General features: G+C 33.9%; 109 protein-coding genes and 1 tRNA gene (1 of these 110 cut by a window edge). 14 read left to right on the top strand and 96 right to left on the bottom strand.

Annotated features, from left to right (window positions below; genetic code table 11):
- Nucleotides 1–757 precede the first annotated feature (757 nt).
- From Q5O86_RS09155 to Q5O86_RS09095, 13 genes are all read right to left on the bottom strand, one after another.
- Entirely contained in the window at nt 758–895 is a 138-nt protein-coding gene (locus Q5O86_RS09155; RefSeq protein ID WP_302626839.1) for a hypothetical protein, read from the bottom strand.
- A gap of 87 nt (nt 896–982) precedes the next feature.
- A complete protein-coding gene (locus Q5O86_RS09150; RefSeq protein WP_302626838.1) occupies nt 983–1,258 on the bottom strand; it encodes an acyl carrier protein in 276 nt (91 codons plus the stop codon).
- 24 nt (nt 1,259–1,282) lie between these two features.
- A complete protein-coding gene (locus Q5O86_RS09145) occupies nt 1,283–2,626 on the bottom strand; it encodes a radical SAM protein (protein WP_302626837.1) in 1,344 nt (447 codons plus the stop codon).
- Nucleotides 2,627–2,891: 265 nt separating this feature from the next.
- The gene (locus tag Q5O86_RS09140) at nt 2,892–3,128 is read right to left on the bottom strand and encodes a hypothetical protein (protein WP_302626836.1); all 237 of its coding nucleotides are present in this window, start codon (nt 3,126–3,128) and stop codon (nt 2,892–2,894) included.
- Between the two features lie 41 nt (nt 3,129–3,169).
- A complete protein-coding gene (locus Q5O86_RS09135; RefSeq protein ID WP_302626835.1) occupies nt 3,170–3,358 on the bottom strand; it encodes a hypothetical protein in 189 nt (62 codons plus the stop codon).
- 1,265 nt (nt 3,359–4,623) lie between these two features.
- Nucleotides 4,624–6,162, bottom strand: a complete 1,539-nt coding sequence (lysS, locus tag Q5O86_RS09130) for a lysine--tRNA ligase (RefSeq protein WP_302626834.1) — start codon at nt 6,160–6,162, stop codon at nt 4,624–4,626.
- 33 nt (nt 6,163–6,195) lie between these two features.
- Nucleotides 6,196–6,681, bottom strand: coding sequence for a transcription elongation factor GreA (gene greA, locus Q5O86_RS09125; RefSeq protein WP_302626833.1), 486 nt, complete (start codon nt 6,679–6,681; stop codon nt 6,196–6,198).
- Between the two features lie 135 nt (nt 6,682–6,816).
- Nucleotides 6,817–7,770 (bottom strand): tRNA dihydrouridine synthase DusB, encoded by a 954-nt coding sequence (gene dusB / locus Q5O86_RS09120; RefSeq protein ID WP_368074765.1) that lies wholly within the window; start codon nt 7,768–7,770, stop codon nt 6,817–6,819.
- 1 nt (nt 7,771) lies between these two features.
- Nucleotides 7,772–8,542 carry a type III pantothenate kinase gene (locus tag Q5O86_RS09115; protein WP_302626831.1) on the bottom strand — a complete coding sequence of 257 codons (771 nt, stop codon included), beginning with the start codon at nt 8,540–8,542 and terminating at the stop codon, nt 7,772–7,774.
- Nucleotides 8,542–8,871: a DUF6145 family protein gene (locus Q5O86_RS09110; protein WP_302626830.1), complete on the bottom strand. Its 330-nt coding sequence runs from the start codon at nt 8,869–8,871 to the stop codon at nt 8,542–8,544. The genes Q5O86_RS09115 and Q5O86_RS09110 overlap by 1 nt, the downstream gene beginning before the upstream one ends.
- A gap of 29 nt (nt 8,872–8,900) precedes the next feature.
- Nucleotides 8,901–9,815 carry an SPFH domain-containing protein gene (locus tag Q5O86_RS09105; RefSeq protein ID WP_302626829.1) on the bottom strand — a complete coding sequence of 305 codons (915 nt, stop codon included), beginning with the start codon at nt 9,813–9,815 and terminating at the stop codon, nt 8,901–8,903.
- 75 nt (nt 9,816–9,890) lie between these two features.
- A complete protein-coding gene (locus Q5O86_RS09100; RefSeq protein WP_302626828.1) occupies nt 9,891–10,316 on the bottom strand; it encodes an NfeD family protein in 426 nt (141 codons plus the stop codon).
- Between the two features lie 108 nt (nt 10,317–10,424).
- Complete coding sequence (locus Q5O86_RS09095; protein WP_302626827.1) at nt 10,425–10,943, bottom strand: SH3 domain-containing protein; 519 nt, start codon at nt 10,941–10,943, stop codon at nt 10,425–10,427.
- Between the two features lie 392 nt (nt 10,944–11,335).
- On the opposite strand from Q5O86_RS09095, the gene Q5O86_RS09090 reads away from it, so the two are divergent.
- The gene (locus Q5O86_RS09090; RefSeq protein ID WP_302626826.1) at nt 11,336–11,773 is read left to right on the top strand and encodes a DUF6465 family protein; all 438 of its coding nucleotides are present in this window, start codon (nt 11,336–11,338) and stop codon (nt 11,771–11,773) included.
- Between the two features lie 57 nt (nt 11,774–11,830).
- Here Q5O86_RS09090 and Q5O86_RS09085 read toward each other — a convergent pair whose 3' ends face one another.
- The 48 genes from Q5O86_RS09085 to Q5O86_RS08850 all read right to left on the bottom strand — a co-directional run bounded on the left by Q5O86_RS09085 (nt 11,831) and on the right by Q5O86_RS08850 (nt 40,392).
- A complete protein-coding gene (locus Q5O86_RS09085; protein WP_302626825.1) occupies nt 11,831–12,043 on the bottom strand; it encodes a DUF1858 domain-containing protein in 213 nt (70 codons plus the stop codon).
- Between the two features lie 89 nt (nt 12,044–12,132).
- Nucleotides 12,133–12,657, bottom strand: coding sequence for a peptidylprolyl isomerase (locus tag Q5O86_RS09080; RefSeq protein WP_302626824.1), 525 nt, complete (start codon nt 12,655–12,657; stop codon nt 12,133–12,135).
- Between the two features lie 256 nt (nt 12,658–12,913).
- Complete coding sequence (locus Q5O86_RS09075; RefSeq protein WP_302626823.1) at nt 12,914–13,384, bottom strand: AP2/ERF family transcription factor; 471 nt, start codon at nt 13,382–13,384, stop codon at nt 12,914–12,916.
- A gap of 82 nt (nt 13,385–13,466) precedes the next feature.
- Nucleotides 13,467–13,727: a hypothetical protein gene (locus Q5O86_RS09070; RefSeq protein ID WP_302626822.1), complete on the bottom strand. Its 261-nt coding sequence runs from the start codon at nt 13,725–13,727 to the stop codon at nt 13,467–13,469.
- Nucleotides 13,728–13,832: 105 nt separating this feature from the next.
- On the bottom strand, nt 13,833–14,006 hold the full coding sequence (locus tag Q5O86_RS09065) for a DUF1778 domain-containing protein (protein ID WP_302626821.1): 174 nt from the start codon (nt 14,004–14,006) through the stop codon (nt 13,833–13,835).
- Between the two features lie 290 nt (nt 14,007–14,296).
- On the bottom strand, nt 14,297–14,494 hold the full coding sequence (locus Q5O86_RS09060; protein ID WP_302626820.1) for a hypothetical protein: 198 nt from the start codon (nt 14,492–14,494) through the stop codon (nt 14,297–14,299).
- Between the two features lie 148 nt (nt 14,495–14,642).
- Complete coding sequence (locus tag Q5O86_RS09055; RefSeq protein WP_302626819.1) at nt 14,643–15,164, bottom strand: N-acetylmuramoyl-L-alanine amidase family protein; 522 nt, start codon at nt 15,162–15,164, stop codon at nt 14,643–14,645.
- 3 nt (nt 15,165–15,167) lie between these two features.
- Nucleotides 15,168–15,644, bottom strand: coding sequence for a holin family protein (locus Q5O86_RS09050; protein WP_302626818.1), 477 nt, complete (start codon nt 15,642–15,644; stop codon nt 15,168–15,170).
- A 95-nt stretch (nt 15,645–15,739) separates the two neighbouring features.
- Nucleotides 15,740–17,191 carry a hypothetical protein gene (locus Q5O86_RS09045; protein WP_302626817.1) on the bottom strand — a complete coding sequence of 484 codons (1,452 nt, stop codon included), beginning with the start codon at nt 17,189–17,191 and terminating at the stop codon, nt 15,740–15,742.
- 8 nt (nt 17,192–17,199) lie between these two features.
- Nucleotides 17,200–17,661 (bottom strand): hypothetical protein, encoded by a 462-nt coding sequence (locus tag Q5O86_RS09040; RefSeq protein ID WP_302626816.1) that lies wholly within the window; start codon nt 17,659–17,661, stop codon nt 17,200–17,202.
- Nucleotides 17,662–17,674: 13 nt separating this feature from the next.
- A complete protein-coding gene (locus Q5O86_RS09035; protein ID WP_302626815.1) occupies nt 17,675–18,790 on the bottom strand; it encodes a phage tail protein in 1,116 nt (371 codons plus the stop codon).
- Nucleotides 18,790–19,506, bottom strand: a complete 717-nt coding sequence (locus tag Q5O86_RS09030) for a hypothetical protein (protein WP_302626814.1) — start codon at nt 19,504–19,506, stop codon at nt 18,790–18,792. Before Q5O86_RS09030 ends, Q5O86_RS09035 begins: the two co-directional genes overlap by 1 nt.
- Nucleotides 19,499–23,050, bottom strand: a complete 3,552-nt coding sequence (locus Q5O86_RS09025) for a phage tail tape measure protein (RefSeq protein ID WP_302626813.1) — start codon at nt 23,048–23,050, stop codon at nt 19,499–19,501. The genes Q5O86_RS09030 and Q5O86_RS09025 overlap by 8 nt, the downstream gene beginning before the upstream one ends.
- Nucleotides 23,051–23,283: 233 nt before the next feature.
- The gene (locus tag Q5O86_RS09020) at nt 23,284–23,574 is read right to left on the bottom strand and encodes a hypothetical protein (RefSeq protein WP_302626812.1); all 291 of its coding nucleotides are present in this window, start codon (nt 23,572–23,574) and stop codon (nt 23,284–23,286) included.
- Nucleotides 23,575–23,646: 72 nt separating this feature from the next.
- Entirely contained in the window at nt 23,647–23,835 is a 189-nt protein-coding gene (locus tag Q5O86_RS09015) for a hypothetical protein (RefSeq protein WP_302626811.1), read from the bottom strand.
- A 15-nt stretch (nt 23,836–23,850) separates the two neighbouring features.
- On the bottom strand, nt 23,851–24,423 hold the full coding sequence (locus tag Q5O86_RS09010; RefSeq protein WP_302626810.1) for a hypothetical protein: 573 nt from the start codon (nt 24,421–24,423) through the stop codon (nt 23,851–23,853).
- A gap of 21 nt (nt 24,424–24,444) precedes the next feature.
- A complete protein-coding gene (locus Q5O86_RS09005; RefSeq protein WP_302626809.1) occupies nt 24,445–24,864 on the bottom strand; it encodes an HK97-gp10 family putative phage morphogenesis protein in 420 nt (139 codons plus the stop codon).
- A gap of 1 nt (nt 24,865) precedes the next feature.
- Nucleotides 24,866–25,216, bottom strand: coding sequence for a hypothetical protein (locus Q5O86_RS09000; protein ID WP_302626808.1), 351 nt, complete (start codon nt 25,214–25,216; stop codon nt 24,866–24,868).
- Nucleotides 25,209–25,553 (bottom strand): hypothetical protein, encoded by a 345-nt coding sequence (locus tag Q5O86_RS08995; protein ID WP_302626807.1) that lies wholly within the window; start codon nt 25,551–25,553, stop codon nt 25,209–25,211. Before Q5O86_RS08995 ends, Q5O86_RS09000 begins: the two co-directional genes overlap by 8 nt.
- Nucleotides 25,523–25,837, bottom strand: coding sequence for a hypothetical protein (locus Q5O86_RS08990; protein WP_302626806.1), 315 nt, complete (start codon nt 25,835–25,837; stop codon nt 25,523–25,525). The genes Q5O86_RS08995 and Q5O86_RS08990 overlap by 31 nt, the downstream gene beginning before the upstream one ends.
- Before the next feature lie 10 nt (nt 25,838–25,847).
- Nucleotides 25,848–27,080 (bottom strand): phage major capsid protein, encoded by a 1,233-nt coding sequence (locus tag Q5O86_RS08985; protein ID WP_302626805.1) that lies wholly within the window; start codon nt 27,078–27,080, stop codon nt 25,848–25,850.
- 11 nt (nt 27,081–27,091) lie between these two features.
- A complete protein-coding gene (locus Q5O86_RS08980) occupies nt 27,092–27,790 on the bottom strand; it encodes a head maturation protease, ClpP-related (RefSeq protein WP_302626804.1) in 699 nt (232 codons plus the stop codon).
- 2 nt (nt 27,791–27,792) lie between these two features.
- Nucleotides 27,793–28,962 carry a phage portal protein gene (locus tag Q5O86_RS08975; RefSeq protein WP_302626803.1) on the bottom strand — a complete coding sequence of 390 codons (1,170 nt, stop codon included), beginning with the start codon at nt 28,960–28,962 and terminating at the stop codon, nt 27,793–27,795.
- A gap of 10 nt (nt 28,963–28,972) precedes the next feature.
- A complete protein-coding gene (locus Q5O86_RS08970) occupies nt 28,973–30,646 on the bottom strand; it encodes a terminase TerL endonuclease subunit (protein WP_302626802.1) in 1,674 nt (557 codons plus the stop codon).
- Nucleotides 30,624–30,914 carry a hypothetical protein gene (locus tag Q5O86_RS08965; protein WP_302626801.1) on the bottom strand — a complete coding sequence of 97 codons (291 nt, stop codon included), beginning with the start codon at nt 30,912–30,914 and terminating at the stop codon, nt 30,624–30,626. The genes Q5O86_RS08970 and Q5O86_RS08965 overlap by 23 nt, the downstream gene beginning before the upstream one ends.
- A gap of 107 nt (nt 30,915–31,021) precedes the next feature.
- Entirely contained in the window at nt 31,022–31,372 is a 351-nt protein-coding gene (locus tag Q5O86_RS08960) for an HNH endonuclease (protein ID WP_302626800.1), read from the bottom strand.
- A 127-nt stretch (nt 31,373–31,499) separates the two neighbouring features.
- Nucleotides 31,500–31,787 (bottom strand): hypothetical protein, encoded by a 288-nt coding sequence (locus Q5O86_RS08955; RefSeq protein WP_302626799.1) that lies wholly within the window; start codon nt 31,785–31,787, stop codon nt 31,500–31,502.
- Nucleotides 31,788–31,792: 5 nt separating this feature from the next.
- The gene (locus tag Q5O86_RS08950; protein ID WP_302626798.1) at nt 31,793–32,776 is read right to left on the bottom strand and encodes a hypothetical protein; all 984 of its coding nucleotides are present in this window, start codon (nt 32,774–32,776) and stop codon (nt 31,793–31,795) included.
- Nucleotides 32,777–32,905: 129 nt separating this feature from the next.
- Complete coding sequence (locus Q5O86_RS08945; RefSeq protein WP_302626797.1) at nt 32,906–33,070, bottom strand: hypothetical protein; 165 nt, start codon at nt 33,068–33,070, stop codon at nt 32,906–32,908.
- A gap of 11 nt (nt 33,071–33,081) precedes the next feature.
- Entirely contained in the window at nt 33,082–33,378 is a 297-nt protein-coding gene (locus Q5O86_RS08940) for a DUF3850 domain-containing protein (protein WP_302626796.1), read from the bottom strand.
- Nucleotides 33,379–33,381: 3 nt separating this feature from the next.
- Nucleotides 33,382–33,588: a hypothetical protein gene (locus Q5O86_RS08935; protein ID WP_302626795.1), complete on the bottom strand. Its 207-nt coding sequence runs from the start codon at nt 33,586–33,588 to the stop codon at nt 33,382–33,384.
- The gene (locus Q5O86_RS08930) at nt 33,585–34,253 is read right to left on the bottom strand and encodes a hypothetical protein (RefSeq protein ID WP_302626794.1); all 669 of its coding nucleotides are present in this window, start codon (nt 34,251–34,253) and stop codon (nt 33,585–33,587) included. The genes Q5O86_RS08935 and Q5O86_RS08930 overlap by 4 nt, the downstream gene beginning before the upstream one ends.
- A gap of 19 nt (nt 34,254–34,272) precedes the next feature.
- Entirely contained in the window at nt 34,273–34,449 is a 177-nt protein-coding gene (locus Q5O86_RS08925) for a hypothetical protein (protein ID WP_302626793.1), read from the bottom strand.
- Nucleotides 34,450–34,659: 210 nt separating this feature from the next.
- Entirely contained in the window at nt 34,660–34,884 is a 225-nt protein-coding gene (locus tag Q5O86_RS08920; RefSeq protein WP_302626792.1) for a hypothetical protein, read from the bottom strand.
- Entirely contained in the window at nt 34,862–35,101 is a 240-nt protein-coding gene (locus Q5O86_RS08915; protein WP_302626791.1) for a hypothetical protein, read from the bottom strand. The genes Q5O86_RS08920 and Q5O86_RS08915 overlap by 23 nt, the downstream gene beginning before the upstream one ends.
- A 17-nt stretch (nt 35,102–35,118) precedes the next feature.
- A complete protein-coding gene (locus Q5O86_RS08910; RefSeq protein ID WP_302626790.1) occupies nt 35,119–35,499 on the bottom strand; it encodes a DUF551 domain-containing protein in 381 nt (126 codons plus the stop codon).
- Nucleotides 35,483–35,764: a hypothetical protein gene (locus Q5O86_RS08905; protein ID WP_302626789.1), complete on the bottom strand. Its 282-nt coding sequence runs from the start codon at nt 35,762–35,764 to the stop codon at nt 35,483–35,485. The genes Q5O86_RS08910 and Q5O86_RS08905 overlap by 17 nt, the downstream gene beginning before the upstream one ends.
- Nucleotides 35,765–35,766: 2 nt before the next feature.
- Nucleotides 35,767–35,928 carry a hypothetical protein gene (locus tag Q5O86_RS08900; RefSeq protein WP_302626788.1) on the bottom strand — a complete coding sequence of 54 codons (162 nt, stop codon included), beginning with the start codon at nt 35,926–35,928 and terminating at the stop codon, nt 35,767–35,769.
- Nucleotides 35,929–35,976: 48 nt separating this feature from the next.
- Complete coding sequence (locus tag Q5O86_RS08895; RefSeq protein ID WP_302626787.1) at nt 35,977–36,741, bottom strand: DNA adenine methylase; 765 nt, start codon at nt 36,739–36,741, stop codon at nt 35,977–35,979.
- Nucleotides 36,738–37,229 (bottom strand): hypothetical protein, encoded by a 492-nt coding sequence (locus Q5O86_RS08890; protein WP_302626786.1) that lies wholly within the window; start codon nt 37,227–37,229, stop codon nt 36,738–36,740. Before Q5O86_RS08890 ends, Q5O86_RS08895 begins: the two co-directional genes overlap by 4 nt.
- Nucleotides 37,195–37,560, bottom strand: a complete 366-nt coding sequence (locus tag Q5O86_RS08885) for a hypothetical protein (RefSeq protein WP_302626785.1) — start codon at nt 37,558–37,560, stop codon at nt 37,195–37,197. Before Q5O86_RS08885 ends, Q5O86_RS08890 begins: the two co-directional genes overlap by 35 nt.
- Nucleotides 37,561–37,757: 197 nt before the next feature.
- A complete protein-coding gene (locus Q5O86_RS08880) occupies nt 37,758–38,507 on the bottom strand; it encodes a site-specific DNA-methyltransferase (protein WP_302626784.1) in 750 nt (249 codons plus the stop codon).
- Between the two features lie 104 nt (nt 38,508–38,611).
- A complete protein-coding gene (locus Q5O86_RS08875) occupies nt 38,612–39,037 on the bottom strand; it encodes a hypothetical protein (protein WP_302626783.1) in 426 nt (141 codons plus the stop codon).
- Nucleotides 39,024–39,278, bottom strand: a complete 255-nt coding sequence (locus Q5O86_RS08870; RefSeq protein ID WP_302626782.1) for a hypothetical protein — start codon at nt 39,276–39,278, stop codon at nt 39,024–39,026. Before Q5O86_RS08870 ends, Q5O86_RS08875 begins: the two co-directional genes overlap by 14 nt.
- On the bottom strand, nt 39,275–39,589 hold the full coding sequence (locus Q5O86_RS08865) for a hypothetical protein (RefSeq protein WP_302626781.1): 315 nt from the start codon (nt 39,587–39,589) through the stop codon (nt 39,275–39,277). The genes Q5O86_RS08870 and Q5O86_RS08865 overlap by 4 nt, the downstream gene beginning before the upstream one ends.
- Before the next feature lie 36 nt (nt 39,590–39,625).
- Nucleotides 39,626–39,751, bottom strand: a complete 126-nt coding sequence (locus Q5O86_RS08860) for a hypothetical protein (RefSeq protein ID WP_302626780.1) — start codon at nt 39,749–39,751, stop codon at nt 39,626–39,628.
- A 21-nt stretch (nt 39,752–39,772) separates the two neighbouring features.
- Nucleotides 39,773–39,958 carry a hypothetical protein gene (locus Q5O86_RS08855; protein ID WP_302626779.1) on the bottom strand — a complete coding sequence of 62 codons (186 nt, stop codon included), beginning with the start codon at nt 39,956–39,958 and terminating at the stop codon, nt 39,773–39,775.
- Nucleotides 39,959–40,104: 146 nt separating this feature from the next.
- Complete coding sequence (locus Q5O86_RS08850) at nt 40,105–40,392, bottom strand: hypothetical protein (protein WP_302626778.1); 288 nt, start codon at nt 40,390–40,392, stop codon at nt 40,105–40,107.
- 100 nt (nt 40,393–40,492) lie between these two features.
- Between Q5O86_RS08850 and Q5O86_RS08845 the strand changes: the two genes are divergently transcribed.
- Entirely contained in the window at nt 40,493–41,182 is a 690-nt protein-coding gene (locus Q5O86_RS08845; RefSeq protein ID WP_302626777.1) for a hypothetical protein, read from the top strand.
- Here Q5O86_RS08845 and Q5O86_RS08840 read toward each other — a convergent pair.
- The 3 genes from Q5O86_RS08840 to Q5O86_RS08830 form a co-directional block, all read right to left on the bottom strand.
- Complete coding sequence (locus tag Q5O86_RS08840; RefSeq protein ID WP_302626776.1) at nt 41,175–41,375, bottom strand: hypothetical protein; 201 nt, start codon at nt 41,373–41,375, stop codon at nt 41,175–41,177. The two genes, Q5O86_RS08845 and Q5O86_RS08840, sit on opposite strands and share 8 nt — an antisense overlap.
- A 154-nt stretch (nt 41,376–41,529) precedes the next feature.
- Complete coding sequence (locus tag Q5O86_RS08835) at nt 41,530–41,706, bottom strand: hypothetical protein (protein WP_302626775.1); 177 nt, start codon at nt 41,704–41,706, stop codon at nt 41,530–41,532.
- A 13-nt stretch (nt 41,707–41,719) separates the two neighbouring features.
- Nucleotides 41,720–41,986 (bottom strand): helix-turn-helix domain-containing protein, encoded by a 267-nt coding sequence (locus Q5O86_RS08830; RefSeq protein WP_368074762.1) that lies wholly within the window; start codon nt 41,984–41,986, stop codon nt 41,720–41,722.
- A 32-nt stretch (nt 41,987–42,018) separates the two neighbouring features.
- Between Q5O86_RS08830 and Q5O86_RS08825 the strand changes: the two genes are divergently transcribed.
- A complete protein-coding gene (locus Q5O86_RS08825; RefSeq protein WP_302626774.1) occupies nt 42,019–42,231 on the top strand; it encodes a hypothetical protein in 213 nt (70 codons plus the stop codon).
- On the opposite strand, the gene Q5O86_RS08820 is transcribed toward Q5O86_RS08825, so the two are convergent.
- The gene (locus Q5O86_RS08820; RefSeq protein ID WP_302626773.1) at nt 42,228–42,380 is read right to left on the bottom strand and encodes a hypothetical protein; all 153 of its coding nucleotides are present in this window, start codon (nt 42,378–42,380) and stop codon (nt 42,228–42,230) included. The two genes, Q5O86_RS08825 and Q5O86_RS08820, sit on opposite strands and share 4 nt — an antisense overlap.
- Before the next feature lie 50 nt (nt 42,381–42,430).
- A complete protein-coding gene (locus Q5O86_RS08815; RefSeq protein ID WP_302626772.1) occupies nt 42,431–42,628 on the bottom strand; it encodes a helix-turn-helix domain-containing protein in 198 nt (65 codons plus the stop codon).
- Nucleotides 42,629–42,824: 196 nt separating this feature from the next.
- Between Q5O86_RS08815 and Q5O86_RS08810 the strand changes: the two genes are divergently transcribed.
- Nucleotides 42,825–43,154 (top strand): helix-turn-helix transcriptional regulator, encoded by a 330-nt coding sequence (locus Q5O86_RS08810; protein WP_302626771.1) that lies wholly within the window; start codon nt 42,825–42,827, stop codon nt 43,152–43,154.
- Nucleotides 43,155–43,220: 66 nt separating this feature from the next.
- On the opposite strand, the gene Q5O86_RS08805 is transcribed toward Q5O86_RS08810, so the two are convergent.
- The gene (locus tag Q5O86_RS08805) at nt 43,221–43,970 is read right to left on the bottom strand and encodes a potassium channel family protein (protein ID WP_302626770.1); all 750 of its coding nucleotides are present in this window, start codon (nt 43,968–43,970) and stop codon (nt 43,221–43,223) included.
- A gap of 105 nt (nt 43,971–44,075) precedes the next feature.
- On the opposite strand from Q5O86_RS08805, the gene Q5O86_RS08800 reads away from it, so the two are divergent.
- On the top strand, nt 44,076–44,294 hold the full coding sequence (locus tag Q5O86_RS08800) for a helix-turn-helix domain-containing protein (RefSeq protein WP_302626769.1): 219 nt from the start codon (nt 44,076–44,078) through the stop codon (nt 44,292–44,294).
- Between the two features lie 510 nt (nt 44,295–44,804).
- Nucleotides 44,805–45,893 carry a site-specific integrase gene (locus Q5O86_RS08795; protein WP_302626768.1) on the top strand — a complete coding sequence of 363 codons (1,089 nt, stop codon included), beginning with the start codon at nt 44,805–44,807 and terminating at the stop codon, nt 45,891–45,893.
- Nucleotides 45,894–46,211: 318 nt separating this feature from the next.
- On the opposite strand, the gene Q5O86_RS08790 is transcribed toward Q5O86_RS08795, so the two are convergent.
- From Q5O86_RS08790 to Q5O86_RS08770, 5 genes are all read right to left on the bottom strand, one after another.
- Entirely contained in the window at nt 46,212–47,234 is a 1,023-nt protein-coding gene (locus tag Q5O86_RS08790; RefSeq protein WP_302626767.1) for a calcium/sodium antiporter, read from the bottom strand.
- Between the two features lie 206 nt (nt 47,235–47,440).
- Nucleotides 47,441–49,534 (bottom strand): glutamine synthetase III, encoded by a 2,094-nt coding sequence (locus Q5O86_RS08785; protein ID WP_302626766.1) that lies wholly within the window; start codon nt 49,532–49,534, stop codon nt 47,441–47,443.
- 323 nt (nt 49,535–49,857) lie between these two features.
- Complete coding sequence (locus Q5O86_RS08780; RefSeq protein WP_302626765.1) at nt 49,858–50,706, bottom strand: class B sortase; 849 nt, start codon at nt 50,704–50,706, stop codon at nt 49,858–49,860.
- Nucleotides 50,707–50,879: 173 nt separating this feature from the next.
- On the bottom strand, nt 50,880–51,746 hold the full coding sequence (gene fba / locus Q5O86_RS08775; protein WP_302626764.1) for a class II fructose-1,6-bisphosphate aldolase: 867 nt from the start codon (nt 51,744–51,746) through the stop codon (nt 50,880–50,882).
- Between the two features lie 82 nt (nt 51,747–51,828).
- Nucleotides 51,829–53,175, bottom strand: coding sequence for a family 16 glycosylhydrolase (locus Q5O86_RS08770; protein ID WP_302626763.1), 1,347 nt, complete (start codon nt 53,173–53,175; stop codon nt 51,829–51,831).
- A gap of 170 nt (nt 53,176–53,345) precedes the next feature.
- On the opposite strand from Q5O86_RS08770, the gene Q5O86_RS08765 reads away from it, so the two are divergent.
- From Q5O86_RS08765 to Q5O86_RS08755, 3 genes are read left to right on the top strand one after another with little or no spacing between them, the layout of a single operon-like run.
- Nucleotides 53,346–53,729, top strand: coding sequence for a spore coat associated protein CotJA (locus Q5O86_RS08765; RefSeq protein WP_302626842.1), 384 nt, complete (start codon nt 53,346–53,348; stop codon nt 53,727–53,729).
- Nucleotides 53,729–53,989 (top strand): spore coat protein CotJB, encoded by a 261-nt coding sequence (locus tag Q5O86_RS08760; RefSeq protein WP_302626762.1) that lies wholly within the window; start codon nt 53,729–53,731, stop codon nt 53,987–53,989. The genes Q5O86_RS08765 and Q5O86_RS08760 overlap by 1 nt, the downstream gene beginning before the upstream one ends.
- Nucleotides 53,989–54,531 carry a manganese catalase family protein gene (locus Q5O86_RS08755; RefSeq protein ID WP_302626761.1) on the top strand — a complete coding sequence of 181 codons (543 nt, stop codon included), beginning with the start codon at nt 53,989–53,991 and terminating at the stop codon, nt 54,529–54,531. The genes Q5O86_RS08760 and Q5O86_RS08755 overlap by 1 nt, the downstream gene beginning before the upstream one ends.
- A 150-nt stretch (nt 54,532–54,681) precedes the next feature.
- Here Q5O86_RS08755 and Q5O86_RS08750 read toward each other — a convergent pair whose 3' ends face one another.
- The 3 genes from Q5O86_RS08750 to Q5O86_RS08740 form a co-directional block, all read right to left on the bottom strand.
- Nucleotides 54,682–55,545: a M48 family metalloprotease gene (locus Q5O86_RS08750; protein ID WP_302626760.1), complete on the bottom strand. Its 864-nt coding sequence runs from the start codon at nt 55,543–55,545 to the stop codon at nt 54,682–54,684.
- 234 nt (nt 55,546–55,779) lie between these two features.
- Nucleotides 55,780–57,051 (bottom strand): hypothetical protein, encoded by a 1,272-nt coding sequence (locus Q5O86_RS08745; protein ID WP_302626759.1) that lies wholly within the window; start codon nt 57,049–57,051, stop codon nt 55,780–55,782.
- A 33-nt stretch (nt 57,052–57,084) separates the two neighbouring features.
- A complete protein-coding gene (locus Q5O86_RS08740) occupies nt 57,085–57,429 on the bottom strand; it encodes a hypothetical protein (RefSeq protein ID WP_302626758.1) in 345 nt (114 codons plus the stop codon).
- Between the two features lie 159 nt (nt 57,430–57,588).
- Between Q5O86_RS08740 and Q5O86_RS08735 the strand changes: the two genes are divergently transcribed.
- Complete coding sequence (locus tag Q5O86_RS08735; RefSeq protein ID WP_302626757.1) at nt 57,589–57,948, top strand: helix-turn-helix domain-containing protein; 360 nt, start codon at nt 57,589–57,591, stop codon at nt 57,946–57,948.
- Between the two features lie 153 nt (nt 57,949–58,101).
- On the opposite strand, the gene Q5O86_RS08730 is transcribed toward Q5O86_RS08735, so the two are convergent.
- The 6 genes from Q5O86_RS08730 to Q5O86_RS08705 all read right to left on the bottom strand — a co-directional run bounded on the left by Q5O86_RS08730 (nt 58,102) and on the right by Q5O86_RS08705 (nt 63,985).
- Nucleotides 58,102–59,523 (bottom strand): metallophosphoesterase, encoded by a 1,422-nt coding sequence (locus Q5O86_RS08730; RefSeq protein ID WP_302626756.1) that lies wholly within the window; start codon nt 59,521–59,523, stop codon nt 58,102–58,104.
- Nucleotides 59,524–59,535: 12 nt separating this feature from the next.
- Nucleotides 59,536–60,660: a bis-aminopropyl spermidine synthase family protein gene (locus Q5O86_RS08725; RefSeq protein WP_302626755.1), complete on the bottom strand. Its 1,125-nt coding sequence runs from the start codon at nt 60,658–60,660 to the stop codon at nt 59,536–59,538.
- Nucleotides 60,661–60,672: 12 nt separating this feature from the next.
- Nucleotides 60,673–61,284, bottom strand: a complete 612-nt coding sequence (locus Q5O86_RS08720) for an NUDIX hydrolase (RefSeq protein WP_302626754.1) — start codon at nt 61,282–61,284, stop codon at nt 60,673–60,675.
- Between the two features lie 170 nt (nt 61,285–61,454).
- A complete protein-coding gene (locus Q5O86_RS08715; protein ID WP_302626753.1) occupies nt 61,455–62,855 on the bottom strand; it encodes a type IV secretory system conjugative DNA transfer family protein in 1,401 nt (466 codons plus the stop codon).
- Between the two features lie 5 nt (nt 62,856–62,860).
- Nucleotides 62,861–63,502 carry a hypothetical protein gene (locus Q5O86_RS08710; RefSeq protein WP_302626752.1) on the bottom strand — a complete coding sequence of 214 codons (642 nt, stop codon included), beginning with the start codon at nt 63,500–63,502 and terminating at the stop codon, nt 62,861–62,863.
- A gap of 225 nt (nt 63,503–63,727) precedes the next feature.
- Nucleotides 63,728–63,985, bottom strand: a complete 258-nt coding sequence (locus Q5O86_RS08705) for a helix-turn-helix domain-containing protein (RefSeq protein ID WP_368074761.1) — start codon at nt 63,983–63,985, stop codon at nt 63,728–63,730.
- A 310-nt stretch (nt 63,986–64,295) separates the two neighbouring features.
- Here Q5O86_RS08705 and Q5O86_RS08700 point away from each other — a divergent pair, with 310 nt between their 5' ends.
- From Q5O86_RS08700 to Q5O86_RS08690, 3 genes are all read left to right on the top strand, one after another.
- Entirely contained in the window at nt 64,296–64,490 is a 195-nt protein-coding gene (locus tag Q5O86_RS08700; protein WP_302626750.1) for a hypothetical protein, read from the top strand.
- 78 nt (nt 64,491–64,568) lie between these two features.
- Nucleotides 64,569–66,086, top strand: coding sequence for a recombinase family protein (locus tag Q5O86_RS08695; RefSeq protein WP_302626749.1), 1,518 nt, complete (start codon nt 64,569–64,571; stop codon nt 66,084–66,086).
- Nucleotides 66,087–66,567: 481 nt separating this feature from the next.
- The gene (locus Q5O86_RS08690) at nt 66,568–67,812 is read left to right on the top strand and encodes a 6-phosphofructokinase (protein WP_302626748.1); all 1,245 of its coding nucleotides are present in this window, start codon (nt 66,568–66,570) and stop codon (nt 67,810–67,812) included.
- A 104-nt stretch (nt 67,813–67,916) separates the two neighbouring features.
- Here the strand turns inward: Q5O86_RS08690 and Q5O86_RS08685 are convergent.
- From Q5O86_RS08685 to Q5O86_RS08645, 9 genes are all read right to left on the bottom strand, one after another.
- Nucleotides 67,917–67,988: transfer RNA gene (locus Q5O86_RS08685), tRNA-Gln, on the bottom strand.
- A gap of 72 nt (nt 67,989–68,060) precedes the next feature.
- Entirely contained in the window at nt 68,061–68,486 is a 426-nt protein-coding gene (locus Q5O86_RS08680; protein WP_302626747.1) for a S24/S26 family peptidase, read from the bottom strand.
- Between the two features lie 40 nt (nt 68,487–68,526).
- Entirely contained in the window at nt 68,527–68,790 is a 264-nt protein-coding gene (locus tag Q5O86_RS08675; RefSeq protein ID WP_302626746.1) for a PqqD family protein, read from the bottom strand.
- A 34-nt stretch (nt 68,791–68,824) separates the two neighbouring features.
- Nucleotides 68,825–69,535, bottom strand: a complete 711-nt coding sequence (locus Q5O86_RS08670; protein ID WP_302626745.1) for a hypothetical protein — start codon at nt 69,533–69,535, stop codon at nt 68,825–68,827.
- 33 nt (nt 69,536–69,568) lie between these two features.
- The gene (locus Q5O86_RS08665; protein ID WP_302626744.1) at nt 69,569–70,873 is read right to left on the bottom strand and encodes an ATP-binding protein; all 1,305 of its coding nucleotides are present in this window, start codon (nt 70,871–70,873) and stop codon (nt 69,569–69,571) included.
- 121 nt (nt 70,874–70,994) lie between these two features.
- A complete protein-coding gene (grcA3, locus tag Q5O86_RS08660; RefSeq protein WP_302626743.1) occupies nt 70,995–71,243 on the bottom strand; it encodes an autonomous glycyl radical cofactor GrcA3 in 249 nt (82 codons plus the stop codon).
- 32 nt (nt 71,244–71,275) lie between these two features.
- Nucleotides 71,276–72,031, bottom strand: coding sequence for a pyruvate formate-lyase-activating protein (gene pflA / locus Q5O86_RS08655; protein ID WP_302626742.1), 756 nt, complete (start codon nt 72,029–72,031; stop codon nt 71,276–71,278).
- A gap of 62 nt (nt 72,032–72,093) precedes the next feature.
- The gene (pflB, locus tag Q5O86_RS08650; protein WP_302626741.1) at nt 72,094–74,142 is read right to left on the bottom strand and encodes a formate C-acetyltransferase; all 2,049 of its coding nucleotides are present in this window, start codon (nt 74,140–74,142) and stop codon (nt 72,094–72,096) included.
- A gap of 56 nt (nt 74,143–74,198) precedes the next feature.
- On the bottom strand, nt 74,199–74,738 hold the full coding sequence (locus Q5O86_RS08645) for a nitroreductase family protein (protein WP_368074760.1): 540 nt from the start codon (nt 74,736–74,738) through the stop codon (nt 74,199–74,201).
- Nucleotides 74,739–75,060: 322 nt separating this feature from the next.
- Between Q5O86_RS08645 and Q5O86_RS08640 the strand changes: the two genes are divergently transcribed.
- Complete coding sequence (locus tag Q5O86_RS08640) at nt 75,061–75,717, top strand: Crp/Fnr family transcriptional regulator (protein ID WP_302626740.1); 657 nt, start codon at nt 75,061–75,063, stop codon at nt 75,715–75,717.
- Between the two features lie 47 nt (nt 75,718–75,764).
- Here the strand turns inward: Q5O86_RS08640 and Q5O86_RS08635 are convergent, their stop codons facing one another.
- The 6 genes in view from Q5O86_RS08635 to Q5O86_RS08610 are tightly spaced (at most 39 nt apart) and all read right to left on the bottom strand, a layout consistent with a single transcriptional unit that may run on beyond the window.
- Complete coding sequence (locus Q5O86_RS08635) at nt 75,765–77,171, bottom strand: uracil-xanthine permease family protein (RefSeq protein WP_302626739.1); 1,407 nt, start codon at nt 77,169–77,171, stop codon at nt 75,765–75,767.
- 39 nt (nt 77,172–77,210) lie between these two features.
- Nucleotides 77,211–77,702, bottom strand: a complete 492-nt coding sequence (gene trmL / locus Q5O86_RS08630) for a tRNA (uridine(34)/cytosine(34)/5-carboxymethylaminomethyluridine(34)-2'-O)-methyltransferase TrmL (RefSeq protein ID WP_302626738.1) — start codon at nt 77,700–77,702, stop codon at nt 77,211–77,213.
- Nucleotides 77,703–77,707: 5 nt separating this feature from the next.
- Complete coding sequence (locus tag Q5O86_RS08625) at nt 77,708–78,880, bottom strand: aminotransferase class I/II-fold pyridoxal phosphate-dependent enzyme (RefSeq protein WP_302626737.1); 1,173 nt, start codon at nt 78,878–78,880, stop codon at nt 77,708–77,710.
- Nucleotides 78,880–79,362 (bottom strand): Lrp/AsnC family transcriptional regulator, encoded by a 483-nt coding sequence (locus Q5O86_RS08620; protein ID WP_302626736.1) that lies wholly within the window; start codon nt 79,360–79,362, stop codon nt 78,880–78,882. Before Q5O86_RS08620 ends, Q5O86_RS08625 begins: the two co-directional genes overlap by 1 nt.
- Before the next feature lie 23 nt (nt 79,363–79,385).
- On the bottom strand, nt 79,386–80,360 hold the full coding sequence (locus tag Q5O86_RS08615; protein WP_302626735.1) for an AIR synthase-related protein: 975 nt from the start codon (nt 80,358–80,360) through the stop codon (nt 79,386–79,388).
- Nucleotides 80,361–80,380: 20 nt separating this feature from the next.
- Nucleotides 80,381–81,053: the end of a VanW family protein gene (locus tag Q5O86_RS08610; protein ID WP_302626734.1), read on the bottom strand. It continues 791 nt past the right edge of the window; 673 of the gene's 1,464 nt are visible here — the last part of the coding sequence; the start codon falls outside the window, past its right edge; its stop codon occupies nt 80,381–80,383.

Genomic DNA, 81,053 nt, shown 5'->3' with positions numbered 1-81,053 from the left:
TGACGTTGATATAATAGTATATATAGCAGTTCCATGTCCAAATGTATCTTTAGCCCCTGTATATACACCATCATTTGTTATTGTAATCCCTTTTATCTCTTTACCAAGTAGAAATGGGTGAGAATCATCAACACCACTGTCTATTATTGCAATTTTAATTTTCTTCATCGAATATATATTTCCTTTCTTTAGCATTAGTCTTATCGCCTAAACAATATAGAATTTATTATAATTACATTCCATTTTATTCAATGTTATAACTAGCATTGATGAACTACATATTAGAAGATTCACTTCTCTATAAAATTTTTTTTATTATCCATATATTTCTATAAATACTTTAAAAAGTTCATCTGATATACTCCATTTCTTGGCTAGCCATTATCGCTTTGATACTTCCAACTTTAAATATCAACAATAACATTTTCTTTTATTCATAAATGTCAAATTTACTTTTGACTACTAATTTACTTATCAAATACTATATAGAATATAATAAATCACAAGCATTAAGTTAGCAGGTAATATGCTCTAGCCATATAACGATTCTCTATTTGCATTAGAGCTAAAGGCCTATAGGATCCGTTTGCTATACACAAACCATTTATATTCTAATTTTTTTAGACTAACTTTTTTTATTTTATTAGTTCTTCTATAACTAATTATATATTACTCCTTTAATTTCTTTAAGCCATATTTCAGTTCCTAATACTAATAAAAAAAGGATATCCCTCTAAATATGGGATACCCTTTTTAATTATTTGCATCCAACACCTGATACGTTAACAGATGGACAACCAACGCCTGATACATTAATCGTTGAACATGGACATCCTTCACCCACATATAGGCTTACAATTCCTGCTTTAGAAACCTTTTTTTTCTTCTTAAGCATCCTCTTCTCCTCCTTTTTTTATTAAATAATATTAAAAGACATAACTTTAACTTTTAGAATAGTCTGTCTTTATGAACATCAGCCTAATTAATTCAATTTCATTAAGCAATCATAATTACCATTGCGTGATTCATCTATAAGAGACTCTACTAAATTAACAACACCAGATAAAGTACCCAAATTATCTATCATCAACATATTTGATGGTATTTCTATACCAAATTTCTGTTCCAACTCTACTATAAAATTAATAAACTGAATTGACTCCACAATATATTCTGTTAAATCAATATCCTCATCCGATGCAATTAATATAATACACATTGAATCTAAAATACTAATTATTTCATTCTTTACACTCACTCGTAACTCTCCTTTGACCAAATTCTATATAGCCACTTTCGATTCGTATGGAGCAATCAATCCAATCGAATTCATTAATTTGATTGTCTCACTAAAATATTCCTTCTCATAAGGACATACATGTTCATCATCTGTGGCTTTTCCTCTCAATGGGCAATTCATTGCAACACAAAATCCATAAAAACTACACTCAGAACATTTTTCATAATTGGAAATATCTATCCATTTTGCAAGTTTGAATTCATCTATATCCATATCACCAGAAACAAGCATTTTTCCTATCTTATTGTCTTCCGAATCTAGTTCACATGTGCACTTACCAATATCACCATTTGATTTAATAACATATGCATTTCTTTTTCCTGCATAACATACACATCCACCTTGGACAAGAAATCTTTCAAAAAAATTCATGTTCAGCTTAGTATCTGATTTAATAATTTTATTATACACACTTCTAAATGAGTTCGAATCCATCATCTTTGACTTCATCTGTTCTACAGCCTCTCCACCCCAATCTCCTACAGGACGTATAAAAAAAGAAAATCTACTATCGTCACCAAATGTCTTAGAATAAAAATCAATATACTCATCCATTTTGTCAAATATATCTTTTGACACATTCGTTCTGAGTATTATTTTTTGCACTCCACTTTTTGCTTTATTTTTAATCTCAATTAGATTATTAATTATAACATCATATGTTGGTTCACCATTGGCAAACACTCTCTGTTTATCATGCGTTTCTTTAATTCCATCCAACGTAACCTGAACAGCAACTAAATTGTATTTTTGTAACATCCTAAACGTTTCAAAATCGAGGCAGTAAGCATTAGTTGTAATTGTAGTCGTATACATTTTTTTTGCTTTTTTACAAATAGCATCAATTTTTTCGGACATATACTCAATTACATCCTTTGCGAGTAACGGCTCCCCACCAAACCACGATATATCAAGACCACTATATCTAGATATATTTCTTGATATATATTTAATAATGGCATCTTGAGTTTCTTTAGCCATCTTGCCTCTCCCAAATGATTCATAGCAATATTTACATCTAAAATTACATTGTTCAGTTGGCAAAATTATAAGTTGCAATCTAGAGTTAGAGACTACATCTGTCTTAACTAAACGTGCATAAACATTTTCGTCAATCTCTTCATTAACAATCATTTTATTTTCTTTCAAAAACTGAAACACTTCGTTTTCACACTGTTTCTTATGTATTTTACCACTAAGTATTGCATTAGCAATATTAATATTGTCGATATCAGTAAACTTAATTCTACTTCCATACAACGAATTTACAATTACTAACTCTTCATTATCGATAACTTTGTTATTATATTTTGATGGTTTATACACAACTCTTCCCCTTCCGTACTTCAACCATTATTGGTAAACTTATTTTACAAGTCTATCATTTATATTTATTATAGTCAAGAACTGTTTGCCAACTAGTATTTTTTATCTTGTTAAGGTGTCAATGATTAGTTACACATCACCTTCAATATAATGTCAAGGATAAGGTGGAGATTTCTGTCAAGAAATACTACCTGGCCTTAACATTTCTATATATGTTATATTTGCGTAAGACAGACAGCAGACTCCGGTGTCTGCCTTGAACATCTTAAAACATTATCGCCTGACACATCTTTACGAGCTGTTTTTGTATTTTAATTCCTAAACATGTCTTTATATAATCATTTGATTTTCTTTGATATGTCGCCTGCTGTCTTCTTCCATCTTCAATATTATACATATTCATATTTTTGTAAAACCGTTCTTCATCCTGACGGTGCTGTCTTTCCACTTTTCCGTTATGTCTTGGCGTTGCTGTCTGGATTCTATGGTATATAATTCTCATTTCCAATAACGATTCTTCAAATAAAGTTAAATGTTTACTTTTTACACTATTAATCTGTTTTTAAAGTCTGTTCCGTTATCTATCTGCGCTTCTCTGATCGGAAATGGTGCATGACGAATCAGCTTTTCTAAAAAGTCTTTTGAACTGTATATACTATGTTCATCATACATTTCCCGATATGTCCATCGTGTACACTCATCAACAGCTGTATATTGGTAATACTTTTTCATTATTTATCCGACAATACTACAGAACATATTTTACATCTATCTGTATCTTTTGTCTCAGATAGTCTGCTCTCTTATATGGCTTATTTTTACATTTCTTTTTTTTGTGACTTCACAGACTTCAGTTTTGCTGCAATTCTTTTAAATTCTCCATAACTTCTCGTATAACTGTATTTTTCTACCAGTTCCTGATATGCCAGTATTAGGTCTTTCCATTTATTCTTTTTTAATCTATGGCGTATCTGTTTTAATACTTTTTCAGTATGCTTTTTAGGACTGCTTTTCGGTGTATGACTACAATTTTCCAGACTCTAAACGTCCCATCATATCTTTTATCCATTTATAAACTATTTTTTGGCTTGTCCAGTATCTGATTGCTGTTTCTGTAACAAAATGTTTCTTTCAATATTTAATCATTCATTGACGTTGATATGCTTCTTGTGATACAGTTTTCATATAGGAATCTCCTATAGTTTTCTTGATATAAATGTTTTGCCGTTATTATAAATATATCATACAGAGGTGATTTCCTCTTTTTTATTTTTTGTGTTACCTATCTATTGTATCCCAACAATCTTAGTGATTAATTCTTTGGTGTCAATATTTTCTGTTATTTTTTTCAATTCTTCTTCGATATTCATAAGTTATCATCCCCTCTTAATAATGTTTTTTACATATAAATTATACTTTTTAAACTGCTAAAAATTAAGTTTTTAACGAAGTATAATATACACATAAACAAAATAAGAAAGGGTAATACTATGATAGATGTACTAAAGAAAATTACAATGCTGCGGCTAGAACGAAACTAAGCAGAATACGATTTGGCTAAATATTCTGGTCTAACACAATCTACAATATCCACTTCATATCGCAAAAATCAAACACCTACCATTAAATCATTAAAAAAATTTGTAAGGAATTTGGCATTACATTATCACAATTTTTTGCAGAGGATAATAATTCCTTTTCTCTTACCGCCGAACAAAGAGAAATATTAGTTACCGGTCTTCTTTATCTCCAAGACAACAAGAACTTTTTTAGAATTATTTAAATCAATATCCTAGCCTTACATTAACTGAATGATTGCAAGGCTATTTTTCTTTAAATTTACATAAAAAAAGAAGACTGCTATATCTGCAATCTCCTTTAATCGGTTTCTGTCATAATCTTTAAAAATTGGGCGTAAGTTGGGCGTAAAATCCTAAATTTTCTTTTCTAGTCTCCTTAAAAAATTCCTTTATTCACGCCCTTTTCAGCCTATTTTCTTAATCCAACTTCTTCATCGTCGGGAATAATAACACGTCTCTAATTGCCGCCGAATCCGTCAACAGCATACACATTCTGTCAATACCAAATCCAATTCCTCCTGTAGGCGGCATACCAATTTCCAACGCATTCATGAAATCCTCATCGGTTGTATTTGCTTCCTCATCACCAAGTGCAAGAAGTTCTTCCTGCGCTTTAAATCTTTCTCTCTGGTCAATCGGATCATTCAACTCTGAATAAGCATTTGCCATCTCCCAACCATTCATAAAGAACTCAAATCTCTCGACATATTCCGGATTTTCCGGTTTCTTCTTTGTCAACGGAGAAATCTCAATCGGATGGTCCATTATAAATGTTGGCTGAATTAAATGGTCCTCAACAAATTCTTCAAAGAATAAATTTAAAATATCGCCCTTCTTATGATGTTCTTCAAATTCTACATGGTGTTCTTTTGCCAATTCCTTAGCCTGCTCTACAGTCTCCACCTCATTCCAGTCTACACCTGCATATTTCTTGACAGCCTCCACCATTGTTAATCTCTCAAATGGCTGACTTAAATCCATTTCAATACCATTATAAACAATTTTTGAACTGCCACAAACTACTTCTGCAAGATGTCTGTAAAGGTTTTCTGTCAAATCCATCATACCATTATAATCTGTATATGCCTGATAAAGTTCCATCAGTGTAAACTCAGGATTATGTCTCGTATCAACACCTTCATTACGGAAAACCCTTCCTATTTCATATACCTTTTCAAGACCTCCTACAATCAGTCTCTTTAAATAAAGCTCCAATGAAATACGAAGTTTCACATCCTCATCTAAAGCATTAAAATGCGTATCAAACGGACGGGCTGCCGCTCCACCTGCATTGTGTACCAACATAGGCGTCTCTACTTCCATAAATCCCTGTCCGTCAAGATATTTTCTAATCTCACTTATAATCTTTGAACGCTTAACAAATGTCTCCTTAGCTTCCTGATTCATAATAAGGTCCAAATATCTCTGACGATACCTTAAATCAGTATTCGTAAGACCATGATGCTTTTCAGGAAGAATCTGCAGACTCTTTGTGAGAAGTGTAACCTCTGTGGCATGAATACTCATCTCACCGGTCTTTGTTCTAAATGGATAACCTTTAATACCAACAATATCACCAATATCCATTTTTTTAAAATCTTTATATTCCTCAAAAGGTTCTTCGCCCAATTCATTTCTGGATACATACACCTGGATATTTCCTTCTAAATCCTGTATATTGCAAAAAGATGCTTTACCCATAACACGTTTTAACATAATACGTCCGGCTATAGATACTAACTTTGATGAATCTTTGATTAATTTCCCATCTTCATCATGCTGCGCCTCTAACGCATCAAAATTATTCTTAATTTCCATACTATGATGTGTTACATCATACTTTGTAATCTGGAATGGGTCTTTTCCCCTCTCCTGTAAATCAGCCAGCTTTTCACGGCGAACCTTTAAAAGCTGCTTTGTATCAACCTGCTGATTATTATTTTTGTTTTCTGCCATTTTTGTAACTCCTAAATCTTTTTATCTTAAAAATTATCTCTCCGTCTTTATTTCAAGCACCTTATACTTTGATACTACCTCGCCCATCTCGACTTCAACCTCATCGCCTACTTCTTTTCCAATCAATGCTTTTCCAAGTGGTGACTCATTTGAAATTAATCCTTTCAAACTGTTTGTCTGCGTGGAACCAACGATACTAAATTCAAGGTCCTCGTCAAACTCATAATCATGTATTTTAATATGACATCCTACATTAATCTTTGTGTCATCAATGTCATCTGCACCTACGACTTCAACATTTTTTAAAATTTTCTCTATTTCTTCAATTCTTGCTTCAATATCTCTCTGTTCATCCTTTGCCGCATCATATTCAGCGTTTTCTGACAAGTCTCCCTGTTCCCTAGCCTCTTTAATTTTTTCTGCAACTTCTCTACGTTTATTTACCTTTAAATCTTCTAATTCCGCTTCTAATTTTTGTAGTCCTTCATAAGTAAGAATATTCTTCTTTACATCTGCCATTTTTTTGCTCCTCCAATCAAATGCTCGTTCAAAACTTTTACACTTTATAATAGCAAGGTGACACTCCATTGTCAACCACAAGCGCCTATTTATACTAGGGTTTCGCCGTATTTTGAAACGCTATCCCTCAACGCATTACAGCCTGGAATCTAAAATTTCCTGTAAGGAATCCCAGCTCGCAATCTCATTGCATCTCCGTCTGAGTTCTGCCGAGTGTGGCAGCCCTTGTGTATACCATGCGATATGTTTTCTCATTTCACGCACTCCGGTATACTCTCCCTTATATTCAATTAACATAGATGCATGTTTCAAAATCATCTCCTTGACTTCTTTTGAGCCAGGCTTATCAATAATTTTACCGTTTTCAAGATATTCACTAATCTGTCTGAATATCCAAGGATTCCCCCTTGCTGCTCTTCCTACCATAAGTCCATCACACCCTGTATATTCTTTCATCGCCTTTGCATCCTGGGCGGAAAATATATCTCCATTTCCAATCACCGGTATATTTACAGCCTTCTTCACATCCTTAATAATATCCCAGTCTGCTTTCCCGCTGTAATATTGTTCTCTTGTTCTGCCATGCACAGAGATTGCTGCCACACCGCAACTCTCCGCAATTCTCGCAATTTCCACTGCCTGACTTTCTCCATCCCGAAAACCTTTCCTAATTTTAATTGTGACAGGCTTATCTATTGCCTTTACCATCTTAGTTAGAATCTTCTCTACCAGCTTCGGCTGTGTCAGCAGATATGAACCCTCATGATTGTTCACAATTTTAGGAACCGGACACCCCATATTAATATCAATAAAATCACAGTTTCCCTCAGCTACTCTGACTCCTATCTCTGCCATAATATCAGCGTCTGAACCAAAAAGCTGTATGGCAATTGGATGCTCTTTTTTGTCAATATTAAGAAGTATATCCGTATTTTTATTTTTATATAAAATTGCCTTGGCACTGACCATCTCGGAATAAAGAATCCCACAGCCCTGCTCTTTACATAGCAGACGAAATGGCAGGTCTGTTACACCTGCCATTGGTCCTAATGCCAAACTATTTCTAATTTCAACATTACCTATCTTCATATTATTTTCTGTTCTTTTCATAAATTATTCTCATGCCCTGCAATGTAAGTTCATTATCATATATATCAATTCTGTCCGTATTTTCATAAATAATACGTCCCATTCCACCAGTAGCTATTACTCTGAGATTTTCGAGACCACTCGCCTCCTTCATCTTATCAATAATATACTCTGTTTGACCTATATATCCATAAACAATACCTGCCTGCATGCTCGTGATTGTATCTTTTCCAAGAATAGACTCCGGCTTTTTAATCTCTACTTCCGGAAGTTTTGCCGTACAATCCCAAAGAGCCTTCGCACATATCTTAATTCCCGGAGAAGTAACACCTGCCTCAAAGGTTCCATCGGCTCCAATCAAATCATATGTAGTAGCAGTTCCAAAATCTGCCACAATACAAGGACCACCATAAATCTCATATGCCGACACAGCGTCTACAATTCTATCCGAACCCACTTCTCTCGGGTCCGTCCTGTTAATCCTAATCCCTGTTTTTGTGCCTATACCGACAATCATTGGCTGGATACCAAAATATTTTATAATTCCACTATTCAATGAGTACATAACCTTTGGAACAACAGATGAAACAATAACATCTTTAATACTCTTAACATCAATTCCTTTTCTGACAATCATTTCAGCAATAAGGGAACCATATTCATCAGATGTCCTTGCCATCTGTGTTGTAATTCTAAAAGTGGCATATATATCTTTTCCTTTAAATAATCCCAATGTAATATTTGTATTTCCAACATCAACCGTCAAAAGCATTACGCATCTTCTCCTAACACAAATACCTTATAGTACATTTCAAGAGCCTCTAAGAGTTCCCTTTTTTCTAACTGTATCTGATGAATTTTCAGACCGCTTCCGATTTCATCATACAGTATATCATCTTCTTCTGCATCTGTTATCAACTGAAGAAATCCATCCTCGTCATATTCCAAAATCAAGGTTCCACCAACCTCTTCTGTAAACATAACACACATTATCTGTAACTCTTGTCTAATCTGTTCAGGCAAATTCTTAAATCTGTCATTGATATAAAACTTCTTTTCATAGGAATTTGCTCCGCACAGAACTCTATCCTCGTTATACATATCTTTATACTCTCAACTCTTCACTTAAATTAGTCTTTAATCGTCTCAGCCAATGCTTTCACTGAACCTGCTAATCCCTGAATCTCAGATGGGATAATAATCTTTGTAGCCTGACCATCTGCTGCTGCCACAAATGCTTCTAGGCTCTTCATTGTAAGAACAGCCTCATCTGCACCCGCTTCCTTAATAGCTCTAATACCGTCTGCTGTAGCCTGCTGAACCTTGAGAATTGCCTGTGCCTCACCTTCTGCCTCAAGAATTTTCTTCTGTTTTTCAGCATCAGCTTTCAATACAGCTGCTGCTTTGTCGGCTTCTGCATTCAAAATAGCCGCTTCTTTCTTACCTTCTGCAATCAGAACAGCTGACTTCTTCTCACCTTCTGCTCTAAGAATCTGCTCACGTTTTTCACGCTCAGCTCTCATCTGCTTTTCCATTGCCTCCTGAATGTCTCTCGGTGGAATAATATTTTTTAACTCTACTCTGTTCACCTTAATTCCCCAAGGGTCAGTTGCAACATCTAATTCTGTACGCATTTTTGCGTTAATCGTCTCTCTGGAAGTGAGTGTCTCATCAAGTTCCAAATCACCGACAATATTTCTCAATGTTGTTGCTGTAAGTGATTTAATAGCTACAATTGGATTTTCAACACCATAAGCAAAAAGCTTAGGGTCTGTAATCTGATAAAAAATAATTGTATCAATCTGCATTGTTACGTTATCCCTGGTAATTACAGGCTGAGGCTCGAAATCAGCCACCTGTTCCTTTAAATTCACTCTTCTGGAAACTCTGTCAAGAAACGGAACCTTAAAATGGATTCCCACAGACCATGTCTGCTTATAAACACCGAGTCTCTCAATAACGTAAGCATGTGCCTGCGGTACAATTTTTACACATGTAGATACAACCGCAATTGCTAAAATCAAAACAATAATTAAAAATGGCATAATTTTTTCCTCCTAATCTTATATTTCCTATGCTCTTTATGATAATGCGATGGATATACTTTCGCAAATCATTTCTTATATTTCTTTTACGATAGCCTTTACCCCTTCCACGGACACAACCTCAACTAAAGTATCTTTTGTTATTATGCTTCCGTCAACACTTCTTGCAGTCCATTCCATTCCGTCAATGACAACCATCCCTGTCGCATTTATATTGTCAATATCAGCAATTACCTTTGCCTTTCTGCCAATTATGGAATCTACATTTGTTTTCTCTGCTTTACCATTTATATGCTTTATGGCAATCGGTCTTAAGAAAACCAAAACGACTACTGTTATTATTATGAACACAAAGGCCTGAATCATCCAATTGTCCGTAAACAGCGAACTAACACATGCTGCCAGAGCACCAATGGCAAACCAGATACAGGTCATGCCAAGAGATACTAATTCTAATGCCGCAAAAACGACAAAAATAATAAGCCATCCAATATAATTCATATCCCAGTCCTCCTTCTTTTATAATTATTCTATGTATATAAATTCAAAGGTAGGTTAATTATATCATTAAATATAAAAAAAGAAACCCCAAGGATTTCTTTTTATTTATTATTCCTGTATTTCAACAAATTCAGATTTTACAAATCCATTATTTCCATTATAATCAATCTCTATCCATTCACCCTGTTCAGAAATAATAGTATAAACGTCATCTTCATCTGCCATTCCGAGAACCTCTGCCTCTTCACTTGCCTGTGCCCTCACATTCAGTGTATCTGCCGTGACTTTAATCTTATTGCCTGTTATTCGGCTTGTATCCGGCTCACCTGCTGTTGTGTCCGGCTCTGTTGGAACATCTGTAATATTCTCCGTAACATCATTGGAGACATTTTCTTCTGTCTCTGACTCACCGACAGCAACTTTATGTGCGGCCTTATCTGTAAAAGCTACCGACTCCCTGACAGTAGATACAACCTGTTCTTCATCCATATATACAATCTCATCTGTCCGATTCACCGCTGCTGCAATCGTTATAATTGAAGCTACTGCAAAAATACATGTATACATCAAAGCATTGACATGCTTATAAATACCACTCTTTAACTTTCTTTTTTCAAATCTATTCATTATTTAATATTCCAACTTTTTTATATAATTTTTATTTCCGAGTATACTAATGCTTGTGGATTTTAGCAAACTTTCGACATAATGTCAAATAATTCGCACCATGCTATATTATAATATTGCTATATTTTTGAACATTTTTCAAGTATAAATTGTAATTTTTAACTATTATTTTAACTACATGGTAATAAATACAAGTATAAAATTAGTAATTTATAATTCCATACTTTTATAATTTGTGTGTTTTTCATAAACTTTTTAGAGATTCTTGCATATTTTAAATTGTAGTTGTATTATACAACATGTGAAAAGCACAGCTAATATTATTGGGTTGATAATACGCACACATTCTATAGACTTGAATCGACCTACTTATTTTAAGGAGGATTTTTATTATGGCAACTACTAAGAAAACAACTGCAAAAGCTGCTGAAAAAAAAGTTGAGACAGCCGTTAAAGCAGATGTAAAAAAAGAAGAGACAAAGGCAGCTACAAAAGCTACGCCTAAAAAAGCTGAGACAAAACCTGTCGCTAAAGCCACAGAAAAAAAGACTGAGACGAAACCTGCTGCTAAGGTCGTTGAAAAGAAAGTAGAAACAAAACCTGCTGCTAAAAAAGCGCCTGCTAAAAAGACAGTTAAAAAAGAAAACAATGTTTACGTTCAGTTCCATGGAATGGAATTTGATACCGTAGAAATTGAAAAAGCCGTTAAAGCTGATTACACAGCAAAGAATGGTAAAAAAACTATGACATCTGTTTCAATCTACATTAAACCTGAAGATATGAAAGCTTATTATGTAATCGATGGAATTATCGGAGATATCGCTTTATAATTCAAACATATACATCAAAAAAGAGGCATTCACTCAGTGAACTGCCTCTTTTTTGGATTATTCTGCATCAACACTCTCAACAAAATCATTTAACTTCTTTGCTAAAACATCTGCATCTAATCCGTGCACCATACACGCCTCTTCTAATGTTTCTCCCTGCGATGCAGGACAGCCAATACAATGCATACCTTCATTTAATAAGATAGGAACACATCCCATATTTATCTGAATAATATCACTAATAATCATATCTTTGGTTATTTTTGCCATAACTATTCCTCCTTTATTTCCTATTATCTTAGAGTGAATTTCTCACTATCATATTTTATACAACGAAATACGTTGTTTGTAAATAGCAATTAGCACTTTTCCGGTTCCGGATATTCTACACCAAAAGTTTCTACCGTTACATTCTTCATCATCTGCTGTTCTAACGGTTTATCCATATAGTCTGTAGCACATTCCGCAATTTTATTCACAACTTCCATACCTTCAATAATTTTTCCAAAGGCCGCATATTGTCCATCGAGATGCGGCGATGTCTCATGCATAATAAAAAACTGGGAACCTGCTGTATCCGGAAACATTGTTCTTGCCATGGAAAGCACCCCGGGAGTATGTTTCAAGTTATTTTCAAATCCATTTTGTGAAAACTCTCCTTTAATCGAATATCCAGGACCACCTACACCTGTTCCTTCCGGGTCTCCGCCCTGAATCATAAACCCTTTTATCACTCTGTGGAAAATAACTCCATTATAATATCCCTTTTGGATAAGACTGATGAAGTTATTTACTGTGTTCGGTGCAATTTCAGGGTATAACTCTGCCTTCATAACTTGTCCATCATTCATTTCAATTGTTACAATTGGATTTTTCTCTGCCATTTTTACTCTCCTTTTCTTTTACATCTTGTTCATAATCTTTGAATCTAAACCGCTTTATAATAGGTAGTTTCTCGCATTTTGTGTATACTACGCGTATACTACGAGCTTAAATTAACTCAAATTATAATAACTTTTTTAAACAGTTGATACAATACTATTATCTTTTTTCAGGGACTCTTTTTTAAGATGTCCCTGAACTTTTTTGTACTGTTGCAATAAATGTTTCACATTACATTTTAATACATTTGTAATCTCATTATTTGATATCATGATTACCGATGTAATTTTCTTCTTGCTCTAGCAATTCCCTCTTTTTTTCTTCGTATGCTCGTTTCGCTTCTTCTACTGTGTCATATCTTCCAAGGTAATAATGTTTTTTCTTATACGCTATCTGTGCTACATATTTATTCTTTGTTTTATCATAAGAAACCCCTTTTACACCGAGCTTATTCGTTTTATAAGCATTTTCTCTTTTTATAAGAGATAAATTGCCACCGTTTTCTGTAACTTTGCCAATGTTTTCTGCACTTTTCTTTGACTTATTTTTTGTAGTATGCTTACCGCAGCTACACATATATCCCATCTTAGTATTTCTTTTTACATGTGCTAAACTTCTATATATAGTGTTTCCGCAGTCACATTGAAACTCCCAAACCACTTCATTATTGTATCGTTCCCCTGTTGGTTTTACCGGGGTCAGCATTCCGTATTTCTCCTTGTTTTCCATGCTCCTACTCCATAATTTAGTTTTTTATTATTTGCATTTATTCTATTTTGTAAACAGTCTACATTTTCCTTGTAATTTTATATTAATCAACCATTTGAGCAGCATCGTTTCTGATAAGTTCACAAAGTTTTCTCATCGTTTCCATTCTACCACTTGTAGCGCCTTGAAAAACAAATTTATCGTCTACGCAATCATAATACATCGATTGTCTGCGATAACCCTTAGGGTTACTGGTTACACGATTTATTCCAACAACTATTAAATCGTTAATATAAATCCTTTCATAATTACCTTTTGCCCAAACTTTCAAACCTTTAGTCATTAGAAATACTTTCAAATCCATCTTCTTTTAACCTCCCCCTTCTGTGGAGTTCCTTTCTTTATCTTATATTTATATTATATTCTATATGCTAGCATATGTCAAGTGTTTTTTTTATTTTCTCTATTTTTATAAGCACTTATCTAACACATATTGATTAACACTTTTTCCTTCTGCCGCCGCTTTTTGTGTTAACATTTCCCTTTGCTCTTCCGTCATTCTAACCGTAACCATCACTTTTTTATTCATATATTTTTCATATGCCTTTTTGTGTGCCTCGCTATATCCAGTGTATTTGCTCATTTTTTTGTTGCCTCCGATTTAATTAATATTATCATAAATTATTTCTAAAACTCTAATGCTATTTATTTTATTCATATTCTGTTTTAAACTGGTTTCGTGTTTACCAATTTAAAATATCTTCAATTAGAATTTTTTATATTCTTTTTTAGTCATTTTGTCTGCTCATTTTCTTATTTGTTTTTATGCACTCTACACACTAGCACCAATATGTATTAAACTTATCTAAGAGGGAGAGGATAACCCCTCCCACATTTCTAAAGAACTTTATTGTTTTTAACTTATCTTCTGAATTAAAACTCTTTAATAAATCTTTCTACTTCTTCAACTGCTGCACCGTTGCTTTCATCTCCAGCTTCGTTCATTTCATCATGAAAACTAATTACTTCGTTATTTGTTTCTACTTCGTAATCACCCAATGTTTCATTATAGAAAACTTTTAATTCTTTTTCTTCTGCGCCTTTAAATTCTCTTGTTATTTCTGTTCTCATCCTCTTTTACCTCACTCCTTTGCGGAGTTCCTTTCTTTATCTTATGTTTATATTATACTCTATATGCTAGCATATGTCAAGTGTTATTTTAATATTTTTTAAAAAATAAAGCCCTCAGGTTTCCCCTTGGGCTTCACTCTTGTTTAACTTAGTTTATTGTGTCTTTAAATATATTCCAGCAGTAATTGTTTTTGCTCGCCATTGCCGCCGGACATTTCTTTCCGTTTACATCCCAATGCCGGATTATTTCTTTTGCATTTGGGCAATATTTTCTAATATACTTTACTAGCTTTTTACAGGCGGTTACCTGTTTTTTGCTTGGATATCCTTTCATGTAATTACACAATTCAATTGATACAGAATTGTAATTTGTACATTTATTATAATATGTACCTCCACCAGTTTTTAAACAGTCTGTATATTTAGCACCGCCAACGGACCATGCAGCTCTATTCATGTTAACAGATTTATAAACTTTTCCTTTTTCATCTACAAAGAAATGTGCTCCTGCCTGTCGCTTGTTTGAATTTTTAAAATATAAAGCGTTGTCTTTTGCTGTATCATTTTTATTTCCTGTGTAATGAATAACAATATATTTTACATCTTTATATTTACGTTTTTTACTTGAATCATAACTAATTTTCTTTGCTAACAATTTATGTATTTTCATATCTTATTCCTCGCTTTCTTTGTCTTTCACATCAACAATTGTTTCTGTCTGTGATTTAATATTTTTCACCAGCGGTAACAAGAACACTGGTATGTTTACACCGATGTCTTTTATATTTTCTAGTATAGATATAAGTTCGTTGCATATGAGCCACACCGCAACCACGCAAGCAATCAAGAATGTAAAAGGGAACTTTATTCCTATCGCAACCGTAGTATATTTAATCAGCTGGTCAATTATTACTCCTGCGACTAACAACATCCACATAGATATTTTCTTCGCAATTCCACGAAAACTCTTATATGAACTAATCGTCCCATCGAAACGATATCTTGCCGCCATAAGCCCTGTTGCATAATCAATTAGATTACTAGCCACCAGCAGCAATACTGGAATATATAAAATACCTAGCATTGAAGATAAAACACTCCCTGCTGCTACCATGATTTTTTTTGCAACCTTTATTTTCTGTTCTGTCATTTTATGTACCTCTCTTTTATTTATTTTTGTCAATCTCTTTTTACTGTACTTTTAGTACACTTAACTGCTGTCTTTATAAGTCACACATCCACCTTTTATTTTCTGCCATACACTCTTATATATCTGTCTGTACTATTCTGCCATCCGGCTGTCATTGCTAATTTTAATGATGTTATGCTTTGTATATTTTGTACGCTTTCATCTGTACTGCTGTTTACAAATGAGTTTTCAGTACAATTCGAAGCATTTGCTCCTGTTTGGCTTCTTTTTAGATTCATTACTAAGTAACGTCCCGGAAATACCATATTATTACTCAATGTGAAATCATATGAATATGTCGCACCAGAGCCGAGGACGCTCTTTAAAGTCACAATCGGTTCTTCCATTTCATTTACATAAAGCTGTACATGTTCTAATGCTGTATTCCACATCACCGTAACGAATCTTAACTCTTTATATTCTCCTTTTAGCTCTAAATCATCAAAATCAATCAGAGTTCCGTCAGAACTCGTGGCTGGTAATGTCTTGTCTAAAATTAGCTCCCATTTATCTTTATTTTGCAGTTCCGATATACCCTCTGTGTTTTTATCTTGTTGTGCTTTCGAGCCACAACAATTTATCAACCAAGGAATCAATGCGCTATACCATGACCCACCTCTAACAAATTCCTGTGCTATTGTTCCGGCCAGTGCATTTGCGTCAATATCTGTTTTAAGTGTGTAGCCCGCTATCTTTCTTGTGTTTAAAACATAATTAGTTAATTCAACCGTTGTTGTCCCGATATGTTCCCATCTGTCTATCCAAACGTATTCATCGTAATTATCATTTTCTTCACCCTCTTTTTGTACAAGGTACAAAACCAATGCTTCACCCTCAGAGGGCAGTTCATCTACTTTCACTACGTTAAATTGTTTAATAGAGTTTATTAATGTATCTGTTTGCTCTTTTGTGTATGTATCGTTTGTTAATGCATATTTTGACAAGTCTACCTTGTTCGCAGCTTGCTCAACGATTTCTTGTATTTCATCATTAGTGAAATAGTCAGTACCTTTTTCCGGTGTATACCCATTAATGCCAGGAGGTCCTTGCTCACCCGCTGGTCCCTGCAATCCTGTTTCGCCTTTAAACTCTCCGTTGTCTGCTGCTGTTTTTAGACTATTCGCTATCTGTTCCGCTCTGTTTGCTTCTGATTTTGTATCATTCATTATTTGCAATAATTTTTCTTCATATGTCTGTTGATTCTCCGCTGCGATTCCCTCCGGTACTTCTCCTCTTTTTACTACTTTCAGACTGTATGTGTATACTGTTCTTGAGCTATCCTCATTAATCGAATACACATGTATTTTGCTCACTCCACTTTGCATTAGTACCTCGTCCGGTATATCGCACCTGTTATCTTTTAAAATTGTTTTTTTCTTTGTTTTTTCATTTATAAAGTGAATTTCTGTTCCGTCTGAAAATATTTTGTCAAATTCTAAAACTTGTCCTTTGTCATACTGTGTTGCTACAATTAATTCCTTTTCTACTTTTATTATTCTTGTTTCCATGAGCGCTCCTATTTTGTTAAAATCCAAATTTTGCTACTAGATGGAATACTACTTCCCTCGTCTCTAAGTTCTATTTTAATCTGTCCTATGCTTTCCGCCTGTACTACGCAAGCCTTGTTGTTTGCAATTATTTCAATATAGCTGCCATTTATTTTTTTTATATATATCCAGCCGTTTGCGATGGCGACCAAAACGCCTAGCGTTAGCGTTGGTTGATTATTCTGATATAACACGACATTACTCGTTGAAGTCGAAGAAGTTGCTAATATAATCTTAACTTCTTCAGTTTCATCTGGAAAATATGTATCTAAAATGGTTTGTTGATTTGATGAGGGCTGCGTTTCTGATACATTCCATTTTTTCTCTGTTAATTTTGCGTCAGTCTGTTCAAATCCTGCCGCAATTGCTTCTCTGACATTCTTTGCCCACTTTTCTTTTCTGATGTTATTTGCAATTTCTGAAAAATCCATTTTTTCTCTCCTTCTATCTCATTGTTTTATATTTCCTTGCTGAGTACAATCTTTCTCCGAACGTCAATTGTACATCCCAGATATTGTTGATATCTCTTGTAATCTGTGTTAGTTCTAGTCTTTCTGAGAAACCAATTTCTTGACAATCAATCAAATATGTATGATAAATTTCAAATGCATCTACTGTTAAGCCTAGACCGTGCAAGTCAAGTACATTGACCGATACAGTTCTTTTAATTACACTGTTTTTTGAAAGCCACTTTGTTGCATTCTTTTTTAATTTACTTGTCTTTGAGATATTCTCAAATTTATGTGACTTTGTAATAATTCCATATTTACTAATTGCTGCTTCATCATCAACCCATACCGCCTCTTGTCCAACAGTGCCCATCGGAACACCGTTCCGGTTCAGCGGAATAACTCGTGTGCATAAGTCATCAAAATTATTTGTTATCGATAAACTTTTCATATTTAATCCAAGTTTTATTGTCGTATCTGAATCATAATTACTATTAACGTTCTGATTGACAATCATTTTTCTTTGTCTTATATTATCTCCTGCAATAATTTCTTTTACATCGTAAGTTAAATCGTTCGTCATTAATTCATCAGTTAATGCACCCCAGGTTGTCCGCTCGTACGATGGTGTGTACTCATCTAATGTCAAATTAGTAGTCCATGTTGGAATATATATAAATGCATCTGTATTAGTGTTTTCGTTGTGCCATTTAAGTAATTGTTGAACTACTTTATTAAGTAGTATATCTTCTGTTTTTCCTTCGATTGCCGCATATAGATAGTTAATCGAATCATTTAAATATCCTGCCCAACCTTCACAAGTCACCGTTTTATATACAATTCCTGAATCACTTACCTTTGGTTCTATCAATATTACTCTTCCGCCGAATTTCTGTCTTTTATCATCGTCCGTTTCTTTCGGGTCTTCAACTCTGACTAATGTGGAATATTCAATTATTTGTTTATATCCATCGTTGTCCGGGTATATATCAAACGTGAAACTTGGTATTTGATTTTTTCCTTTCGTATAGTTGCCGGAAATTCTGTTTTTGCTGTTGTAACTGTTTATTGTCGTATATACATTTCCGTTCTGTAAAGTAACATCATACATTATAATTCCTCTCTTACATAATCAATTGATAATGTTACTGAGCTTTTCTCTGCAATTCCTGTTATCGTAATTCGATTTATCCCCGGCATCAATAAAAATGGGGCTTTTTTACCTCTTGTAAGCTTATATCCCACGTTGTTAACAGACACTGTGCATGTGTTAAAATCACCATTACATGTAAATTCAACCGGTGTTGTAGATATATTTTCAATTTCTATTTCATCACCGTTTTTGATTGTAAAATCTGTGTTAATAAATACATCTGTATTAAAACAAATACTGTCCCATTCTGTGTTAGATACTGTGCTGTTATATATTTTAAAAGGATAGCACTTAAATGTTATTGTTAACTCTGTGTAACCTCTTTCATTTGACGCTGGAATGACCGATATGCATTCTCCAATGTAATGATAATCAGGGGTTGCGGTGTCTTGCAATACCGCTTCAGTGGGTGTTAAAAGCCATTTGTTTATGGCTGTAAGTACAGTATCTAATTCCCTTGAAGAATTTTCTATCAACTGACATGTATATGTTATTTCTCTATCCTCGAAAATGGGATATCCTATAATTTTCGAAAAATTATAGCTGCCACTTTTCAGCGGCACACTTTGTCGGTTTTCTATTTTCATCGGTGGTGCTTTAGTTACTGTATCAATAAATAAGTCAAAAATTTCTAATCCGTTTATTTCATTAAATATAAATGTTCTTTTATTCAATTGCGATACCTCTCCTTGCTAACGCTGTCATTACTCCATCCACCCTATCTCGACTAGCTACCGTTTTTCTTGACATTCTATCTCCGTCTATGTACAGATTGTTGTCTTTAGATGCAATTGTTCTAAGCAGTCTATTTGTTTCTGATAAGTTTATTTCTTGTTGTATTTTTATGTTTCCTATTTCTTTATTTTTATCTAATCCCATCAAATGTCCTGTTTGCCTGTATAATTTTATACTCCGCGGCTTGTTATTGATAGGGATTGCTGCTTCTGCGCTATCTTCCGCAAAACTGGTTACAAATGCACCTTTTGCATAGATTCCGCCTTTTGCATTTTTTACAAGCGGACCTTGTGGTAACTTTTTATTCATTACAGTTTTGACTGATGCTGATATAGGGATATTGATTGGATTATTCTTAAAGAAATTCGTGGTACCTGTTAAAAGTTTTTTCAAATCACCATTAATATTGGCTGATGCAATTCCTTCTCCGTATTTCTTAGCACTTTCCTTTCCTATTTCTTTACTTTTGCCATATCCCGCCTTTAATCCGTTAGTTGCTATGTAACTTATTGTTGAAATAGCTTCTTTCACCGAAACTTTACCGTTAAGGATTCCTTCTTTTAATTTCTTTGGAATTTCAGTTCCTTGCAATCCGGCATTATTGAGCGCCAGATTAAATTTAATCCAATTATTCAGCTGAGAAACTGACTCAGTAATAGAAACTTTTCCATTTCTTATCCCTTTGGATATTGACTTTGGTATCGATACACCTGCCCCCTTCGCTTTTACTTCAACCTTATTAAACTCAATTAGATTTTTCACTTCCTCGACTGATTTCGGAATAATGTACTTACCTTCTTTTATTCCTTCCGATACGGATTTCGGTATTTCTATGCCCTCTTTTTTGCATATTTTTGTTAGTTCCTTTATAGTGATTTCATTCTCATTAATAAGACCTTTTGCATATTTTTTTCCGCTTTTCTTTCCTGTTTCTTCATACTCTGGTTTTGCGCTTTCTAATTCTGCAACTGCTGCTTTATGTATTCTCTTAGCTAACGTAACTGCTGCTTTATCTACTTCGCCATTTTTATACGCTTCTTTCGTAGCCTTTAAATTTTCTTTTGTGTCTATTACTTGTTGTTTTAGTTCTTTTTTAGTTGCCGTTGTTGCCGTTTTCAAGTTAGCGTTATATCCGGCTATTGCCCGATTCATCTCTTTTCTACTGCCGCTTACCTGTGCAGCTTCAAGTTTTTCATAATTGATTATTGTGTCTGTGCTTGTTCTGTATGCATTTGTGTATTTTTTTAAAGTTGTCTGAGCAGCTTCAAGTTTTTCGTTTGCTGCTGCAACTTTTTGTTGCGGGTCTTTTCCTGTCATAGCATCTAAAACCTTCTGCGCTGGACTTGTGTTTTTATCATAGCCGTTAGCTTCTCTTTCAGCTTTTTCGCGTTCTTCTGCTAACCTTGAAACTTCCTTTTGTTGTTCAGAGATTTTCTTTGCATAGTCTGATTGCATTTTTAATGCTTCTGTATATGTATCTTTATTAGCTTCAATTAACGCTTCCGTTTTTTTTGTTTCAATTACTTTTTCTATTTCTTCTCTTAGTTTCTCGTAATTCTTAAACTGACCGTCGACCAGCTCGGCTTCAACTCCTAATTGTTCAGACAAATTGCTTGCTATTACTTCTGCTAAATCTTCTTTTCCCTCTTTCACCTTTCCGTTTTCATCTGTAATGTCTTCTAAAAGTTCTAAATCTCTCTCATATGTAAGATACTGCGAATCCACCTTTTCGTTGTTTTTTTGAATACTTTCAGTAAGATTATCAATCTCTTCTTGCGCTTTTTTTGCATCTTCTAAAAGCAAATTTTCATTTTGAGACAATATCATCATTCCTGCTGCCAATGCCCCTACTCCAACAATCGCCATTCCGATGGGACTTGCGAGCATTGCGCTGTTTAGTCCTGTCTGTGCCACTGTCTCAGCTTCTGTTGCTGCTGTATCTGCTATTCTTTTTGTTATCATAGCTTTCATGACACTACCAAACGTTGTTACACCTTTATATAACTCTCCGACACTTTGTGTGAATTTTGCTGCTTTGTTAACTACAAAAATTCCGCCAGTCGCAACCGCAATCCCTTTTATTGTTGAAACTATTTGGGGGCCATTCGATTTAGCCCATCTGGAAAACTCTTTTGACTTTTCAACTAAACTATTAATTTCTGGGGTTAGTTCTTCGAGTAACGCTTCTCCCACCTCTGCTCCTGCGAGTTTTAAGTTTTGCATCGAGATTTGTGTTTTATCTGTTCCATCTTGTATCTCTGAGTATGTATTTTCTAGTGTTCCTTCGCTTTTTTCTACAATATTTAAAAACTCGGAATACTCAAATCTTCCGTTTTGTATTGCATCTGCTAAATCAGGACCTGCTTTTGTGCCAAAAACTTCTATTGCTTTTGTAGTGGCTTTCGCTATAGAAGGGGCTTTTTTAATCTCTTCTAATGTTTTCTTAAATTCTTCTTTTGGGTCTTTCCCTTCTTTACTCCAATTGCTTATAGATTTTTTCAAACCGCTAAAAGCAATAGATGTGTTTACCCCTGCTTTTTCCCATTGACCAAACAACGCAATACTTTCTTTTGTATCAAATCCTAGCGCCCTCATTGGTGCACCGTATTTTGCAATATTTTCTGTTAAGGTTTCAACTCCCACTCCGCTTGCTTGAGCTGCTACAGTTATTTGGTCTAATACACTCTTGTAGTTTTTTGCTGGTATATTTGCATCACCCATTGCCCTGCTTATAAGTCTTACCGAAGATGTGGCATCAGTATTATTAATTTCAGCAAATCTTATAAAATCCTTTGTGCAGTTCTCCGCTTCTTTTCCTGTAAATTCGAATCTTGTTTCAACTTCCCCCAATGCACTTCCAATTTCGGAAAAATCTCCTTTAATTGTCGATGCAACATTTTTGTACTCATTTCTTACTCTCTTTGCTTCTTCTCCTATTGCCCCAGTGGCTTTTATTGCGTTATCCGCCCCTTGGTCTACATCGTTAAAAGATTTTATTGCCAAGCCTGAACCTGCCACTATTGCCCCTGTTGCTATTCCGGCTACATTCCCCGCTTTGTCTAATCCCTCTTTCATTGCTTTTGTTGCTTCTGTATTAGTCTTTGCAGTCTCAGCTTGTTTTTTCAATGCTGTGTTTGTATCATTTATCTCTCTTTTTATGTTTTCCTCTGCTGTCTTTGAGCGGTTTAACTGTTGTGTTAGCTTTGCAACTTCGTCTGAATCTTTTCCATATATTTCCCCAGCTTTTTTTAATTTTTCGTTAAGATTTTGTGTTTTACTTCGCTGTGCTTGTAATTCTTTTTGTAAAATACTATGTTTTTGTGAAAGAAGTTGAATTTGCTCTCCGTTGTTTTTTATTTCAACAGCATTTAACTTTAATTCGCTTTTTGATGTTGCTATATCTCTATTCGCTTTCTTTATTCCATCCGAGAACTCTTTTGTTTCCGCTATGAAAGTGATTTTAGCTTCATTTTTCTTTCCCATTTATTTCCTTTCTTTCTGATATGCGAGCCACCGTTCGTATGCGCATATATTTGTTGCAACTCCCTCTACAAACGAATAATCTGCATGAAAAAATAAATTTTCGCTGATTCCTAACTGATATATATACCAGTAGTAATAATCTTTGATATCATGCAATTTGAATCCCTTTGGAAGTTCTAGGCTATTTTTACCTATGATTTTAAACGTCCCCTTTCTGAACGGCTCGGGGAAATCTAGTTTTTTGGAAATACCAGCTCTGTATATTTTTCTATTAAATAACTCCTGTTAGGCGGTATCATGTCGGCAAATTCTTCAAATGAAGTTTTCACATCATTTGCGCATCTAAACGCAACATAAATAACAAATGCCATTTCTAGCTCGTTTACTTTGTCCTGCTCTTCTATCTGTAAAAAACGTTCTACTAAATCTTTTTCTTTTTGTTGTAACTTATATAGTTTTCCATACGTTAGTGTAAGTTTTTCTTGTTTTTCATTTGTGAGTTGAATTGATGTATAAGTGTTCATTGTTTTTTCTCCTTTTCCTCATAAAAGCTAACGTTCCACATTAGAACGTTAGCTTTTTCACTTTATTGATTGTTATTCTGTTTTTGAATCTTTCGTCTTATCTCCGTCTTCATTCTCTTTTTTATTCACAACCTCGATAAGCTCTTTATCTACTTGCTGAATTTCTTTAATGCGCTTCTTATTTGCTTCAAAAAATGTATCTTTTTTATGCAGTTCATTCGTGTGTATATCTATAAACTCTTTTAAAACTTTTACTTTCATTTGATTTCCTCCTTTTTAAGCGGTCGGTGTAAATAAGCTATCAACGTCAAACTTCTCAATCCATTCATTGAGAATTGTTTTATCTTCTCCTATTTTTTCCTCTAATGCTTCATATGTTCCATTTCCTCTTTCGTCCGGCATTACCTTAACTTTCAAGTCAATTTGCGCCACTTCTTCACTGCCATTTTCAATCTTCACAGCTTTTCCTTCACTAATTATTGCCCTTGGATATGCCTTATATTTCTTTCTTCCATACTCGTCAACAACTGCATTTGTAAGACAAAATTCTTTATGTCTTGAGTTCTGTCCATACGCATATACTCCCGGTTTTAATTCTTCAAAATCCATTCCCATTGCTTTTACATACAAATCCCATCTCATATGTAATGATAACGTAAGTTCGCCTGTTCCTGTTGCTGTCACGCTCACAGTTTCCTCGATTCCTTCGCATTTTTTTGTTATTGCTCTTACGTCCATTGCTTCTTCCATTGTTCCAACACATCCAAGTCTTTCCGCTTTTTCGTCTCCTTCAAATCTAATTGAGCTGTCTTTTACTTCAAAATCTGAATATACTTTTTTATCTGCCATTTTTTATTTTCCTTTCTTATCTTAATTATTAATTTTTTCTATTAGTTTCTTTATGCAAATGTCTACTATTTTTCCTTGTTTGCTCTCGGCTCCTTTTTCCATAAAATTTTGTTTTCCTGCGTGAACCTTTGTATTTGTCCCATCATTGGGAAAATACAAATAGTGATAGTTATTTGTAGTTCCTACTGTCACCTTTAGATTTCCAATTTCTGGCGGCTTTCTCATTTTTATAGATACCTTGCTCATCTTTGCCGCAGGTTTCTTTTTTTTCCACTTTCTTCTCGACTGTGGGAGTAAAACTCGTATACCTTCTATTATTTCGTTTGCGCCTTCGTTATGAAGTGTATTTGTTACGATTTTTTCTCCTTCTTCTTTCAATGTAGATATGTAAGATTCTAACGCTTCTAAATTATCACTTTGTTTCAATTCAATTTTAGCCATATCAGTGCCTTCTTCTCGCCCTTATGAATTTGATTCTTAACAATTCCATTACGATATCTTTCTTTTCAAAATATGAAAATTCCATATTTTCATTTGAAAGTCTCAATCCGCATTGCTCTACTTTTTCTATTACATCATCTATCAGCTCTTGTGAAATATAGTTTTCACAAACAATAACTACTTCGTATTTATCCGTAAATCCTAGTTTGTTTTCGTTTATGACTATGGTATCTCGCCCATACACAATGTACTTTGCAAGATTATTGTCTCCGTCTGCAATTCCGTAAAAAACTTCAAGTTCTGTTTCTTTGAGTTTTTTACTTAATGATTCTAATATTGTTTCACTATTCAAGTTCTTTTGCTCCTTCTAAGTATAGATAAAGATTCTTCTTATCACTGTCTACGTGCTTTATGGAATACATATAATTTTCAATTACTGCAACATGTTTTGAAGTTATTCCTTTAACTTTTCTGACTTTTATTTTTATAGTTAATTCAAATCCGTTTTGTTCAGCAAATGTAACATCTTGTACTCTTTTTGCTTTTTCCTGAAAACTCATTTTTTGAATCACTTCTAAATCATCTTGCGTTTTACTGTTGATTTTTGCATTAAAATCTGTTCTGTTATTTTTTTGTCTACATATTTTAACAACCCCATCTATGTAATTATCGAATTGGCTTTTTTCCATTCCTTTTCTCCGTATTTTATTTGCATTCCGATGATTTCTGAACGATAGTTCTCTTTAAATTTGTCTCCAACATTATTTAACTCGTACAAACACCAGTTTTTTAAAAGCATTCTTTCAAATCCCGGCATCGTCCAATCGATTTCGACATCCTTTCCTGCGCCAAAAATTGAGCGAAGAACCTCAATGCCATCCTCAATTATCCCGACGATTTTTCTCTCAAAATCATCATCTTCGAATGTAATATCTAATGCATCTTTAATTTTTAACAATAGTTCTTCGCTCATTTTTTATCTCCTACGCTACTGGTGTATTTTCCTGCTTTGTTTCTTCTGTTTGCTTTGGTGTTTCAGTTGTCTTGTTTAATACAGTGATGTATCTTTCTTCAAGTTCTGAAATATCAATCAATATAAAGCAAGTATTGTCGTACGCTCTTCCTTCTGCATACTGTTTAATCTTATAAACTCTCTGGTCTTCAAGGAATTTATAAGAATCGTCATATTCAATAGTTCCTTCTTTCGCCCCGCCCGCAAGTAAGCTATATTCTTTTGAAAGTCCTAAAATTGCTTTTCCTTCCGGAACAGATGTTGAAACGGTAACATCTGTCGGAAATGGGAATATATTATTTTTGTAAGTCCCATCGCTCTGTACTGCTGTTGTTGCTGGCATGATTTTTGATAAATAGTCCGTCATGTTACAAACCATCAAAACACTATCAAATTTTCTATTGTTTCCCTTTTCCGTCTTGGCAAGTTTTGCCACTAGCGCACCATATTCCTTTGGTGCAAATGTTTTAACTTTAATTGCTTCTTTGTCTGGATATCCGGTTGTTGTATTAAAATCTACACCTTTCCCGATATTCTTAATCATTCCAATCGGACAGTTAACACCCGAACCCGAAATGATTCCTCCTTCTAATCCGAGGGCTAAACTTTCTTTCAATGCGGATTTAATGTAAGCATCAATAAACGTCAGTTTCATATCTAACAAGCCTTTTGGAATAATTGCAAAAGCTGATAATTTATTCTGTCTCACTTCAATTTCTTTTAGTGATGATGTAATTTCTTTCTTGATTTCATCTGTTACAGTACCCCACTGCGCCTTATCTGAAACACCATCGGATAAAATCCACTTTGTAACAAATCCAACGAACTGAAAATTGATTTTGTCAAGCAGCGGATGTTCTGCTTGCAATTCTTTGTAAACATCCTCGATGATGGTCGTTGGCATAGCTCCGTCCGGTATCTCACCAATAAATGCCTGCTTTGCATCTGATGCTTCAGCGGCTTTAACAAGTGCCTGATAAAACCGCTTTTCCTCTGATGTAAGCTGTTTGTATCCTCTGTCTGATAGCACTTTTTCGTCATTCTGTTCCACGTACTCGTTGAAGTCGTCTTCTATTTTTTCAAAAATGCTATTGTAAAGTTGTGTGATACCTTCCTGTATATCCTCATCTTTTCCGCTTTTAATAGCTTGCATTGTCTTTTCTACCGCTTCTTTCTTTGACTGCTCGTAATTTTTAATTCTCATTTCTCTCTCCTTTATAAATTTTTTATAAAATTAATCATTCCACTGCTCTGTTTAGTCGGTATGGGTTCATTTTGCTTATGTTCTTGTTTTCTTGTTTCTTTTGTCTTTAATTTGTTATAAACAATCTTCTTTGCCGACTGTGAAACTCCTTGATTGTTTTTTTCGCCTTCTATGCTAGTGCAAAATCCCATTTCAAGTGCTTCCGCTGGGTCTATCCATTTTTCGCTATTCATCATCTCTTTTAATTCCTCTTCCGAGATGTTGACATGCTCCATGCAAGCATTGATGGACTGCTGCGTTATCTTTTCTAAGTCATCAGCCTGCTTTCTGAAATCTTCGGAATTTCCTCGTGCGCTGGTCCATGCATTATGTATAAAAAGAAGTGAAGCATTCGACATAATTCTTTCATCCCCTGCCATAAATATAGTAACCGCTGCGCTTGCTGCAATTCCATCACAATAAGTTTTTACTTTTGCTTTATGTCGTTTTAACTGACTTCTAATTGCAAGTGCTTCTGATACTTCTCCGCCGCAGGAATTGATATATACATTTATGTTTTTTACATCGTTTGAGAGTGATTCAAGTTCTTTACTAAGTGAATAACTTGATACATCACTTTCTAACCATCTCCATGATGTTATATCTCCAAATATGTACAAATCAGCCTCTCCATTTTCTTTGTCAACGCACAAATTGTAGTATTTTTTCATCTTTACTCCTTTCCACTCTCAGTAACAATGCCTTTCATTACATCGTCAGCTTTTGAGTTATTTTTTGTTACAAAGAATGTATTTAAGAACTCTTCATCTTCCATGTCGAATCCAAGTACCTTTCTTACCTCATTTGGCTTTAATATAGTATTTCCTATCAATGTACCCGCACCTGTTGCCATATCCATGATTGACTGATAAGGAATTGCCGTAATATCTACCCTTGCATAATTTCCATTAGTCCACTTCTCGTACGGATAAAGTGCTTTTGTAATAACATCTCCTATCAGCGTTGCCACCGGGGCGCAGGCAAAAGTGATAAACGAATTTACAACATCTTTTATATTATTCATATTTCCGTCCATCATTGCCTTTGGTATGTTGTATGCACTTCCTGCTACTTCAAATATGTCTTTTCTAAAACTGACTATTTCATCACCGCTTCCCGGCTGTCCTTCTGTTTTCATTTCCTCCAAAGAATAACCTCTGTATTCTGGAAATGCCCCAATATCCGTTTTTAAAAATTCTTTTAGCTGCTTTGTAAGATATTTTTTATAATATTCGCTTGCTGACATTCCATTAATGTTATCAGCATCAATTTTCATCTTGTAATGTTTTGAATGACTTTTTAGAAACGAATCCACTGCATAGCTAATTACTGTTCCATAATCCTGATACATTAAATCTATCAAATGCTTTACATTCTCATTTTCCAACTTGAAGTACATTACTTCACTTGCTTTATAACTTCTGTTCAAAGTCAAATTTTCAATCGTAACACTTTTAAATATATCTTCTTTCATTGGATATGGCTCTCTTTGAAAACTGTCTGCTATGAACAGTTTTTCATCACTTGTAATGACAAGTGCACCGTCCGGCTCTGTAAGAATTTTGTAAACTAAATCGTTAATAAACTGACTGCTGCACTGATTATTGTTCGGCGCAACATTAAGCAGATAGTATTCATAAAGTTTATTATTTTCCTTCCCTGTTTCATAAAATTTTATTTCGCATTTGCAAAGTGCTTTTGATATATATGAGGCTGCTATATGTACTGCTAAAGCCTCATAAGCTGCTTTTGTAGCAATCTCTCCAACATCCACTGTTTGTGCAGCGTCTACTTTGTCACCCAAAAATCTATTCAATTTCCCTTTTCTCAAAGTTTCAAACATAATCAGTCTCCTAAAGCGAAATTACATCCAACTCCTCTATCTGTATTGATGTTTCCTCGTCCAATTTTTCCTGTTTTGTTGCTGCTGCCGCAAATGCCATCCATGTATCATTTTTTCTGTATGTTGGCTCTATCTTGTCATAAATTTTGTTATTTTTTGTGTTTGTTATTTTTGTGTTATTCATTGCCCAGCGGAATACCGGAGTGTCACCAACCGCTAATCTGTGTTTTATAATCCATGAATTTACAACAGGGATAATCTCCATGATGTTTGACGGTCTGACTGTAAAAAGGTTTCCTCTGTTAAATTCAAACCCAATTTCTCTCAATGCTTTTGCCATTAATGTATATCTAAACTTGTCTATAGCTATAATTTTGATATCATAATATTCTTGCTGCATTTTAAACCATTTTGTTACCACTTCCGGAGATATTTCCACATCGTTTATAAATTCAACATCACCCTTTTTCTCCCACTCTTCAAGCGGCGCTTTTATCCCAGGTAAGTCTCTGCTTTTTTTGCATATAAATGTATGTTGTATTACATAAATCTTTCCATTCTGTTTGAACAACAACGCACAACCCACAAAGTCATTTGTATTCGCATAATCAATTCCGCCGATACAGCTACATTTCGTCAAATCCGGTACTTCTTGATTTGTTGCCTTTACATCTTCCGGTGTCGCTATCTGTTCGTCCTTATTTCCCACTGGGTAATTCATTCTTTTTGCCATAAATTCAGCAAAATACGTCATGTTGTTTGACATATCCTTCACTTCATAAGCAACTCTTTCTTTCAGTTCCCGAAACTGCTTGTGTCTGAGTGATGGTATTGCTTTCACCCATTTATCGGGGTTCTTCCACTCTTCTTCTTTTTCAATCCTGCACCAAAATATGAATACTCTGTTATCCGGGTCATATTTTGACAATATCTCCTGTCCTGCTTCCTGCTCTGCATCAAGAACACCTTCTCTCACATGACCGCAGGTTGATATTGTTATATTTCTCCAGTTTTTAACTTTTCCAAGTCCTGATGATAATGTGTCAATGTTCTTTTTGTCTTTCATGGTGTATTCGTGCTTTTCATCGAAAAGATTGCACCCTGTTCTCTTACTGTCCTTTCCTCTGTTAGATGAAGTATTGTATTTTATCGTTGAGCCTGTAGTTTTGCATGTTATAACTTCCAGTGTTGCGTGATAGTGAGCCTTGATTGCTTTCTGATGTTCCGGCTTGGCTTCTTTTATTGCGTTAAACACATCCGTAAATGACATTTTCGCCTGCTGTTCGGAATTTGCCATAAGTTCAACGTTGTACCCCTTTACTCCGTGGTATGGTGATATAAAATAAAATATCCAGAAACTTACAAGTCCGTTCTTTCCAGAACCTCTTCCAACATAAATTCGGATGTCACGAAAATACGGACTCTCATCTTCTTTCCAAACAACTCCAATTACTATTGCTGTTAGAAAAATCTCCCACTCAACAAGTTCAAAGTCAAAATATTTTACAAGGTTTAAAGCTTCCTCGACCTTTTGTTCATTAACTGTTACATCATCTCTGTCTAAAACCGGAATCAATGTGTTAGTTATCATTAATTCCTGTTCTTTGCAATGCTCGACCTTGTTTGACATGATATCATCAATGTATGGGTCTAAGTATTTGCTATAATTCCGGTGTGCCTTCATCTACTTCCCTTTTCCCTCCTGGGTCAAGTCTTAGAAATCTTAAAATATTTCTCATTTCTTTTGTGATTTGCCTCTTTTCTTTGCTAAGTTCTGAGCTAAATTTGTTAGATAATTCAGTGTTAATTCTTTGCAAATCATCATAATATCGCATATATTCGTCAACCTGGTCAAAATAATACTTTTCAGTAAGGTTTAATTTCTCAATACTTTTAAGTATTGTTTTTTTTGTTTTTCGTTTTTCGCGTTCTGCTTTTGTGATGTTTGCCATATAAAAATCACCCACTTTTTTTCTGTTTTTAAAAAAATCTCTAAACTCATAGCTCCCTTTCCCGTTGTGCGACCCCCTCATTTTTTAGGGGTTTGGGGAGTGGGGGGCTACCAAAATTCTTCTGTCAGAGGTTTTTTCTTTTCTCTTTTTCTTTTCTTAAATTTAAACCTGTCATGTTCTTCATTGTGGCATTTGTTACACAGTGGTATAAGATTTCTTTGTTGCTGTCCATCTTTGTCAATATAATATTTACTAAACGCAAGACCCGGATATTTATCTACATGTCGGACGTGATGAACAGTCTGCGCCATTCTGATTATCCCTTTGCTTTTGCAATGCTGACATTCATAGTGACATTCCATTAACACCTCTTCTCGCAACCTTATCCATTCTTTTGTTTTATAAATCCTATATGCTTTCCCTGTATTGATAGCATCAACAATCTGTTCTAACTCCATGCCGTTTCTCCCTGCAAAGGGGAAAGGTACCAAACTCCTCTCCCCTTCATGCAATAATTTGTTTATAAGGAGGTAATCTATGCCTATATTTTGTATAACACATTTGTTGGTGCCTTGAGTTACCCTTTTATCTAAATTCCGCTATTCCTATAAATATTTTTTTTCGTGTCTCATAAAACTTTCGTCTTCCGCACGGTGCATTCAATGCTTCCCAGGGTGTACCCATAGTAATATTTCTAAGCATTTGTTGTTCAAACCCTTTTGCTTTCCGCTTCACAATCTCTTCAATCAGATTGACATCACACTTTGCTCTTCGTCCTGCTGCGGTGTTATTATTTTGTATAGTTTTCTTTTTACTGTACTGTCTGCAAAAGTATTTTAATTCTAAATATCTCTCTTTACTCAATTTGTTCATGTCTCTTATTCCTTTCTCACCATTCTTGCATAGATATAAAATCCGCCGTTTACTTTGTTGATGTTTACTTCTGCGTCTACAAACTCGTACTCTGGGTACTGCTTTGTTATCTGCTGTTCCAATTCATCATACTGTTTTACCATTTTTTCTACTGTGCGTTTCTTAAATCTGCTGTATGATTTTGTCACTGTTGGTTTCGTAAGATTCATTGATGATGACCAGCGTTTCTTTCCCTTTGGGTCTTTTGTGATATAGTTTCCCATTCCTGCAAGGTGTGTGTCACTGTCTGGTTCAATAATTCTTGTCTGATTCCTCTTTCCTTTTTTCCAGATTTTTTCAAGGTCGTTTCTGTCCATATCCCCAGTGCACAGCATATGATGATGTACCCTTGTCTTTTTCTTTCCGGTCTTTTTATTTATTTCTTCGTCATACTCTGTGATGTAAAGATATTTAAACTCTCCGAGTTTCTTTCGCTTTCTATATGTCTTGATACGCTTAATGAAATTGACCATGTCTCTTTGTGCGCGCTTTATGTCGCTTGGTATGTTTTCATTGCTATAAGTCCATGTACACCAGTAATCCCCCTGTCCGAAGTTGCAGTTGATAAGAGCAACTAAATACCTCTGTGCTTTTTTATTATTTAAATTCTTTTGCGCCGGGCTGGTCGTTCCCCCTTTGTTCTCCTTCGGGACGTCTATTGCAAACTGAAAACTCGGATATATGTCAATCTCTAATTGATTTCCCGCTTTTGTTGTTTTTGTTCTGTAAACTCCGTTGATTCTTTTTTCTCTGATGAAACGTTCTGTTTCTGCTTCTTCAAGTCTTTCCTGCTGCTTTTTGTATTCTTTCTCAAAATCAACGATATCCGGATTATCTTTTATAAATCTGTGTAGTGATTTTTTGTGTATGTATTTATCAAAATCTTCTTGATATATGTTCTCAGGATTGTAATTATCTTTATATTTTATTTTGTGTCTTGTTTTCTGCATATCATTACCTTTTTAAAAATAGTCGAGATGTTACTACTCATTACGAGGACGGAAAAGGATGGGTATAAAAAAGCATTTACATAGAAGAAAGATGCTTTTTTCACTGTTTCTTCTATGTAAATGTTCTTATTAATATCTGATTTCCTGCACCTTGTTGGTATCTTTATGTTTTATGTAAAGACTCTCTACTGTGTCTTTTATAACAACATAATCATCCGGAAATAGTCCGTTTTTCATGATTCCAACTCTTTGGAATGCGTTTGGTTTCTTTCCTCGTCTTCTTATTTTTTTCATTTCCATTCTCCTTACTGCTGCGCTGTTTCGTTTCTGATTTCCTGCAATGTCGCTTCTTTTATCGCAATCACCGCATAATCTTCTTTGATTCCCTTTGGAAAATCTTCGTGTGTCAGTACATATGTAATTTTATATATCTTGTCTTTTATTTCTGCCGCTACGATATTTCTAAATTTTTCGCCCACCGGCAAAAAGCGGATATAATCACCTTTTTTATAATCTCTGTCATTGAACCGTATCTCAAAAGTTTTCTCGTTTGTGACAACTTTTAAGGCATAATCATCTTCTATTTTTAATTCATGTATCATAAATCACCGTTCAAAAAATCCTGTTGTGTAATCCACCCTAATGGGTTTTCCTTCTAAGATTTCTTCTTTCAGCATTCCATCTTTGCAGCTTAAAATTAAAGTGGAATCGTTTAATTCAAACACCAGCTTGTCCCATTCTTCAATTTTTGCACCTTCTCCATGTTCTTCATGAAATGCACTCTTTACCTTCTTTAATAGTTCGTCCATCACTTTACACCCCCCTCTTCTACAATATTTATTATTTTTCTTCTATAGTCTGATAGTATTTTGCAAAACATACTTTTCCCCTGACTTCTTCCTGCTTGCATATAAAATCCACTGTTTGATATTTGTTCTGTAACTTTGTCTACATCATAAGCCGCTGTTATTTCTTTCAGAATGTTTGAAATATCATTATCTAATGCACCGTACTTGTTTGTATGCTTTCTTACTGCTTTTATTACCGCTCTTTCATCTAATAATCTTCCTTTTTTGTTATTTTCACGTTCTACTTTTAACAATTCCGGATTGTCTATTGCATTTCCAAGCTTCTTGTAATATTTCTCTGAAATCTTTGACAATGCAACGTTACCATCATCCCACGGCAGCGGTGTTACTGCGACCCACATTGCTTCTTCTGCGCTGTATACAATTATGTATCGTTTTTCGTCGTACTCAAAAACATCATTTTCCCATTCGTCTTCTCGTCCTGTTCCCTGACAAAGCGTTATCGGGTCTATTTCGCATATATATCCATTCTTTGCAGTTATACAGTGATTTTCTATAAATGTTGTAACACCACCTATGCTCTTATATTCAAAACCATGCGTATAAGTTCCTTCTATCCACTTTCCACCTCTTACACGTTTTGCTTTATATAAATGTCTATTGTTCATCTAATCCACCTTCCTTTTCTTAAATATTAAAGTGTTGATAAAATAACCACTCTAATACTTTAAGGATTTGTTTTTTATTGATACTATTGTGTGTAGGCTTTTCAATAATCGTTTTAATTGCCAGTCCTTTTTCTTTGGCGGTATAATCATCTGATTCAATATTTAAAAAAATGTATCTTGCTCTACTTAGTTCCATTTCTTACCTCCTGCTCAAATCCAAATTCTTTCATTTTTCTTTTGCCGATTCTTCTCCTACTATGTTGGCCAGTATTCTATATAAGTCTTTTGTATTCCGATTACCTCTTTCCCTTCTTGAATCAATATTTCTTTTATCTGCATTGCTCATCAAATATCACTCCAATCTATTTTTTGTCCGCAATTTGGACAGTAATCGTATTCGTCGTAGTCAACTTCGTATCTTTTTTTCACAACAAGGGCATATCCAAGTGTCATACACCATCTCACCATCTGCATATCCATCACCCTCATAATCTGGTCTTTTTGCTATCTGCTTTTCTAATACGTCAATTCCCATATTTACCGCATCAATGAACTGATTATATTTTGTCTGGGACATTGGAATTATTGGTGCCGCCTTTTTTAATAACTCAATTGCTTCTTGTTCTTTCATTCTTATCACTCTCTTTCTTGATTTTTTGAATTTCATCTAAAGCATCACATAAATAATTTATTTCCGTTGCCCATTGCTTAATTATTGATGTAACTTCTAAATCTATTTCCATCCGTTCATGTTCCGTGTATCTTGCAATTGCCTCCGATAATTCTTTAATTCTATTTGGAATTACATACCATGACGGTGATGCTCCGAGAGGTGGTTTTTTACTCACTCCTTGTCTCCTTTCGGCTAATAACATGATTCTTGCAATGGCTGCCAATGTGTAATTTTGTAGTTGCTATTAATTTTAAGTAAATCACAGCTCCATTTTCCGTCTAGTGTATGAGCAACATGTGTCACACATTTGCCTTTTGGGTCTGAAATAATTACTTGCACAGTTTTAGAAGTTTTCTCAAACATTCCGTTAGACCACTTATCTGTACCTTTATACTTTGCAAACATACTATCTTCTTCAGGTGGCATTCTCTCATCAACCGGAATCCAGCCATTGTTGTGTTCTTCAGCTACTTTATTAACAATTTTGATTGCTTCATAGACACTTATGATTCCATCATGGTATTTATCAAGTGCTTTTATATTTTCTTTTATTTTTTCAAATACTTTCTGCATTTCGTCTCCTTTCTAACAGTATTTCTTGTAAACATTTTTCATCATAAGTTATAATTACACTATGAGTTATAGATTCTCTTATACCTTTTAAGTGTATATCCATTGCTGAATCAAGACACATTCCTATTTTTTCTTTACATTCATGACAAACCGGGACTTTAATCTCTATTCCGTCTTTATAAGACCAAGCCTCATAACTTCCTGTCTTACGATTGCAAACAACACAATTTTTATGGCATGTGCTACTTCCACTTGCTTTCTGCATCTTTATTCCACCTCTTTAACTTCAATCACATACTCTTTATCATCAATAACGCATCTAACTCCGTCTGCATATGCTCCCCCTGCATATCCTTCATGTTTCCATTCTCCTAATATCTTTTTTTCTATTGTTTCTGCGATAACTTCTGCTATATCTACTGTTCTCATACGCTCACTCTCTCTTTCTTTTATTTTTTTCTGAGTATTTATTTGTATCTAGTAATTCATCCAAAGTGTTTCTGTTCTTTTCGTACCACCTTCGGCCAGAGTGTTTTTTTGAACCTTATTCCAGCCTTGAAGAAAAGCGTTATATAACTCATTGTCATATCCTGATAATAATATTTTTCCTGGATGTCTAATCAGCAATTCTAACAACTCAATATGTTCATCATCTGTCATTTCATGCTTGTACAAATAGTTCTTTCTAGTGCTGTGCAAATATGGTGGGTCGCAATACATGAACACATCTTCAGTATCGTACCGTCTAATTAGTTCTGTTGCCGGAAGATTTTCTATTTGTACTCCCCTTAAACGTTCCGCTGCTTCTAACAATGTGTCTGGCAACTTAGAAAATCCCCTTGCAGGGTTTGGTGATTTTGTTTGTTGACCGCTTTTAAATCCATTATGGTATAAATTTGCACATCCAAATCCTTGCCAACATCTAACACAATATCTTCTTGCCTTTTCTATATTACTGATATTGTTTTCCTCTTTGTAAACCGAATCATACTCTGTTCTAGAAAAAGGTGTATAATATATCAATTCTGTCAATTCTTCCGGTTGCTCTCTTAATACTTTAAAAAAGTTTACAACCTCATCATTCAAATCATTTATTGTTTCAATGTGACATCTTGGTTTGTTGAAAAACACTCCGCCACTTCCAAAAAAGAGTTCAACGTATACTTTATGTTCTGGTATGTAACTATTAATCCACTTACTTAATCTGTTTTTCGCTCCTGGATATTTTAAAACTGCTTTCATTCCCATATACCTCGCGATATTTCTTTTATGCTCTTTAAAAATTCACATTCTAGCTCATTCTCTTGCAATTCATCTATTAATACACTTATATCTTCATTAATGCTATAATTTATTTGAGAGTGTTTTCTCAATACAGAATTTTTATCGTGGTCTGATAAAATAGAAAAACGGTAAACTATTTCTTTTGTAATATTAATATTGTCTATCTTACTTTCTTTAATATCACTTTCTAACATATCAGCCTTAATCAGTTCGTAAATAATATCTAAATAAGTTCTATTATCTCTGTATCTACAATTTGCTCTTTTGTGTATTCTTGTGTCATCGTCTTCCCATTCATTTACAGTAAAACAAACGTTACTCACAAAAAGCATTTTGTTTCCTTTTGCTACACATAGGTAATAGCACTCAATTTGTTTTGATATTCCTTTACAATGCTTAAATCCAAATTTTTCAAATTCTTTTGCGTCCACTTTTGGTTTTAACATCTTTTTTATTTCTCCATTTCTTTCCTTCGGCTTCTTCTTTGGTTAGGAATACTGTTTTACCAAATATTCCATCTTTAGAACCGCCCATATCTGCAATCCAATCTTCCCCATCAAAGATTAATAATTCAACTTTCTCCTCATCTACTTTATAGTCTCCATGTGTGCGATAATGATTATTTACCCAGTGCACTGTATCTCCTGCCTTGCAAGGTGGTAACTGCTTTTTCAGTTCTTCCAGTTCCTTTGCTATCTCTGAATAAGCCTTGTCAATCTCAATCATCTGCTCTGGGGTAAGGTTTGTATCTTCGTATTCTGCTAATTTTTTTTGCACATTCTACATATGGGTCACATAAATTTTCACAATAATCTTCGTCTATACAACCAAAGCATTTTAAAGGTATTCCTTGATGATTTGTTAATCTCTCCATTCTACACCTCTCTATCTAATCACTGTTCCAACTGCTATCATCAGGAGTATTATTGTCCACAGCAGTATGTCTTTTTTATTTCTGTTCATGTTCTATCCCTTCAATTCTTAAAAAAATCATATATAGTAGTTTGATTATTATTGATACTACTGACAGCCGTATCTAATATTCTTTCTTGCGCTACCTTAAACCACTTTTCGTTTAATTCTGTTCCTATGAAATTTAAATCTAATTCTTTACATGCTACACCAGTTGTGCCGCTGCCCATGAAAGGGTCGTAGACAACATCGCCAGCTCTAGCACTGCTAGAAATTATTGTTTTAATAATATTTAGCGGTTTAATGGTCGGATGTTTATAAATTTTCTTATCAGTAATATTTATAGGCTGTGTATATACCGTTTTTGCATCGGAATATGTCCTAGGTTGACAAAATCCCCCTTTTCGGAAATATAAACAATACTCTTTATCCGTCAAATACTTGTTATTAAACGTTGGTGCAGCATTCGTCTTTTGCCAAATCAAAATATCCATTTTACAGTTATGCTTATTTACAAAAAAGTCTATGTACATTGGTATTTGTTCCGCATTACACCATATGTAAATATTTGGTTTTTTCATGATTCTCATAAAATCATCTAATATTTTTACGTATATGCCTTTTGTAATATTTTCATGTTTTAATTCGTTGTTCATTTTCTGAATTGATTTTGCAAGTTCACTTTCTCCACCTGCTATGGTTTTCTTTATTTCATACGGCGGGTCAGTAACAATTAAATCTATACTATTATCCGGTCTATCTTTGATTAACTTGTAACTATCACCAAGAAGCAATTTTTGTTTACTAGCCATTTTTAACCTCTTTCTTGTGCGCCACTTTTTTTTCATATCGTTTTCATCTTTACACCTCCCTGCGGTACCGGTTTGGTACCGCTGTCATTTCGTGATATATTGCTTTAGTTGTTGTTTTTGCCTTTTCTCAACTTTTCTATCTCATTCCAATCCGGGAGCATGAATGTACGTCCTGCGCTATATTTTTCTTTCTTTTGTTTCACCGGTGTTATTTTCGTTTCTTTCTTTAATGTCGGCTGTGGCTGTAGCTTCTTTAGTTCTAGTGCTTCTTGATATGTAAGATTGCTTCTTTTGATTGCATATTCTTTTTCAATAATCGTTCCCATCTTTGCGCATCTGATAACATAACTTGTTTCTATGTCAAGAAGTTCTGCAATTTCGCTGTTTCTGTAAATTCCAACCATTCTTCCGTTTTTATATAATTCATACATGTGTGGAGCCATCTTTACACCTGTATCCTTTTCATAGAATTTGCATGTTCCGGTTTTTTCATCTTTTATTTCTCCTTTTCCCTTTTTATACTTCTCCAAGCATTTTGAGCACCTCTGTAGCTCCCTGCTCTTTTAAACATTCAACCAGTTTTTTTCTTGTTTCTCTTTTTTCAATACATCTTTTACATTGACACTTTTCTTTCATAAACTTAAAATCTAATTTTTCTTTTTCTTCTTCACTCAAATGTTTTTTCTCAACATCACATATGCCTTCATTCTCGGAATAAATGCACCTTGGAAAGTACGGATATGTTTTCGTTGTTCTTCCGTATGTGTTCATCGCTCCCCTCCAGTCAGATAGTATATAAATTTGTCTACTTCATTCAGCACCAGTGCTGCCATCACTGCCCATCCGGCTATTCCGATAGCATATTTAAGCATGCTGTCTGTTACAATCCATCCATATTCTGCTAGCAAAAATGATGTTACAATTCCTGTAATCATATTTTTTGCTGTATTTATCCTCTTGAACTTTTTATATCTTCTGTGATATACTTTGTTTGAATCTTTTTTTACCTTATAGCTTGAGTGTATTGCTGTACACTCAGGCTCTTTCTTTATTTCTTTTACTTCAATTCTGTTTTCGTGCATGTTTTCTCCTTTTCATTTCTACGTTATTATTTCTTATTATTCCATGTCGTCACAAAGAAACTCCCCATCGTGACTGATAAGTATTTCTTTTAACTTCTGTTCTTCTGTTTCTTCAATCTGTACATTCTCAACAATTTCTTCAAATAATTCACTCGTTAACATTTTTTGTCTTCCTTTCTGTTTTTAAACTACTTTTTTACCTGCGTACTGATTCAATTTCTCAGGAACAATGTGGTAACTTCCTCTTTTCTTTCCGGGTCTTATTAAATATGTCCCAATCGGAATATTTCCATTTCTTATCCCCCATTGCAGACTTAAAATTGGTATTCCTAGAATTTCCGCAGCTTGTTTTGTTGTGACCTTTTTCATTTTTATTCCTCCTTTTTCTTGCTGTTTGTCCTTAAAATCCGCTCTGAAAGGGATGCCAATTTAAAAAGGGGAAAAATACAAAGGGTAATATGAGAGCATATTTTTGACATCCCTTTCAGAACGGACTTTAAATTGTTATTTTTTTGTTACAAATAGTTTTTTCCAAACTCACTCATAAACTGTTCTCTGCTTCCTATGTTTTTTTCGTAATACTCTTGTGCCATTTTCTTGTATTCAAGATTTTTTTCATAATTCATATGCGGACCGTTATTTCCTTTGTGATGATATGCACAAAGCGGTAGATATAACTTGTATTTCGTACAGTATTTCTTTTGAAACGAACCAAACAGTATGTGATGGCATTCTGCGTACGGACTTCCGCACTCGAAACATATTTCCATACTGTCTACCAGCGCACTTTTTATCTTTGCCATTCGCGAATATCCTTTCAATTTTTTCTTGTCATTTCTCTGTTATCTTTTTATACTTAACTCATGAGTGTAATTAACTAAACACGAAAGGGGAGTTATTTAAATGAAAAAAAGTGTTAAACTTACCTATAACAGTGTCGATTCAGTGCCGCATACATTTAACTTTGAAGGAGCGAATGTTTGTCCCATTTGCAAAACTACTATTTCGCCAGTGTATATTGCTTCATCGCTCAATTCTTATTTTGAAGCAAGTGTTTTTAACTATTGTCAAAGTTGTAATAATACATTTATCTCTAAATATTCTGTGAGAAAAAACTGTGACCATTCTTTTCAGATAATATCGTTTGACATGGATAAATTTATTATTTCTGAACCATATGAGTTTGATAAAAAAGTTTTTGAAAAAGCAATCGTTTCTTTATCACCTCAGTTTGATAAAATTTATAATCAAGCCCTTGCTGCTGAATCAAGCCGACTTGATGAAATTGCCGGAATTGGTTTTCGCAAAGCCTTAGAATTTTTAATAAAAGATTTTGCTATACATAAATTTCCCGATAACGAAAGTAAAATTAAATCTATGTCTTTGGCTCAATGCATTAATTTTTACATTGATGATAGTCGTATTAAAATTTTAGCTACTCGTTCTGCGTGGCTTGGTAATGACGAGGCTCATTATCTTCGCAAACAAGATGGTCGAGATATTAATGATATGAAGCATTTTATTGATGCTATTGTTTACTTTATTAGCATGGTTTTGATTACCGAAGATGCTGCAACAATAGAATCTAAATAGAATCTTTTGTCAAAAACTCAACTTGCAAATGAAATGTATTAAGTCTGTCAATTGTTTCGTTTAATTGATGGGCTTCTTTAGTTGCTTTTTCTATTAAATCTTTAAATTCATTGATATTGGTAACGCTAATATTTAATATTCCTTTGTTTTGATTGTTTTCTGTTTTGAGGTTTTGTTCAAAATATCCATTCATCTTTCTTCCTTTCTTACTGTTGTTGCTTTTCCATATTTTTTCTCCTATACTTTATTTACAGGCTCATGCCGGAGCTGAGTTCTAAAGTCGGTTCTTCATCTATCGGTGCTTTCACTCAGATTGCAACTGGTGTTATAACTGAATTGATAAAACATCATTTTGTAATATGAAAATATTTTCTAATTGCTCTGTTTGTGTATGCCTTCAACTCTTCATCGGTTGGAATACCACACTTTTCTTTCACATACATAGACAGGGCAATGAATGCAATCTTATTAAATATGCATTTAATCATTACACCCACTAATAGCACAACAAAAATTATCTTCACCTTTTCCTCCTTCCTATTCTTCTAAAAAATAATTAATATCTACGTTAAAATAATCTGCTAATAACTTTAGCTTATCTACCTTAGGTTTACTTCTACCCGACTTCCATCCCGAAATAACGGATTGTGCGATTCCTGTATCTTTTGATACTTGATAAGCCGTTATTCCTCTTTCTTTTAGCAATTTGTCTATTTTTTTATACAATTCTCTTACCTCTTTATCTCTAATATAAATACTATTGCTTGTGTATACTTCACATTTGTGATATACTTTTAATATCAAAATTAAAATTTTAATATAAGGAGGTGATTATCATGTCTGATAAAAAAGACATATCTCAAATCATTGATACTTCTTTTGATAAGGCTTTTACTTTATGGTCAACTCAAATTGAAAGAGAATTGTACCCTGCCGCATTTGCTGATGAACACAGCTGGTTAAGAGTGAAAAACTCTATTCAGCTTAATAACCAATTATTAAAAGAAGCTCTTAAATTATCTTTATCTGAAATTCTTAAAGATAATTAATTCTTTCTTCCGGTAGTGTCTCTGTCGGAAGATTTTATTTTTTCTAAAATCTCCGGCAATATTGCTGTTTCTTGTGGTGTTACGTTTGCACCACCTTTAAGAACTCTTAAGGCAAATTCTTCCATTGCATTTACTATTATCTCTGGCATCTTATCTTTTCTCCTTTCTAAACTCCTGCTGCTTTTTTGCTTTTGGTTGCTTATGCTTCCTGTTTCTCTAAAAAATAATTAATGTCTACCTCAAAGTAGTCTGCCAACAGTTTCAATTTGTTTGCTTTTGGAGTGCTTTTTCCATTTTTCCAATCATATAAAGTGGAGGCAGCAATTCCTACTTCTTTTGCAACCTTACATATTGTTAACTGTCTTTCTTCCAAAAGCTCTTGAAATTTTTTATACATTTTTTCTCCTTTCTATTGTGATATTTACGGAAAACCGTTATAATATGAGTTACCACAATCTTATTTTAAAAAAATCTTTATACATATTCTGATTTTCTCGGCTTTCCGTAAAATATATTTTTATATTACTGTGGTTTTCCGGTATTGTCAATATGTTTTTTCGCATTTCCGAGATTTATTTTGTGAAAGGAGATTTATGTACGAAATTTTTCAAGAATTGCTTAAGAATGCAGGACTTAAACCTTTTGATGTATCAAAGGCCACCGGGATATCATCTTCCACGTTGACTGATTGGAAAATGGGACGAAGCACTCCCAAACAAGATAAAATGCAAAAAATAGCAGATTACTTTGGTGTTACTGTTGATTACCTGATAACTGGTAAGAAAACAACTCCTGCCGAAGATGGTTCCGCACTTGCTGAATTTGGTTTTTATCACATGGATTTTATTAAGAACTTTAATAAATTGTCAGATGAGGATATAAAATACATTAAATATATAACCAAAAGACTTGCCGAAAAATAAATAAAAATGGTGTTTCAAAAGATTAATAGATTTTTGAAACACCATTTTTATTTATAATTAACATAACTATTTTATATACATTTTAAACTTTTCTTTTTCACTATCATTTAATTCATTATACAGTACAAGACACATTTGCACTTTAGAATTATCTTCGTGTATTTTTTCATTTGAATTTCCAAGGAAAAACGATGTAATTGTACTTGTGAGTGAGCCTATAAACCCTATTCCAACAATCATTAAAACGCAAGCTACAACTTTGCCTAATCCAGTTGTCGGAGATATGTCTCCATATCCAACTGTTGTCGTTGTCACAAATGCCCACCATAATGCATTTACAAAATCCATTTCCTCAACATACATAATAGCCACCGAGCCGCCCAATATCGAAACCAAAGCAAGTAGCAAAACATATTTAAATCCATTTGTATATAGAAATCTTTTTATTTTTTCAAAACTTCTAGCACCTCTAACAACAACTTTTGTTAGTTTAAGTAATTTCAATATTTTAGCTACTTTTCCAATTTTAAATATTCTAAATGCCCTGAACACAGAATTAAATGGAACGATAGCAACTAAGTCTAATACATTGCGTTTAACAAACAATCTTTTGTTATCACTTTTAAAAAAACGAATACTGTAATCAATTACAAAAATAAAATATATAATTGTATCTAAAATACTTTCCCAGTATGTTAAATAAGATATCATGTCTATTATAGCAAACACCACTGATACAATTGCCATAACCGTTATGCTACAATTATAAATATTTTTTATACGAGAAATATTTTTGTCTTTAGTTATTTTTTTCATACATTTTCCTCCGGAAAGATTGTAATGTTTGTCTCTTTATAATATACCTTTAATTTCCATTATTTACCAGTAAAATTCTGCATATTTTTACATTATAATAAAAGTATGTTTACGAAAGATAATAAAACCACTATTGAAATTTTATTGTATGAAATACGAATAAAAAAGGGTTATACATGTGAGGAACTTTCTAAAAAAAGTGGTATTAGCGGCAGCTCTATCAACAATATTGAAAACGGTGTTAATTCCCCCACTTTGGAAACGTTGAAAAAACTCGCTATTGCCCTCGATTGCAAAATAAAAGATTTATATATTGATATCTAACTTCTCATCCAGTATACTGGATAAATTCGCTTGAAATATTTACAAGTATATTTTTACTACTTATAATCAATATTAGTTTATGAATTTCGAGGGGGTACGAGGATGATTGACGATACATGGAGTAATACAATGAGATTAGTATAATCTTATGTGTTGCTCCTATTTTTTTTGGAAGGAGAGATTATGGAGACGAAAGAAAAACTTATTATAATAATACAATCTTTAGATAATGAACTTGATATAAACTATATCTACAACTTTGTTACCAAGTGGCTCGAACTTACTAGTAAAAATATTTAATACTCTAATACATGATTGATTTTACATGAGATAAGTTTTATAGTATGTTTTGTTATCGAAATTTTAACTTAAACAGAAAAAGAGTTGTCCTTTACAGACAACTCTAAGTGATACAATATCACCCTGAACAAGTAGTATTGTATCACTTCTATACACTGTTTGTCAAAGACAGTGTTATTTTTTAATTCACAAACAGAAGGGGGTGATACTGTGTCACGAAAGAAACCTTTGAAAAATTCCAACGGTGATGGAAGTGTCGTTTTTCTAGGCAAAAACAGAAGAAAGCCTTACGGTGTTAGAATAACCATCGGGGTTGCAACAGATAGCAACGGCAATACAAGACAGAAATTTAAATATTTAAACTATTTTGAAACCTTCAAAGAAGCAGAACAGTTTAGAAATCTGTACAATCTTCAAAAAGAAGCTTCAAAAAACCCAAAATTGTACGAACAATATAATCTTGTAAGGCCAAAATCGAAAACCTTTAGCGCGTTATATTATGAGTGGATTAATTTTAAATACAAAGGTGAGGAAAAACACATTTACAAATATGCTTTTAAAAGATTGTCTGCATTGCATAATATTCCCATCTCTGATATCACATCCGCTGTGATTCAAGACTGTTTAGATAATCTTGCTACAAGAAGTCAAGCTACGATGGACCATAACTCTGTAATCTTAAAAGGGGTTTTTGAATACGCTATCTCTATCAAGGAGATTGATAAAGATTACTCAAGATTTTGTAATTTTAAAGGAAATGTTTCCAATGTAGAACGACATCGAATTTTTACCACTTGCGAGATAGAGACACTATGGAAAAACAAAAATAACGAATTGGCTCAAGTGCTTCTTTGTATGATTTACACTGGTGTTCGTATTGAAGAGTTTATCTCTATCGAATCTAAAAATGTATTTCCCGAACAGAGATACATGGTCGGCGGTGTAAAAACTGCTGCCGGAATCGACAGAATAATACCTCTCTGCGAATGTATTTTACCTTTTATCAAAAATTTTTTGAGCAAAAACGAGAACTATCTTTATTGTTACATAAGTGGAAAAAGGGGAAATGACAGCACTTTACGAGGAAAGATAAAGGAGTACACGTTACAGCTATTTGGTTATGAACATCTCCCGCACGACACAAGACATACTTTTGCCACTCTTATGCACAATGCCGGAGCTGATGAAACTACTACAAAAAGAATTATCGGACATAAAATAAAGGATATCACCAAGGGTGTATATACGACAATCACTTTAGAAAAAATGCTCTTAGAGATATCCAAAATTAATCATTAATTTGTATACTACCTGTATACTACGAACTCAAATTTACTTGAATTTACTCAAATTATAAAATTCAAAATCCCTGAAAATATAAGGATTTTCGGGGTATAATGTTTTACATCTTGTTCATAATCTTTTTACATGGAAATCACTCTTTTTTCACGATTTCAAATTATTATAAAAACATAAACAAAAGTTATTACTCTTTTTGTTTATGTTTTTTCATAATTTTTTTTTAGAATCGGAGAAATCCGATTCCCTCCCTTTTTTATTATTAGAATATATTTGCGGAAAGGATGCAGACATGCATCCTTTTTGCTTTTCTAAAAGCTAAGCTAAAAACTGTCTACACATAATATACACCATATAAAGTGCATACATAAACACGAGAACTATTCCCTCTTTTTTCTTAATTGTACATTGGCTCTTTGCCATAATGTATACTGCCAAAGAAGCTATCAATGCGACCATTGCATCGATTGCATTCATCGTGGTTGCCGTAATCGGCGAAATTGCTGCCGAAACGCCAAGTACCAGTAAGGCATTTGCTATATTCGAGCCTACAACATTACCCACTGCAAGGTCGGCTTCTCCTTTTCTCGCTGCAATAATAGATGTAACCAACTCCGGAAGGGATGTTCCTAATGCAACAATCGTCAATCCGACCAATGTTTCACTCATCCCCACTGCAAATGCAATACCTTTAGCACTCTCAACAACCAAATCTCCGCCAAGCATAATTGCAATTGCACCACCAATAATACAAAATGCACATTTCAAATTGGACATTAATTTTTCATTTTCAATTTCTTCTCTCTGTTTGCTTCTCTCCGTCAAAGCATAACTTACCGTCCATATAATAAATCCGGCAAAAACAGCTAACAATAATATACCATCAAGCCTTTCTATTGTTCCTATGGTTGTACTGCCATTTGCAAATTTAAATATATTAACTTTTCCTATAATTCCACCAAACCACAAAGCATCTGCCGCAACAAAAACAAGCAGTGCTGATATCACTAACAGAAATGGAAATTCTCTCTTTAAAACAGACTTTTTCACCTGCGTATTAACAAACAATGCAGTTATACCCAAAACCATCAATAAATTAAAAATATTAGAGCCTGTCACATTGCTCAGCGCCATAGCATTAGAATTTTTTGCTGAAGCCATAGAACTAACCGCCAGTTCCGGCAAAGATGTTCCAATTGCTACAATGGTAAGCCCAATCACGATGGATGGAACCTTTAATTTTTTAGCAATTGTAGAACTTCCATCCACAAAATAATCAGCTCCTTTTATCAAAAGAAAAAAACCGACTAATAAAAATAAAATATCTAAAATAATGTTCATTTACCTTTCTACATCCTTATATCTTTTTCGTATGCTCTATCACATATAATCATGATACAATTTTTACATTGATATACATTGTAACCAAATGTTTTCATTATTGCAACATGAAATAGGTACTTTCTTGTCTTTTAAATCATAAAAACAGGAGAAATATTTTTAACTCAAAATATTTCTCCCGAATTTATTCTATTTATTAAATTTTACTATAATTCAAAAACCAAGTCACCATATGTAGGCATTGGCCATACCTCTTTTGGCATTATGACTTCAAGCTCGTCAGCCGGTTTTCTAAGAGCTGCCATTGCTGCCATAACATCATCTTTATATGCCTGTGCCATGCACTGTGTACATTCCGCATCCGCCGCTTTTGCCGTCACCTCCGCAAGTGCCTTCACTGCTTCTTTCATTTCAGCCAGCTTTGATGTAACTTCCGATAACATTTCTGCCTGAACAGATGCATCTGCTCCAGCCTCTTTTACCGCAATCACTGTATCGGCAAGTTTTTTTGTATACTGAACTGCCGCAGGAATAATCATTTTATTTGCCATATCTATCATGGTTAATGCTTCAATATTTCTAACTCCCGCATACTGTTCAAATAAAATTTCTTTTCTTGCTTCTAATTCAGCCTTTGACAAAATATTGAACTTCTCATACATTTTAATTGTTGATTCATCCACTAATGCCGGAATTGCATCTACAATAGACTTGCAATTTGGAAGCCCTCTCTTTTCGGCTTCAATTGGCCATTCTTCTGAGTAACCATTTCCATTAAATACAATTCTTGCATGTTCTCTCATTAATTTTGCTGTATATTCTTCCACAGCCTTATCAAAATCTTCTGCACCCTCTAATGCGTCACATGCCTCCGCAAAGACTTCTGCCATCATCGTATTTAATACAATATTTGTATCACCAATTGTGTTAGACGATGCAACCATTCTAAATTCAAATCTGTTACCTGTAAACGCAAATGGTGATGTTCTGTTTCTATCTGTAGGGTCCTTCTCCAATACAGGTAATTTTTTAATACCAAAATCAAGTGTTCCGGATGAAAGACTTCTTGTTGCTTTTCCATCCTTTAAAATCTGCTCGACAATATCTCCAACCTGGTCTCCAAGATACATGGAGATAATAGCAGGAGGTGCCTCATTTGCTCCAAGTCTATGGTCATTACCAGTATTAGATGCAGCAAGTCTGAGTAAAACCGCATGTCTGTCTACAGCTGCCATTGTACAAGCCAAAACTAACTGGAATAATTTATTATTTTCAGGCTCTTTACCCGGTTTAAATAAATTAATTCCATCATCTGTTGTAAGCGACCAGTTATTATGCTTACCTGAACCATTAATCCCATCAAATGGTTTTTCGTGTAAAAGACAAACAAAACCATGTTCTCTCGCTGTCTTCTTCAATAAATCCATTACTAAGAGGTTATTATCTAAAGCAACATTAGAAACTGAGAAAATAGGTGCAATCTCATGCTGTCCCGGTGCCACCTCACAATGCTGTGTTTTTGCTGTAATGCCTAACTTCCACAGTTTCACATTCAAATCATCCATGAAAGCCTTAACCTTTGGATTAATAGAACCAAAATACTGGTCATCCATCTCCTGTCCCTTTGGTGGCATAGCACCAAAAAGTGTGCGCCCTGAATAAATAAGGTCAGGTCTCTTTAAATATTTCTCCTTGTCTACAAGGAAATATTCCTGCTCCGGTCCGACATATGAGAAAATTCTCTTTGTATTCTCATCACCAAACAATCTCATAAGTCTTACACCCTGCTTACTTACAGCATGCATCGCTTTTAATAACGGTGTTTTTGTATCAAGAGATTCTCCTGTATATGAACAGAATGCTGTAGGGATACAAAGAGTACCCTCTTTAATATATACCGGTGAAGTTATATCCCATGCTGTATACCCTCTTTCACTGCATGTAGCTCTTAATCCGCCGGATGGGAACGAAGATGCATCAGGCTCTCCCATAAGTAAATCTTTTCCTGTAAATGTATTCTCAATTTTTCCATCACTTGGCGTTGAAGAAAAAGAATCATGCTTTTCAGCTCCTACTGAAATAACATATGGCTGGAATACATGTGTATAGTGTGTAGCACCTTTTTCTAATGCCCATTCTTTCATTGCCTGTGCAACCACATCAGCTAACTCCTCTGTGATTTCACCACCTTCATACATAAGTCTTTTTACTTTCTCATAATCACTTTTTGGCAAGCGAACTTTCATGACAGCATCATCAAATACATTTTCTCCAAAAATTTTTTCAATATTAACTCCCATAGTCTTTGTTCCTTTCTTTGACTAACATATTTTTCTTCCACCGCAATGGAGTGTTTTTATATACAAAACTCAAAGGAATTGCCTATATAAAAATAAAAAAGGACACTTCTCCAAATAAAATATTTTGAAGAACGCCCTTGTCCTTAATCTCATTTAGCGGTGAGTCTTACCTCATTCGCCCTATAATCTACATCATTTCTTTACAAAAATCAATAGTAGACGAGTATTTATCTAATTATTTAAACCTTTTTCTTAATAAAATTAAGTATTCATACATTTTATGTGTTTTTATGTCAACTAATACTCTTTTTTTATTTATTTTGTTAGTCAACAACCTCTTCTCCCCGATACATGCACACAATCTGTCTATTTCCATAATCATCTACACACGTCGAACACATTATAATTTTATCTGTAGTATCCGGTTTTTCTACACCAAAATTATACCTGCTTTTGTTACTTACCGTAGTAATCCATTTCTGAAAATCCGAATCACTCTCAAAACCATATTTATATATATCTTTGTTATCGTCTTTGGTTGAAAATGTAGAAAAAACATAATAAATATAATGTTTATATCCAACATATATATCAAAAACAGGATGCTTTTTACAAAAATCATCCTTTCTGTAATTCATTAATTCCTTAAACATAGAGCCATCTAACATATTGTGTCCATATAATATGCACATATTTCCATCTAAACCCGCTGTCCTGTAATCCAAAAATATAGAACCTGCCCCGTTATATATTTTATCCGAACCTCTTGTTAAATAAAATTTGTTGTCTTCATGTTCCACAATTGGATATTGTATTCTTGTTCCATCTAATTTTATGTATCCTTTTGCCTCATCATTATACTGTAGCATTGCCTTATAATCCCAAACCCATGTGGAAACGGATTTCGAGTAACTCATTGCGTTGGTATCATTATCTTTTTTCTGTTCCGCATCCGTGTTTTGCAGGAACATCTCATTAATTTGTGCATACTTCATCTCGTCTTCTTTATAATCCAGATAAGATTCTGTAAGATTATAAGATGCATAAACCAGTATACCGCCGGCAAATAACAGTCCAATTACTCTCAAAGCACTGTAAACCACTGACGGTAACTTCTTTTTTTTCTTATCTTCTGCTTCATATTCTATATTCAAATGCTGTTTTGTTTTCATATTCCTTCCTTACTACTTCTTTTCTTCTTTATTGTAGTATAATTTTATTCCCAAATTTAATCAAGTCTCATAAATTTCTATTTTATCCAATTTTCAGAATCAGTGGCAACGACATACAAAAACGCACATATCCGATATCCACCGAATATGTGCGTTTATTATAAAAATAAATATTATTCTGCTTTTCCTACAGAACCAAAGAGTTCCATTTTTTCTTTTACTGTAGCTTTAATTGCTTCTGCACCAGGAGCAAGAAGTTTACGAGGGTCAAATCCCTTTCCTTCTAAATCCTTACCTGCTTCAATATATTTTCTTGTAGCATCAGCAAATGAGAGCTGGCACTCTGTATTTACATTAATCTTAGAAACTCCAAGGTCAATTGCTTTCTTAATCATATCTTCAGGGATACCTGTACCACCATGAAGTACCAATGGCATGATACCTGTCTTCTGCTGAATTGCATCTAATGTCTCAAAGCTGAGACCTTCCCAATTCTCAGGATACTTTCCGTGAATATTTCCAATACCTGCTGCAAGCATGTCCACACCAAGGTCTGCAACTGCTTTACACTCATCAGGGTCTGCACATTCACCCTTACCGATAACACCATCTTCTTCACCACCGATTGAACCTACTTCTGCCTCAATTGACATGTCCATAGCATGCGCAACTGAAACTAATTCTTTTGTCTTTTCAATATTTTCTTCGATTGGATAATGTGAACCATCAAACATTATTGATGTAAATCCGGCTTTGATACACTGATAACATCCTTCATATGTTCCATGATCTAAGTGAAGTGCTACAGGAACTGTGATACCCAATTCTTCATCCATAGCCTTAACCATAGCTGCGACTGTCTTAAATCCTGTCATATACTTTCCAGCACCCTCTGACACTCCTAAAATAACAGGGCTTTTTAATTCTTCTGCTGTCAGGAGAATAGATTTTGTCCATTCAAGGTTATTGATATTAAACTGTCCAACAGCATAATGTCCTGCTTTTGCTTTTTCTAACATTTCTTTAGCTGATACTAACATAATGTACCTCCATAAAAATCTTTAATTGTTAAATTTTAAACAACTATTCCTAGTATACCCCATTTTATGGTAAATGCCAACATTATTTTATTGTTATTTTGACAGATTTGCTCCACTTTCCATATACTTTCTTACCTCTAGAGTCAATCTGATATGCCCTGACTTTTACTCTATATGTCTTATGAGATTTAAATTTTCCAAATGTCAAAACCCTAGATTCAGAAAACTCTTTTTTGTTTCCTACCTTCACCTGATATCCGTCCACTTTTCCTTTGACTTTGAATTTTACAGTTGCCATTTTTTTATACAACTGTTTTGTGGAAGTAATAACAGCCCGTTTTACTTTTATTTTCTGCCACTTGGCTTTTATATTCATAGAAGATTTTATTGCTGTTGTACTCTTAATCTTTTTCTTTCCGTTGTACCATCCCAAAAATTTATAGCCCTTCTTTTTTATGGTCGGCACTACAGAAGTCTCACCCACAAGTAATTTTTGTGTGCTAATTGTCTTTTTTCCATTTATAAACCTAACGGTATACACAGGAACCTTTGCTTTTTCAGCAGCATCCCACGTTCCACTATAAGAACCATTATCACATTCTCTCTGATATACCCTTACATAATCTACCATAACTGTATCAGAAACAAAGTTGTCATCCGGTGCATAAAATGCAAGATTACCACCAACGGCAAGATTAATAAGAAAATAAAACTCTTTTTTCAGTTCGGATTTATGACTTTCTTTCAAACTAAATGTCTTATATACTCTTCCATCCACCGTCCACTCTATTTTTTCAGGCGTCCAATTTATTCCATAGGTATGCCATGCCGTTTTATCCTTAAACGCTCTTGTCTGTGAGGCATCATATGTATCTCTTCCGGGTTTATCTCTCTCATTTTCCCAGTGTATTGTTCCCTGGGCAAATTGAAGGTCATTCCATGTTTCAAGTATATCTATCTCTCCACAATACGGCCAGCCCTTTTCATTATATCCAAGCATCCAAAATGCAGGCCACATCCCCATAGATTTAGGAACCTTCATTCTTGCTTCTAATTTTCCATACTTAAAGGACTGTAATCCACACGACTTAATTCTTCCTGATGTATATTTTACAGCCCGGTTCATCCCTTCCCCTTTATAGTTATCCGCTCTTGCCGTTATAACCAAAACTCCATTTTCTACTTTAACGTTTTCTTTTCTGTCTGTATAATATTCTAATTCGTTGTTTCCCCATCCTACATTGGCGCCTCCATTGCCTATATCATAAGTCCAATTGTTTAAATTCAATTCTGTTCCATTAAATTCATCACTCCATACCATTTTATACTGTGCAGACTTGTTTGCAGCACTTACATTTTCCTCTGCAATCCCTATAAATGCGGCTAATATTGCAATAATAATTGCCATCTTATTTGCTGATTCTCTCATATTCTCCTCCTATAATTTTATTTATCTATCATATCAAAAGGTGTCTTTTTTTTATAAGGTATCATTTTTTGTTTTGCGTATAAATATTTCTCTTATGCATATATTTTGAACCATACTATTTTTTTAGCATACATTATTAATGTAAATCTTAATAGAAGAGGGTGTATTTGATGGCTTGCAACATGAACAACAATATGAATTGCAATATGAATAGAAGCACAAACAACCATGTGAATTGCAATATGAATAGAAATGCAAATTACAACATGGGCAAAACCTTTGGCAATCCCGGTTGCGGAATGAACCGTAATATGAATAACAATGGGCGCGCTATGGTAAGAAATACAGTCAATGCTAAACCTTCTAACACTTGTGGCTGCATGCATAAAGAGGGATGCGATAGGGGAACGGAACCGGTAGACCAAATGGTACCTGCTATGTGTTATGTTCCTTGGCAAAAGTGGGAAGACATTTATTGTAAAGAAGAAGCTTTAGAAAAGGGCACAATTTTTGCCCAGTTAGATAAACCATTTCTTGGGAGGCCTATAAAATAATGAAAAATATGTGTAGAGAAGAATTAATGAAAATTATTACGCAGGCTAGCTTTGCTTTAGATGACACCAGATTATTTTTAGATACACATCCCAATTGCCAGGAGGCCCTTGAATATCATAAGAAGATGGCGAAAATCAGGAAGGAAGCGTGGGAGGCATACACGGAGAAGTTTGGACCGCTGTCGTTCTATGAAATAGAAAATGATGATTATTGGACTTGGAATAAAGGTCCAATGCCTTGGGAAGGGGGTAGCTGCTAATGTATGTATATGAAAAAAGACTACAATATCCTGTAGATATTAAATGTAGAAATCCGAAAATGGCTCAGGTAATAATTAGCCAATATGGAGGCCCGGACGGAGAAGCCAGCGCTGCTTTCCGCTATATGTCGCAAAAATTTGCAATGAAAAATCAGAGAGTTGCGGGATTGCTCAATGATATTGCGACAGAAGAACTTTCTCATCTTGAAATCGTTGGTACTATCGTTCACCAGCTCGTAAAAGACCTGCCTTGCGACGATGTTGATATCGCCGGTTTTGAAAAATACTATGTAGACCATACTCTGGGTGTTTGGCCTCAGTCTGCCGGAGGAGCACCTTTTACAGCTACTGAATTTCAATCATCCGGTGACCCAATTGCTGATTTAGTCGAGGATTTGGCTGCGGAACAAAAAGCACGCAAAACTTATGACAATATTTTAAGTCTTGTAAAAGACTGTGAAGTTGCTGACCCAATTAAATTCCTCAGACAGAGAGAAATTATTCATTTTCAGCGCTTTGGAGAACCAAAGCGGGTGGTTTGAAGTAAAAAAAAGACTTACATAAACCGCTAAAAATAAAGGAAATGATGTATAAAAATATCGTTAGGTCTTTAAAAATTAGTTTTATCATATACAAAAAATGGATTATACTATAATAAAAAAGTATAATCCATTTTTTAGTTATATTATATATTAGATAGCAAATTCTAAATCCTCATTCATATTTTCAAGCCTTGAAATTCTTTTTGCAATATGAGGGTGTGAAGAAATCATTTTTTCTTTTAAACTCATTTTCTGTGAAATACTTATTTTTTGTAATAAATATAATGCTGAAATCAGTTGTTCTCCATATGATATTTTACATGCGAAACTGTCTGCCTGAAATTCGTTACTCCGACTGTTTAATGATAATATTACCTGACCTATGTACATAAATCCTATTAATGATATTTCAAACATAATTTTAAACAGTAAATTAATGATACCGATAACTACTACTACAATTGACGTTCTGGAAAATACATTGCATAGAAAATTACAAATCAAAATACCCAGTCTAATTATAAATACAAATACTGATAATACTAAGTTTCCTATGACTGATAGGAGCAGGGCTTTTGTGTGACCATAGGATATATGACCAAATTCATGGGCAATAACTCCTTTTAATTCTTCAGGTGTAAATGTTTCTATTGCACCTTTTGTCACTGTTATTGTTTTTCTTCCCATTGCAAATGCATTTACAAACATAGCGTCCATAATATAAAGTTTTATTCCGTCTGAAAGTTTTGGATTTTCCTGTTTTGCATTTTCGTATACTTCATCAAACAAAGGTTGCAGATATTCAATTTCTTCTTTGGTCTGTAAGACTCTTGCACCTTCCATTATTCTTAAAAGACATTCACCAAGGGGAGAAAGTGCAATTGTAATTGATACTGCATAGATTAGAAAAGTAATGCCAAATGCCTGTGCATTTGCACCTAGTAAAACCCATACAATTGTAAAGTAGAAAATAAACCATAGTACATAAATGTAATTACTCTTGATAAACTGCATATATATCCTCTTTTATTAGGTTGTCTTATTATAATTTATTCAAACGTGATTGCCCATATGTTAGATAATTACATAAAAAAGGACAATTGGATAAGTTTATACTTAACTAATTGTCCTTTGGTTTTGCTTATAATTATACTACTAATTTTTTAACTATTAATTATTAATATACTTTTCTATTAAACTATCAACTTTATCTAACTTTACATATTTTTTATTCAATGCCTGAACACCCTAACCTTTATGAATGTTTATAATAGTGTCTTCATTACTTTTTAAATCCTTGCATAATATCTCGCCCGAATCTAATAGGCAATACATTTTTCCATCTAAAAAATATTTATTCTGGCATTTTATATTTTCAATATTTTCTATTGTTTTTGTCTCTGTATCAAAATAAAAATATCCCTCTGAATTACTCATAAGAATTAATTCATTTCCTATATCTCCTATTAAATCCCATCTGCTTTCAGATTTTGTTAGTTCAATTACCCATTTACCATTATTGTCTATAATACCACTAAACCATGCTCCACTAGGATTTTTAGCCTGTATGCTACAATATCCATCTTTCAATACATAATCTTCTGTGTCATGTTCCCATACAAGAATATCATATTTACTCAAATCTATTTGAGGAGTTAAATTAATATCATAAAATATCTTTTTTTCATCATTAAAAAATAGGCCATTACTTAATCTATATTTATTACTACTAGATATAATATCACTTACACTTTCATCTGTTTGTCCAGACTTATCTATAGGAAACTTTTTCTTGCCATGTATATCTTCAATATTATTTGTCCAATAGTCTACACCATATCCATTATCAAAATAAATGCCTGTACTAACGATTTCACCAGTTTTAACATTTAGACTTATATCTCCTAATCTGCATACAGTATCTCCACAATATTCAATATCCCTTAAACTCATTTCCCGAAATTCCTCAGCAAAATTAATACTGTCATTGACACGTTTTAAACGTTTATCATTTGACTCAATTCTAGATAGTTCATTTCCGTTCTTGTCCAACATTTTCAGTATAATATTACTATTAGTTGCTGTTTCCTCAAACTCTCTTACTATAACAACTTCCATATCTTTCATTGTAACAACATCTACAATTTCCTCATTATCACTATTTGTAATAAAATCATCAGATACATCATTGTCAAATATATCTAAAACTGAAATACTTTCATCATCATTTTCATATGCTTTCAAATATCTAAATTCTAATGTATTTTCAGGATTTTCCTGTATTATACCATTATCATCAATAACATATTTATTACCTTCTGTAGAAGTTATCAAAAACATATTATCCTTTTCTAAAAGTGTCATTGTATCACAATATATTAATTTTTCGACTTCTTCAATATCGTTAGTCGTTGGAGTTTCTACATTCGAACTTTCTTCACTATAGTTTTTAGTCTCACAAGCGATTAATAGCATTGAAGCAATTAAGCAAATACATAGTACTATTATTTTCTTATTCATATCATGTCCTTTCACAAATATATTTAACTTTTGTTACTCAATTTCCATATTATCGGAATCAATTTTCTTCATTGTTTCAGAGTTCCAATCCGAATCATCTGAATATACATATAATCCATTTTCTTCTATGGTTGCATACAAGGTTATCTTGTCACACTCTAATATATATGTGTTGTCTTCTGATTTCGAATATGTTCCTTTTAAATCAATATCTTTGTTCCCCCAATTGCCATCTTCATAATAAGACCATTCATTTTCATTTGAAAGTTTTAACTTTCCACTTTCTCCAACATAAGTTCCTACTATATCATTTTTGCCACATGCACATAACAAAAATAACCCTGTAATTAATACAACTAAAATTTTTGCAACTCTCATATTATTTCTCCTTTTCGTTTAATATATATAGTTTATAGATAAAATTATTGTATCTACGAAAAGTTCGCGTGTCAACATAAAATTAGAACTTATTGTTGAAATACAATTATTTCAATATGCAATGTATTATAATTTGGATAAGTAAAGGAGGGCTGTCATTTGAATACTTTTGGAGCAAAAATTAGAAGTTTACGGGAAAGTTTGGAGTTATCACAACAAGAAGTAGCAAATTATATTGGTTGTAGTAGTAAAGTATTATCTAATTACGAACTTGACAAACGGGAGCTTGACTTTGAAACATTCATAAAACTTTGTGATTTCTTTAATGTTACTGCTGATTATTTGTTGAGTAGGACAGAAAATCCTAAATATTTTAAAGAAATGGTATTGAGTTCTCAAGCAGAAAACCTTTTATATTATTTTGACAAACTCCCTGAACAATATAAGAAAGACGTTATTCGATATGCAAAATTAAATTTGTTAGATATAAAGGATAGAGATAAGAATAAGTACGATTAATTCTGATAAAAAGATTTTTCTATATACGAACAACGCAAAAAAGATGGTCAGTATTTTTATAATACATTCCATCTTTTTTATTGTTTTATTATTTGTTATACTAATATTTATTTGTTCGTAGTTCTTTACCCCTCTTAAAATTTACACATATTGTTATAAATATGGAACTTTATAATAATCTACTTCATTAGTTCCTTCACTATTATATTTATAAACTTTAATATGTAGGAACCCATCTTCCCCTGGAGTATAAACATTAAAAGAATTCCAATTAAATTGCTCTGGATATCCTCCTCTACCAATTTTTACTCCAGCACTTCCTACTCCTAATATGTTTAAATTCAATCTTTTACCATTTTCATCAAATATTCCTGAACTGCCATGATATTCAATATGTTGATGTCCATGTAACAAAAAATGTATTCCATTTTCTATTAATTCTTTTTCAAATGTTCCACCATCAATTAATACACTTACTGGTTTATCAGCACTTGGTATTTGGGAAGGCATAAATATTTTTAAATGATGATGACATATAGAAAAATTCAATATCCTTCTTTTAATATATTCTTCAGATTTCAGATTTCCTATTTTTTTGGACAACTCTGATAATAGTGGTCTATACTTATCCCAGCCTATGTAACCATAAGACTTTAAGTAATCATCTCTTATTCTCGCAGAATTAAAACAAGAACAAGTTATTATCCAATTATTACTCAATTTGTAATACCTTAGATGTTGAATGTCCTCTTCTTCTGGAATTCCTAAAAGTTGCTTTCTAAATTTTCTATATCTAGTGTCAATATCATTTTCAATTTTCGGATTTTCTTCTTCCCCAAAAACAATATCATGATTCCCTGGTACTATCACTAGTGATTTCTTTTCAACATTGCACTCTTCTATAATTTGTTCTAAAAATTCTCTAGCTTCATTAAAACCTGTTTTACTGCCTCCACAAGTAAAATCACCTGAAGCAATAATAACTCCAATTCTTTCTTGCTGAATCAGTGGCTTTATCACTTCAATCAATCTAGCACGAAGATGATTACCGCTATGATAATAATTGTGATCTTTACCAAAATGTAAGTCCGATAAGTGAAGAATCGAATCGCCATTCACTTCAACAAAATCTGTATCTACTTCCTGTGTTATCTTTACACTTGGATTTAGAACGAAAAGTGTATTGTCACCATCAGGGGGTTGACCATATACTGAAATAAAATCTTCGGGATTTGCTTGATTTATTGATGTCAATTCAAACCAAACATTCAATGCCTCATCAGAATAGTAACTCGGAGTTAAATCTAAATTGGGACTATTCCTTTTTTCATCATAAACAATTACCTGACTACAAATCGCAGTATAAAAAATACGTTCAGTTCTATTTATAATCCATATTTTTGTGTCATTTTTAGAATTAATATTTTTTAATATTTCTTGAGGGAATTCCTCATATGGCTTTTTCCACCACCCCCAATATACCTTTCCATGTTTATCTAAAATTTCTTTATGACTAATTATTGTTGTTCGTTCTTTATAATCTGAATACCTTATTAAAATTGTTTTTTCTTTCATACTTTTTCCTACTTAATTAAAAAATATTATTTTATTCCGATTATCCCAAATATCAATTTTCAGATTTTCAATTTCTTTTCTACTTATATTTTCTAAAAAACTACTTTGAGCACTTTCTAACTGAAAATCTTTATTAATCATATTTAGTGCATCTATTACAAAATATGATTTTGTTTTTTCATCATAAAATCTTACCCAATTCTTTTTTTCTAAAATTTTCTCTTCTTGAATTGGAATTATCATATTTTTATCATAAGTAAGTTTTACTATCTCTGCATTTCTCCAATTATCACATATTGATATGCCATTCTTTTGCAAAATTCTTTTTTCAAAGGTTGGAGTTTCAAATTCTATATATCCAAGTGAAGAAATTTTGTTACAAATTGACTCCTCAATATATTTTTCTAAGCATAATAAATCCTGTAGAGCTGTATGTCTTGATAATGGTTGAAAGAACGGAAGAATTATTTCACCGCCTTCCTCTTTCATCAGTTGTAATGCTCTTGAAATAAATAATTCATAGTAATCTAAATACCAAGGAGGATTAATTAATATTATATCAAATTTATTTATTAATCTTTGTGGTATATTTTTTTGAGCATCATATGTAATACATTCAATTTTTGTCTCATCATATATTTTTTTGATACAATCTATTAATGGATTGTTTATATCCAAAAGTGTTACAAAATGACCTCTATTGATTAATTCCAAAGCAATAGTAGGTGTACCTAAGCAACATATATTAATTTTTTTGTTTTCTGTATTTAATATATAGTCAACTATTTTATTAGCACTTTCTTCTGTATATCTCCACTCATAATTTGCGAGATGAGGAGTTGGCAAATTAATTTCCTCTGCTATTTTGTGCCAACCATTATTCTCATACCTTTTCGTAGAATGTTCTTCATCTTCAAAGGTTAATTTCAAAGCTGGTTTGTACTCTTTTATTAAATTATATAATTCAACAGGAAATATTCCCTTCATTTTTTTTAATAGTTTTGAGAAATTAATTTCTTCACTATCATCTGGTATATTATTATTTAATTCTGTTAATGAGACAAACTCAAAATCTTTCCAAGTATCTTTATATTTTGATATCAAATTATCTATATAATTAAAAGTCTCTATATCCATACTCTAAATCCTCTATTTTAAATGTGGTAATATGCTATTACTTTGAAAAAATTCTTCTATATTAGAAGTATTTTTTAGGTTTCTCAAATATTCTTTATTCATTGTACATTTGTCTTGTTGATATTCAGTAACTGAAAATATATGCCTATTCAAAAATAATCCTTTTTTAATAATAATCAATGCATTTCTAACATGCACTTCCATACCTGGAATTGTCACTTTTGTTTCTAATTCAAAATCATTAATAGGTGCATAACTAAATTTAAAATCAACAATTTCTTCAGGATTTATCCATCTATATTCTTCTATACTAGAATCTATTTTTATATCTCTATTTTCTGAACGTACTAAAAAAACAAAACCTTGTGAAGATGAATTATCTTCCGCACGAAGAAAATGATAAGAAGACAAGAATGCAAATTCATCTGTAAATATCAACCCTGTTTCTTCTTTTAATTCCCTATATAAAGCTGCTATAACATCTTCATTTTTTTCTACTTTTCCACCAGGGAAAACCCATTTACCTGCCATATTTTTTTCAAAACGAGAACGCTTTATAAACAAAAATTGTCCATTATTTTCTACAATAGCAGTTATTGGTATTGTATGTGTATATTTTGACATATTATACCTCCTATTAAATCAATACTTTTACCCCTTTTAATATATATAATTTTATAAAAAAATGCATATTTTGTCAAACCAAATATTATTAAATATAACCACATAATTTAGCTATTTTATCTTGTATATTGTTAAACTTTTACTAATCAAAATATTCTATGTTGTTAATACTAAACAGGCTTATTTATAATAACCTTACTATGATAATTATTATCTTTTGATAGATAAATTGCCTGCCCTGTTTTTAATGTCTTAATATCGTCAGGGTGGTAGTAGTATTCTCGTACTCGTCTTGCCGAACCATAACCAGTTTCAGAAGTGACAGCGTTCTGTTGTGCTAACTGGTATGTTACTTCTAAAGTGTTTCTTGTTCCTAATATATTCGCCCAATGTTCACTGTTTATAGAACTGTTTTGTCTCATGACAATGTAATTGTTGCAGTTTTCTATTATCTGCTCTTTAAATGCTTCATTTACTGCAAAGTCAAGGTCTGATAAACTTTGGGTTGCAAGTATACAGGTTACGCCTGCACTTCGGCTCTTGTTTACAAGATCAATAAGTGCAGGAGAGGCGTAACTGTTGATTTCGTCCATAATAAAAAATGTTCTTGACTGGTTATGTAAAAACATATTGCTGACTGCTTTTTTGCTGTCTATTAAAAGTAATCTTCCTATCAGTGGGGAAGTTTCAGGAAATATCAGAGGGTTTAAAATAAATAATATAATTGCGTTTTCCTGTAATGCTGTGTATATGTCAATTCCGTTTTCATCAAAGATATATCCAAGTTCGCTTTCTTCTATCAGACTAAATCTTGCAATGGCACTTTCGGCTATTTTTCCACTTGTCCCAGCAAGTTCAAGATTTTGTGCGTGTTCTTCCTTTGTAATGATTTCGTTCTTTACTAAAAGTCTGCTTATGCTTGTAAATTTATCAATACTCATATTTGATACAATGCTTTTAAAAGATAATCTTATATCTGCTTTTACAAGTAAATTAATTAGTCTTTGTAAATATCTTTCTGTGTTTAGTTTATAATGTTCTTCGCTCCAGTCGGTCATGTTAATTAACATATCTTTTGCAATGGTTGGAGTAGCATTTTGAAAAGGATTGTATCTGTCTGACTTTAAAGGGTTTGTAAGGTTAATGACATATAGTCTTTTTTTGCCTTTCAGTCTTTTAACAATTTCTATCATAGAACCTTGTCCTGTGTCTCCTTTGCCGTCTATAATTAGCATTGGGTAGTCTTTGTCAATTCCACTTTTGATATAATTAGACAGTGTAACGGTCTTGCCACTGCCTGTTGTACCACATACAAAAATGTGCTTTGCATTGTCTGGAGTATAAATGGGCTTTTTACCACTTGTCCAACCGATAAATGTTGAGTTTTCAATATTTCTTTTTTGCTTTTGGTTGTTCCTATTTTTATTACCTCTCACTTTTTTTAACTCCTTTGAAAAATTAAAATATTTATTGATTAAATGTTCCTTTGACATTTCCCTTATAATAATTGCCACTGGAATAATTGAAAGTAAAACAAATGTTAATGCTGGGTGTTTATATAATCCGTTCACTCATTTTAATTATTGTTTCTAAATTCAACATAGTTTCTCACTTCCTTAATATCTGTAATTTCTATATTGGGGTATTGTAATTTATTATCTTTGATTACTCTGATTAATTTCGGGTTATCTTCTAAAACCCATATTTGAATATCAAAGTTAAGAAAATTTGATTTGATATTATTTTCTAATCTGTCTTTTGCTTTCAACGTAAGTTCAACTTCGACACAGTATGTTTTGTTATCTTTTGTGAAAACAAAATCAGGCTGATGTTTTCTAATACTAAAACCATCTTTGGAATGTAACTGTTTTTCTGTCTGTATATCTGACAGGCTGATATTATATTTTGACATCATGTATATTGCTGTATCTAAAACAGCAATATCATGTATGATATTATCAAGTCTGATTTTGTCCTGCCTTTTATTTGCTCCAATTAACATTTTTGCTTTAAAAGGCAGGGTGTATATTGAGGGAACGCCATATATTATCTTTTTTCTATTAAGGAAACCCATCTCAAGCAAGACTTTTAAACGTCTGTCACAACTTCTCTGACTTGGAAATCCTGCCAAAATCTTAATATGCCTGCCAAGACAATATCTCCAACGCTCGACCTCACGAAACACCACATAATCTCTCTCAACTAACTTAATACGCACCACCACCTACTAAACAAGACACCAAAAAATCACAGCCAACGTATCTAAAACACGAGTAAGTATGTATGTATATTTATCTTTATATGATTATTTATTTGTTAAAATAAATATCTACCCATGAAGTGATAGTGTGGTCTCGGGTAGTATAGCCGAGACCACACTATCACTTCATGGGGATAAAGATAAATAAAACATAAGTAATTACAAGGGTTTTAGATAAAACGTTTATGGCTGTCGTATTGATTTGTGGTGTCTTGTGTGACTAGAACCAGTCCTTACCATAGTTTTTACTCTTTTATATGCTTCTTTTTCATCTGTTATACCTACTAAATAATCAATACTTGTATTATAAAATTCTGCCAGTTTTATAAATGCTGATATTGGGATTTCCAAATCTCCAGTTTCATAACGTGAATAAGTTGCCTGACTTACATTCAATAATCTTGCAATTACTATCTGCTTAATATCATTATCAATTCTCAAATCTCCCGAACACGTGAATACATTTACACCACCCCTTGATGAGGATATTATTACTAGCATTTTTACTTTTGTGGATATATACGAAAATCGCATAAAATTATATAAAAAATGAAAAACACTTCTTATTCGACATTTTCATTTTACGAAAGTTTCATATACCAAAAACGCATATATCAGCAATTTACATAAAAAATATAGGACAATGATAGTAGCTATTATAAAATGAGTACTCTTTTACCTTTTGGCTGAAAAATTGCATATTCATTATGCGTTTGACATATTTTTGTATAAAAGAAATGGGGCGGTGCTTGTGGATAAAGTAGAAAATATCAATTCTAATAATTTAGTACATGATGAAAAAGATTATAAAATCACAAAAGAGACAATCAAAAAGGATAGTATGGAATTTGAGGTGATTAATTATTATCCAAAAGAGAATAAAAAATCGAAGAAAAAAGAGATAGAAAAGCAACTGTTCAAAATATTTAGCAAGTATGTCATTTAAATTGAATTTATTTATTCTATGGTGTATAATTTTGTCTGGCGGTAAGATATTTTTATACATCGTAGCAGGAGGTAGACGATGTATGAAGGTATGAAATATGACGCTTTATATGCTAGACAGTCAATTGATAAGAAAGACAGCATATCTATAGAAAGCCAACTGCAAATTTGCGAATATGAAACGAAAGGTAATGCCTTTAAGACTTATAAAGATAAAGGGTACAGTGGTAAAGATTTAAACAGACCCAATTTTGAGAAATTATTGGAAGATATAAAACAAGGATTAATAAAAAGGGTAATTGTTTATAAACTTGACCGTATCAGTCGTTCGATTTTAGATTTCGCTAATCTGATGCAAATTTTTGAACAGTATAATGTAGAATTTGTTTCCACAACAGAAAAATTTGACACAAGCACACCAGTGGGTAGGGCAATGCTTAATATCTGTATTGTGTTTGCTCAATTGGAAAGAGAAACAATTCAAGAAAGGGTATCAGATGCATATCATTCAAGAAGTAGAAAAGGCTTTTATATGGGGGGAAAAATCCCTTATGGATTTAAAAAAGTAGATACCATTATTGACGGAATTAAAACTTCCAAATTTGTCGCTGACGAAGAAGAAAGTTCACACTTAAAGTTGATTTATTCAATGTATGCAGATAGGAAAAACTCATTAAATGAAGTAGTGAGATACCTTGTTGCTAACAATATACGACCTAAAAGAGGTAGAGACTGGAGTTCGGCAAGGTTAAGTGAAATGTTGAGAAATCCAATATATGTACAGTCAGATTTATCTGTATATGAATTTTTCAAAAGTCAGGGTGCAAACATTATCAATGATGTATCAGAATTTAAAGGGCAAGGCTGTTATTTATATCAAGGGACAGTATCAAAGTCAAGAAAGCAATGTGACTTAACAGATAAAGAAATTGTGTTAGCACCACATCAAGGATTTATTTCCTCTGAAATATGGTTGGCTTGTAGACTGCGTTGTTTAAGCAATCAGCAAAGTGCTACGTCAGGAAAAGGAAGAAATTCTTGGTTAGTAGGAAAAATCAAATGTGGTAATTGTGGATATGCCATTGTAGTAAGAAAGGCAAGAACTAAATGGAACAGATATGGTGTATGTAGCAATAAAGAGGCTACAGGAATGTGCAAGGGTACAGGTGGCAGTATTTACATGGATTTGTTGGAAGATTATGTTTTTAAGGCTATCAAAGAGAAACTGGCAGAATTTAAAACACTATCTGATTATTCAAAGAAAATGATAAATCCAAAAGTTCAGAGCAATGAGACAAAGATTATTCAGATGACAGAGGAAATAAACAAACTTCTGGAAAAAGTGCTGAATGCAAATGATGTATTAATGGATTACATTAATAACAAAGTTAAGGAACTAGACCAACAGAAAAGATTACTTGAACAAGAAAATATAATTATGACAAATAAGTCAAAGGAAGATAATATCAATATCGTGCAAAACCATGTAGAGAATTGGGAAAAGACTTCTTTTGATGATAAGACATATGTTGTAGATATATTGATTAGAGTAATACATATTAGTAATGGTAAAATTGAGATAGATTGGAATATATAGATTTTTTTTAATCTATTACTTCAAGAGTCCTGCTACAGTGAGGCTTTAAGATTAATTAATGAAGACCTGAACAAAAAGAATTTCTATGCCTTTAATCCGAGTGGCTGTGTAAAAAACTGCTAGCATAAAGATTTTGCCAATATCTTAAAAACTATATTTTTAATTTATCTGCCTTCCATTTTCGGAATAAATCGACATTTTCATATTTATTACGACAAATAAAGAAAAAGCGTCGAAATAAGTCGTGCGAAAATAGTTGTTGGGCTATAAAAATAATGATATAGTTTCCTCTGGGGTTAAATGAGTTTCAATACCGTTTTGGTCGTTGTATAAAAACGGTAATAAATTAAGATGGGGTTATCGCATTATTGATTTAAAATCATAAAAGCGATAACCCTCTTCTTTTTCATTATTTTATATTGGTTTTTATTATAATCTGGGTTATACTTATACCTAAATGACAAAAATCGGAGGAAATCAAATGAGAAATTGCTTAGTTGCCCAATCAGGTGGCCCTACAGTTGCTATTAATGCCAGTCTGGCAGGTGTAATTCAAGGTACCATAGATAGTAAACAATTTAATAAAATTTATGGTTCGTTAAACGGTGTACAAGGTCTTCTCAATGGGAGACTTATGGATTTATCTCAAAAAGTAGAAGAAATCCCCATGTTTATTGAACTTCTAAAAAAGTCTCCATCTATGTATTTAGGTTCTTGCCGCTATCAGCTTCCCGATTACACAGAAGATGATGCGCCTTATGCATATATTTTTAATAAATTTGAAAAATATGAGATTGATGCTTTTTTCTATATCGGTGGAAATGATTCCATGGACACTGTGGACAAGCTAAACACTTATGCCAAAGCAATCGGACAGGAAATTAAAATTATTGGCATTCCAAAAACAATTGATAATGATTTATGCGTCACTGACCATACACCAGGATATGGTTCCGCAGCAAAATATGTCGCAGCAACACTTTTAGAAATAGGACATGATACATCCATTTATCCTATTAACAGTGTTACGATTGTTGAAATCATGGGGCGGGATGCCGGATGGCTTACCGGAGCATCAGTTCTTGCAAGAAACAAATACAATTTTGCTCCACATCTTATATATCTTCCGGAAGTTGCTTTTGATGAAAAACAATTTATCGAAGATGTTCGTGCTGCAATGGACAGATATAATAATGTTGTCATTGCAGTATCAGAAGGTATCAAAGATGCTGATGGTAATTACATTAGTGCAACATCTGCTGTTGAAGACACATTTGGCCACAGCCAGCTCAGCGGCACCGGTAAATGTCTTGAATATATTATCAAACAAAATATTCAGGTAAAGGTACGTTCTGTGGAAATTAACATTTTGCAGAGAAGTGCTGCCCATATGTCCTCTATTACTGACATTGGAGAATCTTTCCGATTAGGTCGCCACGCCGTAGATACTGCCCTGAATGGAAAAACCGGTGTGATGGTTACGGCTATTAGAAAAACAAATGAACCTTACAGCGTAGATATGGGTGATACTGACGTAAAAAACGTTGCCGGCCTCGTAAAACATGTTCCAAGAGCGTGGATTAACGAGCGTGGAAACAATGTTACACAGGAATTTATCGATTATGTATACCCGCTTATTCTGGGAGAACCCGTAGTAAAATATCAGAGAGGTATTCCGGATTATTTAGACATATCACATCTATTTCCAAACAAAATAGACGAATAATTAAAAGTCCTCAATTGCCCAACATAATGTTGAACAATTGGGGACTTTTAAAACCTTTCCTATATAATAAAAAAAACAGTATCGAAAACCGATACTGTGTGTAACTGGCCCACAAGGATTCGAACCTTGAAATGCTGGAGTCAGAGTCCAGTGCCTTACCATTTGGCGATGGGCCATTGTCTTGCAACAGAAAATATTTTACCATACACTTTTTTATATTGCAAGTGCTTTTTTTATTTTATGTCTAATTATCTATATTTTTTAAAACAAATTTTCTTGATTTTTGATTGAATACGCCTTCTCCAAAATGAACGACAGACTCTCTTAACATATGCAACATATTCCGGATGATTTACCGGAATTTCCTTTTCATCCCTATATATTATCTCTGTAACTCCCACAATCCATTCAAAAGGGACTTTCTCTCTCCAAAATCTATTATCTCCACAGGCGATATAATAGCCTCTTTTTACTTTAACGATTCTATGCAATACATATTTACCATCCGGTCTCCGATATAATGGCAAATCATATTTTTTCAGTTTTTCTTTTGCGGGAACTATTTTCACCATATCTCTTCTGTTTCGCAACAGTGGCATCATACTGTCACCAACAATGGTTGAAAGGTGATATCCATTCTTATCAATAGCTTCTTCTATTGTTATTGTATCCATACAATCCTCTAATATTATATATTTTATGAAAAATTAATAATTATTCTATAATTCCGGGTCTTTGCAATATCTCAATAAATTTTTCAACATCCTTCTTCGCTAATTCTATATCCACATCATATTTCTCTAATAAAGCCTGCACTAAGTCCTCTTTATCTGCGCCTTCTACAAGTCTGCTCCATAAAAAAGCACCTGTTTCATTCAACTTGACCATTCCATTAAACACCTTGCTGGCAGCTCCTATAGAAACAACAACTGACTGTCCTCCCATATTTCTCAATACAAAACCGTCTCTAACCTTCATTATTTCCTCCAAAATACACTCTATTTAAATAGTTTTATTCTTTTCGCATTGCATTATACGCTACCTCTGCTGCCTCCTCAGACATGGTGCATCCCATAGAATACATGGGTATTTCTTTTATCAATCTGTCCACATAATCTAAGGTTTTAAGTAACCCTTCCGAATTTCTCGGTCTATATATCTGATTCATAAGCAAATCAACAGATTTTTCTGCACCAATTTTATCAATGTTATTTTCTTCTGCCTGATGTAAAAAACAGATTCCTGCCAGTTTTGCACATCTGTTTGTTGATAAATGATGCTTGCCATCCCAAGGTGTACCATATGCATAAACTCCATCCTCTTTAAATTTCAAAAGTGGTTTATCATCATTAATCATAATTACATCTTCCCCAAAATGTTCTCTCCACATTCTGGCATGTGTAGATTTACCTGTGCCGCTCGGTGCTGTAAACATATAAGCATGACCGTTATATTCTATCACACTTCCATGGCATAAAACTACCCCATAATCCAGAACTTTTTCACAAAATTGTCTATAAAGAGCAATAAACTCCAAATAAAATTGAGGTAACACTGCATTATTTTCTGCATGCTTCTGCTCATATTCCAAATCCTCTAATGTCACCGATATCTCAAACTGCGGTGTTTCCTCTTCCGCCAAATATTCCTCGCAATTTTGTTCAAAATATTTTCCTCTTGCTGTAACCCCTACCGGAATATCTGCAAACTTATATATTCTCATTCCAACAACTCCAATATCTATATTTTTCTATTTCTACAGTTTCTGTCCCGCAAGATAATTGGCAAATTGTTGAGCCGTTCTTCCTGAAATGCCACCATGACTTAACTCCCATTTGTTTGCCTCTGCCCGAATCTCCTCATCTGACAGTTCAACTCCCAATCTTCTGCTCAGCTGTACTGCAATTGCAAAATATTCTTTCTGTGTAGGTTTCGAATAATTAATCGTAACACCAAATCTATGAACCAGGGAAAGCTTTTCTTCCATCGTGTCAGACTTATGCATACCATTTTCCACCTTCACATCACTTCTGTCACTCCACGTCTCTTTAATCAGATGACGTCTGTTTGAAGTCGCGTATATCAATATATTTTCAGGTTTTGTCTCGACTCCTCCTTCAATAACCGCTTTTAAAAACTTGTACTCTACTTCAAACTCTTCAAACGACAAATCATCCATATAAATAATAAACTTATAATTCCTATTCTTAATAGCCGCAATAACATTAGACAAATCCTTAAACTGGTGCTTATATATCTCTATCATTCTGAGTCCCTGTTCATAGTATTGATTGACAATCGCTTTGATACTGGTAGATTTACCTGTTCCACTATCTCCAAATAACAGACAATTATTTGCTTTTCTTCCCTGTACAAATGCCTCCGTATTATCTATCAATTTCTTTTTCTGTATCTCATATCCTACAAGGTCATCCAAAACAACCCTGTCCATGTTATTAATCGCAAGGAACTCTAAAGATTCAGCGCCATCATTAATTCTAAATGCTTTGTTTAAGCCAAACATTCCAACACCAAACTTTTTATAAAATGAAGTAACACATTCAAAAAACGCATTTTCATCTTCTGCTTTTTCCAATTGCAAGCTCAGTTTCTGAACCTTCTCACTGACATTTTTATTATACATTAATTCAGGTTTTCCAATTGCCTTATAATTTTGTATTTTATCAAAACAATCAATTCCCAGCTCTGCTTCCATCGGCTTAAAATCATAGTCAAAAAGCAATTTAAACTGTTTAAAGTCATTTTTTGCAAAATAATTTACGCTTCCATCATTTGCCCCAACTTTTTCACAAGTCAGACTGAATGGATTCTCATTTGTAATTAGAAGATATGTAAGATAATTATGCCATAAATTTTTATCAAATCCATAGTCTGTTGCAACCTGAAGGATTCTTTTTATCTGGTGATAAATCTTTGTGATAATCTCATCTTTTTTATATTCATTTTCCTTATATTCACGGATAATATTACTCAATTCCATTAATATAGAATTTTCCGGCATATCACCGTACATCAGCAATTTTGATACAATATTATACATATCTCCTGTCTCCTTACTATAAACTGTTACAAAAGCAACCACTAATGGATTCTGCTCCAATAGTGGTTGCTTTTATTTTTGTACATTTCAATTAAAAATCAATTTTTTTCAAATCTACTTCTTATAGACCTGTACTAGCATGGAATGTTCTGTGAATAACATCATCCTGCTGCTCTTTTGTTAATTTAATGAAATTTACAGCATATCCTGAAACACGAACTGTAAGCTGTGGGTATTTCTCAGGATGAGCCTGAGCATCAAGTAATGTATCTTTCTGTAATACATTAACATTAAGATGATGTCCACCCTCTGCTGCATAACCATCCAATAAAGCTACTAAATTATCTACTTGTTTTGCACTAGCTGCCATTTTCTTTTCCTCCTATTATTTTATAACTTGATTTAGCTCATTTTCTCTCTCGTATCCTTTACCCCCTCTAGAATAATATTTCTACAGGATATAGCCATATCCTTTGTTGCGGGTTCTATATCAGGTATCGGATATTCAATACCGAGCTCTTTGTATTTCATCTTACCCATATCATGATATGGAAGGGCATCAATTGCTTTTAAATTCCTCAATGTACCAATAAACTGACCTAACTTAAATAAGTAATCTTTATTTATTGTAATATGCGGAACGCAAACATGACGAATCCATATCTCAATGCCTTTGCTATCGACATACTGGGCAAATTTCAAGATATTGTCATTTGGACGTTTGCACAATTTCCAGTGTTCCTCCGGGTCTATGTGCTTAATGTCCAACATGACCAAATCTGTTACCTCTAATAAACTATCGACTTTTTTCATATATGCTGAATCATCCGGTTGAAACATTGTTCCTGATGTATCCAGACAAGTATGGATTCCCCTATTTTTACACTCGGTAAAAAGTTCTGTAAGAAAATCTATCTGAACCATGGGTTCTCCACCTGTGGCAGTAATACCTCCGGTTTCATAAAACGGTCTTTTCTTTTCAAACTCTGCCATCAGCTGTTCTACCGTCATCTCCTGACCACCGGTCATCTCCCATGTGTCCGGATTATGACAATATAAACACCTCATTGGACATCCTTTGAAAAACACTACAAATCGTACTCCCGGTCCATCTACTGTTCCACAGCTTTCAAGTGAATGAATTATACCTGTTGCCATATGAATAAGTCCTCTTTATATTTATAAAATTTATATTCTTTAAAAACGTATCTGCTGATAAATTATTCTGCCGGCTTAAATCCCGGAATATCAATATCACCAGCAATAACCTTATCATCTTTACCAAGTGCATCAGGAATGATAGTAAATGTATTGGAAATACCATCCTGTGCATTCATAAATGGAATCTTAGATACAGATGCAAGAGATGCAACCGCACCGTTCTTATCTCTACCATGAAGTGGGTTTGCACCTGGTGCAAATGGTTCTCCGGCTCTTCTTCCGTCAGGTGTATTTCCTGTAGCTCTACCGTATGTTACATTTGATGTAATTGTAAGGATAGACTGTGTAGGAATACCATCTCTGTAAGTGTGATTCTGTCTGAGATATCCCATAAACTTATTAACGATTTCTACAGCAATTGAGTCAACTCTGTCATCATCATTACCATATTTAGGGAACTCACCTTCGATTTCATAATCTACTGCAAGACCATCTTCATCTCTGATTACTTTAACCTTTGCATATTTCATAGCTGAGAATGAATCTGCAACAATTGAAAGACCTGCAACACCTGTAGCAAACCATCTCTTAACATGAGCATCATGTAATGCCATCTGGATTGATTCATAACAATATTTATCATGCATGTAATGGATGATATTAAGAGCATTTACATAAACACCTGCCAACCATTTCATCATATCTTCATATAATGCCATTACCTTGTCATAATCAAGATATTCTTCTGTATATGGTCTGAACTTAGGTCCAACCTGTTTCTTTGTCTTTTCATCCACACCACCATTGATAGCGTAAAGAAGACATTTTGCAAGGTTTGCTCTAGCTCCGAAGAACTGCATTTCCTTACCAATTCTCATAGAAGATACACAGCAGGCAATACCATAATCATCACCATGTGTTACTCTCATAAGGTCATCATTTTCGTACTGCATTGATGAGTATTCAATAGATAACTTTGCACAATATTTCTTAAATTCCTGTGGAAGTCTTGTAGACCAGAGAACTGTAAGGTTTGGCTCTGGAGCTGCGCCTAAGTTTTCTAATGTGTGAAGATATCTATATGACATCTTTGATACCATATGACGTCCGTCAATACCAACACCACCGATTGACTCTGTTACCCAAACCGGGTCACCGGAAAAGATATCGTTGTAATCAGGTGTTCTTGAGAACTTAACACATCTTAACTTCATAATGAAGTGATCTACAAATTCCTGAATCTGTTCTTCTGTAAATGTTCCATTTGCTAAATCTCTCTCAGCATAAATATCAATAAATGTAGATGTTCTACCAAGTGACATTGCTGCACCGTTCTGGTCTTTTACTACTGCTAAATATGCAAGATATACCCACTGGATAGCTTCCTTAACATTCTGAGCCGGTCTTGAAATATCAAATCCGTAAATCTTTCCTAATTCTTTTAACTGCTTAAGAGCTTTAATCTGTTCTGAATATTCTTCTCTATCACGAATAACTTCAGCTGTCATAACTGTAGGAGTTGCAGCCTTCTGAGCTTCTTTATCTTCAATAAGTCTATCAACACCGTAAAGAGCTACTCTTCTATAGTCACCAATAATACGTCCACGTCCATAAGCATCAGGAAGACCTGTGATAACATGGCTGGAACGACAAGCTCTCATTTCCGGAGTATAAGCATCAAATACACCTGCATTGTGTGTCTTTCTATAATTTGTATAAAAATCTACAACTTCAGGGTCTACCTCATAACCATTGTCTGAGCATGCCTGAATAGCCATACGGATACCTCCATTTACATGAAGTGCTCTCTTAAATGGTTTATCTGTCTGAAATCCTACGATTGTTTCTTTATCCTTATCAAGATAACCTGGTCCATGAGCTGTGATACCTGTAACAACTTTTGTATCCATATCTACAACTCCGCCTCTTTCTCTCTCCAATTTCTGAAGTTCAAGCACCTGATTCCATAAATCTGTTGTGTTCTGTGTAGGTCCTGCTAAAAAGCTTGCATCACCATCATATGGTGTGTAGTTTTTCTGGATAAAATCTCTGACGTTGACTTCTTTTTCCCAAGCGCCACCATTAAATCCTGTCCATTCTTCTCTCATCTCTGTTTTTCCTCCTAAAAATAAATGTAAAGCTTTAATATATATTTAGTGAATGACTAACGAAACTTCAGTATATCCTCTACAGCTTTCCTCTTCGGGACTGCCGGTTCCTCATTTGGATAACCTACAGCAATCAAAGCCATAAGTAATTGTTCCTCTGGAACTTCTAGGATTTCTGCTGCCTTGTCGATGTCATACATTCCCATAATAACTGTTCCAAGACCTTTTTCATTTGCTGCCAGACAAAATGTCTGAACTGCAACGCCATTGTCAAAAGACTGCCAATTGTCTTCACGAATCGTTGTATAACTACCATCTCTCTCAAATCCTGAGCGCTTATCCATGATAGTTGTAGCAATCAATACAGGTGCACTGTCAATAATGCCCTGATTATGCTCATTGCAACATTCTTTTGAGATACGGTCTTTCGTTTCAGGGTCCGTTATGGCAATATAACGGGTAGTCTGAGTGTTTTTCCAAGATGGAGCATAGGAAGCCGTAAGCACTAAGTCTTTTATTACATCTTTTGAAATAGTTTCAGTTTTGAACTTTCTAATACTTCTTCTTGTTTTTATGCATGTAATAGCATCCATCATTGTACCTCCATATCATATTAGTTAGTATATAGATACGCAAAAGATTTTTCATCCAAAGGACGCACTTTCACACATAAAACGTCATTTTCACTAACTGTGAATAATATAACACTTTATCTTTTTTTTTGCAACGGTGAGAAGGAAATATTTTATTATAAAAAGCACTCGTTTTTCACCAGATAAAATGAAATATACCTATTTCTGATAATATTATCCTTTACAATAATAATTATATACTTTTCCATTATAATTACTGTTGCATTTGCAACTTTTTTATTTTTTTGTTATAATTTAATATTATACTAGTCAGGAGGTATTAATTATGTGTACTACAAAAAGCAATTTGTTCCATAATATTGATTTTTCAGACCAACAATCTATGCTTCAGTGTTTTAATTCATATATTAAAACTTATTATTCCAAAGAAATTATTTGTTTTTTCGATGAGGAAGATATGGGAATCGGAATTATCGAGGAGGGTTCAGCCAGTGTGATACATAATTTACCTAATGGCTCTCAGACGATTTTAGAATACTTAAACGAGGGAGATATATTCGGTCAGCTTTTCTATTTCCATGCAAACAAAAAAAATATAATTGTTGAAGCGACAAGTGACTGCAAAATTAGATATATTGATTATGAACATATTATAAAAAGATGTGCAAAAGCATGCAAACATCATAGTCAGCTTGTAAATAATATTTTGTCAATGGTTTCAGATAAAACCCAAAATATTTGCGAACATTTAGAAGTTTTAAGCCAACGCTCCATTAGAGATAAACTTCTATCTTTTTTTGAAATTCTCTCTTCTAAAAATAATAGTAATACATTTTATATTCCTTTTACAATGAGCATACTGGCAGACTACCTCTCGGTAGACCGAAGCGCTATGAGCAGGGAAATCAGTAAAATGAAGGGAGATGGAATTATAAAACTGGAGAGACGAAAAGTAACCTTATTAAAACTGCCGCATGAATGATAAAAATCATAAATGCGGCAACCTCTTTATACTTATAATATATTATTTTATTTTTTATCCTGTTTCTCTGTATCCATCTCAACACTCTTCACTTCATCTTTATCCGGAAATAATGCATTTAGAAGAATACCCGCCAAAGCTGCAATCGCCAGACTCGAAAGGCTGATTGTAACTCCTGCCACGTCAAATGAAACCGTTCCGTCTAAGGAATTTACAACGTCAGCACCCATTCCTGCACTAAACTTAATTCCCAAAGCACAGACAACGGTTATTGCTGCGACAATGACATTTCTTGATTTCTGGAAATCCACCTGAGCTTCTACCATATTTCTAACTCCGATAGATGCAATCATTCCGTAAAGTATAAATGAAATACCACCTACAATACCAAATGGCATAGCATTGATAACTGCTGCAAACTTAGGTGAAAACGAAAACAAAATAGCAAGGTAAGCTGCAATTCTTACAACTCTAGGATCATAAACCTTTGAGAGCGCAAGCACGCCTGTGTTCTCACCATATGTAGTATTCGCAGGTCCACCAAACAATGATGATAATGATGTGGCAAGACCATCACCAATTAAAGTCTTATCCAGACCCGGGTCATTGATATAGTCTTTTCCAACAGTTGCACCAATTGCACAAATATCTCCAATATGTTCCATCATAGTAGCAATGGCAATCGGAATCATAGTCGTTAATGCTGCTGTAATCTTTGCCGTCTCCCCAAAATCTACTCCACCAAATACTGTCTGGCTCCAATCAATTGGAAGACCAATCCATGCAGCATCTGCAATTTTTGCAGTGTCAACAGGAGTAATCCAGCTGACTCCTGCCAAATTTCCAAGCAATAAAGCTACAATATATGCTCCAACTACTCCCAACAAAATAGGAATAATCTTAGCCATGCCTTTACCCCAGATATTAAATGCAATAACAATAACTAACGCCACAATTGCCAACGGCCAGCATGTAGCACAATTATTTAACGCAGATGGAGCAAGACAAAGTCCGATTGCTATAATAATCGGTCCTGTCACTACCGGTGGGAAAAGTTTCATAACCTTTGCAACACCTACTACCTTAATAATCAATGCGAGGACTAAATATAGCAATCCCGCAAACACGACACCCAGGCAGGCATATGGAAGCATTTCAAGATTAGCGCCATCTTGTCCCATAGGAGCTATGGCTGCATAGCCTCCTAAAAATGCAAAAGATGAGCCTAAAAATGCCGGCACCTTAAATTTTGTTAACAGATGGAACAAAAGTGTTCCAAGTCCCGCCATAAGCAGTGTGGTCTGTACACTAAGCCCCGTAAGAAGCGGAACCGTTACGGTAGCTCCAAACATGGCAAACATATGCTGGAAACCTAAAATTCCCATCCTTCCAAAGCCGAGCTTTCTGGCATCGTACACCGGTTCCTTACCGATGTTTGTTTTTTCGTTTGACATCGTCAAATCCTCCCTCTTTTTCTTTTGATATATAGTAAACTACATCCAATCTAATCTATGTAGTTTTCCTTCCATCTGCATACCGGCAAAATCATTCTGTCTCAACGCTTCATAAAGCACAATGGCTGCGGAATTTGCCAGATTCAAAGAGCGGATATCAGGATTCATCGGTATCCTGATACAATTCTCTTTATTTTCTACCAAAATCTCCTCCGGTATTCCTGCACTTTCCTTGCCAAACATTATGAAGTCATTATCAGAAAACTTAACATCTGTATACCTCTTAGGCGCTTTTGTTGTGGCAAACCATATTTTAGCACCCGGATTTTTTTCTACAAAATCTCTGTAACTATCATAAATAGTGACATCGAGATTCTCCCAGTAATCCATTCCCGCTCTTTTTAAGGACTTCTCATTAATACGGAATCCCATTGGCTCAATCAGATGAAGTCTTGTTCCTGTAGCACAGCAGGTTCTGCCTATATTCCCGGTGTTCTGTGGAATCTCAGGTTCCAGTAAAACTATATTCATCTGTATTACTCCTCATTCTTTTGCAATCTCTCTACAAAATTTCTCACCCTTCCCAGCGCTACTTTCAAATCCTCTATGGAATAGGCATAAGAAATTCTGAGGAATCCTTCTCCACAATCGCCAAAAGCTGTACCCGGCACTACTGCCACCTTCTCTTCCTCTAACAATTTTTCTGCGAACTCATCGGAAGTCAAACCAAACTTTTTAATGCTCGGAAATACATAAAACGCTCCAAATGGCTCAAAACAGTCTAATCCCATATCTCTAAACTCGTGAAGGAGAAACTTTCTTCTCTGATTGTAGGATTCACACATTCGCTTTACATCTCCGTCACCATTTCTCAATGCCTCAACAGCCGCATACTGGCTTGTAGTCGGCGCACACATAATCGCAAACTGATGTATTTTTATCATCTGCGACATAATTGGCTCCGGAGCAGCTGCATATCCAAGTCTCCAACCTGTCATTGCATATGCTTTTGAAAATCCATTGATTAAAACAGTTCTCTCTCTCATTTCCGGAAGACATGCAATAGAAACATGCTCTCTTCCGTATGTAAGTTCAGAATAAATTTCATCTGAGATAACAAAAATATCATTTTCAATACAAATCTGTGCAATATCTTCTAAATCTGCCCTTTCCATAATTGCCCCTGTAGGGTTATTAGGAAACGGAAGAACTAATATTTTTGTCTTATCTGTAATATGGTCTAATAATTCCTGTTTTGTGAGACGGAACTCATTCTCCTCTTTTAATTCAATAATCACAGGCACGCCATATGCCAACTCCACACATGGTACATACGACACATAGCTGGGCTGTGGTATCAAAACCTCCTCACCAGGATTAATCATTGCACGGATTGCCAAATCAATAGCCTCACTTCCGCCAACTGTAATCATAACTTCTTTATTATAATCATAGTTTAAATCCAATTTTCTTTTTAAATAATTACAGACTTCTACTTTTAACTCTTTTAAGCCTGCGTTAGACGTATAAAAAGTACGTCCTTTCTCTAAACTGTAAATTCCTTCTTCTCTAATATGCCAAGGGGTATCAAAATCAGGTTCACCTACTCCAAGCGAAATAGCATCTTTCATTTCGCTTACAATATCGAAAAACTTTCTTATACCCGATGGTTTTATCTCTTTTACTATATTTGATAATGGGTCTCTCATTATGGTGTCACTAACATCCTTTCATCTTTTTCTTTTTCAGCTAAAATCATTCCGTAATCCTTATATTTTTTCAAAACAAAATGAGTTGCTGTATTTAGTATTGAATCTAATGTAGAAAGCTTGCTTGAAACAAACTGTGCAATTTCTTTCATTGTCTTTTCCTCAATGATAACTGTAAAATCGAATCCGCCAGACATAAGATAAACCGCCTTAACTTCATCGTATTTATATATTCTTTCTGCCGTTTCATCAAATCCACTGCCTCTTTGTGGTGTTACTTTTACCTCAATTAAAGCTGTCACTCTCTCTTCTGTTGTCTTTTCCCAATCTATTAATGTATAATATCCACAAATTACATTTTCTTTTTCCATTGCCGCTATTTCATTGGCGACTTCCGCCTCCGCGACTCCAAGTAAAATTGCTATTTCGTGGATATCAATTTTACTGTTTTTTTCAATTAGTCTTAAAATCTCATCTCTCATTTCTATTCTCCTTTACTGATATTTTATAAAAATCTATATATTTCATCTCCCCTTGGGGGTTCTAAATATCTTTTTTCATCTCCATTCACTGCAACTCTGTCATTTCCCCCAGTCAACTGTCCAATAATATTGGCACAAAATCCATTTTCTTTCAAAGCAGAAACCATTCTCTCCCCGTCGTCACATACAAAGAGTGCCGCTCCGGTTCCATCCATGAGATATGGATTATAGTCAAATATTTCTGCAACCTCTATCGTCTCCTGCAATACAGGTATCTTTTTAATATCAACGCAGATTCCAATACCTGCAGACGATGCCAACTCCCAGATTGCACCAAACGCACCACCGTCTGACACCGCATGTATTGATATTGTACCATTTTTTGCCGCTGTTTTCACTATTTTTTCTATATCTGTCATATTTTTTAAATCAATACATCTGTTCACAAATCCGGGATTAAACTTTTCTAACAGTTTCTCACTATATTTTTGAGATAAAACCGCCGTTCCTCCAATAGCGATACTACCTGCCATTACTACCTGCATTCCCGGTCTTACCATTCTTCTATCTAACATATGTTTATATATGTTCTCATCTTTTTTTCCAATAACAGTGATATGGACAACAGGAGATTTCCCTTCTCCTACATAAGCTCTGCAAAAACAGATAGTAAGTCCTTTTTTATCTGTGGCAGCATTCATATTTTTAATAATTTTTCCTAACTTTTTTTCCTCATAATCCACCGGGATATGAATTAGTAATTGTACATAGAGGGGTATGCCGCCCTTCTCAAATAATTGATTTATGCTTTTTTGCAGATAATATTCTTCACACCCTTGAAACCACTTCAATATACAATTAGAAGACATTACAACTGTAATGTCTTCTAATGATAATTGTGCGGCATCTACACCCGGGGTAACCCCTTCTAAATCAGAGGATAGTTTCTTTTTTACAGAACGTTTGTAAGCTATTTCAGAAACTTTACCTATATGCATAACACACCGCCTTTTATTTATTATTCTTCCTGATTTTTCTTCTTTTTCCCCTGAGTAGTTTTTTCGTCGTCATCATCTGACTTCGATGGCTTATCTTTTTTCTTATCATCTGAAGCTTTCTTTGTGCCAACAATTTTCTTTGTAGGTGACATCGCATATGTACTGGTATGCAATACTTCTCTATTTACCTCTTTACCATCTTCATATGTGATTTTCCACAATTTTGCGACATATCCCGTATGTCCGGGTGTTGTCTCCGTAAATCCTACCGGTTTTGTTGGGTCTTTTTTCGTCTCCGTTTTTATCGGTGTAGTGCTTACTAACTCGCTTTCATATTTTACAGAATGACTTTGTTTCCTTGTATCATGGCCATATATATTGAAAGTAATAGAACCACCCGGATTATAGACACCCTGAACATAAACCGGTGCATCCGTATCATTTTCAAATACTAAATCTTTGTAGTCTCCCGCCAGTGCGGCATCAGCTGCCAAATCTACATAAGAAACCGCCATAGAATGAGAAAATCTCTTAGTTATTTTAAGTTCAGCTCTCAAAAGCGCATTATATAATGTACTGGAAACCTGACAGATGCCACCTCCCAGGCTGTCTGCCACACCGCCATCAACATATGTACCCGCCGGATACCATCCATTATCTTCTGTCCATGGAGCTAAATGTTCATTACAGGAA

The organism is uncultured Eubacterium sp., from assembly GCF_937958975.1.
Classification (GTDB): Bacteria; Bacillota; Clostridia; order Lachnospirales; family Lachnospiraceae; genus Eubacterium_G.
Note: the sequence above shows the minus strand (reverse complement) of the source record. Positions and strands in the feature narration are given on the sequence as shown.

Bases quoted from the DNA above. Each gene is read 5' to 3' on its own strand.
- Q5O86_RS08965 (WP_302626801.1), bottom strand. From the start codon at position 30,914: ATGGCAAACATCACAAAAGCAGAACGCGAAAAACGAAAAACAAAAAAA.
- Q5O86_RS08770 (WP_302626763.1), bottom strand. From the start codon at position 53,175: ATGAGAGAATCAGCAAATAAGATGGCAATTATTATTGCAATATTAGCC.
- Q5O86_RS08820 (WP_302626773.1), bottom strand. From the start codon at position 42,380: ATGCCAGAGATAATAGTAAATGCAATGGAAGAATTTGCCTTAAGAGTT.
- Q5O86_RS08945 (WP_302626797.1), bottom strand. From the start codon at position 33,070: ATGAAAAAAATAAGAAGACGAGGAAAGAAACCAAACGCATTCCAAAGA.
- Q5O86_RS09005 (WP_302626809.1), bottom strand. From the start codon at position 24,864: ATGGCTAAAATTGAATTGAAACAAAGTGATAATTTAGAAGCGTTAGAA.
- lysS (WP_302626834.1), bottom strand. From the start codon at position 6,162: ATGGCAGAAAACAAAAATAATAATCAGCAGGTTGATACAAAGCAGCTT.
- Q5O86_RS09115 (WP_302626831.1), bottom strand. From the start codon at position 8,542: ATGCTTTTGACGGTTGATGTTGGAAATACAAATATTACATTGGGATTA.
- Q5O86_RS09110 (WP_302626830.1), bottom strand. From the start codon at position 8,871: ATGTATAACGAGGATAGAGTTCTGTGCGGAGCAAATTCCTATGAAAAG.
- fba (WP_302626764.1), bottom strand. From the start codon at position 51,746: ATGTTAGTATCAGCTAAAGAAATGTTAGAAAAAGCAAAAGCAGGACAT.
- Q5O86_RS08985 (WP_302626805.1), bottom strand. From the start codon at position 27,080: ATGAGAATTAAAAATTACGAGCAGTCAAAGAAAGAAGCGGTAGAAAAG.
- grcA3 (WP_302626743.1), bottom strand. From the start codon at position 71,243: ATGGCAGCTAGTGCAAAACAAGTAGATAATTTAGTAGCTTTATTGGAT.
- Q5O86_RS08620 (WP_302626736.1), bottom strand. From the start codon at position 79,362: ATGAGAGATGAGATTTTAAGACTAATTGAAAAAAACAGTAAAATTGAT.
- Q5O86_RS08980 (WP_302626804.1), bottom strand. From the start codon at position 27,790: ATGAAAAAATACTACAATTTGTGCGTTGACAAAGAAAATGGAGAGGCT.
- Q5O86_RS09070 (WP_302626822.1), bottom strand. From the start codon at position 13,727: ATGGATTTGAAAGTATTTCTAATGACTAAAGGTTTGAAAGTTTGGGCA.
- Q5O86_RS08920 (WP_302626792.1), bottom strand. From the start codon at position 34,884: ATGAAAGAACAAGAAGCAATTGAGTTATTAAAAAAGGCGGCACCAATA.
- greA (WP_302626833.1), bottom strand. From the start codon at position 6,681: ATGGCAGATGTAAAGAAGAATATTCTTACTTATGAAGGACTACAAAAA.
- Q5O86_RS09155 (WP_302626839.1), bottom strand. From the start codon at position 895: ATGCTTAAGAAGAAAAAAAAGGTTTCTAAAGCAGGAATTGTAAGCCTA.
- Q5O86_RS08635 (WP_302626739.1), bottom strand. From the start codon at position 77,171: ATGTCAAACGAAAAAACAAACATCGGTAAGGAACCGGTGTACGATGCC.
- Q5O86_RS08780 (WP_302626765.1), bottom strand. From the start codon at position 50,706: ATGAAAACAAAACAGCATTTGAATATAGAATATGAAGCAGAAGATAAG.
- Q5O86_RS08895 (WP_302626787.1), bottom strand. From the start codon at position 36,741: ATGAAAGCAGTTTTAAAATATCCAGGAGCGAAAAACAGATTAAGTAAG.
- Q5O86_RS08890 (WP_302626786.1), bottom strand. From the start codon at position 37,229: ATGTTAAAACCAAAAGTGGACGCAAAAGAATTTGAAAAATTTGGATTT.
- Q5O86_RS08975 (WP_302626803.1), bottom strand. From the start codon at position 28,962: ATGTTTGAAACTTTGAGAAAAGGGAAATTGAATAGATTTTTGGGTGAC.
- Q5O86_RS08810 (WP_302626771.1), top strand. From the start codon at position 42,825: ATGTACGAAATTTTTCAAGAATTGCTTAAGAATGCAGGACTTAAACCT.
- Q5O86_RS08910 (WP_302626790.1), bottom strand. From the start codon at position 35,499: ATGCAGAAAGTATTTGAAAAAATAAAAGAAAATATAAAAGCACTTGAT.
- Q5O86_RS09010 (WP_302626810.1), bottom strand. From the start codon at position 24,423: ATGGCAGATAAAAAAGTATATTCAGATTTTGAAGTAAAAGACAGCTCA.
- Q5O86_RS08750 (WP_302626760.1), bottom strand. From the start codon at position 55,545: ATGCAGTTTATCAAGAGTAATTACATTTATGTACTATGGTTTATTTTC.
- Q5O86_RS08640 (WP_302626740.1), top strand. From the start codon at position 75,061: ATGTGTACTACAAAAAGCAATTTGTTCCATAATATTGATTTTTCAGAC.
- Q5O86_RS08860 (WP_302626780.1), bottom strand. From the start codon at position 39,751: ATGTTAACGAGTGAATTATTTGAAGAAATTGTTGAGAATGTACAGATT.
- Q5O86_RS08695 (WP_302626749.1), top strand. From the start codon at position 64,569: ATGTATGAAGGTATGAAATATGACGCTTTATATGCTAGACAGTCAATT.
- Q5O86_RS08970 (WP_302626802.1), bottom strand. From the start codon at position 30,646: ATGAAGGCACACCGGAATTATAGCAAATACTTAGACCCATACATTGAT.
- Q5O86_RS08615 (WP_302626735.1), bottom strand. From the start codon at position 80,360: ATGCATATAGGTAAAGTTTCTGAAATAGCTTACAAACGTTCTGTAAAA.
- Q5O86_RS08865 (WP_302626781.1), bottom strand. From the start codon at position 39,589: ATGCACGAAAACAGAATTGAAGTAAAAGAAATAAAGAAAGAGCCTGAG.
- Q5O86_RS08870 (WP_302626782.1), bottom strand. From the start codon at position 39,278: ATGAACACATACGGAAGAACAACGAAAACATATCCGTACTTTCCAAGG.
- Q5O86_RS08990 (WP_302626806.1), bottom strand. From the start codon at position 25,837: ATGAGCGAAGAACTATTGTTAAAAATTAAAGATGCATTAGATATTACA.
- Q5O86_RS08785 (WP_302626766.1), bottom strand. From the start codon at position 49,534: ATGGGAGTTAATATTGAAAAAATTTTTGGAGAAAATGTATTTGATGAT.
- Q5O86_RS09075 (WP_302626823.1), bottom strand. From the start codon at position 13,384: ATGGAAAACAAGGAGAAATACGGAATGCTGACCCCGGTAAAACCAACA.
- Q5O86_RS08850 (WP_302626778.1), bottom strand. From the start codon at position 40,392: ATGGCAAAGATAAAAAGTGCGCTGGTAGACAGTATGGAAATATGTTTC.
- Q5O86_RS09090 (WP_302626826.1), top strand. From the start codon at position 11,336: ATGGCAACTACTAAGAAAACAACTGCAAAAGCTGCTGAAAAAAAAGTT.
- Q5O86_RS08940 (WP_302626796.1), bottom strand. From the start codon at position 33,378: ATGATACATGAATTAAAAATAGAAGATGATTATGCCTTAAAAGTTGTC.
- Q5O86_RS08765 (WP_302626842.1), top strand. From the start codon at position 53,346: ATGGCTTGCAACATGAACAACAATATGAATTGCAATATGAATAGAAGC.
- Q5O86_RS08880 (WP_302626784.1), bottom strand. From the start codon at position 38,507: ATGGCTAGTAAACAAAAATTGCTTCTTGGTGATAGTTACAAGTTAATC.
- Q5O86_RS08740 (WP_302626758.1), bottom strand. From the start codon at position 57,429: ATGAGAGTTGCAAAAATTTTAGTTGTATTAATTACAGGGTTATTTTTG.
- Q5O86_RS09080 (WP_302626824.1), bottom strand. From the start codon at position 12,657: ATGGCAGAGAAAAATCCAATTGTAACAATTGAAATGAATGATGGACAA.
- Q5O86_RS08900 (WP_302626788.1), bottom strand. From the start codon at position 35,928: ATGAGAACAGTAGATATAGCAGAAGTTATCGCAGAAACAATAGAAAAA.
- Q5O86_RS08825 (WP_302626774.1), top strand. From the start codon at position 42,019: ATGTCTGATAAAAAAGACATATCTCAAATCATTGATACTTCTTTTGAT.
- Q5O86_RS08995 (WP_302626807.1), bottom strand. From the start codon at position 25,553: ATGGAAAAAAGCCAATTCGATAATTACATAGATGGGGTTGTTAAAATA.
- Q5O86_RS08815 (WP_302626772.1), bottom strand. From the start codon at position 42,628: ATGTATAAAAAATTTCAAGAGCTTTTGGAAGAAAGACAGTTAACAATA.
- Q5O86_RS08730 (WP_302626756.1), bottom strand. From the start codon at position 59,523: ATGAAAGAAAAAACAATTTTAATAAGGTATTCAGATTATAAAGAACGA.
- Q5O86_RS09035 (WP_302626815.1), bottom strand. From the start codon at position 18,790: ATGTATGATGTTACTTTACAGAACGGAAATGTATATACGACAATAAAC.
- Q5O86_RS09055 (WP_302626819.1), bottom strand. From the start codon at position 15,164: ATGAAAATACATAAATTGTTAGCAAAGAAAATTAGTTATGATTCAAGT.
- Q5O86_RS09105 (WP_302626829.1), bottom strand. From the start codon at position 9,815: ATGCCATTTTTAATTATTGTTTTGATTTTAGCAATTGCGGTTGTATCT.
- Q5O86_RS09045 (WP_302626817.1), bottom strand. From the start codon at position 17,191: ATGGAAACAAGAATAATAAAAGTAGAAAAGGAATTAATTGTAGCAACA.
- Q5O86_RS08745 (WP_302626759.1), bottom strand. From the start codon at position 57,051: ATGAATAAGAAAATAATAGTACTATGTATTTGCTTAATTGCTTCAATG.
- Q5O86_RS09060 (WP_302626820.1), bottom strand. From the start codon at position 14,494: ATGAGAACAGAAATAACAAGAGAATTTAAAGGCGCAGAAGAAAAAGAA.
- Q5O86_RS08665 (WP_302626744.1), bottom strand. From the start codon at position 70,873: ATGTATAATATTGTATCAAAATTGCTGATGTACGGTGATATGCCGGAA.
- Q5O86_RS09025 (WP_302626813.1), bottom strand. From the start codon at position 23,050: ATGGGAAAGAAAAATGAAGCTAAAATCACTTTCATAGCGGAAACAAAA.
- Q5O86_RS09095 (WP_302626827.1), bottom strand. From the start codon at position 10,943: ATGAATAGATTTGAAAAAAGAAAGTTAAAGAGTGGTATTTATAAGCAT.
- Q5O86_RS08725 (WP_302626755.1), bottom strand. From the start codon at position 60,660: ATGGATATAGAGACTTTTAATTATATAGATAATTTGATATCAAAATAT.
- Q5O86_RS08950 (WP_302626798.1), bottom strand. From the start codon at position 32,776: ATGCAGAAAACAAGACACAAAATAAAATATAAAGATAATTACAATCCT.
- Q5O86_RS08805 (WP_302626770.1), bottom strand. From the start codon at position 43,970: ATGAAAAAAATAACTAAAGACAAAAATATTTCTCGTATAAAAAATATT.
- Q5O86_RS08625 (WP_302626737.1), bottom strand. From the start codon at position 78,880: ATGAGAGACCCATTATCAAATATAGTAAAAGAGATAAAACCATCGGGT.
- Q5O86_RS09015 (WP_302626811.1), bottom strand. From the start codon at position 23,835: ATGAAAGTAAAAGTTTTAAAAGAGTTTATAGATATACACACGAATGAA.
- Q5O86_RS08905 (WP_302626789.1), bottom strand. From the start codon at position 35,764: ATGCAGAAAGCAAGTGGAAGTAGCACATGCCATAAAAATTGTGTTGTT.
- Q5O86_RS08690 (WP_302626748.1), top strand. From the start codon at position 66,568: ATGAGAAATTGCTTAGTTGCCCAATCAGGTGGCCCTACAGTTGCTATT.
- pflA (WP_302626742.1), bottom strand. From the start codon at position 72,031: ATGGCAACAGGTATAATTCATTCACTTGAAAGCTGTGGAACAGTAGAT.
- Q5O86_RS09085 (WP_302626825.1), bottom strand. From the start codon at position 12,043: ATGGCAAAAATAACCAAAGATATGATTATTAGTGATATTATTCAGATA.
- Q5O86_RS08755 (WP_302626761.1), top strand. From the start codon at position 53,989: ATGTATGTATATGAAAAAAGACTACAATATCCTGTAGATATTAAATGT.
- Q5O86_RS08670 (WP_302626745.1), bottom strand. From the start codon at position 69,535: ATGAGAATATATAAGTTTGCAGATATTCCGGTAGGGGTTACAGCAAGA.
- Q5O86_RS08845 (WP_302626777.1), top strand. From the start codon at position 40,493: ATGAAAAAAAGTGTTAAACTTACCTATAACAGTGTCGATTCAGTGCCG.
- dusB (WP_368074765.1), bottom strand. From the start codon at position 7,770: ATGAAGATAGGTAATGTTGAAATTAGAAATAGTTTGGCATTAGGACCA.
- Q5O86_RS08680 (WP_302626747.1), bottom strand. From the start codon at position 68,486: ATGGATACAATAACAATAGAAGAAGCTATTGATAAGAATGGATATCAC.
- Q5O86_RS09135 (WP_302626835.1), bottom strand. From the start codon at position 3,358: ATGAAAAAGTATTACCAATATACAGCTGTTGATGAGTGTACACGATGG.
- Q5O86_RS08840 (WP_302626776.1), bottom strand. From the start codon at position 41,375: ATGAATGGATATTTTGAACAAAACCTCAAAACAGAAAACAATCAAAAC.
- Q5O86_RS08960 (WP_302626800.1), bottom strand. From the start codon at position 31,372: ATGGAGTTAGAACAGATTGTTGATGCTATCAATACAGGGAAAGCATAT.
- Q5O86_RS08925 (WP_302626793.1), bottom strand. From the start codon at position 34,449: ATGGAACTAAGTAGAGCAAGATACATTTTTTTAAATATTGAATCAGAT.
- Q5O86_RS08760 (WP_302626762.1), top strand. From the start codon at position 53,729: ATGAAAAATATGTGTAGAGAAGAATTAATGAAAATTATTACGCAGGCT.
- Q5O86_RS09140 (WP_302626836.1), bottom strand. From the start codon at position 3,128: ATGAGAATTATATACCATAGAATCCAGACAGCAACGCCAAGACATAAC.
- trmL (WP_302626738.1), bottom strand. From the start codon at position 77,702: ATGAATATAGTTTTACTGGAACCTGAGATTCCACAGAACACCGGGAAT.
- Q5O86_RS09100 (WP_302626828.1), bottom strand. From the start codon at position 10,316: ATGAATTATATTGGATGGCTTATTATTTTTGTCGTTTTTGCGGCATTA.
- Q5O86_RS08720 (WP_302626754.1), bottom strand. From the start codon at position 61,284: ATGTCAAAATATACACATACAATACCAATAACTGCTATTGTAGAAAAT.
- Q5O86_RS09020 (WP_302626812.1), bottom strand. From the start codon at position 23,574: ATGAACACTTATACATCAATTCAACTCACAAATGAAAAACAAGAAAAA.
- Q5O86_RS08955 (WP_302626799.1), bottom strand. From the start codon at position 31,787: ATGAACAAATTGAGTAAAGAGAGATATTTAGAATTAAAATACTTTTGC.
- Q5O86_RS09065 (WP_302626821.1), bottom strand. From the start codon at position 14,006: ATGAGCAAATACACTGGATATAGCGAGGCACACAAAAAGGCATATGAA.
- Q5O86_RS08790 (WP_302626767.1), bottom strand. From the start codon at position 47,234: ATGAACATTATTTTAGATATTTTATTTTTATTAGTCGGTTTTTTTCTT.
- Q5O86_RS08675 (WP_302626746.1), bottom strand. From the start codon at position 68,790: ATGAAGGTTAGAGACGGTTTTGTATTGAGAAATATGGGAGGACAGTCA.
- Q5O86_RS08855 (WP_302626779.1), bottom strand. From the start codon at position 39,958: ATGAAAAAGGTCACAACAAAACAAGCTGCGGAAATTCTAGGAATACCA.
- Q5O86_RS08800 (WP_302626769.1), top strand. From the start codon at position 44,076: ATGTTTACGAAAGATAATAAAACCACTATTGAAATTTTATTGTATGAA.
- Q5O86_RS08645 (WP_368074760.1), bottom strand. From the start codon at position 74,738: ATGATGGATGCTATTACATGCATAAAAACAAGAAGAAGTATTAGAAAG.
- Q5O86_RS09050 (WP_302626818.1), bottom strand. From the start codon at position 15,644: ATGACAGAACAGAAAATAAAGGTTGCAAAAAAAATCATGGTAGCAGCA.
- pflB (WP_302626741.1), bottom strand. From the start codon at position 74,142: ATGAGAGAAGAATGGACAGGATTTAATGGTGGCGCTTGGGAAAAAGAA.
- Q5O86_RS09040 (WP_302626816.1), bottom strand. From the start codon at position 17,661: ATGGATTTTTCAGAAATTGCAAATAACATCAGAAAAGAAAAGTGGGCA.
- Q5O86_RS08930 (WP_302626794.1), bottom strand. From the start codon at position 34,253: ATGAACAATAGACATTTATATAAAGCAAAACGTGTAAGAGGTGGAAAG.